The sequence below is a fragment of the Stenotrophomonas sp. STEN054 genome, from assembly GCF_056854535.1.
Genome location: NZ_JBXFWG010000006.1, coordinates 1 through 115343, shown reverse-complemented (window position 1 = coordinate 115343; position 115343 = coordinate 1). Strand labels below are relative to the sequence as shown.

The 115343-nt window shown below is 68.0% G+C and carries 97 protein-coding genes (1 of these 97 running past the window's edge); 64 read left to right on the top strand and 33 right to left on the bottom strand.

From position 1 onward, the window contains the following. A protein-coding gene (locus tag AC1VXD_RS03940; RefSeq protein WP_482990932.1) for an NUDIX hydrolase crosses the window boundary here: on the top strand, nt 1–118 show its final stretch. It extends 497 nt beyond the left edge of the window; only the last 118 of its 615 coding nucleotides appear in the window; its start codon lies beyond the left edge, outside the window; its stop codon occupies nt 116–118. Nucleotides 119–185: 67 nt separating this feature from the next. Here AC1VXD_RS03940 and serA read toward each other — a convergent pair whose 3' ends face one another. After that, on the bottom strand, nt 186–1427 hold the full coding sequence (gene serA, locus AC1VXD_RS03935) for a phosphoglycerate dehydrogenase (RefSeq protein ID WP_482990931.1): 1242 nt from the start codon (nt 1425–1427) through the stop codon (nt 186–188). A gap of 172 nt (nt 1428–1599) precedes the next feature. Between serA and AC1VXD_RS03930 the strand changes: the two genes are divergently transcribed. From AC1VXD_RS03930 to AC1VXD_RS03915, 4 genes are all read left to right on the top strand, one after another. Further along, complete coding sequence (locus tag AC1VXD_RS03930; protein ID WP_482990930.1) at nt 1600–2988, top strand: FAD-binding oxidoreductase; 1389 nt, start codon at nt 1600–1602, stop codon at nt 2986–2988. 62 nt (nt 2989–3050) lie between these two features. Continuing rightward, nucleotides 3051–3362, top strand: coding sequence for a DUF2388 domain-containing protein (locus AC1VXD_RS03925; protein ID WP_482990929.1), 312 nt, complete (start codon nt 3051–3053; stop codon nt 3360–3362). 10 nt (nt 3363–3372) lie between these two features. Then, nucleotides 3373–5271: a DUF7844 domain-containing protein gene (locus AC1VXD_RS03920; protein ID WP_482990928.1), complete on the top strand. Its 1899-nt coding sequence runs from the start codon at nt 3373–3375 to the stop codon at nt 5269–5271. Between the two features lie 101 nt (nt 5272–5372). After that, nucleotides 5373–5837, top strand: coding sequence for a hypothetical protein (locus AC1VXD_RS03915; protein ID WP_482990927.1), 465 nt, complete (start codon nt 5373–5375; stop codon nt 5835–5837). Nucleotides 5838–5965: 128 nt separating this feature from the next. On the opposite strand, the gene yeiP is transcribed toward AC1VXD_RS03915, so the two are convergent. The 6 genes from yeiP to AC1VXD_RS03885 form a co-directional block, all read right to left on the bottom strand. Next, a complete protein-coding gene (yeiP, locus tag AC1VXD_RS03910; protein ID WP_482990926.1) occupies nt 5966–6532 on the bottom strand; it encodes an elongation factor P-like protein YeiP in 567 nt (188 codons plus the stop codon). A gap of 48 nt (nt 6533–6580) precedes the next feature. Continuing rightward, nucleotides 6581–7351 (bottom strand): SDR family oxidoreductase, encoded by a 771-nt coding sequence (locus AC1VXD_RS03905; protein ID WP_482990925.1) that lies wholly within the window; start codon nt 7349–7351, stop codon nt 6581–6583. 164 nt (nt 7352–7515) lie between these two features. Then, nucleotides 7516–10110 carry a sensor domain-containing protein gene (locus tag AC1VXD_RS03900; RefSeq protein ID WP_482990924.1) on the bottom strand — a complete coding sequence of 865 codons (2595 nt, stop codon included), beginning with the start codon at nt 10108–10110 and terminating at the stop codon, nt 7516–7518. Next, a complete protein-coding gene (locus AC1VXD_RS03895; RefSeq protein WP_482990923.1) occupies nt 10107–11000 on the bottom strand; it encodes a hydroxymethylglutaryl-CoA lyase in 894 nt (297 codons plus the stop codon). Before AC1VXD_RS03895 ends, AC1VXD_RS03900 begins: the two co-directional genes overlap by 4 nt. Before the next feature lie 159 nt (nt 11001–11159). Next, nucleotides 11160–11546: a VOC family protein gene (locus tag AC1VXD_RS03890; protein ID WP_482990922.1), complete on the bottom strand. Its 387-nt coding sequence runs from the start codon at nt 11544–11546 to the stop codon at nt 11160–11162. Between the two features lies 1 nt (nt 11547). Continuing rightward, nucleotides 11548–12336 carry an enoyl-CoA hydratase-related protein gene (locus AC1VXD_RS03885; protein WP_482990921.1) on the bottom strand — a complete coding sequence of 263 codons (789 nt, stop codon included), beginning with the start codon at nt 12334–12336 and terminating at the stop codon, nt 11548–11550. A gap of 119 nt (nt 12337–12455) precedes the next feature. Here AC1VXD_RS03885 and AC1VXD_RS03880 point away from each other — a divergent pair, with 119 nt between their 5' ends. From AC1VXD_RS03880 to AC1VXD_RS03845, 8 genes are all read left to right on the top strand, one after another. After that, a complete protein-coding gene (locus AC1VXD_RS03880; protein ID WP_482990920.1) occupies nt 12456–12710 on the top strand; it encodes a FeoA family protein in 255 nt (84 codons plus the stop codon). Continuing rightward, nucleotides 12707–14569, top strand: coding sequence for a ferrous iron transport protein B (feoB, locus tag AC1VXD_RS03875; protein ID WP_482990919.1), 1863 nt, complete (start codon nt 12707–12709; stop codon nt 14567–14569). The genes AC1VXD_RS03880 and feoB overlap by 4 nt, the downstream gene beginning before the upstream one ends. Further along, nucleotides 14569–14814, top strand: a complete 246-nt coding sequence (locus tag AC1VXD_RS03870) for a DUF6587 family protein (protein WP_482990918.1) — start codon at nt 14569–14571, stop codon at nt 14812–14814. Before feoB ends, AC1VXD_RS03870 begins: the two co-directional genes overlap by 1 nt. A gap of 120 nt (nt 14815–14934) precedes the next feature. Further along, the gene (gene dapB, locus AC1VXD_RS03865) at nt 14935–15663 is read left to right on the top strand and encodes a 4-hydroxy-tetrahydrodipicolinate reductase (protein WP_482990917.1); all 729 of its coding nucleotides are present in this window, start codon (nt 14935–14937) and stop codon (nt 15661–15663) included. 290 nt (nt 15664–15953) lie between these two features. Then, nucleotides 15954–17081 carry a glutamine-hydrolyzing carbamoyl-phosphate synthase small subunit gene (gene carA, locus AC1VXD_RS03860; protein ID WP_482990916.1) on the top strand — a complete coding sequence of 376 codons (1128 nt, stop codon included), beginning with the start codon at nt 15954–15956 and terminating at the stop codon, nt 17079–17081. A gap of 149 nt (nt 17082–17230) precedes the next feature. Continuing rightward, nucleotides 17231–20473 carry a carbamoyl-phosphate synthase large subunit gene (carB, locus tag AC1VXD_RS03855; RefSeq protein WP_482990915.1) on the top strand — a complete coding sequence of 1081 codons (3243 nt, stop codon included), beginning with the start codon at nt 17231–17233 and terminating at the stop codon, nt 20471–20473. An 8-nt stretch (nt 20474–20481) separates the two neighbouring features. Further along, nucleotides 20482–20946 carry a transcription elongation factor GreA gene (greA, locus tag AC1VXD_RS03850; RefSeq protein ID WP_481562401.1) on the top strand — a complete coding sequence of 155 codons (465 nt, stop codon included), beginning with the start codon at nt 20482–20484 and terminating at the stop codon, nt 20944–20946. Nucleotides 20947–20950: 4 nt separating this feature from the next. Then, nucleotides 20951–21868 (top strand): phosphoglycerate mutase, encoded by a 918-nt coding sequence (locus AC1VXD_RS03845; protein WP_482990914.1) that lies wholly within the window; start codon nt 20951–20953, stop codon nt 21866–21868. Between the two features lie 72 nt (nt 21869–21940). On the opposite strand, the gene AC1VXD_RS03840 is transcribed toward AC1VXD_RS03845, so the two are convergent. Beyond that, nucleotides 21941–22972, bottom strand: coding sequence for a DUF1176 domain-containing protein (locus AC1VXD_RS03840; RefSeq protein WP_482990913.1), 1032 nt, complete (start codon nt 22970–22972; stop codon nt 21941–21943). A gap of 157 nt (nt 22973–23129) precedes the next feature. On the opposite strand from AC1VXD_RS03840, the gene recJ reads away from it, so the two are divergent. Together recJ and AC1VXD_RS03830 are read left to right on the top strand one after the other, a co-directional pair. Then, on the top strand, nt 23130–24887 hold the full coding sequence (gene recJ / locus AC1VXD_RS03835) for a single-stranded-DNA-specific exonuclease RecJ (protein WP_482990912.1): 1758 nt from the start codon (nt 23130–23132) through the stop codon (nt 24885–24887). Nucleotides 24888–25013: 126 nt separating this feature from the next. Next, nucleotides 25014–27911 carry a VIT domain-containing protein gene (locus AC1VXD_RS03830; protein WP_482990911.1) on the top strand — a complete coding sequence of 966 codons (2898 nt, stop codon included), beginning with the start codon at nt 25014–25016 and terminating at the stop codon, nt 27909–27911. Between the two features lie 91 nt (nt 27912–28002). On the opposite strand, the gene AC1VXD_RS03825 is transcribed toward AC1VXD_RS03830, so the two are convergent. Further along, nucleotides 28003–28977 (bottom strand): phosphatase PAP2 family protein, encoded by a 975-nt coding sequence (locus AC1VXD_RS03825; RefSeq protein WP_482990910.1) that lies wholly within the window; start codon nt 28975–28977, stop codon nt 28003–28005. A gap of 92 nt (nt 28978–29069) precedes the next feature. After that, a complete protein-coding gene (locus AC1VXD_RS03820; protein WP_482990909.1) occupies nt 29070–30275 on the bottom strand; it encodes an acyltransferase family protein in 1206 nt (401 codons plus the stop codon). Between the two features lie 135 nt (nt 30276–30410). Between AC1VXD_RS03820 and AC1VXD_RS03815 the strand changes: the two genes are divergently transcribed. The 8 genes from AC1VXD_RS03815 (at nt 30411) to AC1VXD_RS03780 (ending at nt 42360) form a co-directional block, all read left to right on the top strand. Then, entirely contained in the window at nt 30411–31328 is a 918-nt protein-coding gene (locus tag AC1VXD_RS03815) for a LytTR family DNA-binding domain-containing protein (protein WP_482990908.1), read from the top strand. Between the two features lie 160 nt (nt 31329–31488). Next, nucleotides 31489–32614 (top strand): peptide chain release factor 2 gene (gene prfB, locus AC1VXD_RS03810; protein ID WP_108768747.1). Its coding sequence is split into 2 segments (ribosomal slippage): nt 31489–31563 and nt 31565–32614, totalling 1125 coding nucleotides; the frame shifts between segments, so codons are not numbered across the junction. Between the two features lie 153 nt (nt 32615–32767). Beyond that, nucleotides 32768–33550: a helix-turn-helix transcriptional regulator gene (locus AC1VXD_RS03805; RefSeq protein ID WP_482990946.1), complete on the top strand. Its 783-nt coding sequence runs from the start codon at nt 32768–32770 to the stop codon at nt 33548–33550. A gap of 518 nt (nt 33551–34068) precedes the next feature. After that, entirely contained in the window at nt 34069–35454 is a 1386-nt protein-coding gene (locus AC1VXD_RS03800) for an NAD-dependent succinate-semialdehyde dehydrogenase (RefSeq protein ID WP_482990907.1), read from the top strand. Nucleotides 35455–35517: 63 nt separating this feature from the next. Then, nucleotides 35518–37158: an acetolactate synthase large subunit gene (locus AC1VXD_RS03795; RefSeq protein WP_482990906.1), complete on the top strand. Its 1641-nt coding sequence runs from the start codon at nt 35518–35520 to the stop codon at nt 37156–37158. Nucleotides 37159–37319: 161 nt separating this feature from the next. Next, nucleotides 37320–38831: a lysine--tRNA ligase gene (lysS, locus tag AC1VXD_RS03790; RefSeq protein ID WP_482990905.1), complete on the top strand. Its 1512-nt coding sequence runs from the start codon at nt 37320–37322 to the stop codon at nt 38829–38831. Between the two features lie 215 nt (nt 38832–39046). Continuing rightward, complete coding sequence (gene rpfG / locus AC1VXD_RS03785; RefSeq protein ID WP_108768753.1) at nt 39047–40192, top strand: cyclic di-GMP phosphodiesterase response regulator RpfG; 1146 nt, start codon at nt 39047–39049, stop codon at nt 40190–40192. Then, on the top strand, nt 40189–42360 hold the full coding sequence (locus AC1VXD_RS03780; protein ID WP_482990904.1) for a response regulator: 2172 nt from the start codon (nt 40189–40191) through the stop codon (nt 42358–42360). Before rpfG ends, AC1VXD_RS03780 begins: the two co-directional genes overlap by 4 nt. Before the next feature lie 372 nt (nt 42361–42732). Here the strand turns inward: AC1VXD_RS03780 and AC1VXD_RS03775 are convergent, their stop codons facing one another. From AC1VXD_RS03775 to acnA, 8 genes are all read right to left on the bottom strand, one after another. After that, a complete protein-coding gene (locus tag AC1VXD_RS03775; protein ID WP_482990903.1) occupies nt 42733–43605 on the bottom strand; it encodes a crotonase/enoyl-CoA hydratase family protein in 873 nt (290 codons plus the stop codon). A 160-nt stretch (nt 43606–43765) separates the two neighbouring features. After that, nucleotides 43766–45442: a long-chain fatty acid--CoA ligase gene (locus tag AC1VXD_RS03770; RefSeq protein ID WP_108768756.1), complete on the bottom strand. Its 1677-nt coding sequence runs from the start codon at nt 45440–45442 to the stop codon at nt 43766–43768. A gap of 190 nt (nt 45443–45632) precedes the next feature. Continuing rightward, nucleotides 45633–47315, bottom strand: coding sequence for a choline dehydrogenase (gene betA, locus AC1VXD_RS03765; protein ID WP_482990902.1), 1683 nt, complete (start codon nt 47313–47315; stop codon nt 45633–45635). Nucleotides 47316–47416: 101 nt separating this feature from the next. Beyond that, on the bottom strand, nt 47417–48889 hold the full coding sequence (betB, locus tag AC1VXD_RS03760) for a betaine-aldehyde dehydrogenase (RefSeq protein ID WP_482990901.1): 1473 nt from the start codon (nt 48887–48889) through the stop codon (nt 47417–47419). 42 nt (nt 48890–48931) lie between these two features. Beyond that, entirely contained in the window at nt 48932–49522 is a 591-nt protein-coding gene (betI, locus tag AC1VXD_RS03755) for a transcriptional regulator BetI (protein WP_482990900.1), read from the bottom strand. A gap of 139 nt (nt 49523–49661) precedes the next feature. Then, a complete protein-coding gene (locus AC1VXD_RS03750) occupies nt 49662–50294 on the bottom strand; it encodes an ATPase (protein ID WP_482990899.1) in 633 nt (210 codons plus the stop codon). Beyond that, entirely contained in the window at nt 50294–50668 is a 375-nt protein-coding gene (locus AC1VXD_RS03745) for a type II toxin-antitoxin system Phd/YefM family antitoxin (RefSeq protein WP_108765059.1), read from the bottom strand. Before AC1VXD_RS03745 ends, AC1VXD_RS03750 begins: the two co-directional genes overlap by 1 nt. A gap of 166 nt (nt 50669–50834) precedes the next feature. After that, nucleotides 50835–53588: an aconitate hydratase AcnA gene (gene acnA / locus AC1VXD_RS03740; protein ID WP_482990898.1), complete on the bottom strand. Its 2754-nt coding sequence runs from the start codon at nt 53586–53588 to the stop codon at nt 50835–50837. 288 nt (nt 53589–53876) lie between these two features. Between acnA and AC1VXD_RS03735 the strand changes: the two genes are divergently transcribed. Genes AC1VXD_RS03735 through acnB form a run of 3 tightly spaced genes read left to right on the top strand, consistent with a single transcriptional unit; the run spans nt 53877 to nt 57139 of the window. After that, nucleotides 53877–54101, top strand: a complete 225-nt coding sequence (locus AC1VXD_RS03735; RefSeq protein WP_482990897.1) for an AbrB/MazE/SpoVT family DNA-binding domain-containing protein — start codon at nt 53877–53879, stop codon at nt 54099–54101. A gap of 6 nt (nt 54102–54107) precedes the next feature. After that, a complete protein-coding gene (locus AC1VXD_RS03730) occupies nt 54108–54506 on the top strand; it encodes a type II toxin-antitoxin system VapC family toxin (RefSeq protein WP_049458027.1) in 399 nt (132 codons plus the stop codon). 41 nt (nt 54507–54547) lie between these two features. Next, nucleotides 54548–57139, top strand: a complete 2592-nt coding sequence (acnB, locus tag AC1VXD_RS03725) for a bifunctional aconitate hydratase 2/2-methylisocitrate dehydratase (protein WP_482990896.1) — start codon at nt 54548–54550, stop codon at nt 57137–57139. A gap of 85 nt (nt 57140–57224) precedes the next feature. On the opposite strand, the gene AC1VXD_RS03720 is transcribed toward acnB, so the two are convergent. Together AC1VXD_RS03720 and AC1VXD_RS03715 are read right to left on the bottom strand one after the other, a co-directional pair. Continuing rightward, entirely contained in the window at nt 57225–57593 is a 369-nt protein-coding gene (locus AC1VXD_RS03720; RefSeq protein ID WP_482990895.1) for a hypothetical protein, read from the bottom strand. A 167-nt stretch (nt 57594–57760) separates the two neighbouring features. Beyond that, nucleotides 57761–59008, bottom strand: coding sequence for a LysR family transcriptional regulator (locus tag AC1VXD_RS03715; protein WP_482990894.1), 1248 nt, complete (start codon nt 59006–59008; stop codon nt 57761–57763). Between the two features lie 101 nt (nt 59009–59109). Between AC1VXD_RS03715 and AC1VXD_RS03710 the strand changes: the two genes are divergently transcribed. The 6 genes from AC1VXD_RS03710 (at nt 59110) to AC1VXD_RS03685 (ending at nt 65493) form a co-directional block, all read left to right on the top strand. Continuing rightward, nucleotides 59110–59781 carry a 4-carboxy-4-hydroxy-2-oxoadipate aldolase/oxaloacetate decarboxylase gene (locus AC1VXD_RS03710; protein ID WP_482990893.1) on the top strand — a complete coding sequence of 224 codons (672 nt, stop codon included), beginning with the start codon at nt 59110–59112 and terminating at the stop codon, nt 59779–59781. Next, nucleotides 59774–60829, top strand: a complete 1056-nt coding sequence (locus tag AC1VXD_RS03705; RefSeq protein ID WP_482990892.1) for a 4-oxalomesaconate tautomerase — start codon at nt 59774–59776, stop codon at nt 60827–60829. Before AC1VXD_RS03710 ends, AC1VXD_RS03705 begins: the two co-directional genes overlap by 8 nt. Before the next feature lie 43 nt (nt 60830–60872). After that, nucleotides 60873–62186: a C4-dicarboxylate transporter DctA gene (dctA, locus tag AC1VXD_RS03700; RefSeq protein WP_482990891.1), complete on the top strand. Its 1314-nt coding sequence runs from the start codon at nt 60873–60875 to the stop codon at nt 62184–62186. An 87-nt stretch (nt 62187–62273) separates the two neighbouring features. Continuing rightward, on the top strand, nt 62274–63557 hold the full coding sequence (locus AC1VXD_RS03695; protein WP_482990890.1) for a carbohydrate porin: 1284 nt from the start codon (nt 62274–62276) through the stop codon (nt 63555–63557). Nucleotides 63558–63580: 23 nt separating this feature from the next. Next, nucleotides 63581–64603, top strand: a complete 1023-nt coding sequence (locus AC1VXD_RS03690; protein ID WP_482990889.1) for an amidohydrolase family protein — start codon at nt 63581–63583, stop codon at nt 64601–64603. After that, entirely contained in the window at nt 64603–65493 is an 891-nt protein-coding gene (locus AC1VXD_RS03685; protein ID WP_482990888.1) for an amidohydrolase family protein, read from the top strand. Before AC1VXD_RS03690 ends, AC1VXD_RS03685 begins: the two co-directional genes overlap by 1 nt. Nucleotides 65494–65816: 323 nt before the next feature. On the opposite strand, the gene AC1VXD_RS03680 is transcribed toward AC1VXD_RS03685, so the two are convergent. The 5 genes from AC1VXD_RS03680 to AC1VXD_RS03660 all read right to left on the bottom strand — a co-directional run bounded on the left by AC1VXD_RS03680 (nt 65817) and on the right by AC1VXD_RS03660 (nt 71030). Continuing rightward, nucleotides 65817–66890: a protein-glutamate methylesterase/protein-glutamine glutaminase gene (locus AC1VXD_RS03680; RefSeq protein WP_482990887.1), complete on the bottom strand. Its 1074-nt coding sequence runs from the start codon at nt 66888–66890 to the stop codon at nt 65817–65819. After that, a complete protein-coding gene (gene cheD / locus AC1VXD_RS03675) occupies nt 66887–67483 on the bottom strand; it encodes a chemoreceptor glutamine deamidase CheD (RefSeq protein WP_312710382.1) in 597 nt (198 codons plus the stop codon). Before cheD ends, AC1VXD_RS03680 begins: the two co-directional genes overlap by 4 nt. Then, the gene (locus AC1VXD_RS03670) at nt 67480–68349 is read right to left on the bottom strand and encodes a CheR family methyltransferase (protein WP_482990886.1); all 870 of its coding nucleotides are present in this window, start codon (nt 68347–68349) and stop codon (nt 67480–67482) included. Before AC1VXD_RS03670 ends, cheD begins: the two co-directional genes overlap by 4 nt. An 84-nt stretch (nt 68350–68433) precedes the next feature. Then, nucleotides 68434–69957, bottom strand: a complete 1524-nt coding sequence (locus tag AC1VXD_RS03665) for a thioredoxin family protein (RefSeq protein ID WP_482990885.1) — start codon at nt 69955–69957, stop codon at nt 68434–68436. Between the two features lie 98 nt (nt 69958–70055). After that, a complete protein-coding gene (locus tag AC1VXD_RS03660; protein WP_482990945.1) occupies nt 70056–71030 on the bottom strand; it encodes a LysR family transcriptional regulator in 975 nt (324 codons plus the stop codon). 37 nt (nt 71031–71067) lie between these two features. On the opposite strand from AC1VXD_RS03660, the gene AC1VXD_RS03655 reads away from it, so the two are divergent. From AC1VXD_RS03655 to AC1VXD_RS03610, 10 genes are all read left to right on the top strand, one after another. Beyond that, the gene (locus tag AC1VXD_RS03655) at nt 71068–71829 is read left to right on the top strand and encodes an SDR family NAD(P)-dependent oxidoreductase (protein ID WP_482990884.1); all 762 of its coding nucleotides are present in this window, start codon (nt 71068–71070) and stop codon (nt 71827–71829) included. 284 nt (nt 71830–72113) lie between these two features. Continuing rightward, nucleotides 72114–73049, top strand: a complete 936-nt coding sequence (locus AC1VXD_RS03650; protein ID WP_482990883.1) for a TIGR03571 family LLM class oxidoreductase — start codon at nt 72114–72116, stop codon at nt 73047–73049. Between the two features lie 107 nt (nt 73050–73156). Then, nucleotides 73157–73468 carry a DUF3817 domain-containing protein gene (locus tag AC1VXD_RS03645; RefSeq protein WP_482990944.1) on the top strand — a complete coding sequence of 104 codons (312 nt, stop codon included), beginning with the start codon at nt 73157–73159 and terminating at the stop codon, nt 73466–73468. Between the two features lie 121 nt (nt 73469–73589). Beyond that, nucleotides 73590–74786, top strand: a complete 1197-nt coding sequence (locus AC1VXD_RS03640; RefSeq protein ID WP_482990882.1) for an MFS transporter — start codon at nt 73590–73592, stop codon at nt 74784–74786. Then, nucleotides 74783–75976, top strand: a complete 1194-nt coding sequence (locus AC1VXD_RS03635) for an isochorismate synthase (RefSeq protein ID WP_482990881.1) — start codon at nt 74783–74785, stop codon at nt 75974–75976. The genes AC1VXD_RS03640 and AC1VXD_RS03635 overlap by 4 nt, the downstream gene beginning before the upstream one ends. Continuing rightward, entirely contained in the window at nt 75973–77622 is a 1650-nt protein-coding gene (locus AC1VXD_RS03630) for a (2,3-dihydroxybenzoyl)adenylate synthase (RefSeq protein ID WP_482990880.1), read from the top strand. Before AC1VXD_RS03635 ends, AC1VXD_RS03630 begins: the two co-directional genes overlap by 4 nt. After that, entirely contained in the window at nt 77622–78254 is a 633-nt protein-coding gene (locus AC1VXD_RS03625; protein WP_482990879.1) for an isochorismatase family protein, read from the top strand. The genes AC1VXD_RS03630 and AC1VXD_RS03625 overlap by 1 nt, the downstream gene beginning before the upstream one ends. Then, on the top strand, nt 78254–78511 hold the full coding sequence (locus AC1VXD_RS03620; RefSeq protein WP_482990878.1) for a phosphopantetheine-binding protein: 258 nt from the start codon (nt 78254–78256) through the stop codon (nt 78509–78511). Before AC1VXD_RS03625 ends, AC1VXD_RS03620 begins: the two co-directional genes overlap by 1 nt. Continuing rightward, nucleotides 78508–82395 (top strand): amino acid adenylation domain-containing protein, encoded by a 3888-nt coding sequence (locus tag AC1VXD_RS03615; protein WP_482990877.1) that lies wholly within the window; start codon nt 78508–78510, stop codon nt 82393–82395. The genes AC1VXD_RS03620 and AC1VXD_RS03615 overlap by 4 nt, the downstream gene beginning before the upstream one ends. After that, nucleotides 82386–83144, top strand: coding sequence for a 2,3-dihydro-2,3-dihydroxybenzoate dehydrogenase (locus AC1VXD_RS03610; protein ID WP_482990876.1), 759 nt, complete (start codon nt 82386–82388; stop codon nt 83142–83144). Before AC1VXD_RS03615 ends, AC1VXD_RS03610 begins: the two co-directional genes overlap by 10 nt. Nucleotides 83145–83218: 74 nt before the next feature. Here AC1VXD_RS03610 and AC1VXD_RS03605 read toward each other — a convergent pair whose 3' ends face one another. The 4 genes from AC1VXD_RS03605 to AC1VXD_RS03590 are packed head-to-tail and all read right to left on the bottom strand — an operon-like array spanning nt 83219 to nt 87116. After that, complete coding sequence (locus AC1VXD_RS03605; protein ID WP_482990875.1) at nt 83219–83596, bottom strand: DUF2894 domain-containing protein; 378 nt, start codon at nt 83594–83596, stop codon at nt 83219–83221. Next, a complete protein-coding gene (locus AC1VXD_RS03600; RefSeq protein WP_108769056.1) occupies nt 83586–84224 on the bottom strand; it encodes an OmpA family protein in 639 nt (212 codons plus the stop codon). Before AC1VXD_RS03600 ends, AC1VXD_RS03605 begins: the two co-directional genes overlap by 11 nt. Continuing rightward, nucleotides 84221–86452: a DUF802 domain-containing protein gene (locus AC1VXD_RS03595; RefSeq protein ID WP_482990874.1), complete on the bottom strand. Its 2232-nt coding sequence runs from the start codon at nt 86450–86452 to the stop codon at nt 84221–84223. The genes AC1VXD_RS03600 and AC1VXD_RS03595 overlap by 4 nt, the downstream gene beginning before the upstream one ends. A 10-nt stretch (nt 86453–86462) precedes the next feature. Next, nucleotides 86463–87116, bottom strand: coding sequence for a DUF3348 family protein (locus AC1VXD_RS03590; protein WP_482990873.1), 654 nt, complete (start codon nt 87114–87116; stop codon nt 86463–86465). Nucleotides 87117–87286: 170 nt separating this feature from the next. Between AC1VXD_RS03590 and AC1VXD_RS03585 the strand changes: the two genes are divergently transcribed. Then, entirely contained in the window at nt 87287–88204 is a 918-nt protein-coding gene (locus AC1VXD_RS03585; protein ID WP_482990872.1) for a M14 family metallopeptidase, read from the top strand. Between the two features lie 47 nt (nt 88205–88251). On the opposite strand, the gene AC1VXD_RS03580 is transcribed toward AC1VXD_RS03585, so the two are convergent. Then, entirely contained in the window at nt 88252–88878 is a 627-nt protein-coding gene (locus AC1VXD_RS03580; protein ID WP_482990871.1) for a hypothetical protein, read from the bottom strand. A 193-nt stretch (nt 88879–89071) separates the two neighbouring features. Here AC1VXD_RS03580 and AC1VXD_RS03575 point away from each other — a divergent pair, with 193 nt between their 5' ends. Then, on the top strand, nt 89072–89716 hold the full coding sequence (locus AC1VXD_RS03575; protein WP_482990870.1) for a hypothetical protein: 645 nt from the start codon (nt 89072–89074) through the stop codon (nt 89714–89716). Nucleotides 89717–89932: 216 nt separating this feature from the next. Here AC1VXD_RS03575 and AC1VXD_RS03570 read toward each other — a convergent pair whose 3' ends face one another. After that, nucleotides 89933–90361 carry a hypothetical protein gene (locus tag AC1VXD_RS03570; protein WP_482990869.1) on the bottom strand — a complete coding sequence of 143 codons (429 nt, stop codon included), beginning with the start codon at nt 90359–90361 and terminating at the stop codon, nt 89933–89935. A gap of 221 nt (nt 90362–90582) precedes the next feature. Here AC1VXD_RS03570 and AC1VXD_RS03565 point away from each other — a divergent pair, with 221 nt between their 5' ends. Next, a complete protein-coding gene (locus AC1VXD_RS03565) occupies nt 90583–90972 on the top strand; it encodes a hypothetical protein (RefSeq protein ID WP_482990868.1) in 390 nt (129 codons plus the stop codon). Nucleotides 90973–91167: 195 nt separating this feature from the next. On the opposite strand, the gene AC1VXD_RS03560 is transcribed toward AC1VXD_RS03565, so the two are convergent. Beyond that, a complete protein-coding gene (locus AC1VXD_RS03560) occupies nt 91168–91992 on the bottom strand; it encodes a S1 family peptidase (protein ID WP_482990867.1) in 825 nt (274 codons plus the stop codon). Between the two features lie 657 nt (nt 91993–92649). Between AC1VXD_RS03560 and moaA the strand changes: the two genes are divergently transcribed. From moaA to glgX, 17 genes are all read left to right on the top strand, one after another. Further along, nucleotides 92650–93630 (top strand): GTP 3',8-cyclase MoaA, encoded by a 981-nt coding sequence (gene moaA / locus AC1VXD_RS03555; RefSeq protein WP_482990866.1) that lies wholly within the window; start codon nt 92650–92652, stop codon nt 93628–93630. An 8-nt stretch (nt 93631–93638) separates the two neighbouring features. Then, nucleotides 93639–94646, top strand: coding sequence for a bifunctional molybdenum cofactor biosynthesis protein MoaC/MoaB (gene moaCB, locus AC1VXD_RS03550; protein WP_482990865.1), 1008 nt, complete (start codon nt 93639–93641; stop codon nt 94644–94646). Further along, complete coding sequence (locus AC1VXD_RS03545) at nt 94643–95896, top strand: molybdopterin molybdotransferase MoeA (RefSeq protein WP_482990864.1); 1254 nt, start codon at nt 94643–94645, stop codon at nt 95894–95896. Before moaCB ends, AC1VXD_RS03545 begins: the two co-directional genes overlap by 4 nt. After that, complete coding sequence (locus AC1VXD_RS03540) at nt 95896–96156, top strand: MoaD/ThiS family protein (RefSeq protein WP_108769042.1); 261 nt, start codon at nt 95896–95898, stop codon at nt 96154–96156. The genes AC1VXD_RS03545 and AC1VXD_RS03540 overlap by 1 nt, the downstream gene beginning before the upstream one ends. Nucleotide 96157: 1 nt before the next feature. Beyond that, on the top strand, nt 96158–96643 hold the full coding sequence (locus AC1VXD_RS03535) for a molybdenum cofactor biosynthesis protein MoaE (RefSeq protein WP_482990863.1): 486 nt from the start codon (nt 96158–96160) through the stop codon (nt 96641–96643). Nucleotides 96644–96679: 36 nt separating this feature from the next. Then, nucleotides 96680–97228, top strand: a complete 549-nt coding sequence (gene mobA, locus AC1VXD_RS03530) for a molybdenum cofactor guanylyltransferase (protein WP_482990862.1) — start codon at nt 96680–96682, stop codon at nt 97226–97228. Continuing rightward, nucleotides 97225–97593, top strand: a complete 369-nt coding sequence (locus tag AC1VXD_RS03525) for a hypothetical protein (protein ID WP_482990861.1) — start codon at nt 97225–97227, stop codon at nt 97591–97593. Before mobA ends, AC1VXD_RS03525 begins: the two co-directional genes overlap by 4 nt. Nucleotides 97594–97759: 166 nt before the next feature. Next, entirely contained in the window at nt 97760–98503 is a 744-nt protein-coding gene (gene modA, locus AC1VXD_RS03520; protein WP_482990860.1) for a molybdate ABC transporter substrate-binding protein, read from the top strand. A gap of 3 nt (nt 98504–98506) precedes the next feature. Beyond that, nucleotides 98507–99190 (top strand): molybdate ABC transporter permease subunit, encoded by a 684-nt coding sequence (gene modB, locus AC1VXD_RS03515; protein WP_482990859.1) that lies wholly within the window; start codon nt 98507–98509, stop codon nt 99188–99190. Next, a complete protein-coding gene (locus AC1VXD_RS03510; RefSeq protein ID WP_482990858.1) occupies nt 99180–99848 on the top strand; it encodes a sulfate/molybdate ABC transporter ATP-binding protein in 669 nt (222 codons plus the stop codon). Before modB ends, AC1VXD_RS03510 begins: the two co-directional genes overlap by 11 nt. Nucleotides 99849–100166: 318 nt before the next feature. Then, nucleotides 100167–101711, top strand: a complete 1545-nt coding sequence (gene glgA, locus AC1VXD_RS03505; RefSeq protein WP_482990857.1) for a glycogen synthase GlgA — start codon at nt 100167–100169, stop codon at nt 101709–101711. A 41-nt stretch (nt 101712–101752) separates the two neighbouring features. Then, nucleotides 101753–103942, top strand: a complete 2190-nt coding sequence (locus tag AC1VXD_RS03500) for a 1,4-alpha-glucan branching enzyme (protein WP_482990943.1) — start codon at nt 101753–101755, stop codon at nt 103940–103942. Beyond that, a complete protein-coding gene (gene treZ, locus AC1VXD_RS03495) occupies nt 103939–105660 on the top strand; it encodes a malto-oligosyltrehalose trehalohydrolase (protein ID WP_482990856.1) in 1722 nt (573 codons plus the stop codon). The genes AC1VXD_RS03500 and treZ overlap by 4 nt, the downstream gene beginning before the upstream one ends. Then, nucleotides 105657–107495, top strand: coding sequence for a 4-alpha-glucanotransferase (locus AC1VXD_RS03490; protein ID WP_482990855.1), 1839 nt, complete (start codon nt 105657–105659; stop codon nt 107493–107495). The genes treZ and AC1VXD_RS03490 overlap by 4 nt, the downstream gene beginning before the upstream one ends. Beyond that, nucleotides 107492–110032 carry a malto-oligosyltrehalose synthase gene (gene treY, locus AC1VXD_RS03485; protein WP_482990854.1) on the top strand — a complete coding sequence of 847 codons (2541 nt, stop codon included), beginning with the start codon at nt 107492–107494 and terminating at the stop codon, nt 110030–110032. The genes AC1VXD_RS03490 and treY overlap by 4 nt, the downstream gene beginning before the upstream one ends. Next, entirely contained in the window at nt 110019–110192 is a 174-nt protein-coding gene (locus AC1VXD_RS03480; protein WP_482990853.1) for a DUF2934 domain-containing protein, read from the top strand. The genes treY and AC1VXD_RS03480 overlap by 14 nt, the downstream gene beginning before the upstream one ends. After that, the gene (gene glgX / locus AC1VXD_RS03475; protein ID WP_482990852.1) at nt 110179–112299 is read left to right on the top strand and encodes a glycogen debranching protein GlgX; all 2121 of its coding nucleotides are present in this window, start codon (nt 110179–110181) and stop codon (nt 112297–112299) included. Before AC1VXD_RS03480 ends, glgX begins: the two co-directional genes overlap by 14 nt. 46 nt (nt 112300–112345) lie before the next feature. Here glgX and AC1VXD_RS03470 read toward each other — a convergent pair whose 3' ends face one another. Then, nucleotides 112346–112744 carry an OsmC family protein gene (locus AC1VXD_RS03470; protein WP_482990851.1) on the bottom strand — a complete coding sequence of 133 codons (399 nt, stop codon included), beginning with the start codon at nt 112742–112744 and terminating at the stop codon, nt 112346–112348. 150 nt (nt 112745–112894) lie between these two features. Between AC1VXD_RS03470 and AC1VXD_RS03465 the strand changes: the two genes are divergently transcribed. Together AC1VXD_RS03465 and AC1VXD_RS03460 are read left to right on the top strand one after the other, a co-directional pair. Next, nucleotides 112895–113296 (top strand): response regulator, encoded by a 402-nt coding sequence (locus tag AC1VXD_RS03465; protein ID WP_482990850.1) that lies wholly within the window; start codon nt 112895–112897, stop codon nt 113294–113296. A 96-nt stretch (nt 113297–113392) separates the two neighbouring features. Next, nucleotides 113393–114886, top strand: coding sequence for a sensor histidine kinase (locus AC1VXD_RS03460; protein WP_482990942.1), 1494 nt, complete (start codon nt 113393–113395; stop codon nt 114884–114886). Nucleotides 114887–115343: the final 457 nt, after the last annotated feature.

The window sequence follows — 115343 nt, the reverse complement described above, 5'->3', positions numbered from 1 at the left end:
CTTCGTGCTCAGCGGGGAATCGCTCGACCTGGCCTGGCGCCCGGTGGCCGAGGTCGCCGCGGATCCGGCCTCGGACGAATCGATGCAGCGCATGGCCAACCGCTGGCTGGCCCGCTGAAGCATTCCGCCGGGCATGGCCCGGCGCTACCGTCGTGCGGGCCGGGCCACGCCCGGCGACGCCTTCATCAATACAGGATACGGGTGCGCAGGGTGCCGGGGATCGCGGCCAGCTCGTCACGCACGGCGCCGGCCTGTTGCTCGCTGGCGGTGATGTCGATCACCACATAGCCCACCTTCGGATCGGTGCGCAGGAACTGGCCGTCGATGTTGACGTTGAGCCGCGAGAATATCTCGTTGACCTTGGACAGCACGCCCGGCACGTTCTGGTGGATGTGCAGCAGGCGCAGGCTGTCGGCGTGTTCGGGCAGGGTCACTTCCGGGAAGTTGACCGCCGACAGGGTGCTGCCGTTGTCGCTGTAGCGCACCAGCTTGGCCGCCACCTCGATGCCGATGTTGTCCTGCGCTTCCAGCGTGCTGCCGCCCACGTGGGGGGTCAGGATCACGTTGTCGTGGCGGATCAGCGGCGATTCGAAGAAATCGCCATTGCCCTTGGGTTCGACCGGGAACACGTCCAGCGCGGCGCCACCGATGTGGCCGCTGGCCAGGGCCGCGTCCAGCGCATCGATGTCGACCACGGTGCCGCGTGCGGCATTGATCACGTGGGCACCGGGGCGCATTTTCGCCAGCTCGGTGGCGCCGATCATCCACTGCGTGGACGGGGTTTCCGGTACGTGCAGGGTGACGATGTCGGCGCGCGCCAGCAGGTCGTCCAGACTGGCCGCGGCACGGGCATTGCCCAGTGACAGCTTGGTTTCCACGTCGTGGAAGATCACCTGCATGCCCAGCGATTCAGCCAGAACGCCGACCTGGGTGCCGATGTGGCCGTAGCCGATGATGCCCAGGGTCTTGCCGCGCACTTCATGGCTGCCACTGGCCGACTTCGACCAGCCGCCACGATGGCATTCGGCGTTCTTCTGCGGAATGCCGCGGGTCAGCATGATCGCTTCGGCGATGACCAGCTCGGCCACGCTGCGGGTGTTGGAATAGGGGGCGTTGAACACCGGGATGCCGGCCAGCTCGGCCGCATCCAGGTCGACCTGGTTGGTGCCGATGCAGAAGCAGCCCACCGCGATCAGGCGCTTGGCCTCGGCCAGCACCTCGGCGCTGAGCTGGGTGCGCGAGCGGATGCCGACGATGTGCGCCTCGGCGATGCGCGCCTTCAGTTCGTCTTCCGGCAGCGCCTTGCTGTGCGCTTCGATCTGGCTGTAGCCGGCGGAGGTGAATACCTCCACGGCGGTCTGGCTGACCCCCTCCAGCAACAGCACGCGGATATCCTGCTTGGGGAACGAAGTCTTCTTCGGCGACATGGTGCGGCACGGCCAGTGGGACAGGGGCTGACCACTATGCCAGATCGCCGGGGCCATGGTGCAGTGCAGAAATAGTTGCATTCGCAGCCATCTGCAGGCGGTTGCCGGGGCTGGACGCTGGCCCGCGCCGCTGGCACGCTTGCCCGTTCTTCACGCAACGCGCTGGACTGTCATGACCGATTCCCGCATCGCCTCGCTGCAGCAGGCCTGTCCCGGCCTGAAGCTGAAGACCGACCCTGCCGACCTGGAGCATTACGGCCGCGACTGGACCCGGCGCTGGACGCCGGCGCCGCTGGCCATTGCCCTGCCGGCAACGGTCGAGGAGGTGCAGGCGGTGATGCGCTGGAGCGCGGCCGAGGCCGTGGCGGTGGTGCCCTCAGGCGGCCGCACCGGCCTGTCCGGCGGCGCGGTGGCGGCCAACGGCGAGCTGGTGCTCAGCCTGGAACGGATGAACAAGGCGCTGTCCTACGACGCCGCCGACCGCACCCTGGTGGTGCAGGCGGGCATGCCGCTGGAGGCGCTGCACAACGCCGCGCTGGAACACGGCCTGATCTATCCGGTGGATTTCGCGGCGCGTGGCTCTTGCTCGATCGGCGGCAACATCGCCACCAATGCCGGCGGCATCCGCGTGATCCGCTACGGCAATACCCGCGAATGGATCGCCGGGCTGAAGGTGGTCACCGCCAGTGGCGAGCTGCTGGAACTCAACAAGGGCCTGATCAAGAACTCCAGCGGCTACGACTTCCGCCAGCTGATGATCGGCTCCGAGGGCACGCTGGGCGTGATCGTCGAGGCCACGGTGAAGCTGACCGACCCGCCGCCGGCCAGCAACGTGATGCTGCTGGCGGTGCCCAGCTTCGACGTGCTCATGCAGGTGTTTGCCGCGTTCCGTGCACGCCTGCAGCTGCAGGCCTTCGAATTCTTCACCGAGCGCGCGCTCGAACACGTGCTGGCGCACGGTGCGCAGGCGCCGTTCGACGAGGTGCACCCGTATTACGTGGTCACCGAGTTCGCCGCCAATGACGAGGCGCAGGAGGCAGCGGCCATGGCGGCCTTCGAGGATTGCATGGGCAATGGCTGGGTCAGTGATGGCGTGATCAGCGCCAGCGACGCCCAGGCGGCCCAGCTGTGGCGCCTGCGCGAGGGCATCACCGAGGCGGTGGCGCGCTACAAGCCCTACAAGAACGACGTGTCGGTGCGGATCTCGGCGATGCCGGCGTTCCTGGCCGAGACCCAGGCGCTGATCGGCGAGGCGTATCCGCACTTCGACGTGGTCTGGTTCGGCCACATCGGTGACGGCAACCTGCACATCAACGTCCTGAAGCCCGACGACACCACTGACGCCGATTTCGTAACGCAGTGCGAGCACGTGACCAAGCTGCTGGCGCAGGTGCTGGCGCGCTTCGATGGCAGCATCTCGGCCGAGCACGGCATCGGCCTGGTCAAGAAGGGCTACCTGGACAGCACGCGCGGATCGGCGGAAATCACGCTGATGAAGGCGGTCAAGCGTGCGTTCGATCCCGACGCGCGGCTGAATCCAGGCAAGCTGTTCGACGTCTGATGCAGGCAAAGACTTCACGCAACCATTACGCTCCCCGCATACCCACTGATGGCCTGACCACGATGACCCGTCCGCTTCTGCTGCTCGCCCTGCTGTCCCTGCCGCTGGCCGGCTTCGCTTCCAGCTTTGCCGGCTCGTCGGCCGGTACGTCGGCCGGTTCGGCCTCCGCTTCGTCCGCAGGTACCTCGGGCAGCAGTTCGGGTAATGACAAGGTCGTGCGGGCTGCGCGCGACGACGCGGCTGCCTTCGTTGCCAGCGATGGCCAGATCCGTGGCGCGCGCCTGCAGGCGGCGCTGGTGCACCTGCGCGAGCAGGATGCCGCTGCCCAGCAGCAGAGCGACCTGCAGCTGGCCCGCGCGCTGCTGGCGCGCTGATCCACGTCGCGTGACAGGCCCGGCATCGCTCCCTGTAGAGCTGAGCCATGCTCGGCTGGACCTGCAACGCGGACCCGCGGCAACGGCAGCCGAGCATGGCTCGGCTCTACAGAAGCGCGCCGGGCGTACGCGCGCGATCACGACAGCCACGCATGGCGTGGCGCTACTGCTGATCGCGCATGCCGTGCACGCCGCCGATCGCCTGCAGCTCGACCCGACCGGACTGAGCGAGCCGCAGCAGCACCTTGCCCGGCAGACGCTGGACGACGTGCAGGCGCTGCTGCCGGATGGCCTGCTGCGTGCCTTGCCCGCGCAGGTGCGGGTGTCGTGGCGCGATGATCTGCCGGCTCAGGTACACGGCCGCGCATTCGCCGGGCGCATCGCCCTGCGCCTGGACCTGCTGGATGACAGCCAGGCAGGTGCGCGCCGTGCGCGCCGCAGCGCAATGATCCATGAACTGACCCACGTTGCCGACAGCAGCGGCGCGAACTGGTCGCGCAGCGCGCGCTGGCGCGACCTGGCCGGCTGGCAGCGCAGGCCGTGGCACCTGGGGCGTGGCGCCAATCATTTCAGCGACCGCAGCCCGGATCCCTACGAGCTGCAGGACCCCGCCGAATACCTGGCGGTGAATGCCGAGCGCTTCGTCCTCGATGCCGAATTCGCCTGTCGCCGGCCGGCCATGGCGCGGTGGTACCAGCAGCACTTCGGGACGCCGCCGTCGCTGCCGACGACGCAGTGCGAGCGTACCGTGCCGCTGCTGCAGGCCGAGGAAGAGGAGGGCGCCGCGTCGCTGCTGCAGCTGGACCCTTCGCGCGTCTATGCCGTGGACTACCTGCTGGCCGAAGGCAGTGCGCAGCCGATGAGCCGCTGGGGCCACAGCATGCTGCGGCTGGTGATCTGCCGCCCGGGCCGCGTGCCGGGGCCCGCCTGCCGGCTGGATCTGCAGTACCACCGTGTCCTGTCCTTCCGCGCCTTCGTCGGCGACGTGCAGATTTCCAACTGGCGCGGCCTGACCGGCGGCTATCCATCGCGCCTGTACGTGCTGCCGCTGCAGCAGGTGGTGGACGAGTACACCAAGGTCGAGCTGCGGGGCCTGCAGTCGTTGCCGTTGAAACTCGACCGCAGCGAGGTCACCAGCCTGCTCGAGCGCACTGCGCAGGTGCACTGGAGCTATGACGGGCGCTATTACTTCGTCAGCAACAACTGTGCGGTGGAAACGGCCAAGCTGCTGCAGGCCGGCGTGCCGCGGTTGGGCGAGGCGGGCCTGGCCCAGCTGAGCCCGCGTGGCCTGCGCCGCCGTCTGGCGCGGCTGGAGGTGCTGGATGCGCGCGTGCTGGATGATCCTGCCACTGCGCAGGCGCAGGGCTACTACTTCGCATCGGCACGCGATCATTACCAGCAGCTGTTTGCGGTCGCGGCGGCACAGAGTGCATTGCCAGCGGCAGACGTTCGGGGCTGGCTGAAGCTGCCCGCGCGGCAGCGCGCGCCGTGGCTGCAGCAGGGCGATGTGCGCGCCAGCGCCGGGTTGCTGCTGCTGGAGCAGGCCGCGCAGCGCCGCGCCGAGCTGCGCGCGCGCGATACCTTGAAGCGTCGCCTGCTGGCGGCGCCGGACGGCCCGGCAACCGCGCAGCTGCGTGGCCTGCTGGAACAGAGCGGGCAGTGGCTGCGGCCAGGCCGGCTGCTGGCCGAGGCCGGGTACGGGTTGCCGCTGGCCGAGGAGCAGGCCGTGGTCGCCGAAGCCGTGACCGCCGCCAGTGCCGCGGCCGTACCCGCCTGGCAGTTGCTGCGCCAGCAACTGCGGGCAGAGCTGCCTGCCGGACAACGGCAGGAGCTGGATGACATCGATGCCAACCTGGCCGCACTCGGTCATCGAATGCGGGAGCAGGCAGCGGGCGTGGCCGTTCGCTGATTGCCGCCTGCGCGGGGCTGCGGTCAGGCGGCTTTCAGGCCCTGCCGTTGCCAAGGTGGTACGGTCAGGTGTCCTCAGCAGTATCGACAAGGAGTCGAGCCATGCGTACAGCTCCCAGCCTGTTGGCTGCCTCCCTGGGCATCATCCTCACCGCGTGCCAGCCGACACCAGCGCCCGCCGCAGCGGCAGGCGCCGACCTGCCAGCGCCCGTGCCTGGGCCGGCGGCGGACAGTGCCGCCGCAAGCGAAACCGAAGGCAACGGCAGCGCAGGCACCGCGGCCTTCCGTGCCAGCGGCAACGAACCCGGCTGGCTGGCCGTGGTCGACGGCGAGGCGCCAGGCCTGCAGGTCGAGGTGGACTACGGCGAGCGCCGTTTCCAGGTTGCCGCACCCACCGCGGGCGCCGATGGCTGGGCCGGCAAGGCCGCCGATGGCACGCCCATCAAGCTGAGCTTCCAGCGCACCACCTGCCAGGACGGCATGAGCGGCGAATCATTCGAGGCCAAGGCGATGCTGACCATCGGCGCGCACCAGTACCACGGCTGCGGCAACTTCGGCGGTAAATAAGCGCAATCTTGTAGAGCCGAGCCAATGCTCGGCTGCGCCTCGCCCGCGATGCATCAGCAGAAGCAGCCGAGCATGGGCTCGGCTCTACACAAGGACGGTAGCGCCGGACCACGCCCGGCGCGGGGTACTTAGTCCGCGCGGCCGGCGAATTCGCCGGTGGCGGTGTTCACCAGCACACGTTCACCGTTGGCGATGTACTCCGGCACCATGATTTCGATGCCGGTGTTCAGCTTGGCCGGCTTCGGGCGCTTGGTGGCGGTGCCGCCCTTCAGTTCCGGCGGGGTCTCGATCACTTCCAGCACGACCGAGGCGGGCAGCTGGATCGCCACCGGCTGCTCGTCGATGACCTGCACGTAGATGCCGGTCAGGCCGTCGGTGATGTAGCCGGCGTCGTCACCGATCACGTCGGCGTCGAGGGTGTAGGGGGTGTAATCCTCGTCATCGAGGAACACGAACGCATCGCCGTCCTTGTACGAATAGGTGGACTGGCGGCGCAGCAGTTCGACTTCGATCAGGTTGTCGTCGGCATCGAAGCTGGCATCGAGCTTGTTGCCGCCCGGCACGCTGTACATGATGAAGCGGAAGCGGACGTTGCCGCCGCGGCCCTGCGGCGAGCTGCGCTCGATGTCGCGGATCTGGTACACGCCGTTGTTGTACTCGACGACGTTGCCCTTCTTGATGTCGTTGGCTTTCATGATGTTGTTGGTCGTTGGGGGTGGGCGCCGTCCCGGCGCCCGGGGGATTCACTTCGGAGCGAGGCGGGTAGCGCCGTCCAGGCGGATGGTCTCGCCGTTGAGATAGGTGTTGCCGAGGATGAAGCCGACCAGGCTGGCGAAATCATCCGGCTTGCCCAGGCGCGACGGGAACGGGATGGAGGCGGCCAGCGACTGCTGCACGGCCTCGGGCATGCCGTCCACCATCGGCGTCCAGAACACGCCCGGTGCGATGGTGTTGACGCGGATGCCGAAGCGCGAGAGCTCGCGGGCCATCGGCAGGGTCATCGACACCACGCCGCCCTTGCTGGCGGCATAGGCGGCCTGGCCGATCTGGCCTTCGTAGGCGGCGATGCTGGCGGTGTTGATGATCACGCCGCGCTCGCCGTCGTCGCCGGCCTCGTTGTGCTGCATGCGGTTGGCCGCGGCCTTGGCCACGTTGAAGCTGCCGACCAGGTTGACCATCACCGTGCCCTGGAAGCCGGCCAGCGGCATCGGACCCTCTTTGCCCAGCACGCGGCCGGCACCGAGAATGCCGGCGCAGTTCATCGCCACGTTCAGGCCGCCGAGGAAGTCGTGGGCCTGGTCGATGGCCGCGGCCACGGCCGCCTCATCGCTGACGTTGACGTTGAAGTAGCGGGCCGAGCCGGCACCCAGATCGACCACGGCGGCCGCGCCCTTGTCGTCGTTGAGATCGAACAGGGCGACCTTGCCGCCGTTGGCGACCAGGTGTTGGGCCACGGCCAGGCCGAGGCCGGAGACGCCGCCGGTGATCACGGCACGTACGGAAGACAGCTGCATTGAACGGTCCTGCAGGTTCGAGAACCGCCGATTCTAACGGAAGCCACGGCGCGCGCTGTTGTGCGCTGCTGCAAAGCGTTATGCGCCCCGATGCACCGCAGCCAGGCATGGCCTGGCTCTATTTGTCGACTCCCCGGTGCACCGCAGCCAGGCATGGCCTGGCTCTACTCGGCCACGCCCCGGGCCATGCCGGGCAGGTCGCGCCCGCGCAGCCGCCGCTCGAACTCGCCGGCGGGCAGGCCCGGGGCGAACAGGAAGCCTTGGCCGACGCTCACCCCCAAACCCAACAGGCACTGGCGCTGCGCTTCGGTCTCCACGCCCTCGGCCACCACCCCCAGGCCCAGGCTGCGGGCGATCGCGCAGACCGCCTCGCACACCGCCACGTCCGAGCGGTTGCGGGGGATGCCCTCGACGAACAGCTGGCTCAGCTTCAGGCCGTGGATCGGCAGCCGGCGCAGGTAGTTCAGCGCGCTGTAGCCCTCGCCGAAGTCGTCGATGGTCAGCATCACGCCCATTTCGCGCAGGCGGGCGAAGGTGCGCAGGGTGTCCGGTGCGTCCTCGATCAGCACCCGCTCGGTGAACTCCAGTTCCAGCACCGTGCCGGGCAACTCGAACTCGTCCAGCACCTGGCGTACCCAGCGGGCCAGGTCCTCGCCGACGAACTGCCGCCAGGACACGTTGACCGCCACCCGCATTGTCTCCAGGCCATCATCCTGCCATTGCCGCACCTGCCGGCAGGCCTCGCGCAGCGCCCACTGGCCGATCCGCACGATGTCGCCGGTGTGCTCGGCGTGGCCGATGAACAGGTCCGGGCGCATCTGCCCCAGCTGGCCGTTGTGCCAGCGCATCAGCGCCTCGCAGCCGGTGATGGCGCCGGTGCGCAGGTTGATCTGCGGCTGGTAGACCAGGCGGAACTCATCGCCGTCCAGCGCCTTGTGCAGCCGGCTCTCGATCTGCAGGCGGTCGTTCTGGCGCTCGGCCAGTTCCTGCGAGAACACGTGCCAGCCGTTGCGGGTGCGGCGCTTGCACTCGTACATGGCGGTGTCGGCGTTCTGGATCAGCTGCTGCGGGCGGTCGCCGTCGCCCGGGGCCTTGGCGATACCGATGCTGGCGGTTACCTGGAACTCGTCGCTGCCCAGCCTGAAGGGCGCGGAGAACGCGGCGGTGATGTGTTCGGCCAGTTGCTCGGCCTGGTCGGGCTGGTCGCGCAGGTCGCAGATCACCAGGAACTCGTCGCCACCGAAGCGGGCGAGGAGGCCTTCGGTGCCGATGGCCGTGGCGATGCGCCGGGTCGCTTCGATCAGCAGCTCGTCGCCGGCGTTGTGGCCGAGCAGGTCGTTGACCACCTTGAAGCGGTCCAGGTCGATGTACAGCACCGCCACCCGGTCGTGGCCCGGGCTGCCCATGCGCACGCCGAGGTCGGTGAGCACCGCATCGCGGTTCATGATGCCGGTCAGCGGGTCGGTGCGCGCCTGCACGCGCAGGGTCTCTTCGGCCTGCTTGCGTTCGGTGATGTCCTGCACCGTGCCGGTGATGCGCGCGGCATCGACGTCACCGGTGGAGACCTCGCCGATCATCCGGATCCAGAACGAGTGGCCGTCGCGGCGCTGGCCCTGCAGTTCCAGGCCGAAGCTGCTGCGGTGTTCGATGGTGTCGGCCAGGGCCTGCTGCAGGGAGGCGCGGTCATCGCTGCGCAGGCAGTCCAGCAGGTCGGTCATGTCCTGCAGGTCGTCGGGCTGGCCGACGATGCGACGCGCCTCGTCGGTCAGGTACAGGCGCTGCAGGCTGCGGTCCCATTCCCAGCCGCCGATGTGCGCCAGCGACTGCGCCCGCGCGAACAGCAGGTTGTTGCGCTTCAGCTCGGTGATGTCGCTGAACATCGAATAGACATGGTCGGCCTGGTCGCAGCCGGTGCCGAACACCGGCACGTTGGTGGTCGACAGCCACAGCATGCGCCCGCGCGGGCGGTGGTACAGGCCGATGATCGTGCTGCGGATGACCCGCCCGGCCTGGAAGCAGCGGATGGCCGGCCACTGTGCCTGGGTGAGGGTGTTGCCATGCTCGTCGACGATCAGCCAGGCCTCGGGGTCGAGCAGGGTGTCGAAGGGATTGCCGTTGGTGGCGATGCCGAGGATGCGATGCGCGGCCGGGTTGGCCGAGATCACCCGCAGGGTGCGGTCGAACAGGATCACGCCCTTGTCGATCGATTCCATCAGCAGGCGGTAGCGCGATTCGGCACGCCAGCGGCCGCTCAGGTCGCGCGCCACAGCCACGATGCAGGGCTGGCCACGGTCCTGGAAGCTGGCCGAATGCACCTCTACCGGGAAGCGGCTGCCATCGCCGCGCATGTTGGTCACTTCGATGACATAGGTGTCGCCGCGGTTCAGCGCTTCCCAGACCGGCTGCAGGTGGTCGCTGGGCAGGTCGGGATTGAGCAGTTCGATCGGCTGGCCGACGATGGCCTCGCGGGGGCGGTCATAGGCATGGACGCCGGCCCGGTTGACGTCCAGCACCACGCCATCGGCGCTGAGGATGCTGACCGGGTCGGGCACCGCATCGAACAGGGCGGCGTAACGCTCCTGTGCCTCGCCCATGCGCAGGCGGGCGTCGATCAGTGCCTCCATCGCCTGGCGCAGCAGGCGTGCCTGCGCGGCGGGCGGGGCGTCCGCCAACGCGGCCTGCAGTGCGGCCAGCGCGTCGTCGGTCACGGCGGATGCTTCGCCGTAGGCCGGAACGTCGCGCGGGCCGCTGTCGTTCATGTCGCCGCCAGGGCCTGCCCGACCCGGCTTGCGGTGGCGCGACCGAGCAGGCCGGCCAGCCAGCACCCGGTTTCCGCCAGGGCCGGCAGGTCCACGCCGCATTCCAGGCCCAGGCCCTGCAGCAGGTAGACCACGTCCTCGCTGGCCACGTTGCCGCTGGCGCCCTTGGCATAGGGGCAGCCGCCGGCGCCGGACACCGCGCTGTCGACCACGCGCACGCCTTCCTCCAGGCAGCTGGCGATGTTGGCGACGGCCTGGCCGTAGGTATCGTGGAAGTGCACGGCCAGAGCGCTCATCGGGATCTCGGCGGCGACCGCCTTCAGCATGGCCCGCGCCTTCTGCGGGGTGCCGACGCCGATGGTATCGCCCAGCGAGATTTCGTAGCAGCCCATCTCGTGCAGGGAACGCGCCACGCGCACCACGTCGGCCAGCGGCACTTCTCCCTGGTAGGGGCAGCCGAGCACAGTGGAGACGTAGCCGCGCACGCGCACCCCGTCCTCGGCGGCACGGCGCAGGATCGGCGCGAACCGGGCCAGCGACTCGTCGATGCCGGCATTGGTGTTGGTGCGGTTGAAGGCCTCGGAGGCAGCGGTGAATACCGCCACTTCCTGCACGCCCACGGCGCGCGCACGGTCATAGCCCTGCTCGTTGGGGACCAGCACCGGGTAGGCGATGCCGGGGCGGCGGTCGATGCCGGCATAGACCTCGGCCGCATCGGCCAGCTGCGGGACCCAGCGCGGGCTGACGAAGCTGGTCGCTTCGATGGTGCGCAGGCCGGTGGCGGACAAGCGGTCGATCAGGGCGATCTTGTCGGCGGTGGCCACCGCCTGCTTTTCGTTCTGCAGGCCGTCACGCGGGCCCACTTCCACGATGCGGACGAAATCGCTCATCGGCGCACCTCCATGGCGGGCAGGGTGGGGCGGGCGGCAGGTGCGGAAGCGGGTGCGATCACGGGGGTTCCTGGAGAACGGGGGCGGCCCAGTCTCCACCGGGCTGCCAACAGGGATACGCAGGTCGGCCGCGAAAGCGGCCACATTCCTGCGCGCGAATCAGTCCGGGCGGTGGCAGACCGCTTCGATGTTGTTGCCATCGGGGCAGATCACGAAGGCGCCGTAGTAGTCGGGGTGGTACCACGGGCGCAGGCCCGGGGCGCCGTTGTCGCGGTCCCCGGCTGCCAGTGCGGCGGCGTGGAAGGCATCGACCTCGGCGCGGCTGCCGCAGGCGAAGGCCACGTGCACGCCTTGGCTGGGGCTGCCGCCGTTGCCGATCCAGAAGATTGGCTTGCCGTTGCTGCCGAAGCCCACGTGGTCGTGGTCGCCGGTCTGCTCGGCGGTCACTTCCATCACCAGGCCGATGCCCAGCGGCGCCAGTGCCTGCAGGAAGAACGCCTTGCTGCGTGGCAGGTCGGCGCTGCACAGGCCGATGTGGTCGAGCATGTCAGGCCTCCGTCACCCAGTGCGGCGCGCGCTTGTCGAGAAAGGCGCCCAGCCCTTCCTGGCCCTCGGCCGACACCCGCAGGCGCGCGATCAGGGCGGCATTGTCGCGATCCAGCGTGTCACGGTCGTGGCTGTCGCGGACCTGGCGGACCAGTTCCTTGGCCGAAGACGAGGCGATCGGGCCGGCCTTATCCAGCAGGGCCAGCTGGCGATGGACGGCGTCGCCCAAGCGTTCGGGCTCGACCAGCTGGTGGACCAGGCCGATGCGCAGGGCGGTTTCCGCATCGAAGTGTTCGCCGGTGGCGAACCATCGGCGGGCCTGGCGCGGACCGATGGCCTCGATCACGTAAGGCGAGATCACCGCCGGCAGTAGGCCCAGGCGGCTCTCGGTCAGGCCGAAACGGGCCGCGCTGGTGGCGATGGCGATGTCGCAGCAGGCGACCAGGCCGACGCCGCCACCGAAGGCTGCACCATGGACCCGTGCCAGGGTCGGCTTGGGCAGCTCGTCCAGGGTGCGCATCAGGCATGCCAGGGCCAGTGAATCCTCGCGGTTCTCAGCCTCGCTGGCGGCGGCCATGCCGCGCATCCACTGCAGGTCGGCACCGGCGGAGAAGGACGCGCCGTGGCCGGCCAGCACAACCACCCGCACCGCCGGGTCGCGACCGGCGGCTTCCAGGGCAGCGGTCAGGCGGGCGATCAGGCCCGCGTCGAAGGCATTGTGCAGCTCCGGCCGGTTCAGCCAGAGGGTCAGGACGGCGCCATCGCGCTCGATCAGCAAAGCATCGTTCATGGGATTCCGGGGTTACTCAATACCTGTATGGATCATAGCGGGCCACTGGCCATGGGCCATGACGCGACGCGGGAATGTTAGAATCGAGAACCATTTACATCCAGCTGAGATCGCGGTAGATGACGCTGTCAGAACTGCCCCTGCACACCCCGGCCGTGGTCGATTCCGTGCAGGACCTGCACGCCAACGACCCCATCGCCCGGCGCCTGCGCGAGCTGGGCTTCGTCAGGGGCGAGGAAGTGCGCCTGGTGGCCAAGGGGCCGGTCGGCGGTGAACCGCTGCTGGTGCAGGTCGGGTTCACCCGTTTCGCGCTGCGTATCAGTGAAGCCAAGCGGATCGTCATCGACCCCGCCCGTGTGGAGTCCCGTGCATGAATGCTGCCGTCAACGCCGGTCCCCTGCGCATTGCGCTGGTCGGCAATCCCAACAGCGGCAAGACCGCGCTGTTCAACCAGCTGACCGGCAGCCGGCAGAAGGTCGCCAACTACACCGGCGTCACCGTCGAGCGCAAGGAAGGGCGCCTGCGTGCGCCGTCCGGTCGCGAGTTCGCCGTACTCGACCTGCCGGGCGCCTACAGCCTGCAGCCGGCCAGCCTGGATGAGGCGATCACCCGCGACCTGTGCCGGGGATTCTATCCGGGCGAGGCCGCGCCGGACGTCCTGCTGTGCGTCATCGACGCCACCAACCTGCGCCTGCACCTGCGCTTCGCGCTGGAACTGCGTGAGCTGGGCAAGCCGATGGTGATCGCGCTGAACATGGTGGACGCGGCCCAGCGCCGTGGCATCCGCATCGACGTGGCCGCGCTGGAACGCGAGATCGGCGTGCCGGTGGTGGAGACCGTGGCCGTGCGCAAGCAGGGCGCCAAGGCCCTGGTCGACCGCCTCGATGCGATGGTGCCGCGCCTGCATGCGCCGCTGGCCGGCGTCGAGGGCGGCATCGATTACCACGCCAAGGTGCGCAGCATCCTTGCGGCGGCCGTCAGCATGCCCGCGCGCACCGCGAAGATCGACGACACCCTGGACCGCTGGCTGCTGCACCCGGTGTTCGGCCTGGTCACCCTGGTGGTGGTCATGTTCCTGATCTTCCAGGCGGTGTTCGCCTGGGCCACGCCGTTGATGGATGGCATCGAAGCGGGTTTCGGCTGGTTGGGCGAATTCGTCGGCGGCGTGCTGCCCGAGGGTCCGCTGACCAGCCTGCTGACCGACGGCATCATCGCCGGCCTCGGCGGGGTGGTGGTGTTCCTGCCGCAGATCCTGATCCTGTTCGCCTTCATCCTGGCGCTGGAGGAGTCCGGCTATCTGCCGCGCGCGGCCTTCCTGCTTGATCGCATGATGGCGGGCGCCGGCCTGTCGGGCCGTTCCTTCATCCCGCTGCTGTCCAGCTTCGCCTGTGCAGTGCCGGGCATCATGGCCACCCGCAGCATCCAGGACCCGCGTGATCGCCTGGCGACCATTCTGGTCGCGCCGCTGATGACCTGCTCGGCACGACTGCCGGTGTACGCGCTGCTGATCGGTGCGTTCATTCCGGCCGGCAAGGTGGGCATCTTCAACCAGCAGGGCCTGGTGCTGTTCGGCCTGTACGTGGCCGGCATCCTCAGCGCGCTGGTGATGTCGTGGGTGATGAAGAAGTGGCGCCGCGACAAGAGCGAGCACCCGCTGATGCTGGAGCTGCCGTCCTACCGCCTGCCGCACGTGCGCGACCTGGCCGTGGGCCTGTATGAGCGCGGCATGATCTTCCTGCGCCGGGTGGGCGGCATCATCCTGGCCCTGACCATCCTGCTGTGGGTGTTGCTGACCTTCCCGGGCGCCCCGGCCGACGCCACCGTGCCGGCCATCGATTACAGCTACGCCGGCCAGATCGGCCATGCGATGACCGCGATCTTCGCGCCGCTGGGCTTCAACTGGCAGATCTGCATCGCGCTCATTCCGGGGCTGGCCGCGCGCGAAGTGGCGGTCTCCTCGCTGGCCACGGTCTACGCGCTGTCCGCGGCCGATGACGATGCGGCCATCTCGGCGCTGTCGCCGGTGGTGGCCGATGGCTGGTCGCTGGCCACCGGCCTGGCGCTGATGGTGTGGTTCATCTATGCACCGATGTGCATTTCGACGCTGGCCACCATCAAGCGCGAAACCAATTCGTGGAAGACGATGGGCTTCTCGGCGCTGTACCTGTTCGCGGCGGCCTACGTGGCGGCACTGATCACCTACCAGGTGGCCGTGGCGCTGGGAGGCGGCTGATGGACGCCGGCCTGCTGATCCAGTACCTCATCGTCGCGGTGGCCGTGCTGGCCAGCGTGTGGGTGGTGATGAAGAAGCAGTTTCCGGGTACCACGCGCAGGCTGCGCAGCACGCTGGCACTGGCCCTGCTGAAGCCGGGCCGTGCCGCATGGATGCGGGGCCTGGGGCGGAAGATCGCGCCCCCGGCCAGCGGCGGCGGTGGCGCCTGCGGTGGCTGCGACAGCTGCGGGCCGACGAAGAAGTAGAGGCGAGCTTGCTCGACTGAATCGCCTTCACCCCATCCACGCGTGGCGTGGATCTACTCCCCATCCACGCGTGGCGTGGATCTACTGGACGGTTTTGTGCGCTGCCGCTAGCCTGCGTGCATGAACCAGACTCCCCTGCGATTGCTCATCCATGGCGCTTCCGGGCGCATGGGCCAGGCCCTGCTGCGCCTGGCTGCCGAACACCCCGAAACCCTGCAGGTCGTGGCCGCCGTGACCGGGCGCGCACCGGCCCAGCGCGTCATCGAGGGCGTGCCGTACTTCGCCGCCAGCGAGCTGGCAGGCGCGCCGGCGTTCGACGTGGCCATCGACTTCAGCCTGCCTGAGGGGTTCGACCCGATGCTGGCGCTGTGCGTGGAGCGCGGTGCGGGCCTGGTGTCCGGCACCACCGGCATTTCCAGCGTGCAGCGGCAGTCGCTGGAGGCGGCCGCGGGTGCCATTCCGCTGGTCTGGGCGTCGAACTTCAGCCTGGGCGTGGCGGTGCTGGATGAACTGGTCGAGCGCGCTGCACAGGCGCTGGCCGGCTGGGACTGCGATGTGGTCGAGTCGCACCACACGCAGAAGAAGGATGCGCCGTCGGGCACCGCGCTGACCCTGGGCGCGGCCGCGCAGCGGGGTGGGGCGGAGCCGCACTACGCCAGCCTGCGGGCCGGCGACATCGTCGGCGAGCACCTGGTGCAGTTCACCGGGCTGGGCGAGCGCATCGAACTGGTGCACCGTGCGACCAACCGCGACATCTTCGCCCGCGGTGCGCTGTTTGCCGCCCGCCAGCTGCAGGGGCGGGCGCCGGGCAGCTACCGGGTGCGGGACCTGCTGGACGATCCCCGTTGATTGGTATCGCCGGGCCACGCCCGGCCGCCTCGTCAGTTCCGCCGGGCATGGCCCGGCGCTACCGCAGATGGCGCGCATACGCTGCCGGATTGAAATGAATACGCAACCGCCTGTTCATAAAGCGATATAACCGCTGGCGCGAGCGCCCCGGCAGCGCTACAATTCGCACTCGCCGAATCACGAAAGCCGGACCGGTCCCAGACCGTACGTCCGCGCTTTTTTGCAACCGGATTTCCGTGAAGCGCAGGCGTGACTTCGGCAGCCCCCTCGGTAGCCAAAGTGAGATTTCCGTGACCCAAGCCGCAATCCTCGTCCTCGAAGACGGCACCGTATTCGAGGGCGAATCCGTAGGCGCGCCCGGCCTGTCCGTCGGTGAGGTGGTGTTCAACACCGCCATGACCGGGTACCAGGAAGTGTTGACCGACCCGTCCTACGCCCGGCAGATGGTCACGCTGACCTATCCGCATATCGGCAACACCGGCATGACCGACCAGGACAATGAAGCGTCCAAGGTGTGGTCGGCCGGCCTGATCGTGCGCGACGTGCCGCGCCGTCCCAGCAACTGGCGCAGCCAGGTGTCGCTGCAGGACTGGCTGATCCAGCGTGGCGTGGTCGCCATCGCCGGCATCGACACCCGCAAGCTGACCCGCATCCTGCGCGAGAAGGGCGCGCAGAACGGTGCGCTGATGGCCGGCGACATCGACGTGGAAAAGGCATTGGAAGCCGCCCGCAAGTTCCCGGGGCTGAAGGGCATGGATCTGGCCAAGGTCGTCACTACCGAGAAGACCTACACCTGGACCGAAGGCCAGCTGGACCTGGACGCCAATGCGTTCGTCAGCGTGCCGGCCAGGTTCAAGGTCGTGGCCTACGACTTCGGCGTGAAGACCAACATCCTGCGCATGCTCGCCGAGCGCGGCTGCGCAGTGACCGTGGTGCCGGCGCAGACCCCGGCTGCCGAGGTGCTGGCGCTGAAGCCGGACGGCGTGTTCCTGTCCAACGGTCCGGGTGACCCGGAACCGTGCGACTACGCCATCGAAGCGATCAAGACCTTCATCGACGTGAAGATCCCGACCTTCGGCATCTGCCTGGGCCACCAGCTGCTGGGCCTGGCCTCGGGCGCCAAGACCATGAAGATGGGTCACGGCCACCACGGTGCCAACCATCCGGTGCAGGACCTGGACGACGGCCGGGTGATGATCACCTCGCAGAACCACGGCTTCGCGGTCGACGAATCGACCCTGCCGGCAACCCTGCGCGTGACCCACCGTTCGCTGTTCGACGGCACCAACCAGGGCATCGCCCGCACCGACGTGCCGGCGTTCTCGTTCCAGGGCCACCCGGAAGCGTCGCCCGGCCCGACCGATGTCGGTCCGCTGTTCGACCGTTTCGTGGCCCTGATGGAACAGAGCAAGGCGTGATCAGTACGCCGCCGGCTTGCCGGTGGCGTCGCGATGGACCGTAAGCCCCCGCATCGCTGCTGCCCCTTGCGCGGCGCTGCGGATCAAGATTCCTGATCGACAGCGTGCGATCACCCCCCTTGTCACGCTGTACTGACTTAGAGAAGAAAATGCCCAAGCGCACTGACCTCAAGACCATCCTCATCATCGGTGCTGGCCCGATCGTCATCGGCCAGGCCTGCGAGTTCGACTACTCCGGCGCCCAGGCCTGCAAGGCCCTGCGTGATGAGGGTTACCGCGTGGTGCTGGTCAACAGCAACCCGGCCACCATCATGACCGACCCGGAGATGGCCGACGCCGTCTACATCGAGCCGATCAACTGGCAGACGGTCGAGAAGATCATCGCCAAGGAAAAGCCCGATGCACTGCTGCCGACCATGGGTGGCCAGACCGCGCTGAACTGCGCGCTGGACCTGGCCGACAACGGCGTGCTGGAGAAGTACAACGTCGAACTGATCGGCGCCAAGCGCGAAGCAATCCGCATGGCTGAAGACCGCGAGCTGTTCCGCGTCGCCATGGGTGAGATCGGCCTGGAGTGCCCGACCGCCGCCGTCGCCCACACCCTGGACGAAGCGCTGGAGATCCAGACCCGCGTCGGCTACCCGACCATCATCCGCCCGAGCTTCACCCTGGGCGGCAGCGGTGGCGGCATCGCCTACAACCGCGAAGAGCTGGTCGACATCGTCAGCCGCGGCCTGGAGCTGTCGCCGACCACCGAAGTGCTGGTCGAAGAGTCGGTGCTGGGCTGGAAGGAGTTCGAGATGGAAGTGGTCCGCGATACCGCGGACAACTGCATCATCGTCTGCTCGATCGAGAACCTGGATCCGATGGGCGTGCACACCGGTGACTCGATCACCGTGGCCCCGGCGCAGACCCTGACCGACAAGGAATACCAGCGCCTGCGTGATGCCTCCATCGCCGTGCTGCGCAAGATCGGCGTCGACACCGGTGGCTCGAACGTGCAGTTCGGCATCAACCCGACCACCGGCCGCGTCGTCGTCATCGAAATGAACCCGCGCGTGTCGCGTTCCTCGGCGCTGGCCTCCAAGGCCACCGGCTTCCCGATCGCCAAGGTTGCCGCCAAGCTGGCCGTGGGTTACACCCTGGACGAACTGAAGAACGAAATCACCGGCGGTCTGACCCCGGCCTCGTTCGAGCCGTCGATCGACTACGTCGTCACCAAGATTCCGCGCTTCGCCTTCGAGAAGTTCCCGGCCGCCGATGCCCGCCTGACCACCCAGATGAAGTCGGTGGGCGAGGTGATGGCGATGGGCCGTACCTTCCAGGAGTCGATGCAGAAGGCCCTGCGTGGACTGGAAACCGGCAAGGTCGGCTTCGACCCGACCGGCCTGGACCTGGCCAATGAAGACGACCTGCAGACCCTGCGTCGCGAGCTGAAGGCCCCGGGCCCGGAGCGTCTGTTCTACGTGGCCGATGCGTTCCGCGCCGGCATGAGCGTGGAAGAAGTCTACGCGCTGTCCTTCATCGACCATTGGTTCCTGGACCAGATCGAAGAAATCATCGCGGCCGAAGCTGAAGTCGCTGCCGGTGGCATCGATGCACTGGATGCCGCGCGCCTGCGCAAGCTGAAGCGTGCCGGCTTCTCCGATGCCCGCCTGGCCCAGCTGACCGGCACCAACGAAGCGGCCATCCGCGCGCTGCGTCGTGCCCACAAGGTGCGCCCGGTCTACAAGCGCGTCGATTCCTGTGCCGGTGAGTTCTCCACCGGTACCGCCTACCTGTACTCGACCTACGAGGACGATTGCGAGGCCGCGCCGACCAACCGCAACAAGATCATGATCCTCGGCGGTGGCCCGAACCGCATCGGCCAAGGCATCGAGTTCGACTACTGCTGCGTGCACGCGGCACTGGCGCTGCGCGAGGATGGTTTTGAAACCATCATGGTCAACTGCAACCCGGAAACCGTGTCGACCGACTACGACACCTCCGATCGCCTGTACTTCGAACCGCTGACCCTGGAAGACGTGCTGGAAATCGTCGAACTGGAACAGCCCAAGGGCGTGATCGTGCAGTACGGCGGCCAGACCCCGCTGAAGCTGGCGCGCGCGCTGGAAGCCAACGGCGTGCCGGTGATCGGCACCAGCCCGGATTCGATCGATCTGGCCGAAGACCGCGAGCGCTTCCAGCAGCTGGTCGATTCGCTGAAGCTGAAGCAGCCGCCGAACCGCATCGCCCGCAACGACCAGGAAGCCCTGCTTCTGGCCCGCGAGATCGGCTACCCGCTGGTGGTGCGCCCGAGCTACGTGCTGGGCGGCCGTGCGATGGAAATCGTCTACGGCGAATCCGACCTGGCCCGCTACGTGCGCGACGCGGTGAAGGTGTCCAACGATTCGCCGGTGCTGCTGGACCGCTTCCTGGACAACGCCGTGGAAGTGGACGTGGACATCATCGCCGACAAGGATGGCAACGTCCTGATCGGCGGCGTGATGGAGCACATCGAAGAAGCCGGCGTGCACTCCGGTGACTCGTCGTGCTCGCTGCCGCCGTACTCGCTGTCGGCCAAGACCCAGACCGAGCTGCGCCGCCAGGTGGTGGAGCTGGCCAAGGCCCTGAACGTGGTCGGCCTGATGAACACCCAGTTCGCCATCCAGACCAACGACGATGGCGATGACACCATCTACCTGCTGGAAGTGAACCCGCGCGCCTCGCGTACCGTGCCGTTCGTGTCCAAGGCCACCGGCATGGCGCTGGCCAAGATCGCCGCGCGCTGCATGGCCGGCAAGACCCTGGCCGAGCAGGGCGCGACCGAAGAGATCGTGCCGGACTACTACTCGGTGAAGGAAGCGATCTTCCCGTTCGCCAAGTTCCAGGGCGTCGACCCGATCCTCGGGCCGGAAATGCGTTCCACCGGGGAAGTGATGGGCGTCGGCCGCACCTTCAACGCCGCCTTCGCGCGTGCGCAGGAAGCGGGCGGCATCAAGGCCCCGCCGGTCGGCAAGGCCTTCGTCTCGGTGCGTGACCCGGACAAGAAGCGCGTGCTGCCGGTGGCCAAGGCCCTGCTGGCACGTGGCTACAGCCTGGTTGCTACCCGTGGTACCGCCGCGTGGCTGCAGCAGCACGGCATGGACTGCGAGATCATCAACAAGGTGGTCGAAGGTCGTCCGCACATCGTCGACTCGATCAAGAACGGCGAGATCGTCTACATCGTCAACACGACCGAAGGCCGTGCTGCGATCAACGACTCGTTCTCGATCCGTCGCGAGGCGCTGCAGCACCGCGTCACCTATTCGACCACCATTGCCGGCGCCAAGGCGCTGGTGGATTCACTGGAATTCCGTGGCACCGGCCCCGTCTGGTCGCTGCAGGAGCTGCACAAGGAGTTGAATGCATGAGAGCCCCCATCACGATGAAGGGCGCGCAGAAGCTGCGCGATGAACTGGATCACCTGAAGTCGGTCAAGCGCCCGAAGGTGATCGCCGCGATCGCTGAAGCGCGTGAGCACGGCGATCTGAAGGAAAACGCCGAGTACCACGCCGCGCGCGAGGAACAGGGCTTCATCGAAGGCCGCATCAAGCAGCTGGAAGGCGAGCTGTCGCACGCCGAGATCATCGACGTGAGCAAGCTCAATGCCGGCTCCAAGGTGGTGTTCGGCGCCAGCGTGACCCTGGCCGACGTGGAAACCGACGAAGAGAAGAAGTACCAGATCGTCGGTGACCTGGAAGCGGACATCAAGCTGGGCCTGATCGCCATTTCCTCGCCGGTGGCGCGCGCGATGATCGGCAAGCTGGAAGGCGATTCGATCGTGATCGACGCCCCGGCCGGCCAGCGCGAGTACGAGATCGTCAGCGTCAGCTACGTGGCCTGACCGGGTGGCAACGGCGACCCTGTTGTTGCCGGCACGCAGCCGCTTTGCAGCGGCTGCACTGCCAGACGAGGTGGCGCGCGCCCTGGGCCGCGCCACCGCCGTGCAGCGGGATGCGGGTGAACGCGCCCAGCTGCAGCGCCACTTCACCGTGGCAGCGCCGCACTGGCCGGTCGCCGCACTGACCCGCCAGCGCGATGTCGGCGACGCCGCCGGCGCGTGCTGGCTGCGCGCCGATCCGGCCTGCATGGTGCCGGACATGCACGGTGCGCGGATGATGGGCCACGGCGAGACGCTGCGGCCGACCCTGGCCGACAGCCTTGCACTGCTGCCGGTGCTGCAGCCGTTGTTCGCCGATGCCGGCTTCGTGCTGGATGCACCGGACCCGGCGCGCTGGTACCTGCGCCTGCCGATCGACATCGACCTGCCGACCTTCGACAGCCCTGAGGACGTCCTGGGCGATGACCTGTTCTCACACCTGCCTGAAGGCGAGGCCGGTCGTCGCTGGCGTGCCTTGATGACCGAGGCGCAGGTGCTGCTGCACAACCATTCGTGGAACCAGCAGCGTGCCGCACAGGGCCAGCAGCCGATCAATTCGCTGTGGTTCTGGGGCGGCGGAGTGATGCCGGTCTCGGTGACCACGCCGCACGTGCAGGTACGCAGCCGCGACGCCCTGCTGCAGGGCCTGGCCCAGGCTGCCGGCGTATCGGTGGATGGCGAGCAGTCCGTCGATGCCCTGGTCGACCTGCGCCAGCTGCGTTCGCTGCAGCAGCTGGGCAACGATGCCATCCGCCCGCTGCTGGTGGCCCTGCAGCGCGGTGAGCTGCAACGCCTGGTGCTGGATTTCGAAGACGGCCTGCAGTTCCAGCTGGAAAAGCGCCAGCGCTGGCAGTTCTGGAAAAAGCCCCGCCAGCTGCACGATTGAGCGGGGTCGGATCCTGGGGCCATCCACGCACGGCGTGGATCTACTGTAGAGCCGAGCCATGCTCGGCTCATTTCATTTCACCGTGCTGACCACCGTCGGCAGCTGCCAATGCCCGCCTGCCACGCCACGGCACTGCCCGGTAGTGAATTCGCTGCTTTTGACGAATCGCGCGCCATCCCAGGTCCAGTCGTGGCCGGAGAAGCAGTCGCCGATCCCGCGCCCACGGAAGCGTCCGCGCAGCGTGGCGTCATCGCGACCGAAGTCCTCTGCATCGGAGGTCACGAACTTCGCCTGGTAAGGCGCTTTGTCCTGCACCACCCAGTAGCCGCTGCTGAAGTTGTAGGCCCCCATGAAGCAGCTGGTGCTGGCCAACACGTGCCCGGCGTCCAGTCGCTGGATCTCGATCTCATCCTTCTCGCCCTCGCTCAGGCGTGTGCACTCGTCGGGATTCGGCAGGCTGGCGATCAACGCCTTGAGCAACGCCGGCACCTTGGCCAGCGCGGCATCCGTACCGCGCGGGGCCACCAGTCTGCCGCGCACGATCACCGGCACCGGCAGTGCCGCGGGCACGCCTGCTTCGGCCTTGTCACCGCGCCGCACCAGCGCGCCGGGCGTGCCCAGCCGACCCTGCGCCTCATCCATCTTCAGCAGCACGGCCGTGGCGCCGCTGTCGGAGATCGGCCACGCCTTGTCCTTGCCGTCGATGATCTCGATGCGCGCCTTGCGGGGCAGGGCGGCGAGCAGGGCATCGGTCTGCGCCTGCTTCAACAGCACCTTCTCGGCGTCACCGGTGTCCTGCACGGAACCCAGGTCCTTGCCATTCAGGCGCAGGCGCAGCGCGCCGGTCGGCATCGCGCTTTCACCATCCTCGCCATTGCGCAGGCGCGCGATCACCGGAGCATTCGGGCCACCTGGGCGCTCCAGCATCAGGCTGAGCAGGTTGGCGGGCTCTTCCGGGCTGTAGCCCGCGGCGCGGCAGGTGCGGGTGTTGTCGCAGGCCAGCGACCAGTCGTTGTGCTGGAATTCGACACCGGCCTTCGGCTCGGGCGTGGCGGCGTGGGCGGCCGGGGCGAGGGCGAGGGCCAGGAACAAAGTGCGGCGCATGGGCAGAAACCCGTTTCGGGGCCGGCAAGCATGAAAGATGTGGCGGAGAAATCCAAATGCCTGGGCTGGGGTCGGATCCCTCTGCCTGCAGAGGGCTCTGACCCCATCTCCGGCCCCGCGCTATCATGGTGACGTCTTCCGCAACCCGGCGATGCCGATGTCCCTTGCCGCCGATGCTGCGCTGCCCGTGTCCGATACCCCGATGATCCTGCGTCGCGAGCCGGTGCGGCCTGGTGCGTGGCCCGACGGCACACTGCCGTTGCTGGCCCGCCTCTACGCAAGCCGCGGCGCGACCACGCCGGAACTGGCGCTGCCACGGCTGGGCAACCTGCATGCGCCTGAGCTGCTGACCGGCATCGATGCGGCGGTCGCGCTGCTGATCGAGGCCATCGCCAACGACAAGCGCATCCTGGTGGTGGGCGATTTCGACTGCGATGGCGCGACCGCCTGTGCGGTCGGCGTGCGCGGCCTGCGCATGCTCGGCGCACAGCATGTGTTCCATGCCGTGCCCAACCGCATGGTGCACGGCTACGGTCTGTCGCCCTCGCTGGTGGAGGAGCTGGCCGAACTGCAGCCGGACCTGCTGGTCACCGTCGACCATGGCATTGCCTGCCATGCCGGCGTCAACGCCGCCAAGGCGCGCGGTTGGCAGGTGCTGGTCACCGACCACCATCTGCCGGGGCCGCAGCTGCCGCTGGCCGATGTCATCGTCGACCCGAATCTGGAAGGCGACGGCTTCCCCAGCAAGTCGCTGGCCGGTGTCGGCGTCATCTTCTACGTGCTGATGGCCCTGCGCCGGCAGATGCGCGAAGCCGGTGTGTTCGCCGATGGCAAGGGCCCGGACCTGACCACGCTGCTGGATCTGGTGGCGGTCGGTACCGTCGCCGATCTGGTGGTGCTGGATGCCAACAACCGCGCCCTGGTCAGCGCCGGCCTGCGTCGGCTGCGCGCCGGCCATGCCTGCGTCGGCCTGAAGGCGCTGATAGAAGCCAGCGGTCGTGATGCCGCACGACTGACGGCCACCGACATCGGTTTCGCGCTCGGCCCGCGCCTCAATGCGGCCGGCCGCCTCGAGGACATGGCCCTGGGCATCGCCCTGCTGCTCACTGAGGACCCGCGCCAGGCCCGCGACATTGCCCAGACCCTGGAGCAGATCAACGCCGAGCGCCGTGCCGTGCAGCAGTCGATGACCGACGACGCCGAGCAGGCATTGTCGCGCGTGGTGCTGCAGTCCGAGGGCGAGCGGCCGGTGGCGGCCTGCCTGTTTGATGCCGACTGGCACCCCGGCGTGGTCGGCCTGGTCGCATCGAAGATGAAGGACCGCCTGCATCGCCCGGTGATCGCCTTCGCACCGGCCGAGCCGGGTGCGGATACCTTGCGCGGATCGGCCCGTTCCATTCCGGGCCTGCATATCCGTGATGCGCTGGCGCTGGTTGATGCGCGCCATCCCGGCCTGGTCGAGCGCTTCGGCGGCCACGCGATGGCCGCCGGCCTGAGCATGCGCCTGGAGCATCTGCCCGCGTTCGAGGCCGCCTTCGTCGCCATCGTGCAGGAAGTGCTGGACCCGGCCGCGCTTCAGCAGCATGTGCTCAGCGACGGCGAACTGGGCGTGCACGAACTCGACCACCGCCATGCCGACGCCCTGCGCCTGGCCGGCCCCTGGGGGCAGGGCTTCCCCGAGCCGCTGTTTGACGGCCATTTCGAAGTGGCCAACTGGCGCGTGCTGAAGGAGCGCCACCTGAAGCTGGAACTGCGCCTGCCCGGCCTGCCGGGCACGGTCAACGCCATCCACTTCGGCGGCTGGCACGGCAATGCACCCAGCCGCCACGTACACCTGGCCTACCGCCTGGCCTGCGATGATTACCGTGGCGGCACCGCGATCCAGCTGATCATCGAGCACTGCCTTCCCGCGTGAAGAAAAGGGGGACGGAGGGGATCAAGTTGTTTGTGCCACGAACGACTTATTCCCCTCCGTGCCCTTTTCAACCCCACCTGCCGTGCTGGCGCGTTGAACCGTCCACGATCCCACTGGAGCCGTGCCATGGTCTTTGCCCGCTGTGCCCCCCTGATCCTGCTGGTGCTGGCGGCCTGGCCCGTTGATGCGCAGTCGCCCCGCCACGCGCGACCGCAGGCCAGCACGCCGCTGCTGATCGCGCCGGCCGCCGAACAGCCGATCCAACTGCGCGAGGCGCGCATCGAAGGCGAGGTCCAGGCGGGCATCGCGCAGGCCCGCATCACCCTGGAGTTCCACAATCCCAACAACCGCGTGCTGGAAGGCGAGCTGCAGTTCCCGCTGGGGGATGGCCAGCAGATCAGCGGCTTCGCGCTGGACATCAATGGTGAGCTGCGCGAGGCGGTGCCGGTGCCGAAGGATCGCGGCCGCCAGGTCTTCGAGGAGATCGCGCGCCGCGGTGTCGACCCGGGCCTGCTGGAACAGACGGCGGGCAACCAGTTCCGCCTGCGCGTGTATCCGCTGCCGGCCGGCGGCAGCCGCCGCGTACAGTTGGTGGTGCGTGAGCCGCTGGCTTACGCCGAAAAGGGCTGGCAATGGTCGTTGCCGTTGCAGTTCGCTGCAGGCGCAGCCTCGGTGAAGCTGGATCTGCAGGCGGCAGGCGCTGCGACCACCGGCAAAGCACCGTTCGCCCTGCAGGGCGGGCAGCTGCACTGGCAGGGGCGTGGCGCACAACTGCCTGCACAGCTGCAATGGACCCTGCCCGCGTTGCGCCAGTCGCAGGTGCATGTGGCGGAGTGGCAGGACGGACACTACCTGCTGGCCCAGTTGCCGGTCCCCGCTGACCGTGCGCCGCGCACGGTGCCGAGCGACGTCGGCCTGCTCTGGGATGGCTCCGGTTCGGCTGGACAGCGCGACCGCACACGTGAGTTCGCGCTGCTGGATCGCTACTTCGCGGCCATGGGTGAGGGCAGCGTCGTGCTGACCGTGCTGCGCGACCGCCCCGAGGCCGAGCGGCGGTTCCGCATCCGCAAGGGCGACTGGAGCGCGCTGCGCCAGGCGCTGCAACAGGTTCGGCCGGACGGCGCCAGCGCGCTGGCCAACTGGCAGCCGCAGCCCGGCGTCAAGGAATACCTGCTGGTCAGTGATGGCCTGCTGACTTACGGCCCGGAAGCACTGCCGACGCTTGCCGCTGGCCAGCGCCTGTTCGCGGTCAGCAGTGCCGGCGCGCGCACGGATGTCACCCGTCTGCGTGGCTGGAGCGAGGCCCACGGCGGCCGTTTCGTGGCGCTGGGCGATGACGCGGCGGCTGCGGCGCGCGAACTGCTGTCGGCACCGCTGGACATCCAGATCGACGCCGGGCGTGGCATGCAGGACGTGGTGATCGATCGCCGCAGCGAAGGGCAGGGATGGCTGTGGTTGCATGCGCGCCTGGCGGCCGAGGGCGTGCCGATGCGCGTGCGCGTCGATGGGGCCCAATGGCAGGCCCTGCCGCCGACCACCCGCAGCGACGATGGCGACCTGCTGGCGGGTCTGTGGGCGCAGGCGCGCCTGCAGCAGCTGGCCGTGGACCGCCGCAGCAACCGTGAAGCGATGCAGCGCCTGTCGCAGCAGTTCGGGCTGGTGGGCCCGGATACCTCGCTGATCGTGCTGGAAACCCTGCAGGACTACCTGCGCTACGCGATCCGCCCGGCCGGTGCGCTGCGCGCCGACTATGACCGCATGTTCGCCCGCCAGGTCGCCGACCGTGCGGCCGAAGACCGCCGCCGGCTCGACAAGGTGGCCGCGCAGTGGAAGGAGCGCCAGCAGTGGTGGAGCCGCAGCTGGCCGAAGCAGGCGCCGCCGTCTGCGGCGAAGGAGATCCTCCACGACCCATCGGTCGCAAGCGCCCCGATGGCCCTGCTCGCCGCGCCCGCACCGGCGGCGCCTGCGCCGCCGCCCGCGCCCATGGTGGCCGCCGAATCGCGGATGGAGACCGCCCGCGCACGCCGTCAGGCTCCGGCGGCCGCCACATTCCTGGATGCCATCGCGGTGACCGGGTCGGCGATCAAGGATGCGGCAGGGCCTGCGAACGACGGCCAGCTCGGCATCCAGCTGGCCGCATGGCAGCCGGACTCGCCGGCGGCCCGTCGCCTGCGCCAGGGGCCGCCCGCCCAGCTGTATGACCGCTACCTGGCCGAGCGTGCAGCGCATGCCGACAGCAGCGCGTTCTTCCTGGACGTTGCCGATCTGCTGCTGCAGCAGAACCAGCGCGATCTGGCGCTGCGCGTGCTGTCCAACCTGGCCGAGATGGACCTGGACAACCGCCACCTGCTGCGCGTGCTGGGCTACCGGTTGCTGCAGGCCGACGCGCCCGCGCTGGCGGTTCCGGTGTTCGAACAGGTGCTCGCGATGGGCCAGGAGGAACCTCAGAGCTTCCGCGACCTCGGCCTGGCGCTGGCCGCGGCCGGCAAGCCGCAGCAGGCGCTGGAGCCGCTGTACCAGGTGGTGGTGCGTCCGTGGGATGGCCGCTTCGATGGCATCGCGCTGATCGCGCTGGATGAGCTGACCAACCTGGTGTCACGCAGCCGGCCGCAGCTCGATACCCGTGGCATCGATCCACGCCTGCTGCAGGCCATGCCGCTGGACCTGCGCGTGGTGCTGGCCTGGGATGCCGACAACAGCGACATGGACCTGTGGGTGACCGACCCCAACGGCGAGCGCGCGTACTACGGCAACCGGCTGACCTACCAGGGCGGGCAGATGTCGCAGGACTTCACCGGTGGCTACGGGCCCGAGCAGTTTTCGCTGCGCGATGCCAAGCCCGGCAGGTACAAGGTGGAAGCCAACTACTTTGGCAGCCGCCAGCAGCTGGTGACTGGCGCGACCACCCTGATGCTGCGGCTGACCACGCATTGGGGCACGCCTCAGCAGCAGGACCAGATGGTCACCATGCGCCTGCAGAATCGCGCCGAGACCGTGCTGGTGGGCGAGTTCGAAGTCCAGTAGAGCCACGCCATGCGTGGCTGAGTGGAATCCTCCGCGTCCGCTGGGCCTGGCCCGGCGTTGCTTCGCCGGCTTATCCACGCATGGCGTGGATCTACTGAACGGGGCGGCGCTGGCGCGAAATCCGCCGCGCCAATGCCACGCCACCGCCGAGGATCAGCAGCGTACCGACGGTGTGCCACAGCAGCTCGGTGATCGGCGCATCCAGCAGCGGAATTCTGTAGGCCAGCCATTCGATGGCCGGCCGCGCGAGCAGATAGACCGCCACCACGCCCAGCACTCTCAGCACCCGTTGCACTACGCCCTGCGGATCTGCCGGCCAGCCGCGCCACTGCAGCCACGCCACCAGCAGGGCGAGTGCGAGCAGGCGCGAGGCTTCACCCAGCGGCACCAGGGGCGTCCACAACGAGGCCCACGCCAAGGCTACGCCCAGCCCCAGCAGTACCGGCAGCTGCCAGCGCCGTGCGCCTCGCAGTCCCGGCATCAACTGCCAAGCCACCAGCGCGACGCCGAGGCCTATCAACCAACCGGCCAGTACATCGGCCAGGAAGTGCCGGCCCAGATACATGCGCGAGATCGCCATCAGCAGGGGCCAGCCCAGCACCAGTGTCCAGCGCAGCCAGCGCCTGCGGATGCCGAAGGCCAGCAGCACGCCCAGGCAGGCGGCCGTGGCCACGCCCACGTGGCCACTGTTGAAGCCATAGTCGGCATCGGGCTGTGCCCGCAGCATCGCCGTGGCCTGCGGATCGGGCAGCGACCAGAAGGTACGTCCTCCTCCATCGACCACGAACGGGTGCGACGGCTCACCCTTGTCCAGCACCGCCGCATCCACGTCGGACGGGCGGGGCAGGGCGGCGCTCTGTTTGACCGCATGCGTGGCACAGGCCATCAGCAGGACCGCCAACATCACGCTCAGTCCTGCGCGCAGGCGTACCCCGAAGGCGCAGACAAGGATCAGCGCGGTATAGGCCATTTCATAGCCAAGCAGGCTGATGAACTGCATCACCGCCAGCACCCAGCTGGCGTCGAAGGTGTGCTGCAGCCACAGGTGCCATTGGGTCTGGAACATCCGTTGTCCTCATTGTCGGGTTGGCAACCCTGTCGTGTAGAGCCGAGCCGATGCTCGGCTCACGGCAATAACAGCCGAGTGTGGACTCGGCTCTACACCGGCGCAACGCGTACCACGGGCAGTGCAGGCGACCCGGCACGCAGCCCGAACAGCGGGCGCAGCCAGCGCACGCGGCTGATCAGCAGTTCGTGGATCAGCAGGCAGCCGACAACGGTGCCGGCCACCAGCAGGGCGGGTTCCAGCCAGGGGCCGAGCTGCAGCGGGCGCAGTGCATACAGCAGTGCGATCAGCACAGTCTGGTGCAGGATGTACCAGCTGAACACCGCTTCCCGGCAATAGCCCAGGCCTGGCCACGGGCGGGACAGCAGGACCCGGGCCCAGCCGAACAGGGCCAGCAGCATGCACCAGGTATAGAGCGCTCGGCCGATGCGTTCGGTCTGGCCCCACGGCAATGCCAGTACCCAGGCGTCGACGTCGCCGACGTGCGGCAGCCGGGCCAATGCGCGTATGCCCAGTTCCAGGCACAGCCCCAGCGCGGCCAGCGCCAGGGTCAGCCGGCGTCCGTGGACCAGCAGCCCCCAGCCGCGCTGCCAGCGCGCGGCCAGGAAGCCGCCCAGGAACAGCGGCAGCGACTCGGCATGCACATAGGCGTCGTTCACCAGCGCATGGGTCGGCGGCCAGTGCGGCAGCACGACCAGCAGTGCCCAGGTCAGCCAGGTCACCGGCAGTACCACCAGCATCCCGCCCAGCAGGCGGTCACTCAGAGGCCACGTGGGCAGCACCTTGCGCAGCGGCCGCAGCAGGCTGGCAAACCCCACCGCCAGCACCGTGTAGGGCAGCAGGTAGGCCAGGTACCAGAGGTGGTTCCAGGTAAAGCCGAACTCGGCGCCGGTGAAATGTGCGCCAGGCCATGGTTTGAACTGCCAGTAGCGCCACAGGAACCGGACGAGGCCCGGCGCCACATCACCCTTGTCCAGGGCTTCGTAGTAGGCCTGCAGGGACACCACCGCGACGATGCCAAACAGCAATGGCAGGAAGAGGCGCCAACAGCGGCGCAGCGTGTTGCGCACACGTCCATGCTCCGGCAGTGACAGGCCCAGGGCGATGCCACTGATGGCGAACAGCAGCGGCATCCGCCATCGGTTCATCGCGATCATCGGCCATTGCAGCCATTCGGCGGTGTAAGTGCTCTTGAGGTGGAAATCCCACCCGGCCACATAGGCCATGGCGGCGTGGTAGACGATCAGCAGCGCAAAGGCGGCGATGCGAAGGGTGTCCAGATCGTGGCGACGGTGCATGGGCGGCGGGCATCGGAAAGAAGCTGCAGCGTCCGCCTGCCAGGCCCGGATCACCAGCGGGAGGGGCGCAATGGCGGCCGCGCTGGGGCCAATGGTGGGGTGGCAGGGACCAATGGCGGATGCGCGCAGGGCCGGATGGGCAACAATGGCGGCATGGAAAATGGAGATCCGGCGGCATTGTCCGTCCCGGTTGCAGAGCGTCCGCACCGCCCAGGACTGACCGCCGTGTTCTGGGCGGTGCTGTTCCTGGGTACTGCGGTCGCCAACGTGCTGGTGAAGTGGATGCGGGCGTTGCGTGACGGCGAGGCCTTCCCGGCGGGGGCAACCTCGATCGAGGAGCTCAGCAGTGCGCTGGCCAGCCTCGGCCTGCTGGTCCTGCTGCATGCCGCAGCACGGCGCTGGCCCCTCCATGCCGACACCTGGCGGCGCCGGATCGGCCTCTATGTGCTGGGTGGCATTGCCTGGTGGCTGCTGCACGTCAGCGCCATGGTCCTGCTGCGCAAGCTGGCCTTTGCCGTGATCGGCCAGCACTACATCTATGGCGACTGGCCAGCGCAGTGGTTCTACGAGTTCTTCAAGGACGTGCAGACCTACAGCCTGCTGGTGGTGGCCGTGCACGCGGTGGCCTGGTTCGGTCGCCAGCGCCAGGGCGAGGCGCACCTGCTGGCGCCGCCCGACGACGGCCCGCCGGTCGAACCGGTCGAGCGCCCGCAGCACTTCCTGGTGCGCAAGCTCGGCAAGGAGTTCCTGGTGGCCACCGGTGATGTCGAGTACGCCCAGGCCGCCGGCAACTACGTGAACCTGCGGGTGCGCGGCCACGATTACCCGCTGCGCATCACCATGGCGGTGCTGGAGCAGCGACTGGACCCGGCCGTGTTCCTGCGCCCGCACCGCAGCTGGCTGATCCACCGCGGGCAGCTGCGCTCGATCGAGCCGCTGGACGGCGGTGAGGCCCTGCTGCACATGGCTGACGGGGCGAAGGTGCCGTGCAGCCGGCGGCAGCTGCCGCTGCTACGGCAGGCGCTGGGCGGAGCCGGTGGGGCCGGTCGGTAGAGTCGACTGTCAGTCGACTAACGCGCGCAGCGCGGGCTTCCGCCCCACCTGAACGGAGAGCAGTCGACTGACAGTCGACTCTACCCTCCCGCCCCCTCATGCCGGGAACCCCGGCCTGCGGTATCATTGGCAGTCATCTATTTAGTGCATAACCGCCGACATGATCGAACTGAATCCTGTCCGCCAGCGCATCACCGATCTGACCGATCGTGTGGTGTCGCTCAGGGGGTATCTTTGACTACGACGCCAAGAAAGAGCGTCTCGAAGAAGTAACCCGGGAGCTGGAAAGCCCCGACGTCTGGAACAATGCCGAATACGCGCAGAACCTGGGCCGTGAACGCTCCAGCCTGGAGAAGACCGTGGGCGGCATCGCCGCGGTGCTCGACGGCCTGACCGACGCGACCGAGCTGCTGGAACTGGCTGAATCCGAACAGGACGAAGATACCGCCCTGGCCGTGGTGGCCGATCTGGACAAGCACCAGGCGCACGTCGAGAAGCTGGAGTTCCAGCGCATGTTCTCCGGCGAGATGGACAATGCCGCCGCGTTCGTCGACATCCAGGCCGGTGCCGGTGGTACCGAAGCGCAGGACTGGGCGGAAATCCTGCTGCGCATGTACCTGCGCTGGTGCGAATCGCGCGGCTGGAAGACCGAGCTGATGGAAGTGTCCGGCGGCGACGTGGCCGGCATCAAGTCGGCGACGCTGCGCGTGGAAGGCGACTATGCCTACGGCTGGCTGAAGACCGAGACCGGCGTGCACCGCCTGGTGCGCAAGTCGCCGTTCGACTCGGACAACCGCCGCCACACCAGCTTCACCTCGGTGTTCGTGTCGCCGGAAATCGATGACAACATCGATATCACCATCAACCCGGCCGACCTGCGTACCGACGTGTACCGTTCGTCCGGTGCCGGTGGCCAGCACGTGAACAAGACCGAGTCGGCGGTGCGCATCACCCACATCCCGACCAACATCGTCGTGGCCTGCCAGACCGGCCGCAGCCAGCACCAGAACCGCGACAACGCGATGAAGATGCTGGCTGCCAAGCTGTACGAGCTGGAAATCCAGAAGCGCAACGCCGAGAAGGACGCGGTGGAAGCCACCAAGTCCGACATCGGCTGGGGCAGCCAGATCCGCAACTACGTGCTCGACCAGAGCCGAATCAAGGACCTGCGCACCGGCATCGAACGTTCGGACACGCAGAAGGTGCTTGACGGTGACTTGGACGAGTTCGTCGAGGCCAGCCTGAAGGCCGGCCTGGCCGTGGGTTCCAAGCGCATCGATGCCTGATCCACGCGCCTGCGCGGATGTCATCGCCCTCGTGCGCCATGCCGAGGGCGGCTGAAACGCCTTTCTGTAGAGCCAAGCCATGCTTGGCCGCTTTTCGCGGGCTGGCAGATGCGTCGAGCATGGCTCGACGCTACAACAAGTGCGGCGGTAGCGATGATGCGCAGCGAGAGTGAACGCAAGGAGCTGGGCGGCTTCCTGAAAGCCTGCCGCGCCCGTGTCGACCCCGCCACGCTTGGCCTGCCGGCCGGGCGGCGGCGCACCCCGGGCCTGAAGCGCGAAGAAGTGGCGCTGGCCATCGGGGTCAGTGTCAGCTGGTACACCTGGATCGAGCAGGGCCGCGAAGTACGTGCCTCGCCCGAAGTGCTTGAGCGCCTTGCGAAGGTGCTGCGCCTGAGCGATGACGAGCGCGCGTATGCCTTCGCGCTGTCCGGTTACGGCGTGCCGCTGGAATCGCCGGACGAAAGCGTGACCGACGGCCTGCGCCAGCTGGTGGAGGCGATGCAGCCGATCCCGGCCTACGTCCGCAACACGCGCTTCGACATCCTGGCCTGGAACGCGGCCATCGCCGATCTGTTCGTGGATTACAGCCAGTTCCCGCCGAACCAGCGCAACACGCTGTGGCTGATGTTCCTGTACGCGCCTTACCGCGAACGTATCCTCAACTGGGAAGAGATGAGCCGTGGCCTGCTGGCCGGGTTCCGTGCGGCGATGGCGCAGGCGCCGGACAAGGCGCCGTTCCTGGCGCTGGCCGAGGACATTTCGGCGCAGAGCGAGCCGTTCCGCCTGTGGTGGCCGGAGCATGACGTCCGTCGTTTCGACGAGGGGGCGAAGAGGCTGATGCATCCCACGCGCGGGTTGCTGGACCTGCAGTACGTGGCGCTGGTGCCGGAGAGCCGGCATGACCTTTCGCTGGTGACCTACCTGCCGCGGAAGTAGGGGGGAGGTGTTCGGCAGGGCTTGCAGCCCTGCACCTGCTGCAATCAACGTCAACGTCAAAAGCCAGAGCGGGTTCCCGTAGTTGGGCGGGGCGGGGGGGGGGGGGGGGGCGGGCCCCCGGCGGGCCCCCCCCCCCCCCCCCCCCCCCCCCCCCCCCCCGCCGCGCCCCACCCCCCAACAGCGGGGTCATGCCGTTCTGACAGATCGCGGTGGTCTGTCGAAGGCGGGGTGGGTTCGGTTGAGGGGGTGTGAGCGGCATGGATGCCGCGACCAAGCCCCCATGGACGGGTTCACGGCGTCCCCCTCAACCGGACGCACCCCGCCAACCCACGGATCGCCAGCACTTGACGTTGCATTGAGCAGGTGCAGGGCTGCAAGCCCTGCCATAACGCCCCTCCCCAGACAGGTAAGTGCAGGTCACAGGATGAGCAGACGCCTTGTTGCTGCCATCGAACAGGTCCACATTCCTGTCCAGGACACGGGCCGCCGGCCCGTTGTCGAGACAACAGGAGACCTGCATGTCCACTGCCCCCACCACCGCCATCTCCCGCGATCCGGCCACCGGCCAGCCGATCGCCAGCCACCCCTTCGCTACCGCCGCTGAGCTGGAAGACCTCCTGCAGCGCGGCCAGGCCGGCTTCGCCGCATGGAGCACGCAGTCGCTGGACGCGCGCGCTACCGTGCTGCGTGCCATGGCCGCCGTCCTGCGCCGAGACCGCGAGCCGCTGGCCGCGATGGCCACCGCCGAGATGGGCAAGGTCCACGCCGAATCGCTGGCCGAGATCGAGAAGTGCGCGCTGCTGTGCGACTGGTACGCCGACAACGGTGCCCAGTTCCTGCGCGACGAGCCCACCCAGGTGCCCGATGACAAGGCCTACGTGTCCTACCTGCCACTGGGCGTGGTGCTGGGCATCATGCCGTGGAACTTCCCGTACTGGCAGGTGATGCGCGCGGCGGTGCCGATCCTGATGGGCGGCAACGGCTTCCTGCTGAAGCCGGCCGAGAACATCGTCGGTACCGCGCAGCTGCTCGATGCGGCGTGGCGCGAGGCCGGCCTTCCGGACGGCACCTTCATTGCCGCCAACATCAGCCGCGAGGGCACCAGTGCCGCCATCGCCGATGACCGCATCGCCGCCGTCACGCTCACTGGCAGCGTCGCCGCCGGTCGCAGCATCGCCGCCCAGGCCGGGCAGGCGCTGAAGAAGGTGGTGCTGGAACTGGGCGGCTCCGACCCCTTCATCGTGCTGGCCGATGCTGACCTCGACGCCGCCGTCGATGCAGCCGTGGCCTCACGCTTCCAGAACACCGGGCAGGTCTGCATCGCCGGCAAGCGCATCATCGTCGAAGAGGCTGTCTACGAGCGTTTCGTGGCGCAGTTCTGCCAGAAGGTGCAGGCGCTGACCATCGGTGATGGCCGCGAAGCCGGCAACCGCATCGGCCCGATGGCCCGCCAGGATCTGCTCGAGCAGCTCGACGCGCAGGTGCGTGCCTCGGTCGATGCCGGCGCGCAGCTGCTGGTCGGCGGGCATCAGCTGGATCGCCCGGGCAGCTTCTACGCGCCCACCGTGCTGGCCGGGGTCGAGCCGGGCATGCAGACCTTCGATGCCGAGACCTTCGGGCCGGTGGCCTCGATCAGCCGCGCCCGCGACGCCGACCATGCGGTGGAGCTGGCCAACCAGAGCGAGTTCGGCCTCAGCGGCAATCTGTGGACCGGCGACCATGAACGGGCCACGCAGCTGGCGCGTCGCCTGCAGACCGGCGGCGTGTTCGTGAACGGATTCTCGGCCTCCGACCCGCGCGTGCCGATCGGCGGTGTTAAGAAGAGCGGCTTCGGCCGCGAGCTCTCGCACTTCGGCATCCGTGAATTCGTCAACGCGCAGACGGTCTGGTTCGACAAGCGTTGACGCGCGGCTTCCACCCTTCCTGCAACGATCCACCATCAGTCCAGCGAAAAGGACGGCATTCCAATGTCCAAGGGTTCAGATCTGCTTGTCGCCGCACTTGAGAACGAAGGCGTCGAGCGTATTTTCGGTATTCCCGGCGAAGAAAACCTCGACGTGGTCGAGTCGCTGCGCCATTCCAGCATCGATCTGGTCATCACCCGCCACGAGCAGGCGGCGGTGTTCATGGCCGCCACCTACGGCCGCCTGACCGGCAAGCCGGGCGTTTGCCTGGCCACCCTCGGCCCGGGCGCGCTGAACTTCACCACCGGCGCGGCCTATGCGCTGCTGGGGGCGTGGCCGGTCATCATGATCACCGGCCAGAAGGGCATCGTCGCCAGCAAGCAGGCGCGCTTCCAGATCGTGGACATCGTCAGCACGATGAAGCCGCTGACCAAGCTGGCCCGGCAGATCGTCTCGGCGCGCACCATCCCGACCCTCGTCCGCGAGGCCTTCCGCGTGGCCCAGGAGGAGCGCCCGGGCCCGGTGCTGCTGGAGCTGCCCGAGGACATCGCCGCCACCGAGGTGGAGGGCGTGTCCCTCATTCCGACCCACGCGGTGGACCGGCCGATTGCCAGCCCCGAAGCGCTGGACCGCGCGGCGGAGATCATCCGCAGTGCCAGGCGCCCCCTGCTGATGATCGCCTCGGCGGCATCGCGCCCGCAGTCCAGCGAAGCGCTGTCGGCCTTCGTGCAGCGCGCCGGCATTCCGTTCTTCACCACGCAGATGGGCAAGGGCGCGGTGGCGGGCGGCTCGGGCCTGTACATGGGCACCGCGGCGCTGACCGAGCGCGACTATGTGCACATGGCCATCGACCAGGCCGACGTGATCGTGACCATCGGCCACGAAGTGACCGAGAAGCCGCCGTTCGTGATGCGCCCGGGTGGCCCGACCGTCATCCATATCGGCTATTCGCAGGCCGCGGTGGAGCAGGTCTATTTCCCGCAGGTGGAGGTGATCGGTGATATCGGCCGATCGCTGACCCAGCTGGCCGACCGCATCGAAGGCGCCGTGCCGCATGCCGATGCCCTGCTGCCGCTGCGCGCGACCATCCTCGAGCACCTTGCCGACCGTGCCGAGGAAGCGGGATTCACCCCGCAGCGGCTGGTGCATGACGTGCGCCAGGTGATGCCGCCGGACGGCATCGTGGCGCTGGACAACGGCATGTACAAGATCTGGTTTGCGCGCAATTACCGCACCCAGGTGGCCAATACGCTGCTGCTGGACAACGCCTTGGCGACGATGGGCGCGGGCCTGCCGTCGGCGATCACGGCCTCGATCCTGTACCCCGAGCGGCGGGTTCTGGCGGTCTGTGGCGATGGCGGCTTCATGATGAACAGCCAGGAGCTGGAGACGGCGCGGCGGCTGGGCCTGAACCTGGTGGTGCTGATCCTCAACGACGGTGCCTACGGGATGATCCGCTGGAAGCAGGCGGTGGATGGCTTCACCGACTACGGCATGACCTTCAGCAACCCGGATTTCGTGAAATACGCCGAGGCGTATGGCTGCAAGGGCCACGAGGTGACGGCCATCGAGCAGTTCATCCCGACCCTGGAAGCGGCCTTCAATGAGGGTGGGGTGCATCTGGTCTCGGTGCCGGTGGACTACTCCGAGAACCAGCGTGTGCTGGTGGAGGAGCTGCGTCAGGCGTTCCCCGGGAATGCCTGAGGTAGCGCCGGGCCACGTCCGGCGGATTCCTGCCGACGACCGCTGGGCATGGCCCGGTGCTACCGGCTCCGGCGGGGCCCGGGCAGGGCGGTTTTGCTATGCTGTGCAACCGGCTGCGCCGGGCGCTGTACCCCCTCCCACTACACGATTCCCGCAGATCCATGAGCGAAGCTACCGATACCCCCCCCGTCGACGAAAACAAGTTGATCGCCGAGCGCCGTGAGAAACTCAAAGCGCTGCGTGGGCAGGGCATCGCGTACCCGAACGACTTCCGTCGCGAGGACTTCGCCGGGCAGCTGCAGGCCGAGTTCGCCGATGCCGACACCTGGACCGCCGAGGCCCTGGAAGGCAACGGCCGCCAGGTGAAGATGGCCGGCCGCCTGATGGCCAAGCGCATCATGGGCAAGGCCAGCTTCGCCCAGATCCAGGACGAATCCGGCCGCATCCAGCTGTTCCTGCAGGGCGGTGCCCTGGGCGACGCCTACATCGCCTTCAAGGGCTGGGACGTGGGCGACATCATCGCCGTCGAAGGCGCCCTGACCCGTACCAAGACCGGCGAGCTGTCGGTCAAGGCCGAATCGATCCGCCTGCTGACCAAGTCGCTGCGCCCGCTGCCGGACAAGTGGCACGGCCTGGCCGACGTCGAGCAGCGCTACCGCCAGCGTTACGTTGACCTGATCGTGACCCCGGAATCGCGCGCGGTCTTCATCAAGCGCTCCAAGATCATCCGGGCCATGCGCGCGTGGCTGGACAACCGCGACTTCCTCGAAGTCGAGACGCCGATGATGCATTACATCCCCGGCGGCGCGGCGGCCAAGCCGTTCACCACCCACCACAACGCGCTGGATCTGGATCTGTACCTGCGCGTGGCGCCGGAGCTGTACCTCAAGCGCCTGACCGTGGGGGGTCTGGAGCGCGTCTACGAGATCAACCGCAACTTCCGCAACGAAGGCGTCAGCACCCGCCACAACCCGGAATTCACCATGATGGAACTGTACGAGGCCTATGCCACGTACAACGAGATCATGGACCTGACCGAAGGCGTGATCCGTGACGTGGCCACCTCCGTCAACGGTGGCACCGAAGTGGAGTGGGACGGCGCGAAGATCGACCTGGGACCTGCCTTCCGCCGCTGGCGCATGGACGAGGCGGTGCGTCACCACAACCCGGAAATATCGGCCGCCGACTGCACCGACCGCGAGGCGCTGCTGCGCCATTGCGAGCGCCTGAAGATCCGCGTCAAGCCGTCCTACGGCTGGGGCAAGCTGCTGCTGGAGATCTTCGAAGCGACCGTCGAACACACCCTGATCCAGCCGACCTTCATCACCGACCACCCGGTGGAAGTCTCGCCGCTGGCCCGTGCCAACGACAACGATCCTGGCTATACCGACCGCTTCGAACTGTTCGTCAACGGCAAGGAGCTGGCCAACGGCTTCTCCGAGCTGAACGACCCGGAAGATCAGGCGCAGCGCTTCCAGGCCCAGGTGGCCGCGAAGGAAGGCGGCGACGACGAGGCCATGCATTACGACGCCGATTACATCCGTGCGCTGGAGTACGGCATGGCACCGACCGGCGGCCTGGGCATCGGCGTGGACCGCCTGGTGATGCTGCTGACCGGCAGCAGTTCGATCCGCGACGTCCTGCTGTTCCCCTACATGCGTCCCGAGCAGTAAGACGCAGTTCCGCTCCCGACTGTGCGCGCCGTCCCGGATCCGGGCGGCGCCATTGACGCGATCCGCACTCGGCGTATGGTTGTTGCACGGCCTTGACACCCGCTATGGCTTGATGGGGTAGCGAGGGCCGATGTGAGGATGCGTCGATGTGGAGAACCCGCTTCACATTGTGACGACGATCATGAACCGGGGAGCTCGTGACGGGAGTCGTACCGATGCAGGGTGCCAGTGTGCACAGCGGCGGGGTATCCTCGCTGGCTGATCTTCCAGCGTGGTCGAGAAGGCAGGCAGAGAACGCCTTGAACATCGTCATCGTCGACGACCAGACGTCCGCAAGGACGATGCTGCGCCATGTCATTGAAGACATCGCGCCCGAATTGAGCGTGCACGATTTCGGTGATCCGCTCACCGCGCTTGCGTGGTGCGAGTCGTACCCGGTCGATCTGCTGCTGCTGGATTACCGCATGCCGGAGATGGACGGGCTTGAGTTCGCCCGCCGTTTCCGCCGGCTGCCCAAGCACCGCGACATCCCGGTGATCCTGATCACCGTGGTCGGCGACGAGCCGATCAGGCAGGCCGCCTTGGAAGCGGGCGTGATCGATTTCCTGGTCAAGCCGATCCGGCCACGCGAACTGCGTGCGCGCTGCTACAACCTGCTGCAGCTGCGGCAGCAGGCCGAGAACGTGAAGCAACGTGCGCTGTCGCTCGAACAGCGGCTGCTGGCCAGCATGCACGAGGTGGAAGAGCGCGAACGCGAGACCCTTTCGCGGCTGGCGCGCGCCATCGAGTTCCGTGATGCCGGCACCAGTGCCTACCTCGAGCGCATGGCGCGGGTGGCCGGGCTGATCGCCGAGCAGCTGGGCCTGCCCGAGGAAGAGGTCAAGCTCATCGAGATGGCCGCCCCGCTGCACGACATGGGCAAGATCGCCATTCCCGATGCGGTGCTGCTCAAGCAGGGCAAGCTCAACGACGAGGAGCTGGCGATCATGCGCCGGCATCCGCGCATCGGCCACGAACTGCTCAGTGGCAGCCAGAACCGCTTCATCCAGGTCGGCGCGCTGATCGCGCTGCGCCACCACGAACGCTATGACGGCAGCGGCTATCCCGATGGACTGGTCGGCGACGCGATTCCGCTGGAAGCGCGCATTGTCGCCGTTGCCGATGTCTTCGATGCGCTGATCTCACCGCGCCCGTACAAGGAAGCCTGGACGATGGAAGCAACCCTGGCGTATCTGTACGCCCAGCGCGGCCGCCTGTTCGACCCGCGTTGCGTGGATGCGCTGCTGCGCGGCCGCGAGCAGCTGGAACAGATCTGCGCCGAGCATTCCACCGCCTCGGCGCGGCCGGGGATGGGCGCGTGACATCCCTGCTGTCGCGGATCCGCCTGCGGTTGTCCCAGCGCCACGACAGCGAACACGGGCAGCAGATCGTCCGTATCGTCCTGATCAGCTTCATCCTGGCCTACGTGCTGCTGCCGGCGCCGCGCCACGACCTGCCGCACGACCAGTACGTGGGCGTGCTGGCCATTGTCCTGACCGGCCTGTCGCTGTCATTGCTGCTGTTCGGCTGGCTGCTGTGGAAGCCGGGCCGCTCCGATCCGCGTCGCGTGCTCGGCATGCTGGCCGACTACGGCCTGATCGCCGCGGGCATGGTGCAGATGGGCGAACCGCTGGCGTGGGTCTACATCGTGGTGATGTGGGTGACCGTCGGCAACGGCATGCGCTTCGGCAACAACTACCTCTACGTCGCCGTGGCGATGGCGATGGTCAGCTTCGGCAGCACCGTGCTGCTTACACCTTACTGGGAGCGGAACCTGCGGCTGGCGATCGGGCTCTGGCTGGGCCTGGCTGCGGTACCGTTGTATTTCTCGACCCTGCTCAAGCAGTTGACCAGGGCCATGGCCGAGGCGCGGCGCGCCAGTGAAGCGAAGAGTCGCTTCCTGGCCAACATGAGCCACGAATTCCGAACCCCACTCAATGGATTGAATGGCATGACAGAAGTATTGGCGACGACTCGCCTGGACGATGAGCAACGCGAGTGCCTGAACACCATCCAGGCCTCTTCCCGCAGCCTGCTGGCGCTGGTCGAGGAGGTGCTGGACATCTCCGCGATCGAAGCAGGGAAGCTGCGCGTGGTCGCCGAGGATTTCGTGCTGGCCGACGTGGTCCAGGCCATCGGCCTGATCCTGCTGCCGCAGGCCAAGGCCAAGCACCTGGAGTACAAGGTCAAGGTGGCCGCGAACGTGCCCGCCACGCTGCGCGGCGACGTCGGCCACCTGCGGCAGATCCTGCTCAACCTGGCTGGCAACGCGGTGAAGTTCACCGACCACGGCAAGGTGGAAGTGCGCGTGGGCCTCGTCCACGCCGACACCAATGGCTCGGTGCGCCTGCGCTTCGACATCATCGATACCGGTATCGGCGTGCCGGTGGCCATGCGGCCGCGGCTGTTCGAAGCGTTCGAGCAGGCTGACGTCAGCATGGCCCGTCGCCACGAAGGCACCGGCCTGGGCACGACCATCGCCAAGGGCCTGGTCCAGGCCATGCACGGTGAGATCGGCTATCTGGACAGCCCGCCGCAGGGCAGCCACTTCTGGGTCGAACTGCCGTTTGCGCCGTCGGAGCCGGTGGTGCCGGGCGCGGTGCCCAGCGTGGCCGCCGGCGAGGAAGTCGGGCCGGGCGGCAACGTCATCGCCTTCACCGATCCGTTCCTGCGCCACCGCGCCCGCGTGCGCAGCATGCAGATCCTGGTGGCGGATGACCACGAGGCCAACCGCATGGTGCTGCAGCGCCTGCTGCAGAAGGCCGGGCACAAGGTGATGTGCGTCGATGGCGGTGAGGCCGTGCTCGATGCGCTGGCCGAGAGCGAGTTCGACGCCGCCATCGTCGATCTGCACATGCCGGGCATGAGCGGCCTGGACATGCTGAAGGAACTACGCGTGATGCAGTCCGGCGGCGGCCCGCGCACGCCGGTGCTGGTGCTCAGTGCCGACGTAACCCCTGAAGCGATCCAGCGCTGCACCCAGGCCGGCGCGCATGCGTTCCTGGCCAAGCCCGTGGTGGCCGTGCGCCTGCTCGATACGCTGGCCGAGATCGCCAACAACGCCCAGCTGAAGGCGTCGGCGCCGCCGATCGTGCGCACCGCGACCAACCTCGATGGCGTGCTCGACACCGGCGTGCTGGATGAGCTGGCCTCGCTGGGCATGGGCGACGGTTTCGAGCGTGAGTTCATCCGGCAGTGCCTGGAGGACGCCGAGAACTGCCTGCGCAAGGCCGAGGTCGACGGTGAGGCAGGCCGCTGGGGTGCCTTCCGCGAACAATCCCACGCGATCAAGGGCGTGGCCGGCAACCTGGGCCTGGTGCGTGCCGCCAACCGCGCCGGCGAACTGATGCGGATGGCCGACTGGCAGCTAAAGGCCGAATGGCGCCCGCGCCTGGCCGTGCTGCAGGGCGCGATCAAGGAAGGGCGGCAGGCCCTGGATGCACGCGCCGAGCGCAAAGTACGCGGCGCGGCCGACGACATGGAACGGTAGCGTCGAGCTTGCTCGACTGCCTTTGTTTCATGTAGTGCCGAGCCATGCTCGGCTGCATTCGGCGCGGTCCGCGAAGCAAGGCATCCACGCATGGCGTGGATCTACTGGGTCCGCGACGCAGTAGTGCCGAGCCATGCTCGGCTGCATTCCGCGCGGTCCGCGAAGCAAGGCATCCACGCATGGCGAGGATCTACTGGGTCCGCGACGCAGTAGTGCCGAGCCATGCTCGGCTGCATTCGGCGCGGTCCGCGATGCAAGGTATCCACGCAGCAAGGCATCCACGCATGGCGTGGATCTACTGCCTTGGTTGCGCGAGCGCGAAAAAAAGCCCGGGGGCCAGCCGGGCTTGAACCCATAGGGGGAGGAGAGCAATCAGGCGGCGTCGAGGCCGGCGCGACGGGTCTGTGCCTTGATCAGGCGATCCATCGTGCGCAGCGAACGATCACCCAGGGCCAGGGCGGAGTCGACCCAGACCTTGGTGATTTCCAGCAGCTCGTCGTAGCTGACCGACTGCGCCAGGTTGCGTGCCGCGTTCATGGCCAGGTACGACTGCGGCAAGCGCTGCTGGTGGCGGATCATGTCATCGACGGCGGCGCGGCCTTCCCCCTTCTTCACCAGCACGTCGACCACGCCCAGGGCGTGCATTTCCTCGGACGAATAGACGCGGCCGTCGAGGATGATCTTTTCGGCCAGCTGCGGCGACACACGGCGGCACAGGAACGAGTACGCGCCCATGCCCGGGAACAGGCCGAACAGCACTTCGGGCAGGCCCATGCCGCAGCCTTCCTCTGCCACGATGGTGTGGCAGGCCAGGGCCATTTCCAGGCCGCCACCCAGCGCATCGCCCTGGACCAGCGCAATCGAGCGCACGTCACCGCCGAAGCCGGTGTGCAGGTGGTGCACGCCTTCCACGCAGCGCTGCGCATAGGTCAGCAGCAGGTCGCGGTTGCCTTCGCGGATCAGGCGGGTGAACAGGTCCAGGTCGCCGCCCAGGTTGTACGCAGCAGCATCGGAGGCCAGCACGAAATGGCGCAGCCGACCGCTGTGGCGCTGCGCCGGGCCACGGGTGATGGCGCTCATGTAGCTCCACATCTCGTCCAGCATGTCCTTGCGGCAGCAGGGACGTATGCCCGTGGCCGCGTCGGCGTGCATGAACAACCAGTGGGCGGAGTCGTCGTCGTTGTCTTCGGTACGGATGGTGGCGAACGTCGAACCGCTGGCAGACAGCTTTTCAATGGTACTCATGGAAGGGTCCTCGGCATGCGGCCCGCAGAGAGAAGTGGTGGCCGGCGGGCCGGACGGTCCACACACGCGGCGATGCTACACCGGGCGCGGCACCGGCACGCGAAAAGGCCCGGGTTGTTTCCAACCCGGGCCCTGAAGGTGTTCGAATTCGCCGAAAGCCTTACGTGGCGGGCGTATCGCGGAGCTCGCGACGGAGGATCTTGCCCACGTTGGTCTTCGGCAGCTCTTTTCGGAATTCTACGATTCTGGGGTGCTTGTAGCCGGTGAGGTTGGCCCGTGCATGTTCCTTGACCATTTCGGCGGTCAGGTTCGGGTCCTTCTTCACGATGACCACCTTCACCACTTCACCGGACTTCTCGTCCGGCACGCCGACAGCGGCCACTTCCAGCACGCCCGGCATCATCGCGATGACGTCCTCGACTTCGTTCGGGTACACGTTGAAGCCGGACACCAGGATCATGTCCTTCTTGCGGTCGACGATGTAGAAGAAACCCTGCTCGTCCATCTTCGCCATGTCGCCGGTGTGCAGCCACTGGTCGGCATCGATGGCGGTGGCGGTTTCGTCGGGGCGCTGCCAGTAACCCTTCATCACCTGGGGGCCGCGAATGCACAGCTCGCCCACTTCGCCCATGGCCAGGGTATTGCCGTTGTCGTCCTTGATGCAGGCATCGGTGGACGGGATCGGCAGGCCGATGGCGCCGTTGTATTCCTTCAGGTCCAGCGGGTTGATGCAGGCCGCCGGCGAGGTCTCGGTCAGGCCGTAGGCCTCGACCAGGGTCACCCCGGTCACCTTCTTCCAGCGCTCGGCCACCGCACGCTGCACGGCCATGCCGCCGCCCAGGGTCACCTTCAGCGAAGAGAAGTCGACGGTGTCGAAGCCGGGGGTGTTGAGCAGGCCGTTGAACAGGGTGTTGACGCCGGTGATGGCGGTGAAGCGCACCGACTTGAGCTCCTTGACGAAGCCCTTCATGTCACGCGGATTGGTGATCAGGTGGTTGCAGCCACCGAACTTCATGAAGACCAGACCGTTCGCCGTCAACGCGAAGATGTGGTACAGCGGCAGGGCGGTGATGATCCACTCCTTGCCCGGCTCGATGCCCGATGCGCCGATCCAGGCCGAGGCCTGCTGCATGTTGGCGATCAGGTTCCGGTTGGTCAGCATCGCGCCCTTGGCCACGCCGGTGGTGCCGCCGGTGTACTGCAGGAAGGCGACGTCGTCGTGGTCGATCTCGACCTTGGGCAGGGTGTGGCGGCTGCCGAGCTTGAGCGCCTGGCGGAAGCGCACCGCGCCCTTCAGATGGTAGTTGGGTACCATCTTCTTGACGTACTTGAGCACGAAATTGACGATCGTGCCCTTCAGGCCGAGCAGGTCGCCCAGGCCGGTGGTGATGACGTGCTTGACCGGAGTGTCGGCGATGACCTGCTGGACGGTGTCGCCAAAGTTGTCGACCACCACAAGCGCGCTGACGCCGGCATCGACCAGCTGATGCTTCAGCTCGCGCGCGGTGTACAGCGGGTTGACGTTGACCACGGTCAGGCCGGCGCGCAGCACGCCGAAGGTGGCGATCGGGTACTGCAGGCAGTTGGGCATCATCAGGGCGACGCGGTCACCCTTCTTGAGCTTGAGCTCACCCAGCAGGTAGGCGGCGAACTGCTCGACCAGGGCGTCGGTTTCGCCATAGGTGAGGACCTTGCCGAAACTGGAGTAGGCGGGACGGTCGCGGAATTTCGCGACGGAAGCGTCGAAGACCGAAGCTACCGAATGGAACTCGTTGATGTCGATCTCGGCGGGAACGCCTTTCGGATAGCTCTGCAGCCAGGGACGATCCAGACTCATATTCCCCCTCCAGGAATCGTTTTTGATGGGTACGGCGCGGACAGTATCCGCCAGAACCGCTCGCAGCAGCATACCGTTCCGTAGGGAAAACGCGAAGGGGGCGCGAAGAACGCGCCCCCGGGGTGCATGAGCGCCCACCCAGGTGGGCATCTACCGGAAATCGGTGGCCGCCGTTTGCGGCTGATTCGCGTCAGCCGCGGCTGCGCGCCGGGGCACCGTTGGCCTTGTAGTACGGCGCGGTGCTGCGGGCCAGCGGGGTGCGGCCACGGATCACGTCAGCCAGCTTCTCGGCGATCATGATGGTCGGCGCGTTGAGGTTGCCGGTGACCACCTGCGGCATGATCGAGGCATCGACGATGCGCAGGCCGTCCAGCCCGTGTACGCGGCCCTGGCCATCGACCACCGCCATCGGGTCATCGGCGTGGCCCATCTTGTTGGTGCACGAGGGGTGGTAGGCGGTCTCGGCGTGCTCGCGCACGAAGCCATCAATCTGCGCATCGGTCTGCAGCTCGCGGCCGGGCGAGATCTCGCGGCCGCTGTACGGCGCCAGCGCCGGCTGCGCGAAGATCTCGCGGGTGATGCGGATGGCCGCGCGGAACTCGCGCCAGTCCTGCTCGTGCGACATGTAGTTGAACAGGATGCTGGGGTGCACGCGCGGATCCTTGGACACGACCTGGACGCGGCCGCGGCTGGGCGAGCGCATCGAGCCGACATGCATCTGGAAGCTGTGAGCCTTGATCGGGTTGGAGCCGTTGTAATTGATGGCCACCGGCAGGAAGTGGTACTGCAGGTTCGGCCAGTCAAAGGCCTCGTCGCTGCGGATGAAGCCGCCGGCCTCGAACTGGTTGCTGGCGCCGATGCCGGTGCCCAGGAACAGCCATTCGGCGCCGATGGCCGGCTGGTTGTGCAGCTTCAGTGCCGGGGCCAGCGACACCGGCTTTTTGCATTCGTACTGCAGGTACATCTCCAGGTGATCCTGCAGGTTGGCGCCGACGCCGGGCAGGTCGTGCACAAGATCGATGTCCAGGCTGCGCAGCAGATCGGCCGGGCCCACGCCGGAGCGCTGCAGGATCTGCGGGGAGGCGATGGCGCCGCCACACAGCAGCACTTCGCGGCGGGCGGTGGCGCGCTGTGGCTGGTCGTTGTGCAGCCACTGCACGCCCACCGCACGCTTGCCCGAGAACAGGATACGGTCGGTGAGGGCGTGGGTGACGATGGTCAGGTTCGGGCGCGGCTTGGCCAGGTCCAGATAGCCGCGGGCGGTGCTGGAGCGGCGGCCCTTCGGCGTGACCGTGCGGTCCATCGGGCCGAAGCCTTCCTGCTGGTAGCCGTTCAGGTCATCGGTGCGCGGGTAGCCGGCCTGCACGCCGGCTTCGACCATCGCGGCGAACAGTTCGTTGTTGCCGGCCTTGGGGGTGGTCACCCGCAGTGGGCCATCGCCGCCGTGGTAGTCGTTGGCGCCGATGTCGCGGGTCTCGGCCTTGCGGAAGTACGGCAGGCAGTCCAGGTAAGTCCAGTCTTCCAGGCCCGGCATGCTGGCCCAGTTGTCGTAGTCCATGGCGTTGCCGCGGATGTAGCACATGCCGTTGATCAGCGAGGAACCGCCCAGGCCCTTGCCGCGGCCGCAATCCATGCGGCGGTTGTTCATGAAGGGCTCCGGATCGGTCTTGTACGCCCAGTTGTAGCGCTTGCCCTGCAGCGGGTAGGCCAGTGCAGCCGGCATCTGGGTGCGGAAGTCGAGGCGGTAGTCCGGGCCACCGGCTTCCAGCAGCAGCACGCTGACATCGGCATCCTCGGTGAGGCGGGTGGCCAGCACGTTGCCGGCCGAACCGGCGCCGATGATGATGTAGTCGTATTCGTTGGGGGTGCTCATGATGGTTCTCCTGCGGGCCGGGACGCGCGCGCGTTGCGCAGGCCTCCCGGCGGAATGTCGATCCGGCGTTCGCGCCGGGCGGCTTGCTCAGGGCGCGCTGTTCAGAACACGCTGGCGTAGTCGCCCAGTTCAACCTGGACCGACTTGATGCGGGTGTAGTGGCCCAGCGTGGACAGGCCGTTCTCGCGGCCGACGCCGGACTGCTTGTAGCCGCCGACCGGCATTTCCGCCGGTGATTCACCCCAGGTGTTGATCCAGCAGATGCCGGCTTCGAGGTGGTGGATGATGCGGTGGGCGCGGCTGATGTCACGGCTGACCACGCCGGCGGCGAGGCCGAAGGGGGTGTCGTTGGCGCGGCGCACGGCTTCGTCCTCGTCGTCGTAGGCGAGGATGCTCATGACCGGCCCGAAGATCTCCTCGCGGACGATGGTCATGTCATCGCGGCAGTCGGAGAACACGGTGGGCAGCACGTAGGCGCCCTCGGCCAGCGCGCCTTCCTCCGCACGGCCGCCACCGGTCAGCAGGCGCGCGCCTTCGGTCTTGCCGCTGTCGATGTAGCGCAGCACGTTCTGCATGTGCGGGAAGCTGACCATCGGGCCGAAGTTGGTGTCGGCGGCCTGCGGATCGCCGATGCGGATGCGCTGCACGCGCTCGACTACGGCGGCCTCGAACGCGGCCAGCATGCTGCGCGGCACGAACACGCGGGTGCCGTTGGTGCAGACCTGGCCGGAGCTGAAGAAGTTGGCCATCACCGCGATGTCGGCGGCGCGGTCCAGATCGGCGTCATCGCAGATGACCAGCGGCGACTTGCCGCCCAACTCCATGGTCACTTCCTTCAACGAAGAAGACGCGGCGGCGGCCATCACCTTCTTGCCGGTGGCCACGCCGCCAGTGAAGGAGATCTTCTCGATCACCGGGTGTTCGGTGAGCCAGTCGCCGATCTCGCTGCCCGGACCCTGCACGACGTTGAACACGCCGTCCGGCACGCCGGCTTCGCTGTAGATCTCGGCCAGCATCAGCGCGGTCAGCGGGGTCACTTCGGAGGGCTTGAACACCATCGCGTTGCCGGCGGCCAGTGCGGGCGCCGACTTCCACAGTGCGATCTGGATCGGGTAGTTCCAGGCACCGATGCCGGCGACCACGCCCAGCGGCTCGCGGCGGGTATAGAAGAAACTCGATTCGCGCAGCGGCAGCTGGATGCCCTCGATGGCGGTAGCCAGGCCGGCGTAGTACTCCAGCACGTCGGCACCGGTGACGATGTCCACCGTAGTGGTTTCTGCCAGCGCCTTGCCCGTGTCCAGGGTCTCCAGCTGGGCCAGCGCATCATTGCGTTCGCGCAGGAGGTCGACCGCGCGGCGCAGGATGCGCGAGCGCTCCATCGCGGTCATGGCGGCCCACGCCTTGTGGCCTTCGGCTGCGCTCTGCACCGCGCGGTCGACGTCGGCCTGGCTGGCGATCTGCACCTCGGCCAGGACTTGGCCATTGGCCGGGTTGATGGACTGGAAGGTTTTGCCGCTGGTGGCGTCGACGCGTCGGCCGTGGATGTAGAGCTGCTGGACGGGCAGGGCGGTCATGGGGGCACTCCTGGAAACAAAGGGGAAGGGGCTTGAGGCTGCTTATACGCCATCGGGCTGCAGCTGGAAGTCGATGTAGGCGTAGGCCAGCGCGCGGGCGGCGGCGGTGTCGAACGGGCCGCCGAGCAGGCTGCCGCGCAGCCACAGGCCGTCGATCATCGCGGCCAGGCCACGGGCGGCGTCACGGGCGCGTTCGGCCGGCAGCGCGCGGTGGAACTGATGGGCCAGGTTGGAATACAGCCGCTGGTCGTTGATGCGCTGCAGGCGGGCCAGTTCCGGCTGGTGCATGCTCGCCGCCCAGAAGGTCAGCCACACGCGCATGGCCGGGCCGCTGGTCTGGGTCTGGTCGAAGTTGCCATCGACCAGCGCGCGCAGCTGGGCCCGCGGGTCTGCTGCGGCCTTGGCGCGGTAATGAGCGAAGGCGTCTTTCAGTTCGTTGAGGATCTGCCGCATCGCGGCGTTGAGCAGGCCGGCCTTGTCGCCGAAGTAGTGGGCGACGATGCCAGTGGACAGGCCGGCTTGGCGGGCGATGGTGGCCACGGTGGCGTCGGCCAGGCCGATATCGTGAATTACCTGGAAGGTGGCCTGGATCAGCTGCTCGCGGCGGATCGGTTCGATGCCTTTCTTCGGCACGGTCTCACCTGTGCATGGGCGTTGGCCCGAGGCGGACAGTATCGCGTTTGTTGATTGAACGTTCAATCAACAAAACGTTAAAGTGGTGTATGGATGGGGGTCAGTGCCTTCTCCTGCGGAGAGGGATCCGACCCAGGGGTTAGAGGCGCAGGGCGGCTTCCAGCAGCGGGGTGGCCCACGCGGGCGTGGCCGCCAGCTGGGCGAGGTCGTCGGGCTCGGGGTACAGCACCTGGCCGTCTTCCATCTGCAGCAGCAGCTGCGGATCGGGCACGGCCTCCCCGGGGGCGGCGTCGGCGCTGTTGTCGTAGACCTGCAGCTGGGCCAGCACCGGCATCAGGCGGACGAGGTTCTGCTGGGCCAGCGGCCAGCGCCGGCGGATGTCGGCTTCGTTGATCGGATGACCACCGCGGCGCACCCGCGCCTGCACGCGGGCGATGTGCTGTTCTGGGCTGGACAGACCGCAGAACCACATCAGGACGTCGTGACTGTGGCTGGCTTCATGCAGCAGGCCGGCGATGGAATTGCCACCGAGCGTGGTCTCGAACGCGTGGTTGCGGCCCTGGTCGAGGGCATCGCGGATGCGGTTGACGCCTTCCTGCCAGGCGTGGCCGTTGGCCTCGGCCTGCGACAGGCCCGACAGCTCGCGCAGGCCACGGGCGAAGGTATCCGGGTTGAACCAGTCCAGCCCGGCCTCGCGCAGTACGTGGCCGCCCACCGAACTCTTGCCGGCGCCATTGACGCCGGCAAGGACATACAGGAACGGTCGCGACATCAGTGCCCCGTGCCGGCCTTGACCTGCCCCTTCAGGCGGGCCGGGCGGCGCAGCAGGGCGCGCGCGGCGTCACCGGCCTGCGCCTGCTGCAGCACGGCCAGGCGCTGGTCGAAGCCGGCGCGCAGTTCGGCCAGGCCCGGGGCCTGCCCGCGCAGTTCCTCCAGCGAGGATTCCAGCGCCTCGACCCGCGCCTGAAGGGCACGGTACTGCTCGATGGAGACGATGACCGCCTGCGGCTCGTTGTGGTTGGTGACCACCACCATGCGCTGGTCGCGGACCTCCTGCATGACCTTGCGCCAGTGCTCCTTCACCGACGAGGCGGTGGTGTGGGTCAGCTCGTTGATCGGGTCGAAGCGGACGGGAAGATGAAGCATGGCGGGGCTCCAGCGGGGGTATGGGCCCACATTACGCCTGTTTGATGCGAATTGCATGAATCGGGAAAAATATGAAAATGGAGCGGGTCGCAGAGACGGCCGGATCGTTGTCGATCCGGCCGTTGTCCACGTCAACCGCCGCCGGGCATGGCCCGGCGCTACCGGCTTACTTGCTGGCCAGCTGGCGCAGCACGTACTGCAGCAGGCCGCCGTGGCGGAAGTACTCGACTTCCTTCGGGGTCAGCAGCATCACCGACACCTCGAAGGTCTTCTTCGTGCCGTCGGCCTTGGTCGCGGTCACCGTGGCGCGCTTGCTGGCGCCGTCTTCCAGGCCGGTGATGTCGATCGTCTCCGAGCCGTCAAGGCCCAGCGACTGGGCGTTCTCACCGTTGCGGAACTGCAGCGGCAGCACGCCCATGCCGACCAGGTTGGAGCGGTGGATGCGCTCGAAGCTCTCGGCCACGACTGCCTTCACGCCCAGCAGCAGGGTGCCCTTGGCCGCCCAGTCGCGCGACGAGCCGGTGCCGTATTCCTTGCCGGCCAGCACCACCAGCGGCACGTTGTCGGCCTTGTACTTCATGGCCGCGTCGTAGATCGCCAGCTTCTCCGGCTGGCCACCGTTGGCCGGGTAGTACAGGGTGTTGCCGCCTTCCTCGCCACCGAACATCAGGTTCTTGATGCGGATGTTGGCGAAGGTGCCGCGGACCATGACGTCATCGTTGCCGCGGCGGCTGCCGTAGCTGTTGAAGTCGGCCGGCTGCACGCCGCGTTCCTGCAGGAAGCGGCCCGCCGGCGAATCCTTCTTGATGTTGCCGGCCGGGGAGATGTGGTCGGTGGTGATCGAATCGCCGAACAGGCCCATCACGCGTGCGCCGTGCACGTCGTCGATGCTGCCGGTCTGCATGGTCATGCCATCGAAGTACGGCGGGTTCTTGATGTAGGTGGAAGCGTCGCTCCATTCGTACAGGTTGCCGTCCGGCGAGGCGATGGTGTTCCAGCGGCTGTCACCCTTGAACACGTCTGCGTAGTTCTGCTTGAACATCTCCGGGCCGATGGTCGCGGCGATGACGTCGCCGATTTCCTTGTTGCTCGGCCAGATGTCGCGCAGGAACACCGGCTGGCCATCGCTGCCGGTACCCAGCGGCTGGGTGGTCAGGTCGATGTCGGTGGTGCCGGCGATCGCGTAGGCCACCACCAGCGGCGGGCTGGCCAGGTAGTTCATCTTCACTTCGGGGTGCACACGGCCCTCGAAGTTGCGGTTGCCCGACAGCACTGAGGTGACCACCAGGTCGCCCGTGGCGATGCCGGCGCTGACTTCGGCCGGCAGCGGGCCGGAGTTGCCGATGCAGGTGGTGCAGCCGTAGCCGACCACGTAGAAGCCGATCTTCTCGAGCTCCTTCAGCACGCCGGCCTTTTCCAGGTAATCGGTGACCACGCGCGAGCCTGGGCCGAGCGAGGTCTTCACCCACGGCTGGCGGTTCAGGCCCTTGGCGGCCGCGTTGCGGGCCAGCAGGCCGGCGCCGATCATCACTGCCGGGTTGGAGGTGTTGGTGCAGGAGGTGATGGCGGCGATGACCACCGCGCCATCCTTCAGGCGGACCTTGCGCCCTTCGGTCTCGATGTCCGCATAGCCCTTGGCCAGCTGTTCGTTGCCGACGGCTGCGCCACCGCCTTCGTTGACAAAGGTGGACACATCGGCGCTGCGCTTGTCACGGTTGGCGGCGAGGCCGACCAGCGATTCGCGGTAGTTCTTCTGCACGTCTTCCAGCAGCACGCGGTCCTGCGGGCGCTTGGGGCCGGCCAGCGAGGGCTTGACCGTGCCCATGTCGAGTTCCAGCGTGGTGCTGTACTGGGCCGGCGCGCTGCCCGGTTCGTGCCACAGGCCCTGGGCCTTGGCGTAGGCCTCGACCAGGTTGATCTGCTCGTCGCTGCGGCCGGACAGGCGCAGGTAGTTCAGCGATTCGTGATCGATCGGGAAGATGCCGCAGGTGGCGCCGTATTCGGGCGCCATGTTGCCGATCGTGGCACGGTCGGCCAGCGGCAGGTGCTGCAGGCCGTCGCCGTAGAACTCGACGAACTTGCCGACCACGCCGAGCTTGCGCAGCATCTGGGTGACGGTCAGCACCAGGTCGGTGGCGGTGGCGCCCTCGGGCAGCTTGCCGGTCAGCTTGAAGCCGACCACTTGCGGAATCAGCATCGAGGAGGGCTGGCCAAGCATGGCCGCCTCGGCCTCGATGCCGCCCACGCCCCAGCCGAGCACGCCGATGCCGTTGATCATCGTGGTGTGGCTGTCGGTACCGAACACCGTGTCGGGGTAGGCCACGGCGCGGCCATCCTGGTCGGCGGTCATCACCACGCGGGCCAGGTTTTCCAGGTTCACCTGGTGGACGATGCCGGTGTTGGGCGGCACCACCTTGAAGTTGTCAAAGGCCTTTTGGCCCCAGCGCAGGAAGCCGTAGCGTTCCTGGTTGCGCTGGAATTCGATCTTGCCGTTGAGGTCCAGTGCGTCGGGCTTGCCGAACACATCGACCTGCACCGAGTGGTCGATGACCAGTTCGGAGGGGATCTGCGGGTTGATCTGCTCGGGCTTGCCGCCCAGCTTGACCACCGCATCGCGCATGGCGGCCAGGTCGACCACGCAGGGGACGCCGGTGAAGTCCTGCAGGACCACGCGCGCGGGCATGAAGGCGATTTCGGTATCCGGCTCGGCGCTGGGCTGCCAACGCGCCACCGCTTCGATGTGGTCGGGGCCGACGGTGGCGCCGCCGTCCTCGTGCCGGAGCAGGTTCTCCAGCAGGATCTTCATCGAATAGGGCAGGTGGGAGATGTCGAAGCGCTGGCCCAGCTTGGGAAGGCTGAAGTAGTCGTAGGTCTTGCCGCCGACGTCCAGCTGGCTGCGGGTGGAGAACGAATCGCTCATGCGGGATGACTCCTCTTGCGGATGGCTTGCACCGGCCCGTTCGGAAGTGGGCCTGCTTGCGGTCGCCGCGGGCCTAGTGGCCCCGGTCGTCCCAGTATGAATGCGTTCACGTGGGGCGGGGTAAGCCTGCGGCATCGGGTCCAGATTACAGGGGCAGGTGTATGGCGTATGTCACGGATGTGGCGGATCCTTTGCGGTGCAAGGGCTGGAGTACCCCTGGCCGGGTTCAGGGTGGAAGTATGCCCGGCAAAGTATGTATAATCTGTGCATACCGAAGAGGGCCTACCCATGGAAGCGACTGTTGCAGAACGCGGACAGATCACTCTGCCCAAGGCAGTGCGTGACGCGCTGGGCCTGACGAAGGGCACCCAGCTGAAGGTCGAGCTGGAGGGCAGCCGGATCATCCTGCGCAAGAGTGTGGACGACGCCATTTCACGGGCGCGTGGCAAGTTCGCGCTGGATGGCTTCGAGTCGTCCGAAGCGGCCGTGCGCGCGGTGCGCGACGAGGAATAAGCCGTGATGATCGCCGTCGATTCCCCGGTCCTGGTCGAACTGCTCAGCAACGGCCCGCAGGCCGATGCGGTGGAAGCCATCCTGCGGCAGAGCCTGGTCGGCGGCCGCGTGGTGGTCTGCGGCGCGACCCTGGCCGAAGTCTGCGCCTCGCTGCGCGGCGGCGCCGAGGTGCTGGAAGCACTGGAAGAAATGGGCGTGCACTTCAATGCGCTGGAGGCCAAGTCGGCCCTGCGCGCCGGCGAGATGCACCGCCGCCACCGCCAGCGCAGCGGCAGCCGCCGCAGCCTGGACGAATTCATGGTCGGCGCCCACGCACTGCTGCAGTGCGATGGCCTGATCACCTGGAACGACACGTTTTACCGCGACTACTTCAAGGGCCTGAAGCTGATCGTGCCGCAAGCCTGAGCCCATCTTTTTTTCAACCTACGCATTACCCGGGAGTTGTCATGTTGGAAGCCTACCGCCACCACGTCGCCGAGCGCGCTGCGCTTGGCATCCCGCCGCTGCCGCTGAGCGCGCAGCAGACGGCCGATGTCATCGAACTGCTGAAGAACCCGCCGCAGGGCGAGGCCGAGTTCCTGCTCGACCTGCTGACCCACCGCGTGCCGGCCGGCGTCGACGATGCTGCCAAAGTCAAAGCCTCGTACCTGGCGGCCATCGCCCTGGGCAGCGAGCAGAACCCGCTGATCAGCCGCGAGCGCGCCACCGAACTGCTGGGCACCATGCTCGGCGGTTACAACGTCGCCCCGCTGGTGCAGCTGCTGGACGATGCGGCCATCGGCACCATCGCCGCTGACGGCCTGAAGAAGACCCTGCTGGTCTTCGATGCCTTCCATGACGTGCAGGAAAAGGCCAAGGCGGGCAATGCCAACGCCCAGTCCGTGCTGCAGAGCTGGGCCGATGCCGAATGGTTCACCAGCAACCCGGAAGTGCCGCAGAGCCTGACTGTCACCGTGTTCAAGGTACCGGGCGAAACCAACACCGACGACCTGTCGCCGGCCCCGGACGCGACCACCCGCCCGGACATTCCGATGCACGCCCTGGCGATGCTGAAGAACAAGCGCGACGACGCGGCGTTCACCCCGGAAGAGGACGGCAAGCGCGGTCCGATCCAGCAGATCCTGTCGCTGAAGGACAAGGGCCACCTGGTGGCCTACGTGGGCGACGTGGTGGGTACCGGTTCTTCGCGCAAGTCGGCCACCAACAGCGTGCTGTGGTGGACCGGCGATGACATTCCGTTCATCCCGAACAAGCGCGCCGGCGGCGTCTGCCTGGGTGGCAAGATCGCCCCGATCTTCTACAACACCATGGAAGATGCCGGCGCCCTGCCGATCGAGCTGGACGTTTCGCAGATGGAGCACGGCGACGTGATCGAGCTGCGTCCGTACGACGGCAAGGCACTGAAGAACGGCGAAGTGATCGCCGAGTTCGAAGTGAAGAGCGAAGTGCTGTTCGACGAAGTGCGCGCCGGTGGCCGCATTCCGCTGATCATCGGCCGCGGCCTGACCGGCAAGGCGCGTGAAGCGCTGGGCCTGGCCCCGACCGATCTGTTCCGCCTGCCGGTGCAGCCGGCCGACAACGGCAAGGGCTTCTCGCTGGCGCAGAAGATGGTCGGCCGCGCCTGTGGGCTGGCGGAAGGCCAGGGCATGCGCCCGGGCACCTACTGCGAACCGAAGATGACCTCGGTCGGCTCGCAGGACACCACCGGCCCGATGACCCGTGACGAGCTGAAGGACCTGGCCTGCCTGGGCTTCTCGGCCGACCTGGTGATGCAGTCGTTCTGCCACACCGCCGCGTACCCGAAGCCGGTGGACGTCAAGACCCACCACACCCTGCCGGAGTTCATCTCCACCCGTGGCGGCGTCTCGCTGCGCCCGGGCGACGGCGTGATCCACAGCTGGCTCAACCGCATGCTGCTGCCGGACACTGTCGGTACCGGTGGTGACTCGCACACCCGCTTCCCGGTGGGCATTTCGTTCCCGGCCGGTTCGGGCCTGGTCGCCTTCGCTGCTGCCACCGGCGTCATGCCGCTGGACATGCCGGAATCGGTGCTGGTGCGCTTCAAGGGCCAGATGCAGCCGGGCGTGACCCTGCGTGACCTGGTCAACGCGATCCCGCTGTACGCCATCAAGTCGGGCCTGCTGACCGTGGCCAAGGCCGGCAAGAAGAACATCTTCTCCGGTCGCATCCTGGAAATCGAAGGCCTGCCGGAACTGAAGGTCGAACAGGCGTTCGAACTGTCCGACGCCTCGGCCGAGCGTTCGGCGGCCGGTTGCTCGGTGCGCCTGAACAAGGAACCGATCATCGAGTACCTGACCAGCAACATCACCCTGCTGAAGTGGATGATTGCCGAGGGTTACCAGGATCCGCGTTCGCTGCAGCGCCGTATCGAGAAGATGGAAGCCTGGCTGGCCAACCCGGAGCTGCTGGAGCCGGATGCAGACGCCGAGTACGCCGCCGTCATCGAGATCGACCTGGCCGACATCCACGAGCCGATCGTGGCCTGCCCGAACGACCCGGACGACGTGAAGACGCTGTCTGAAGTCGCTGGCGCCAAGATCGACGAAGTGTTCATCGGTTCGTGCATGACCAACATCGGTCACTTCCGTGCTGCTGCGAAGCTGCTGGAAGGCAAGCGCGACCTGCCGACCCGCCTGTGGGTGGCCCCGCCGACCAAGATGGACGCTTCGGAGCTGACCAAGGAAGGCGTGTACGGCACCTTCGGCGCCACCGGCGCACGCATGGAAATGCCGGGCTGCTCGCTGTGCATGGGCAACCAGGCGCAGATCCGCGAAGGCTCCACCGCGATGTCGACCTCGACCCGCAACTTCCCGAACCGTCTGGGCCGCAACACCAACGTGTACCTGGGTTCGGCCGAGCTGGCCGCGATCTGCTCGCGTCTGGGCCGCATCCCGACCAAGGAAGAGTACATGGCCGATGTGGGCGTGATCGCCCAGAGCGGTGCGGAGATCTACCGCTACATGAACTTCGACCAGATCGAGGAATACCAGGACGTGGCCAGGACGGTTGCGGCCTGATGCGGTAGTGCCGGCCGCTGGCCGGCAGCCCGTTGAAACGAAGAACCCCCGGTGAAAACCGGGGGTTTTTTGTGCGCGGCATCCGCTACTGCACGGTCCAGTCCGAGCTGCCTAGCAGCCGAAGGCCGTCGATCAGCACGTTGCCGCGCTTGCCGGAGACGTCCATTTCGAACCACGGCAGTGCGTCATGGCGGAGCGGACGCACATAGGCCTGGCGGCGGGTGCGGTCGAATTCGATGTAGTAGCGGCGTTGCATGTTTGGAGGCTGCGGAATCGATAGGCCTTTCCAGCTGACGTTGACCGCGCCAGGATCCTCGCGGCCGACCAGCGTCAGCGTGAAAACCACGTCCCCCTGGCCCTCGAAGTAGAACAGATCGCCGCTGGCGCTTGCCGGTACCAAGGGCAGTGACAACAATACGGCCGCCAGCGCGGCCTTCCAGTTCCTTCTGATCATGCGCGGTCTTCCTTGTGCAGTGCTGCCATCAAAGCACACTGTAGCGCCCAGCCGATGCTCGGCGGCTTGTTGGTCCGATCGGGCAGCCAAGCGTGGGCTCGGCTCTACACTGGCGTCGGTCAGCCGAGCGCAGGCTTGGCTCAACGGATGGCGCCCCCACGCGGGGGTCAGCGATATCGGAACGGCCAGGCGTCCGGCCCATCGCTGCTGCGTTCGGCGCAGACGTCGCGGAAGGTCTGCAGGAACGCCTGCTGCGGACGCGTGGGGTGCCAGTCGGCGCGGGTGGTCAGGCCGATGCGGCGGCGCAGGGCGCGGCCGGCCAGGCCCAGTTCGGCCAGCAGGCCGGCCTGGCGTTCGATCAGGAACTGGTCGCGTGACATCAGGGTCAGCCAGTCATCCTCCAGCAGCAGGCCGCGGGTGATCACCAGCGAACCGCATTCGATGCGCAGCACCGGTGGCTCGTGGCCGTTGTCGCGGAACATCCGCTCCCAGCGTGCACGCACCGGCGCACCGGTGGCCGGGATCACCCACGGATAGTCCAGCAGTTGCTCGAAACGCCACGGCAGCTGCGCGGCGAGAGGATGATCGGCGCGGCCGACGATGACCGGATCATCGTCGAACAGGCCCTCCTGCACCACGTCGGGCACCGCGCTGAGGTCGCGCATGGCACCGACCAGCAGGTCCAGGCTGCCTTGGCGCAGGTCGGACAGCAGCTCCGAGAACGGGCCTTCCATCACGTTCACTGTGGCGCCCGGCCAAGCGCGTGCGAACCGGGCCAATGCCTGCGGCAGCAGCAATGCCCGCGCCAGCGGCATCACCCCGATGGCCAGTCGGCCGCCGTGCTGGTCGCGGGTGGCGGCCAGTTCGTCCAGGCCGGTGGCCAGCTCGGACAGTGCCAGGCGGACCCAGCGCAGCAGACGGGTGGCGGCGGGCGTGGCCAGCAGGGCCTTGCCACGCCGCTGCAGCAGGGGAACCTCGATCACCGCCTCCAGTTCGCGCACCGCGCGGTGCATGGCCGGCTGCGAGATACCGGCGCGCGCTGCGGCGAGCGTGAAGCTGCCCGCGCTGTCCACTGCGTTGAGGGCGCGCAGCTGGCTCAGCGTCAGTCGCCGTTCGATGGTGGTCAGCGCCGGCAGCCGCGCCGCACGCCGGGCCGCGCGTACCCCACGGGCGAGGTAGGCGAGGGCGCGTTCGATGCGCGGGGCCAGCAGGCGCGTCGCTTCGGTGGCGACCATGCCGCCGGGTTGGCGGTCGAACAGCGGCACATCCAGCTGACGTTCCAGCCGCGCGATGGCCTGGGTAAGCGCCGGCTGGGACAGGTTGATGTGCGGTGCGGCCGCGCTGATGCCGCCATGCGCGTGCACCGCTACCAGCGCGTGCAGGTGCTTCAGGTTCAGCTCGGGCAGTCCATTCATGCCACAACTATAACCAGATTGAATGGGGCGGACGAAAAACGATCTTGAGGGGTATGCGCGACGGGGGACAGACTGCGCCATCGCCAACGAAGGATGGATGGATGTCCCGCGTCATCACCCGCATCGAGCGCGCCGAACCGGCGCTGATCCAGTCACTGGCCGGGGCCGGCGTGGCCACCGTGCATGAGGCACAGGGTCGCAGCGGTCTGCTGCACCCGCGGCTGCGGCCGATCTACAGCGGCGCGCGCATCGCCGGCAGTGCGGTCACCGTTTCGGTGCCGCCGGGCGACAACTGGATGATGCACGTGGCCATCGAGCAGATCGGTGAGGGCGACATCCTGGTGGTGGCACCGACCAGCGACTGCACCGATGGCTACTTCGGCGACCTGCTGGCGACCTCGGCGCAGGCCCGTGGCTGCCGCGGCCTGATCATCGATGCGGGCGTGCGCGATGTGCGCGAGCTGACCGCGATGGGCTTCCCGGTGTGGAGCCGCGCGGTGCACGCGCAGGGCACGGTGAAGGAGACCCTGGGGTCGGTGAACGTGCCGCTGGTCTGCGGAGGTGCTTTGGTGAACGCAGGTGACGTGGTGATCGCCGACGATGACGGCGTGTGCATCGTGCCGCGCGCCGATGCGGCGCGGGTGGCCGCCGAAGCGCAGGCACGTGAAGCACGCGAGGCCGACAAGCGCGAGCGTTTGGCCCGTGGCGAACTCGGCCTGGACATCTACGCCATGCGTGAGCGCTTGGCCGCCAAGGGCCTGCGCTATGAATGAGGGCGTGCGCGCGATGTGGATGCGCGGAGGCACGTCCAAGGGCGGGTTCTTCCTCGCCCAGGACCTGCCGGCCGATGCAGCTGCGCGTGATGCCTTCCTGCTGCGTGCCTATGGTTCGCCGGACGTGCGCCAGATCGACGGCATGGGCGGCGGCGACCCACTCACATCCAAGGTTGCCGTGGTTTCGCCCTCGCAGCGCGAGGATGCCGACGTGGATTACCTGTTCCTGCAGGTGTTCGTCGACCAGGCGCTGGTGAGTGACGTGCAGAACTGCGGCAACATGCTGGCCGGCGTGGGGCCGTTCGCGATCGAGCGCGGCCTGGTGGCGGCGCGCGATGGGGTGACCGAGGTGCGCATCTTCATGGCCAATACCGGCACCCTGGCAACGGCCAGCGTGCAGACGCCAGGCGGTGTGGTGAGCTATGCCGGTGACGCGCGCATCGACGGCGTACCGGGTACCGCCGCATCGGTGCCACTGGCCTTCGAGGACACCGCGGGCTCCAGCTGCGGCACGCTGCTGCCGACCGGCAACACGGTGGACGTGATTGACGGTGTGCAGGCCACCCTGATCGACAACGGCATGCCTTGCGTGGTGCTGCGCGCGTCCGACCTGGGCATCAGCGGGTACGAGGACCGCGCCACGCTGGATGCGGACGAGGCCTTGAAGGCCCGCCTGGAGGCGATTCGCCTGCAGGTGGGGCCGAAGATGAACCTGGGCGACGTTGCGGGGAAGTCGGTGCCCAAGATGATGCTGGTGGCGGCACCGGCCAATGGCGGCGCGATCTGCGTGCGCTCGTTCATCCCGCACCGCTGCCATGCGTCCATCGGCGTGCTGGGTGCGGTGACGGTGGCGACGGCCTGCCTGCTGCCGGGCTCGCCGGCCCATGCACTGGCCCGGTTGCCGGGCGGGCAGATACAGACCCTGGCGGTGGAGCACCCCAGCGGGGCCACGGCCTGCGTGATTGAACTGGACGATGACGGCCAGGTGGCCCGCGCGGCCATGCTGCGCACCGCACGGAAGCTGTTCGACGGCGAACTGTTCGACTGAACAGGCAGCGCCTTTCTATTCTCTGCGACCTGGGAGGGTTGTTATGACCGTGGTAGGGAAGCGGCCGGGCCGCTTTGGAATCTTTGGCCAGTTGTGGTTCCAGGTGCTGGCCGGCACCGTGATCGGTGTGCTGCTGGGCTGGCTGCAGCCGGACCTGGGTTCGGCGATGAAGCCGCTGGGTGATGGCTTCATCAAGCTGATCCGGATGATGATCGGGCCGATCATCTTCGTCACCGTGGTGCACGGCATCGCGGGCATGCGTGACATGCGCAGCGTGGGTCGGCTGGCGCTGAAATCGCTGATCTATTTCGAGGTGATCACCATCCTCGCGTTGATCGTCGGCCTAGTGGCGGTGGATCTCTGGAAGCCCGGTGCCGGCATGAACATCGATGCGGCGACGATCGATATGGCCAGCATCCAGGGCTATGTGCATACCGCCCATGACCAGTCGATCGTGGCCTACATCATGGCCATCATCCCCAACACCTTGGTCAGCGCCTTCACCGAGGCGCACGTGCTGCAGGTGCTGTTCGTGGCCGTGCTGTTCGGCGTGGCCCTGGCCGCCGTCGGCGAGCGCGGCAAGCCGGTGATGGACGTGATCGAGAGCGCCTCCGGTGCGCTGTTCAAGATCATCGGCTACATCATGTACGTGGCGCCGATCGGTGCGTTTGGTGCCATCGCCTTCACCGTGGGCCAGTTCGGGGCCGCCTCGCTGCTGTCGCTGGGCGAGCTGATCATCGAGTTCTTTGTGGTCTGCGGGCTGTTCACCGTGCTGGTGCTGGGCACCGTGTGCTGGTGGACCGGGGCCAGCCTGTGGCGCCTGCTGGGCTACCTGCGCGATGAGATCATCATCGTTGCGGCCACCACCTCCACCGAAACGGTGCTGCCGCGCCTGATCGAGAAGATGAAGAAGCTTGGCTGCGAGGAGGGCGTGGTCGGTTTCGTGATTCCCGCCGGTTATTCGTTCAACCTGGATGGCACCTGCCTGTACCTGACTACGGTGGCGATCTTCCTGGCCCAGGAGACCAATACCGAACTGACCGTGTGGCACCAGCTGGGCCTGATCGCCGTGCTGCTGCTGACCTCCAAGGGTGCGGCGGGCGTGGCCGGTGCGGCGTTCGTGGTGCTGGCGGCAACCCTCGGCACCACCGGCACCATTCCGGTGGCCAGCATCGCCTTGATCCTCGGTATTCACCGCATCCTGGCCGAAGGCCTGACCTTCGTGAACCTGATCGGCAACGCCATCGCCGTGCTGGTGATCGCCAAGTGGGAAGGCAAGCTGGATGAAAAGACCATGGCCGCGCAGATCGGCACCCGCCGAACCCGGCAACGCCTGCTCGGCGTGCAGCCCGCCTGAGGCAATGGCCTGAGTCCTGACGGCCACTGCGGTGGCCTCCACTGAATGCATCACCCTGGCGTCGACGGTGCCGGGAAGGGAGAGAACATGTCGCAGTTCCTGCGTACCCCGCTGTACCTGCTGCTTGCCAGCGTTCTGGCAACACCGGCTTTCGCCGCTGAGCGCGGCTTCCCCGAGGGCATCGACCTGACCCTGGACCTGGTCGGCAACGTGGTCCACAACCCGGTGGGCGGTGTCGAACAAGGCACCGAAGGTTCGTACTGGGTGATGGCCCAGTCGAAGTTCGACTTGGACACGCTGTTCGGCGTGCATGGCACCGAGGTGGATGCCCAGTGGGCGTGGTTCGCCGGGCGCAACCTGGCGCGCGAGAAGATCGGCAATTCGATCAGCGCGCAGCAGACCTGGCGGCCGGTAGCCGGCGGCCGCTTGACCCGGCTGACCCTTCGTCACCGCTTCGACAATGGCCTGAGCATCATCGCCGGCCGTGCGCCGGTGAACAGCTACTTCAACAACTCGCCGCTCAACTGCGTGTTCATGAGCAACGCGTTGTGCCTGACGCCTTACGGCGCGATCACCGACCTGGGCATCACTGCCTACCCGAATTCGTCCTGGGCTGGCCTCGTGCGCTACGACGTGAATGACCGCTGGTATGCGCAGGCGGGCGTGTTCGATTACAACAACGAGCTGAACAAGGCTGGCAAGAACGGCCTGGACTTCTCGGTGGGCGAGGGCACCGGCACCATCAGCGCCTACGAAGTGGGCTACCAGACGTCTTTCGCGAATGATCGCCTGCCGCGCACCTACCGCGTCGGCATGTACCGCAACAGTGATGGTGGCAAGAGCTCGTACTTCGATGCCGATGGCAACTCGGCGGCGCTGAGCGGCAAGCCGACGGCCGTGCAGGACGGCGCGCGCCTCGGCGTGTATGCGATGGGCGACCAGACCGTCTGGCGCGGCAAAGGCAAGCGCAACCTGGCCCTTTTCGGGCGGGTCTACGTCAATACTGGTAACGAGGCGCCGGTCGATCATTTCGTGTCGGCGGGCTTCGTCAAGACCGGCACTTTCGCCGGTCGCGACGAGGACACCCTGGCCATGTTCGTCTCCAACACACACTTCAGCGATGAACAGATCGGCTTCCTGCGTGACCGCCGCAGCCGTCACGGCGGTACGGGTGCACCGCATGCCGACGAAATCATCACCGAGCTCAGCTACGGCTGGGCGGTGAAGAAGGGCATCCGCCTGATGCCTAACCTGCAGTACGTCATCAACCCCGACCCGATCTACGCGCCCACGCGCACCACCAGCATCCCCGACGCGCTGATTGTCGGCCTGCGCGTGGATGTGCATTTCGCCCAGCTGTTCGGCTGGTGATCCATCGCCCCAGGAGATCCCCCATGATCATCGACTGCCACGGCCACTACACCACGGCCCCCGCCGGCCACGATGCGTTCCGCAAGGCGCAGGTGGCCCACTTCAACGACCGCTCGCTGCCGGCGGCGGTCTATCCCACGATCAGCGACGATGAACTGCGCGACAGCGTAGAGGCCAACCAGCTGCGCCTGTTGCGCGAGCGCGGTGCGGACATGACGATCTTCTCACCGCGCGCCAGTACCATGGCCCACCATATCGGCGACGAGCAGGTGAGCGCCGAATGGACGCGCCATTGCAACGACCTGATCGCGCGCGTGGTACAGCTGTACCCGGATCAGTTCATCGGTGTGTGCCAGCTGCCGCAGTCGCCGGGCGTGCCGATCGCGCACTCGGTGGCCGAGCTGGAGCGCTGCGTGAACGAGCTTGGTTTCGTCGGCTGCAACCTCAACCCCGATCCGTCCGGCGGCCATTGGGATGGCCTGCCGTTGACCGACCATTCCTGGTATCCGTTCTTCGAGAAGATGGTGGAATTGGATGTGCCGGCCATGGTGCACGTCTCCGGCAGCTGCAATGTCAATTTTCACGCGACCGGCGCGCACTACCTGAACGCCGACACCACCGCCTTCATGCAGTTCCTGCAGGGTGATCTTTTCCGTGACTTCCCGGAGCTGCGCTTCATCATCCCGCATGGCGGTGGTGCGGTGCCGTACCATTGGGGGCGCTTCCGTGGCCTGGCGGACATGCTGGGCAAGCCGCCGCTGGCCGAGCATGTGATGAAGAACGTCTACTTCGATACCTGCGTGTATCACCAGCCCGGCATCGACCTGCTGTTCGAGGTGATCGACATCGACAGCATCCTGTTTGGTTCGGAAATGGTGGGCGCGGTGCGTGGGATCGACCCGCAGACCGGCCATTTCTTCGATGACACCCGTCGCTACGTGGATGCGCTTGCGTTGTCCGAAGGTGACCGCCACAAGGTGTTTGAAGGCAATGCGCGCCGCGTCTACCCGCGGCTGGATGCACAGCTGAAGGCGAGGGGGCTGTGATGGCCGCGTTCCAGAAGGATGCCGACTGGCTGGACTACTGCGCCAACCCCAGCCGCCCGACGTTCGTACCGCCGCCGGGTGCGGTGGACGCGCACTGCCATGTGTTCGGGCCGGGCGATGTGTTCCCGTATGCACCCGAGCGCAAGTACACACCGTGCGAGGCGGGCAAGGCGCAGCTGTTCGCGCTGCGGGACTTTCTCGGATTCAGCCGCAACGTGATCGTGCAGGCGACCTGCCATGGTGCCGACAACCGTGCCCTGGTCGATGCGCTGCAGGCCAGCGGCGGCCTGGCCCGTGGCGTGGCCACGGTGCGCGATACGGTCAGCGACGAGGAGCTGCAGCAGCTGCATGCAGCGGGCGTGCGCGGCGTGCGCTTCAACTTCGTGCGCCGGCTGGTCGATCCCAAGCCGGATGCCTACTACCACGCCATCATCGAGCGCATCGCGCCGCTGGGCTGGCACGTGGTGGTGTACTTCGAAGCCGCCGACCTGGCCGAGCGCTGGAACTCCTTCACCTCGCTGCCGACGACGGTGGTGGTCGACCATATGGGGCGGCCGGACGTGAGCCAGCCGGTGGACGGGCCGGAGTTCCAGCGTTTCGTGCAGCTGATGGCCGAGCACGGCAACGTGTGGAGCAAGGTCAGCTGCCCGGAGCGGCTGTCGCGGGTGGGTCCGCCGGGGTATGCCGACGTGGTGCCGTTCGCGCGGCACCTGGTGGAACGCTTCCCGGACCGTGTGCTGTGGGGCACGGATTGGCCGCACCCGAACATGAAGGACCACATGCCTGATGACGGGCATCTGGTGGATGTGATTCCCCACATCGCGCCGACGCTTGAGCTGCAGCAGAAGCTGTTGGTGGACAACCCGATGCGGTTGTATTGGGGAGGGTAGAGCCGAGCCACGCTCGGCTGCGTTCTACGGGGTGGCTTGAGCCGAGCATGGGCTCGGCTCTGGAAAGGCATCAACGCATGGCGATCCGCTCCAGCGGCACCTGCTCGCGTGTAGGGCCGAGCCTGTGCTCGGCTGTTTTCTTCGGGGTGGCTTGAGCCGAGCGTGGGCTCGGCTCTACAAAGCCATCCATGCTCGGCGATCCGCTCCAGCGGCACCTGCTCGCGGGTAGAGCCGAGCCTGTGCTCGGCTGCTTTCTGCGGGGTGCTTTGGTCCGAGCGTGGGCTCGGCCCCACATGGGCATCCACGCATGGCGTGGATCTACTTCAGCCGCGGGCGAGGGCGAGCAGCCGCTCGGCGATCCGCTCCAGCGGCACCTGTTCCTCGGCTGCGCCCAGCTTGAACGCCGAACCGGGCATGCCCCACACCACGCTGGTGGCTTCGTCCTGCACCAGGGTCGGGGCACCGGCCTGGCGCATTTCCAGCAGGCCGCGTGCGCCGTCGTCGCCCATGCCGGTGAGGATGGCACCGATGGCATTGCCGCCGGCGGCCTGCGCCACCGAGCGGAACAGCACGTCCACCGCCGGCTTGTGCCGGTTCACCGCAGGACCGTCATCCACGCGGCAGCGCCAGCGCGCACCGTCGCGGATGATCCGCAGGTGCTTGCCGCCGGGCGGCAGGTAGGCATGGCCGGGCAGCACGGCTTCACCGTCGCTGGCTTCGCGCACGGCCATCGCCGAGTGGCGGTCCAGGCGTTCGGCGAAGGCGGTGCTGAAGCTGGCCGGCAGGTGCTGGGTCATCACCACGGCCGGGGCGTCGGCCGGCAGGCCTTCCAGCACCACGCGCAGCGCTTCGGTACCGCCAGCCGACGAGCCGATCGCAATCAGGCGGTCGGTGGTGCGGAAGTGCGGCGCGGCCGGACGCACGGATGGCGCGGCATCCAGGATGAGCTTGGGTGCGGCGGTGCGCACCAGCGGGCGCACGCGTGAGCGGGCGGCCATCTTGACCTTGGCGATGATCTCATCGGCGTAGGCCTGCAGGCCACGCGACACATCGAGCTTGGGCTTGGAAACGAAATCGACCGCGCCCAGGGCCAGCGCCTGCAGCGTGGTGTCGGCACCGCGCTCGGTCAGCGAGGAGATCATCACCACCGGCAGCGGATGCAGGCGCATCAGGTTTTCCAAGAATGCCAGGCCGTCCATGCGCGGCATTTCCACGTCCAGGGTGATCACGTCCGGGGCCAGGCGCTTGATCTTCTCGCGCGCGAGCAGCGGGTCGGCGGCGGTGCCGACCACGTCGATGCCCGGATCGCTGGACAGGATCTCGGTGAGCATCTGCCGTACGACGGCGGAGTCGTCGACGATCAGGACCCGGCAGGGGGCGTTGCCGGGCAGGCTCATTCGAACAGCTCCACGCCACCGGTGACCGGGGCCTTGGAGAGGCGTGCACGCACGGCCGATTCGGTGGCGGCCACTTCAGCCTCGTGAGCATGCGGCAGGCGCTGCACCACCACGCGGCCGGTATCGGCGAAGAACCAGATCTTGCGCGGATGGATGCCGCACAGGTCTTCGGCGATGATCGGGATGTGCTCGGCCTGCAGGTACTGGCGCACGAACTCTGCGTTGCGGGTGCCGACCGGATTGCTGGTGAAGCCCTTCAGCACGTTGGCGCCGCCGAACACTTTGGCCTCGATGCGCTTTCGGTGCGCGCCGCGCTTGAGCATGTCGTTGATCAGCAGTTCCATCGCATAGCTGCCGTAGCGCGCGGGTGCGCCATCGCCGGCGTTGCCTTCGGGCAGCAGGAAGTGGTTCATGCCGCCGATCTTCAGCACCGGGTCGCGCAGGCAGGCGGCCACGCAGGAGCCCAGCGTGGTGGTCAGCGCGGTGGTGTCATCGACCACCAGATACTGGGTCGGCAGCAGTTTGGCGGCGACGGTCTTGAACCGCGCGTCCTGGTATCGCATTACGTCGTCGGTGCGCAGGGCGGCGTTCATGCACTTGCCCCCTGTGCGCGGCGGTACAGGGTGCGGCCGCAGGGCTGGATCAGGTCGGCGGCGTGCAGGTAGTTCTCCGAATGGCCGGTGTAAAGCAGGCCGTCATCGTTGAGGTGGTGCACCAGGCGGCCAAGGATGGCGCGCTGGGTCGGTTTGTCGAAGTAGATCATTACATTGCGGCAGAACAGTGCGTCGAACGGACCACCGACGTCGTAGCGCGGGGCCAGCAGGTTCAGCGGTCGGAACTCGATCAGCTCGCGCAGGGTGGGCAGGACCCGGCACTGGCCCTCGTTGGGGCCGCTGCCGCGCTGGAAGTAGCGTCGGCGCAGGTCCGGGTCGAGATTGGTGACGCGGTCGATGTTGTAGACGCCCCGGCTGGCAGTGGCCAGCACCTGGGTGTCGACGTCGGTGGCGACGATGCGCACCGGCGGCTTCAACGTGCCGAACGCCTCGCAGGCGGTGATCGCCATGGAGTAGGGCTCCTCACCGGTGGAAGCGGCGCACGACCACAGCAGCAGCGGGCTGCGGCTGGAGCGCTGCTGCAGTTCCTCGCGCAGCTTGTCGAAGTGGTGCGGCTCGCGGAAGAACGAGGTGAGGTTGGTGGTCAGCGCGTTGGTGAACGCCTGCCACTCATCGCCGCCGTCCTGTTCCAGATGGTCCAGGTACTGCTGGAAGCTGCGCATGCCAAGCGTACGCAGGCGGCGCGACAGGCGGCCGTACACCATGTCGCGCTTTGCCGGTGCCAGGGCGATGCCCACGCGCTGGTAGATCAGGTCGCAGACACGGCGGAAGTCACGGTCGGCGAACTCGAATTCGCGGGGGCCGGTGACGATGGGAGTGGGACTGTTCACGGGGGACGTGTCCATCGGCGGGGGGGGGGGGGGCGCCCCCCCCCCGCGGGCATTTTGCAGGCGCCGGGTCCCCGGGGCTGGCCCCGCCGCTACCGGAGATCAACTCAACCAACCGCGGCACGCGCTGTCGATCTGCTCGCCACACGCCTGCTGCATCCGCTGCTGCAACCGCGCCAGCGTCTCCGCTCCATGGTGCTTGCCACCCCAGGCCTTCAACTGCAGCGCCAGCCGCTCGAAACGCTGCTTCGTGCGCTGGTGGTAGCCCGACGGCTGCGCCTGCAGCTCGGCAATCAAGGCATCGGTGGCCTGTTCGATGCGCGGGGCATCGTCCGGGGCCAGCCGCAGCAGGCCCTCCACGTATAACACGCCCCACTGCACGCGCGTGGCCGGGCCCTGTGCGCCGTCGTAGGCACGCTTCAGCCACTCCAGCGCACCCGCCGTATCGCCGCGCTTCTCGGTCAGTTCGGCCAGTTCGGGCATGTAGTAGTACGGCTGCTCGCTGCGCTTCAGTTCGGCCAGCAACAGCGCCTCGGCACCGGCGTCATCACCCACTTCGCGCAAGGCATAGACCGCGCTGCTGATGGTGGCCTGGCGCGCGTGTGCGTCCGTGGCAGCGGCATCGGCGGCGGTCACCTGCTGCTTCACCCGCTGCACCAGCGCCGCAGGCAGTGCACCTTCGGGCTGCTGCTGGCGGGCCAGCGAGACTTCGGTCAGTGCGCGCGACAATGCATCATCGGCACGGTTGCCACGCTCAGCATCGGCGCGGTCCAGGGCCACCAGCAGCTGCTGGCCCAGCGTATTGCTGCTGGCGGGCCCCGCGCTGGCCTGCTTCACCAGGTTGGCGCCGGCATAGCCCAGCAGCTCGCGATTGCGGCGTACTTCGGTAGGCTGCGCCAGCACCGCCTGCAGCAGCTCGCGTACTTCGGTCGGCGGCGTGGCCGGCTTCTCCGCGGTGGCCAGGGCCAGCAGGGCGAAGCGACGCTGCAGGGCGGCGTCGGGCGCGGCCGTGGCCAGCTTGCGCAGCACCAGGTCGGCCTTGCGCTGGCCGGCCAGACGGTTCGCATCCACTTCCCAGCCGTAGTCGCCCAGCACCTGCCAGTCTTCGGCGCCCAGCGTGGTCGGGCTCGACAGGGCGGTGGCAAGAGTCTCGGCCACGGCGCTGCGCCGGCTGGCGGCCACGGTCAGGGTGCGGGTGAGTTCGGCGGCGTCGTTGCCACCGGCCACGCGGGTGATCTCGTTGCGCTGCGGGTCGAGCACGATCAGGGTCGGGTAGCCGCGCACGCCGAAGCGCTCGCCCCAGGCCTGCGCGCCTTCCTCATCGCCATCCAGGTACACCGGCACGAATTTGCCGGTCAGTGCGATGAAGGCAGGATCCTTGAACAGGCCGGCCTTCAGCTGGTTGCACGGCGGGCACCAGACCGCGCCCCAGTACAGCAGCACCGGCTTGCCGGTCTCGGCGGCTTCGTTGAAGGCATCGTCGACATCGCCCTGGCGCCAGGCAATGGCCGCTGCCGGCGCGGCTTCGGCGGCCTTCGCGCTCGCCACCGGCGCTTGCGCGGGAGAGCAGGCGCTCAGCGCGGTGGCCAGCAGCAACAGGGGAAAGGCAGCGCGCATCGGCAGCATCTCGAAGGAACGGGGTGAAGGGCCATTGTAGGAAGCCCGGCCGCCTGTGCTGATGCAGTTTGCTTATGACTGGCTTGCGGCCCGGTATATGCCGACGCTTACCCCGCCGCGCGCATCTCCGCCGCCAGCAGGCCCGCCAGCCAGGTCATGAACGCCTCGACCCGCCGTGGCAGGTGGCGACGCTGCGCATAGACCAGGTTCACCGGCATCGGCTCGGCCAGGCAGTGCGGCAGCACTTCCACCAGGCGGCCGTCGCGCAGCGCTTCGCGCGCGCCCATTTCAGGCACCTGGATGATGCCCAGCCCGGCCAGCGCGGCGGCGCTGTAGCCATCGGCACTGTTGACCGTCAGCGCGCCGCGCATCGGCCAGGTCTGGTAGCGCTGGCCATCGAAGTACTCGAAGCCGGGCGAACGCTGGCCCAGGGTACCCACGTAGTGCACCAGCAGATGGTCGTCGAGGTCGGCCAGTTCGCGCGGCGTGCCGTGCGCGGCCAGATAGGCCGGGCTGGCCACGTTGAGGATGCGCATCTGCCCCAGCGGGCGTGCGATCAGGCTGCTGTCATCCAGGGTACCGACCCGCAGCACGCAGTCGAAGCCTTCGCGTACCACGTCCACGCGGCGGTCGGTGGCGCTCAGTTCAACCTCGATGCCCGGGTGCAGGGCGAGGAAGGCGGGCAGCTGCGGGATGACCAGGTTGCGGGCCATGCCGCCAGGCATGTCCACCCGCAGGCGGCCGCTGAGCTCGCTGGTCTCGTGGCGGAACAGGTTCTGCAGTTCGTCCATGTCGTCCAGCAGGTCGTGCGCGCGTTGCTGCAGCTGCGCGCCGTCGGCGGTCAGGTGCACCCGGCGCGTGGTCCGGTGCAGCAGCTGGGTGCCCAGCTCGGCCTCCAGGCGGGCGATGGCCTGCGAGACGCTGGCCTTGGCCAGGCCCAGGCTGTCGGCGGCGCGGGTGAACGAGCCCAGTTCGGTGACGCGCAGGAAGACGCGCAGGGTGTCGAGGCGGTCCATGTATTGTTCGTCTATCTTGAACAGTAAAATCAGGATCGCGCGATTTATGCGTGCAGGCAATCCCAATAGTCTTGCCACACTTCCTCCCAGACAGGTGCCCGCCATGACTACTTCATCCCGTGTCGTCCTCATCACCGGTGGCAGCCGCGGCCTCGGCCGCAATGCCGCGCTCGCCCTCGCCGCCGACGGTGCCGATATCGTGATCACCTACCGCTCGCAGGCCGATGCCGCCGCCGAGGTCGTGCAGCAGGCGCAGGCGCTCGGCCGCCGCGCCCTGGCGCTGCCGTTGGACATGGCCGACAGTGCGGCATTCCCGGCTTTCGCCACGCAGCTGCGCGATGCCCTGCAGCAGTGGGGCGTGACCACCCTGCAGGGCTTGCTCAACAATGCCGGCGAAGGCCTGTACGCACCCATCGCCGAGACCACCGAGGCGCAGTTCGACTACGCGGTGGCCGTGCACCTGAAGGGGCCGTACTTCCTGACCCAGGCGCTGCTGCCGCTGATCGCCGATGGCGGCCGCATCCTCAACGTGTCCAGCGGCCTCGCCCGCTTCTCGCTGCCGGGCAGCTCGGCCTACGCGATGATGAAGGGCGGCATCGAGGTGTTCACCCGTTACCTGGCCAAGGAACTGGGTGCGCGCGGAATCACCGCCAACACGCTGGCCCCGGGTGCGATCGAGACCGATTTCGGTGGCGGCCACGTGCGTGACAATGCGCAGGTGAATGCGATGGTCTCGTCGATCACCGCGTTGGGTCGCCCGGGCCTGCCCGACGATATCGGTCCGGTGGTGGTGGCACTGCTGTCGCCGTCCACCGGCTGGGTCAATGCCCAGCGCGTGGAAGCCTCCGGCGGCATGTTCGTCTGACCGCCCGCGGGCAGCGTGTCATGGGGCGGCGAGGCTCAGCGGCTGGTAGACCAGGCCGTTGAACTCGCCGACCTCACCGTCGATCACGAAGCCGTAGCGCTGGTAGGCCGGCACCGCATCGCACGCCCTGCGCGCTGAGCGACGGGGCGACGGCAGCGTCGAAGGCGGCCATGCAGATCGCGCTGATCGCGGGCAGATCGTCGGGGCGGGCGGGGCGGATGCGGTGCATGCAGTGTTCCTTCCATGATGACGTGCGGGTGCATCGCACACGATAAGCTCGGCGCATGAACTACTTCAATGCGGCCCATGCACGGGTGTTCCCTCAGCACAGCCTGAGCCTGGGCCTGATGACGCCGGTTGCTGCGCACGGCCTTGCCGGCGTTGCCGAAGCGCAACGCATCGCGCGCCTGGCTGACGATCTTGGTTTTGCTGCGCTGTGGACACGCGATGTCCCGTTGATGGTGCCGCAGGGCCCTGATGCCACGTCAACCGCGCTGGACGATCCTTTCCTCTGGCTTGCGCTGCTGGCCAGTGCCACCACCCGTATTGCGGTGGGCACCGCTGCGATCGTGTTGCCGCTGCGCCATCCGCTGCACGTAGCGAAATCCGCATTGAGCCTGGACAGGATCAGTGGCGGTCGTTTCGTGCTGGGCCTCGGATCGGGCGATCGTCCGGAAGAATTCGCGGCGTTCGGTGAAGACCTGGAGGGCAGGGCGGCCACGTTCCGCGAGCGCTGGGCGCTGCTGCGTGCGGCGTTGTCGCCGGACGAGACCGGACGGGGGCGGCTGCGCGACGCCACCGGTGGGTTCGACGTGCTGCCGGCAGCGCAGGCGCGCATTCCGATGCTGGTGGTCGGCACGGCGCGGCAGAGCCTGCAGTGGATCGCCCGCGAAGCGGAAGGCTGGGCCACCTATCATCGCGAAGAGGCGGCGCAGGAAGGGCGCATCGGGCTGTGGCAGCAGGCGCACGGCGCTGGTGTAGCCAAGCCGTTCGTGCAGTCGATGCTGCTGGACCTGCAGGCGGATCCGCAGGCACCGGCTGAAGCGCTGCCGCTGGGCCTGAAGGTGGGCCGCAATGGGCTGCAGGCCTATCTGCAGCGCGTGCACGCGCAGGGCGTGGCGCATGTGATGTTCAGCCTGGTCGACAACGGGCGCCGCGTGGATGAGGTGTTGCGGGAGATTGCTCTGGTGGGTGCCGATCTTGGTGGACACAGAGAATGATGTGGCAATCGCCGGGCATGGACCGGCGCTACCGTTGGACGCGTGCATCTGCGTATCATTCGCGTTTGATTCTGTTGCCGGAGCCGCGCGTGATCCGATTTAACCCCGTGCATCCGACCGGGCGGCTGTTCGCCGTGGTCGCCTTCATCGAAGCGCTGACCTGGGCTGGCCTGCTGATCGGCATGTGGCTGAAGTACGGCCCTTACGCCAATGTTGCCTTGGTCAAAGTGTTCGGCCCGCTGCATGGCGTGGCCTTCATGGTCTATGTCGCAGTCACCCTGTTTGCCGCCATCCGCCTGCGTTGGCCGTGGTGGGCCAGTGCGCTGGCGCTGCTGGCGGCCATCCCCCCGCTGGTGACCCTGCCGTTGGAGTGGTGGTTCCGCCGTCGCGGCCTGCTGAAGCTGCGCAGCCCCCGCTGAGACGCTTCGTTACCCGGTCATTCAAGCGAATGGGTATCAAATGCAAATACGAGCCGTTATCATTTGATGGTGCCATCACCCCTGCCGGGGTCGGCGCCTTCTTTGAAACGGTTGGTTCTCCATGTATGCACGTCCCGTCGTCGCCGGTCTGCCGGCCCTGGTCCTTGCCGCGCTGATCGGCACGATGGCGATGATGTCGTTCGTGGCGGTGATCGGGCCGGTGGTGCGCCTGCTCGGCCTGTCCGAGTGGCACGCCGGCCTCTCGGTCACTGCCGCCGGCGTGCTGTGGATGCTGGCCGCGCGCCCCTGGGGCCGGCTGAGTGACCGCATCGGCCGCAAACGCGTGCTCCTGCTGGCCATGGCCGCCTACACCGTCATCTACATCGGCCTGGCGGTGTTCATCGATGTTGCCCTGCAGGTGGTGCCGCCCGTGCTGGTGTCGGTGCTGGTGCTGGTGGGTGCACGCGGCTTGATCGGCCTGTTCTATGCGGCCGTGCCGCCCACGGCCGCCGCGCTCATCGCTGACCAGGCCCCCACCGGGCAGCGTGCGCAGTTCATGGCGCGTCTGGGCAGTGCCAATGCGCTGGGCATGGTGCTGGGCCCGGCCGCTGCGGGGTGGCTGGCGTATCGCAATCTCTCTCTGGCGCTGTACGTGGCGGCAATGCTGCCGCTGCTCTCGCTGGCATTGATCGCCTGGCGTCTGCCGGCCACGCCGCCGGTGGCCGCTGCACAGGCACGTGCCCCCGCACCGATGTCGCGTTTGGATGCCCGCCTGCGCCTGCCGCAGCTGGCGGCCTTCCTCGGCATGGTCTCGGTGACCATCGCGCAGGTCACCGTGGGTTTCTTCGCCATTGATCGCTTCGCGCTGGATCCCGCCGCCGGCGCGCGCATGGCGGGCATCGCCCTGACTGCCGTCGGCGTCGGCCTGATCCTGGCGCAGGTGCTGGTGATGACGCTGGAGGTGCATCCGCGCCGCTGGATCATGATTGGTGCGCTGATCGCCGGGCTCGGCTTCGCTTCGGTCGCGGCCGTGCAGCAGCCCTGGCAGTTGCCGGCGGCGTATGCGTTTGCGGCGTTCGGCATGGGCTTTGTCTTCCCCTCGTTCCAGGCGTTGGCCGCCGATGCGGTGCAGCCACACGAACAGGGCGCGGCTGCCGGTGCCGTTGCCGCCGCGCAGGGACTGGGCATGGTCGCCGGCCCGATGCTGGGCACGCTGTTGTATCGCGCGGGCGCCAGTCTGCCGCATCTGCTGGTGGGCGTGCTGCTGTTGCTGCTGTGCGGCCTGGCCATGGCCCATCGCGCAAAGGAGACCGCATGAACGATTCGCTGATGCAGGGGGCGTGGCCCGAGGCTGCGCCGCCACCTGCCCACCACGCCGACGAGGCCGCGCTGTTCCTGCTGCAGCACGCTGACCAGCAGCTGCATGCACGCGGTTGCCGCGCCAGCCTGCCGACCGGTGCGCTGGCCAGCCTGGCCGAGCGGGTGGATGCCTTCTTCGCGCAGCAGCGCGGCGGCCCGGGCCTGCTGGTGGGGGCGGTGCCGTTCGAGCCGCGTGCCGACGATGCGCTGTACCAACCGGAGCGTCTTCTGCCCGGCCTGCGGCCGCAGCATGTCGCCGCGCCGGCCCTGCGCGGGGCGTTGCAGCCGCAGCCTACGGCGCAGGACTATGCGGCGGCCGTGGCCACTGCCGTGCAGGCGATGCGTGCGCCCGATGCCACCCTGCACAAGGTGGTGCTGGCGCGCAGCCTGTTGGCGCACACCGATCTTCCCGTGGCACCGGACAGGCTGCTGGCACGCCTAGGTGCCGATCCCTCGGTGGCGACCTACGCCGTGCCGCTGCCGGTCGAGCCGGGCCGGCCGCCAGCTTGGCTGGTCGGCGCAACGCCGGAACTGCTGCTGCGCAAGCGCGGCGCGCAGGTGCTGTCACATCCGTTGGCCGGCTCCGCCCGACGCAGCAGTGATCCTGCTGAAGACCAGCGCGTCGCGCAGGCGCTGCTGGCCTCGCGCAAGGACCATGACGAACACCGCCACGTGGTCGAGGCCATCGTCGATGGCCTGGTGCCGTGGTGCAGCCGCGTCGAAGCGCAGGCACAGCCTGTGCTGCACGCCACGGCGAGCATGTGGCACCTCGGCACGCGCATCCATGCCGCGCTGAAGGATCCCTCCACGCCTGCCGCCACGCTGCTGGCCGAACTGCACCCGACGCCAGCGGTCTGCGGGACGCCACGCCAGGCCGCACTGCAGCGCATCCGCGAGCTGGAGCCGGTGCCGCGCAGCTTCTACGCCGGTGCGGTCGGCTGGCTGGACGCGCAGGGTGACGGCGACTGGTTCGTGGCGATCCGCTGCGCACGCCTGCAGGGCACGCAGCTGCGGCTGTTCGCCGGTGCCGGCATCGTCGCCGACTCGCAGCCGGAGGCCGAAGCGGCCGAGACCGGCGCCAAATTCACTGCCTTGTTGAACGCCCTGGGTGTGCATGACCCGGCGGCCCTGATCGAGCCCGTGCCATGAACAACGCTGTTTCCCCGCGGCTGCCGCTGCAGCAGGTCTGGCCCGAGGATCGGGTCACGCGCTATCGTGCCGCCGGCCATTGGCGCGGCGAGACCTTCCCGGCCTTCCTGCGTGAGCGGGCACAGCGGTACGCCGACGAGATCGCGGTGGTGGCCGGTGACGTGCGCCTGAGCTATGCGCAGCTGTGGCACGAAGCAGGCCGCATCGGCGCGGGCCTGCTGGGCCTGGGCCTGCAGCCGGGTGACCGCGTGCTGGTGCAGCTGGGCAACACCGCCGGCTTCATCACTACCGTGTGCGGCTTGTTCCGTGCCGGCCTGGTGCCGGTGTACGTGCTGCCGGCGCATCGCCTCACCGAGCTGGTGCACTTCGCGCGCAAGGCCGAAGCCAGTGCCTACATCACCACCGACGTGCATGAGAACTTCGACCACCGCGGACTGGCGCGTGCGTTGCAGGCGGACGTGCCGGGCATCGCGCACGTGGTCATCGATGGCGAGGCGGACGGGTTCATTGCGTTGGATACGCTGCAGGGTGACCGCCGCGCATTGCCGCCCGATCCGGACTCGCAGTCGGTGGCCTTCCTGCAGATTTCCGGTGGCAGCACCGGGCTGTCCAAGCTGATCCCGCGCACCCACGACGACTACATCTATTCGTTCCGGGCCAGCAACTCGATCTGTGGCATCGACCGCGACAGCGTCTACCTGGTCGCGCTGCCGGCGGCGCACAACTTCCCGATGAGTTCGCCGGGCTTCTTCGGCGCGCTGTATGCCGGCGCGCGCGTGGTGCTCAGCCCCCGCCCCGGCCCGGATGCCGCGTTCCCGCTGATCGCCCGCGAACGGGTGACCTGCTGCGGCCTCGTGCCGCCGTTGGCCCTGCTGTGGGCGCAGGCCGCGGCGACCAGCAAGCACGATCTGTCCAGCCTGCAGGTGCTGCAGGTGGGCGGTGCCAAGCTGGTGCCGGAAGCCGCGCGGCGGGTGATCGACGGCCTGCGCTGCACGCTGCAGCAGGTGTTCGGCATGGCCGAAGGCCTGGTCAACTACACGCGGCTGGATGACCCCGAAGAGCTGGTCGTGGCCTGCCAGGGGCGACCGATCAGCCCGGATGACGAGGTGCGCGTGGTCGATGACCACGACCAGCCCGTGGCCGAAGGCGAGGTGGGGCATCTGCTGACCCGTGGCCCTTACACCATCGGCGCGTACCACAACGATGCGGTGGCCAACGCGCGCGCCTTCACCGACGACGGCTTCTATCGCACCGGCGACCGTGTGCAGCAGCTGCCGGGTGGCTACCTGGTGGTGCAGGGCCGCGCGGGCGACCACATCAACCGTGCCGGCGAGAAGATCTCCGCCGAAGAGATCGAAGACCATCTGCTGGCCCATCCCGCCGTGTTCGATGCGGCAGTGGTCTCCATTCCCGATGACTACCTGGGAGAGCGCAGCTGCGCCTTCGTCATCCAGCAGGGTGAGCTGATCAAGGGGCCCGCGCTGAAGGCGTGGATGCGTGGCCGCGGCCTGGCCGCGTTCAAGGTGCCCGACCAGGTGGTGTTCGTGGACAGTTTCGATACCACGGCGGTCGGCAAGATCAGCCGTCGTGAACTGCGCGCGCAGCTGCGTGCGCGTCATCTGCAACAGACAGGAGGAACGCGCTGATGGCGCTGCCCCGCATTACCCCATACCCCTTGCCGACCGCCGCCGAACTGCCGGTCCCGCGCGGCCTGTGGCGGCCGCAGCGTGATCGCATCGCCTTGCTGGTGCATGACATGCAGCGCTATTTCCTGGCGGCGTTCGACGCCGGTACCGAGCCGCTGCAGCCGGCGGTGGCCAACATCGCGCGTCTGCTGGCGCATTGCCGGGCATACGGCATCCCGGTGTTCTATACCGCCCAGCATGGCGACCAGGACCGGCGTGACCGCGGCCTGCAGGCCGACCTGTGGGGCCCGGGCATGCGCCGCGGCGAGGAGCACGAACCGATCATCGATGCACTTGCCCCGCAGGCGGGTGAGCACGTGCTGGTCAAGCATCGTTACAGCGCCTTCCAGCGCAGCAACCTGGAAACCCTGATGCGCGTGCGCGGCCGTGACCAGCTGCTGGTCACCGGGGTGTATGCGCATATCGGCTGCACGGCCACCGTGGTCGAGGCCTTCCAGCGTGACATCGAGGCATTCATCGCCGCCGATGCGGTCGCCGACTTCTCGCGCGCCGACCATGACCAGGCCCTGCATTGGATCGCCCGCACCAGTGGCGTACCGATGACCACCTTACAGCTGCTGGAGGTGCTCTGATGGCTACGATCCAGGACGTGCTGGACCTTGAGCGCATGCGGGCCGACGTGGCGCGCGTGCTCGATTGCGAGCCGGCCGATATCGGCGAGGACGACAACCTGATCGACCTCGACCTGGATTCGATGCGCATGCTCGGCCTGGTCCTGGCCTGGGGCAACACCGGGCTGCCGCTGGAGTTCTCGCAGCTGGCCGAGCACAGCACGCTGCGCCACTGGTGGGCGGTGGTGCAGAAACTGCAGGCGGCGCAGCAGACATGAGCGCCGCGGGGCTGGCGACGCCGGTGGCACTGACCGAGGCGCAGTCAGGCCTGTGGTATGCCCAGCGCCTGGCACCGGACAACCCCTCGTTCAATACGGCCCATGCCGTGTGGATCGAGGGTGCGCTGGACGTCGTCGCATTCGTGGCCGCAGCCAACCAGGCGGCGGCCGAGGCGCAGGCCTTCGCGCTGCGTTTTGCCGAGGGCGAGAACGGCCAGCCGCTGCAGTGGCACGACGCTGCCCATGTGCCGCAGCTGTCGCTTCGCGATGTGTCGGCTGAGGCCGATCCTGCAGCCGTGGCGCGTGCCGCGATGCAGGCCGACCGTTTGGCAGCGGTGGATCCCAGCCGTGACCGCATCAGCCAGCAGATGCTGTTTGATCTGGGTGGGCAGCGCTGGGTCTGGTACCTGCGCGTGCACCACCTGGCTGCCGATGGCTATGGCATGGCGTTGTTCAGTGACCGGGTGTGTGCGCTGTATGCGGGACGTGAGGGCGAGCCATTGCCGCCGCTGGCCGGCGTGCTGGCCGATGACGCCGCCTATCGTGCAGATCCCCGTCGCGGCCTCGCGGGCCAGTGGTGGCGCGAACAACTGCAGGGTGCGCCAGCCGGTGCGGGGCTGGCCGGGACAGTAGCGGCCAGCGACGATGCGCTGCGTTTCGTGCAGCCGCTCGATGCATCCTTCCGCGACCTGCTGCTGCAGACTGCGGCGCGTTGGATGCAGCCGTGGCCGGACGTGCTGGCCGCGCTGTCGGCCGAGTACCTGCGGCGGATGAGCGCGGCCGAGGAAGTGGTACTGGGCGTGCCCTGGATGGGCCGCCTCGGCAATGCCTCGGCGCGGGTGCCGGCCATGGTGATGAACGTGCTGCCGCTGCGGGTCGCGGCGGGCGAGGGCAGCGTCGAAGACGTTGTGCGTGGCATCGGCCGGCAATTGAGCCAGGGGCGCAAGCACGGGCGCTACCGTGGCGAACAGCTGCGTCGTGACCTTGGCCTGGTCGGTGCGCAGCAGCGCCTGCACGGCCCACTGGTGAACGTGCAGCCGTTCTACAGGCCGCTGGCGTTGCCCGGCGTCGAGGCCACGCTGGAGGTGCTGTGCACCGGCCCGGTGGATGACCTGACCCTGGGCTTCCGTGGCGACGGCCAGACCCTGCTGGACCTGGAGATCGAGGCCAATCCCGCGTTGTACAGCCGCGACGACGTGCAGGCGCATGGCACGCGGCTGCTGCATTTCGTGGCGGCCGCACTGCAGTCGTCCGATATGGCCGACGTGCCGCTGGCCACGCCCGAGGAGGCGCAGCGGACGGTGCACGGCTTCAACGCCACCGCCCATGCGCTGCCCGAAACCACCCTCGTGGAGCTGCTGCAGCAGGGCATGGATCGTGACCCGCAGGCGACGGCGCTGGTGTTCGGTGACGCCGCACTGGACCACGGGACATTGGAAGCGCGCAGTTTTGCGTTGGCCGCCCAGTTGCGCGCGCTGGGCGTCGGCCCGGGCAGCGTGGTCGCGGTGGCGTTGCCGCGCTCGCCGGAGCTGGTGATCGCGCTGATGGCCGTGCTGCGCGCCGGCGCTGCTTACCTGCCGCTGGATCTTGCCCATTCCGATGAACGCCTGGCGCGCATCCTCGCCTCGGCACGACCGGTCTGCGTGCTGGCCGAGGCCGACGTACAGGCTCGGCTGGGCGGGGTGCCGGTGCTGGCGTCCACGCAGTGGACCGCACTGAGTTTCGCCGCGCCGTGGCGCCAGCCATCGCCGGACGATGCGGCCTATGTCATCTACACCTCCGGCTCGACCGGTGAGCCCAAGGGCGTGGTCATCGAGCACCGGGCCATCGTCAATCGCCTGCTGTGGATGCGCGAGCACTACGGGTTCACCGCCGATGACCGCGTGCTGCAGAAGACCCCGGCCACGTTCGACGTGTCGGTCTGGGAATTCTTCCTGCCGCTGCTGTGTGGCGCCGCCCTGGTGCTGGCCGCACCGGAGGCGCATCGCGACCCGACCGAGCTGGCGCGGCTGATCCGCAGCCATGAGATCACCACCGCGCATTTTGTGCCGTCCATGCTTGACGCCTTCCTTGCCGCGCCGGCATCGGAGGGCCTGCAGCTGCGGCGGGTGTTCACCAGCGGCGAGGCGCTGGACGCCACGCTGCGTGATCGCTTCCACGGCCGGGTGCAGGCGGAACTGCACAACCTGTACGGCCCGACCGAGGCCGCGGTCGATGTGAGCTGGTGGCCGGCGTCGGCCGAGGACCGCTCGCGGCCGGTGCCGATCGGCTTCCCCGTGTGGAATACCCGCCTGTATGTGCTGGACGCGCGCATGCAGCCGCTGCCGGTCGGCGTGCCGGGTGATCTCTATCTGGGCGGCGTGCAGCTGGCACGTGGCTACCTGGGCCGCGATGACCTGACCGCCGAGCGCTTCCTGGCCGATCCTTTCCTGCCCGGGGAGCGCATCTACCGCACCGGCGACGTCGCACGCTGGCGCGCCGATGGCGCGGTGGATTACCTGGGCCGCAGCGACCATCAGGTCAAGCTGCGTGGCCTGCGTATCGAGCTGGGCGAGATCGAGGCCGCGTTGCGCGAACTGCCGGGCATGGACCGGGTGGAGGTGCTGCTGCGCCACGACACGCCGGGCGATGCGCGGCTGGTGGCCTATGTGCCCTCGTCGTGCGCGGATGCCGCGGTGCTGCGCAGCCATCTCGCGATGCGCTTACCGGATTACATGCTGCCGTCGGCCTTCGTCGGCGTGGACCACTGGCCGGTCACGGCCAACGGCAAGCTCGACCGCACGGCGTTACCGAAGCCGCCGCAGCAGGAGGTCGCCGGACGTGCGCCGAGCACGCCGCTGGAACAGGAACTGGCAGAGCTGTTCGCAGGTGCGCTGGGCCGTGAGCTGCCCGTCGCCGCGGATGCGGACTTCTTCAGCCTGGGGGGCGATTCGCTGTCGGCCGTGCACCTGTTGCTGGCCATCGAACAACGCTGGCGCTGCGATCTCGGTCTGGGTGCACTGTTTGCGCAGCCGACTGTCGCCGCGCTGGCCGCACGCATCGCCGAGCCACCGGCGCTGGCCGACCACGCGCTGGGGCCGGTGATTGCACTGGCCACGGTGGAAAATGCCGCGCAGCCGCTGTTCGTGGTGCATCCGGCCGGTGGCATTGCCTGGAACTACCGGACGCTGGCACGCGCGCTGCAGCCGGCGCGCACGGTCTACGGCCTGCAGTCGCCGGCGCTGGACCCGCAGCAGGCGATGCCGCCCAGCATCGAGGTGATGGCCAACGACTACGTGCGCCGCATCGCCGCACTGCAGCCACAGGGGCCGGTGCACCTGCTGGGCTGGTCGGTGGGCGGCATCCTGGCGCAGGCCATGGCGGTGCGCCTGCATGAGATCGGCCGCGGTGTGGGTGAGCTGGTGCTTTTGGATGCCTATCCCAGCGAATGCTGGCGGGCCGAGCCGGAACCGGACGCCATCACGGCGCTGCGCGCGCTGCTGGCCATTGCCGGCCACGATCCCGATGCCCACCCGGAGCTGGACAGCCGCGAGCGCATCCTCGCCTTCCTGCGCCGTGGCGGCAGTGCGCTGGGCCGCCTTCCGGATGTGGTGCTGGATGGGGTGGTACGTGCGGTCACTGGGACCAATCGCTTGATCCGCGAGCATCACCATCGCCCGTATGACGGAACGCTGGTGCATGTGCGTGCGGACCGTGACCACCAGGCGCGACCGCAGCTGCAGTCGGCGCTGTGGATGGCGCATGCGCGCAAGGTGCAGGCGCTGGAACTGCCGTTCCTGCACGCTGAACTGACCGGCCGCGACGCGGTCGCACAGCTGGCGCCGTGGTTGTCGACACGGCTGCGGCAGTGGGATGAAGAGCAGGAGATCGCAGCATGCAGTTGACCGGTTTTGAAGGGCGCGTGGCGCTGGTGACCGGCGCCGCCGGTGGCATGGGTGCTGCGCTGGTGCGGCTGCTGGCCGATGCCGGTTGCATCGTAGTGGCGACCGATCGCCAGGCGCCTGTTACGGCAGATGTGCGTGTGCACAACTTTGCGCTCGACGTGACCGACAGTGCCGCCGTGGACGGCTTGGTGGATCAGGTCGAGTCCAGCATCGGGCCGATCATGCTGGCCGCCAGCGTGGCCGGTATACTGCATGTGGGTGGCGTGACCGAGACCGACGATGACGACTGGCGCCGGGTGTTCGCGGTGAACACCGACGGTGTGTTCCATGTCGGGCGTGCCCTGGCGCGGGTGATGTCACCGCGCGGGCAGGGCGCGATGGTTACCGTCAGCTCGAATGCGGCCGGCGTGCCGCGGCATGGCATGGCCGCCTACGCGGCATCGAAAGCTGCAGCCACCATGTTCACCCGTTGCCTGGGGCTGGAGCTGGCGCCGCTGGGCATCCGCTGCAACATCGTCGCCCCGGGTTCCACCCTGACCCCGATGCAGACCGGCATGTGGGACGACGCGCAGGGCGCCGAGCGGGTGATTGCAGGCAACCTGGACACCTACAAGGCCGGCATCCCGCTGCGCAAGCTGGCCACCCCGGAGGACATCGCCCACTCGGTGATGTTCCTGCTCTCCGACCAGGCCGGCCACGTGGCGATGAGCGACCTCTACGTCGACGGCGGCGCCACCCTCCGCGGCTGACGCACCGTAGAGCCGGGCCCATGCTCGGCTGCACTTGGATGGAGCCGAGCGTGGGCTCGGCTCTACAGGGGCAATCAGCCAACGGGACGGGGCTTGCGCGTGCGCTTGGGCTTTGCGGTGTTCGCGGCGGTCGCCGCACCATCCTGCAGCGCCTGCAGCCAGGACAGCGTGTCGATGTAATCGATGAAGTGCCGCAGGTAGCCGGGACTGGTGGCCTGCATCGTGTCCAGCATGCGCTGCACCAGCACCGCGGAATTCAACGGGCCGCCATCGGCCGGGGCCTCGGCGCGCAGCGAGCGGCGCACCTGCACTTCACTGCGCAGCGCGCTCCACTCGCGGCGCACCTGGTCCAGCATCGGCACCTGCGGGTAATGCGCCAGGCTACGCGAACCGGCATCCAGGTCGCGCACCAGTGCGCGCAGGCCTTCCCGGGGCGGCGGCTTACTTGCCATCAGCGGCCTTCGGCTTGGGAATCGGCGCGATCTCCACGCGGCGGTTGCGCGCGCGGCCGGCTTCATCGGCATTGGAACTGACCGGCTGCTCGCTGCCGAACGCGGCGGCAAACACCGCATCGGCCGGAACGCCATCGGCAATCAGCGTGCGGGTCACCGTCAGCGAACGCTGCGCGGACAGCTCCCAGTTGTCGGCGAAGCGGCGGTTGCCATCGCGGATCGGCGCGTCATCGGTGAAGCCGCTGACCATCAGGATCTCTTCGCGCGAGCCCAGGTACGCCGCCAGCGGCGCGGCCAGGCTGCGCAGCAGTTCCTGGCCTTCCGGCTGCAGCTGGTCCGAGTTGAGCGCGAACAGCACGCTGCCGCTGATGCCGATGCGGCCATCAACCAAGGTCACTCGGCCGGCGGCCAGCGGGCCAGCCAGTGCCTGCTCCAGCGTCTGCAGGCGCTTGGCCTCGGCCTGGCGCTGCTTCACTTCCTGGTCCAGGCGCTGCGACAGTTCCAGCTGCACCGCCACCACGCCGACCAGGATCAGCACGAAGGCGCCCAGCAGCACCGACATCAGGTCGCCGAATGCCGCCCAGATCGGGGCGTGCGAGCCGCCGTCGACCTCCAGTTCGTCGCTCATGCGCTGCCGGCCTTGCCGCGGCGCTTGGCCAGCTGCTGCAGCTCTTCCATCACCTGCTTCTGCGACAGCAGGCTGAGGTCGACCACCTCGCGCGCCTGCGCCACGTAGTAGGCCAGCTGCTCATCGCTGCGGGCCAGCGACGCGTCCAGCGCGCCGCCGATCTGTTCCAGGCGCCCGGACAGTTCGGTGGAGGCCGCACCGAACTGCTCGACCGCGGCGCCGAAGGTCCCGGCCAGCTGGCCGACGTCCGCTGCGCTGCCGCTGAGATGCTCGGCGATGCCGTCGAGCTTGCCGGTCTCGGCGGCGATGTGGTCGGTGAAGCGGCTGCCGACGCGTTCCAGCAGCTCGGCCGAGCCGCCCACCAGCGCATCCACGGCAGTGCGCTGTTCGTGCGAGGCGTGGTTGATCGCCTCCAGCAGCGTCTGCACGGTGGCCAGCAGGTGGCCGCGTTCTTCCAGCATCTTGTTGTCGCGCACCAAGCTCTCGGACAGGGTGCTGCGCAGTTCGTTGATGACCTCGGCCGCAGCCTTTGGGGCGTCGGCGGCGGTCTGCAGCAGGGTGGAGACTTCGGCCAGGGTGGCGCTGGCCTGCGCGCGGCCGTTCTCGCCGATCTGCTGCGCGGTGCTGGCCAGGGTCTCGCAGACCTGCTGCTGGCGCTCGGCCAGGCCCTGCGCGATGGCGTCGAGTGCCGCGCTCCACTGCTGCAGGCGCTGTTCGTCGCCGGCCTGCAACTGGGTCTGCAGGGCGACGTGCGCCTGCTGCATTTCGGCGGCCAGAGCATCCCAGCCCGCCTGGCGCTGCTGTTCGCGCGCCTCCAAGGTCGCCTGCAGTTCGGCATGCGCGCTGGCGGCTGCGGCCTGTGCGGCCTGCCAGTCGTGCGAACGCTGTGCCTCGTGATCCTGCAGCAGCGACTGGCCCGCGGCATGGCGCTCGTCCAATGCCTGCAGCAGCGCCTGTGCCTGCGCATCCAGCTGTGCGCCGACCGCCTGCAGGGCCTGCTGCTGGCGCTCCACCAGCGCGGCATTCACCGCCTGCTGCTGTTCGGCGGCGGCACGCCACGCTTCGGTGTTGCCGGCGGCGTCGGCCTGCAGGCGATCGCCGATGCGTGCGAGCACCGTCTCAGCCTGTGCGCACTGGCCGTCACTGAAGGCCTGCAGGTGCTGGCGCAGATCGGCCACCAGCGCCTGCTGGGCCTGGGTCTGCTCAGCCATGATCCTGGCCCAGCTCGCTTCGGTGGCCACGCGGCTGCGCTCGAAGCCTTCGCTGAGGCCGGCCAGTTGCTGCTGCACGGCGCTTTCGACGCGCGCATGCAGCGCCTGGCCATGGTTGGCCAGCCCTGCCAGCGTGGTTTCCGCCATCGGCTGCAGCGCACCGGCAATGGCGGCGGCACTGGCCTCGGCCCCTTCGCGCAGCGACTGCTGCAGCGAAACCGCCAGTCGTTCCTGCAGTGCCTGGCTGTGGGTGAGGAAGTCGGACTGGCCGGTCAGCAGGCGCTCGTTGGCGGCCGTGCTGTGTTGTTCAAAGGCGCTGGTCATCGCCTGCAGGCGGTCCACCAGTGCGGGCAGGGCGGCCGACTGGGCCTGCAGCAGGCGTAGCGACTCGGCGCGCTGCCAGGCCTGCGAATACGGGTGCAGCTCGCCGGCAATGGCGCGGTCCAGCTGCTGCACGACCTGCAGGCGGTCACGGCGCAGCAGCGCGGACAGCAGGCCGAGCATCGCCGAGCTGGCAACACCGGCAATCGAGGTGCCGAAGGCCACGGCCAGGCCCTGCACCGGCGAGGCCAGCGAGCCGCGGATGGCGGCCATGTCGGTGGCGCTCTGCAGCGCAAGCCCGGTGCCGCGCAGCGTATCCATCATGCCCAGCAGGGTGCCGAGCATGCCCAGCAGCACCAGCAGGCCGACCAGGTAGGGGGTCAGCACCGGGCCGGGCAGGGCGATGCGCTCACCTTCGACGCGCAGGCGAACGGCGTTGCGTAGGCCCGCCGGCACGCGTTCCAGCCACGGTGCCAGGGCGTCCTTCGCCGTGCCCAGGTCGTTCAGTGCGGTACGCAGCCCGTTGCTGGCCTGGCGATAGCGGTACAGCTCCACGCCGCCGGCGATGTAGCAGGCCGCGATGATCGCCGCCACCGCCGCACCCAGCGGGTGCACCGCCACGTAGCCGATGCCGATCCAGCACACGGCCAGCAGGCCGACAAGGAAAACAACGACGTGGAATGCAGTTCTGGACATGGTGTTCCGGTCAGTGGGAGCGCAGGGCTGCAAGCAGCCCATGGATCGGGTGGAAGCGTAGTTCAAGCTCGGCCAGCAGCAGGCTGCGCATGTCATTGCGGAAGGACGCGCGCCAGCCGGGCTGGCCGTGCACGCGTTCGAAACGGGCGGCCAGCACCGTCGGTGCGGTGGCCAGCAGGCTGTGCTCGCGCGGGGTCAGGGTCTGTTCCATCACCGCGTCGACCTCGGCCAGCCGCGCCAGCTCCGGCGAGGCCTGCACCAGCTGGTCGCGCAGACGCCCGCGCAGGCGTCCGGTGGCGGTCTGGATGGCCTGCTGCAGCACGCGGTAACGCTGGCGCAGCGAGGCGAAGTTGGCCTGCGCGGCGGCCTCGGCCAGGTCCAGCAGGCGCTCGGCCTCGGCATCCTCGCGGATCGAGGCCAGCAGGCTGGACTCGGCCTGGGCGCAGTCGGCCAGCAGGTCCTCCGCCGCTTCGGCGGCCTCGCCCGGTTCGGGCAGGCGGCCGTCCAGCGCCCCGGACAGGGCCACGGCACGGCTCCAGTCCACCCACTGGCCGAGGCGATCGGTCAGGGCGGGACTGCTGGCCGGCATCGCACCGTCGCTGAGACGGGCAAGCAGGCGGAGGAACTCCGGTCCACCCAGGACCGGCTGCGCGGCGTTCGCCATCAAGTAGCCAGGGGCCAAAAACCGTTGATTTTACAACCAGATGACCGCCTCTGGATGAAGGGGGCGGGCGGCCCGTGGCAAGCACGGCAGGGGAGGGTCTCGGCCGGGGCAGGCAGACGGCTTAGAATGATCGGCTGCACTAACGCAACTGGACCTTCTGGAGCTCCTGCATGACCCTCGCGCCGTTCTATCCCATCGGTACCCCCGGCCAGCCCTGGGGCGATGCTGAACGCGCACAGTGGCGGGCCGCCCAGCAGCGCCAGCGCAGCTACCACGATGATGTGGTGGCTGCCCTGGAGCGCCTGGACGACGGTTTCGACGTGATCCAGTACGGCCAGCTCGACTATGCCCCGGACCACTACCCGCTGTTTGCCGTGGTCAACCACGACTGGAACCCGGCGCTGCCGACCGCCCTGATCACTGGCGGCGTGCATGGGTACGAGACCAGCGGGGTGCATGGCGCACTGCAGTTCCTCGAAGCGCAGGCCGAGCGCTACCTGGGCCGCATGAACCTGATCGTGGCGCCGTGCGTCAGCCCGTGGGGCTACGAGCGCATCCAGCGCTGGAACCCGGATGCGATCGACCCGAACCGCAGCTTCCGTGACGGCGGCCTGATCGAGGAGGCCGCCTCGCTGATGCGCTGGGTGGCCGAGCGCAAGGCCGACATCCGCGTGCACCTGGACCTGCACGAGACCACCGACAGCGACCTGCACGAGTTCGACCCGGCGCGCTGCGCCCGCGACGGCAAGCCGTTCGAGCGTGACACCATCCCTGATGGCTTCTACGTGATAGGCAACAGCGAGGATCCGCAGCACGGTTTCCAGAAGGCGCTGATCGAGGCCGTTGCGCCGATCACCCACATCGCCCCGGCCGACGCCGAGGGCAACCTGGTGGGCCTGCCGCTGCAGTCGCCGGGCGTGGTCTGGGGCGAGTCGCGTTCGATCGGTGCATGCGCCGGTTTCACCGACGCGCGCTATGCCACCACCACCGAGGTCTACCCGGACAGCCCGCGTACCAACCCGCAGGAATGCAACGACGCCCAGGTGGCGGCGGTGTGCGCGGGCCTGGATTACGCGCTGGCGCAGTGAGGCAGCGCCGGGCCAGGCCCGGCGGCTGACCCGCAGGGGGCGCCGGATCACCCCTTCTGGCGCTGCTCCTGGATGGCCTTGTCCAGTGCATCCAGATCGTCGGTGGACGACTGCAGCCACTGCGGGTACTCGGCGGTTTCAACGAAACCCTCGCCACGCAGGACATCGTCCAGGTCCGGATCGTCTTTGCCGCCGTGCTGCAGGAAGCCCGCCATCAGGCCGGACAGGCGGTGCGCGGCCTCGAAGGCAGCCTGCAGCGAGCCGGCCGGCTCCACGATGGTGCCGAGGAAGGCCGCGTAGGCGGCGTGGTCGACCTCGAAGTCGCCACGGTTCTTGAAGGCCTCGGCACCCAGCTGTGCTTCGCCGGAGTTGTGACGGGCGAAGCCCCAGGTCCAGATATCGAGGAAATGCAGCGCTTCCAGCTTCTGGCGTTCCTCCGGACCGAGTTCGATCGCGCCGGACAGGGCGTATTCCATGGTGGCGGCCGAAAAAGCTTCGGTGCCGGAGTTCGCATGAAAATCGCTGAGGCTGCGCAGTGCATCGGGCTGATGCGGGTCGAGCTGCAGCGCACGGTAGATCACGCGCGCACCCTCGATGTGGCGGCCCTCGGCGATGAAGATGTTGAGGGCGTGGTTGGCCAGCTGGGCGGCGTTGAGTTCAGCGAAGGTCGTCATCGGGGCAGGGATTGGAAAGGGCGGTCCGATGGTAGGTGCAGTGTTCCGCCGCAACAAGGGCCATGCCTGCCCGCCCGGTAGATCCACGCCATGCGTGGATGGCCGCACGACCCGTGGCCGCCGACCACTTCACAACCCACAAGCACCGCAACCGCGACCATGGGCTACCCCACGCCCACGAGTTCCACCGAGGATGCTGCAGAACCTGCTCCATTTCGCACCGCTGCTGACCGCGGTGATGACCTGCGTGACCGCCCTGATCTGGGTGGTCTACCTCAACTTCTTCCTGCGCAGCTACCGCCGCCAGCAGCGGCCCTCGATCCTCATCACCTCCGGCGCCGGCCGGCACCTGGATGCGCACTGTTTCGTGACCAACCTCGGCCTGGAGCCGGTCTACCTGCTGGACGTGGTGATCGACCTCATCGAGCCCGACGGAAGGGTCGTGCGCGCGGTCATCCCCGAGCGTACCGAGCACTGGAGCAAGGCCACGCCCAGCGAAGACGACGACATCCGCCGTGCCACCAACGTCGGCCCGCTCAGCAGCGGCGGCGAGCGAGACCTGGGCAGGTTCCGCACCCTCATCGACCGCGCCGGCACCGAGAACCCGGACATCAAGACCGGAAACGCTTTCACCAGCCTGGAAATCACCGTGGTCATCGTCACCGCCAGCCAGGCCGAGCTCTGCGGCGCCTCGCGCTGCTATCGCATTGAATATGGCGACGATGGCGCGCCCAGGTTGAAGGCGCGGACGATCAAGGCCGAGCAGCTGCAGGGGTATTTCGCACGACGGAACCTGACACGGTTGCTGACCACGCAGCTGGAAAGCTCCCGCCAGTAACGTCGGGCCATGCTCGACGGCTCCGCTTTTGTAGAGCCGAGCCATGCTCGGCTGCTCCGATCCTGTAGAGCCGCGCCATGCTCGGCTGCTCCGATTTTGTAGAGCCGAGCCATGCTCGGCTGCTTTGCTCCTGCAGTTCGACTGGTCCGCGCATACCGCAGCCGAGCATGGCTCGGCTCTACAGAAGAGCAAAACGCAGCCGAGCATGGCTCGGCTCTACAGCTGGCCACGACCAGCGTCGACGGCCCGTCTGCGCCGGGCCAGATACACACGGAAGGCCAACAGTGCTGCAAAAACAATGACCGCCGCCTGCGCCGTGGGCGAGGGCGTTGCCCCTGCCTGTGGCCAGAAGCACAGCCAGCCGGCAAACGCGGCCAGCGCGACCAGCACAAGCAGGAGCAGCCTCTTTGCCAGCGACCGTGAGAATGGCAGCGCGATCAGGGGCGCTGAAAGCAGAAGAAAGCCAGCACCCGTGACGCCCGCGCCGATTCGGCCCAGGCCCATCTGCCCGAAGACGGCGATGGCGGTCATGGCCAGTCCGATCAGCGCGGTGCAGCCACCGATGAGCAACGCCAGCGCGTTGCCGATCGAGCGACGCCGGTGCCCCGGCTGGGGAGCAACGTGTTCCGCTGAACGTTCGTCCATGCGCGTGGTCCTGGGTGGATACGGTTGCATACTGTGGGGGGGGGCAGCCGACGCATCGGCAACGAAGCCTGGCACACAGCATGCGGCTTTCAGGGTATCCACGGAAGGGGGCAGCAGATGAAGCACGCGATCCTGCAACCTGGCGCACATCGCCGCTGCGATTCTGCAGCGCCGCCGTCGAGCCGCGCGCTACGCGGGAAACGCAGCAGGCATACTGGGCATTGACCGAGCGCCTGGCGCTGGCACTCCCCGGCGGCAAGGCGGGCGCGTCGGCGATCCTGGCGTCGGCGTCCGCAGGCCCGGGCAATCGCTACGGGATCGATCCGATGCTGGTTGCCCGCAACGTGCAGATTTCCACATCAGCCGACGGCCGGGTAGCCTCCATCGCGTTCGCGCTCGAAGGCCCCTGCATTCCATTTTCCACCGTGCGCGAGCGCTACCTGCAGATCCTGGTGCTGGGCGTCCCGCATGGCACCAGTGACCAGGAATGGCATCTGCTGGGCACCCAGGTGGGGGACGCCATCATTGAGTATGGTTTCCCGGCGTCCGGCCTGGGCTGCATGAAGCGCACCCAGATCATGCCTGCCCGCGCAGTGAAGATTGGCCCGTGACTCTTCCCGGGGGCATACCGGCCGGGCGTGACCTCAAAGTGCCAATCAGACAAGTTGCAGATCGACGGCAAACCCCGTCGATTCCGGCATTTTGGCAGCGCTGCTAAGCCATCCAAACCCTTGCTGCCGTTGGTGCCGCAGACACCTGTGCAAAATGCGACAGGCGTCGGCATTGCATGCCGCCGGCATGCGCCCTCAGCGTGGCGATCGCGACAACTCGCCGTCGATCACGCTGTCGATCCAATCGGCATAGCGCGAGATGCGCACATTGTGCACCACCTGCCCATAGTACCCCGCTTCCAGCGCATGCTCCGGGACGGCCGTGATCCATGAGCCCAGGCCGATCAACTGCCAGCCGTCGCGGTCGCGGATCATCAGCGGGCCACCGCTGTCACCGGCGCCGATCACGCCTTCCAGCGGCAGGCCATTGTCCGGGCCATCGAAGCGATACCAGAGATAGCGGTCGTTGCCGCCGGTGACCGCGTTCTCCGCGCGGCGCAGCTGGCCCCGGTGAGGCGCACCTGGCAGCAGCCCGGTCAGGCCGGTGCCGGTGGCACCTTTGCCGACCAGGGTGGCGATCCTGCCGGCTTCGTCCTGCCCGCGATAGAGGCGAACCGGCGCAACGTCGCTGACCGGCGCGGCCAGCTGGATCAGGGCGACGTCATCGGAAGCGGCCAGGAAGGCGTGGATCGGGCCCGGGTTGCCGGAGGCCAGAGCCGCCTGGCCCAGTGCATCGGGCATGCGCCGGTAACCCGGATGCACGACCACGCGTTCGACGCGGTAGGCCTGGCCGTTGATCTGCACCTCGGCATCCATGCCCTCCATCGGCGCGGCGTGTGCGGCGGTCACCACCCAGCGCGGCGCGATGAGCACGCCGTGTCCTTCGCCGGGCATGTCGGCCAGGGCCGGGAAGGCGCAGGCCGGGATGCGATAGGCGCTTTCATCCACATCGCTGCGGATGACAATGGCGCCAGCGGTGAAGGGCAGGGTGGCGAGGGCAAGCAGAAGCCAGCGTTGCATGGGTCGGTGTAGTCCTGAGCGGGTCAATCCGCACCGTAGCCCGGTTTCGGTTCAGGGAACACCCGTGTGCGACGAAGGGGGCAGTATCACCGACGAACACAGAGGATCCGCGATGAAGCTGTCGCCTCAGTATGGGCACAGTAGCCCGTCAAACGTGCAGGGTTGCCTTCGTTGGCGGAATCCCGGTCGAAGCGGTTGCCGCGCCCTGGGGAGGGCGGCGACGTGCTGCTCCAGGACGGAGATGGCCGTAGCGTCGAGCTTGCTCGACTGTTCTTCCGCAGTCGAGCAAGCTCGACTCTACCGGCGTTGGTGTCATATCGGTAGGAATGCCCAGCGACCACGATGCGGTCGGCATCGCGGGCCACACGGGCACCTTCAATGGCCAGCGGGTCCTCGCTGCCGGGAGCCGGTGGTGGCTTCGTCCCGGCCGGACCGTACCGGAGGTTGGGCGAGCCTGCGGCGTGCCGCAGTTGCAGGAAATCGTTCGTCCTCATGAGGGCTGTCACACAGCCGCTGCACGGAAAGCTGCATGCTGCCACACTTCAAGTCACCCCATGGAACGGCGCGCCGCGTAGACCGGCAACTGTTCCGGCAGGCGAGGAAGTCCGGGCCATTCCGGGTAAGGGCAAGACGGTGGAGCAACAAGGTGGACCAGCCATGAGCCAACTCACCGACGGATTCGGACGCAGCTTTCCGTACCTGCGCCTGTCGCTGACCGAGGCGTGCAACTTCCGTTGCAGTTATTGCCTGCCTGATGGCTACCAGGGCGAGGCCCGGCCGCGCTTCCTGCAGGTGGACGAGATTGCGCGCCTCGTGCGCGCGTTTGCGGCGCTGGGCATGAGCAAGATCCGCCTGACCGGCGGTGAGCCGAGCCTGCGCAAGGATCTGGAACAGATCATCGGCACCGTGGCTGCGGTGCCGGGCATCCGCAAGGTGGCCATCACCACCAACGGCACCCTGCTGCCGCGGCGCCTGCCGGGCTGGCACCGCGCTGGCTTGACCGCGCTGAATGTGAGCATGGACAGCCTGCAGCGCGAGCGCTTCCACACCATCACCGGGCACGACCGCCTTCCCGAGATCGAACAGGGCCTGGCCCTGGCGCAGGCGCTGGGCCTGCCGTCGATCAAGCTCAACGCAGTGCTGCTGCGCGGGCTCAATGACGACGAACTGCCGCAGTGGATGGACTACCTGCGTGACCGCCCGTTCAGCGTGCGCTTCATCGAGCTGATGCGCACCGGCGACAACGAAGCCTATTTCCAGCGCCACCACCTTCGCGCTGACGTGGTGATCGAACAGTTGCTGGCCGCCGGCTGGAAGGAGCGCCCGCGGGCAGCCGATGCCGGCCCGGCGCGCGAGTTCGGCCACCCGCAGCACCGCGGCACCGTGGGCATCATCGCGCCGTATTCGCGCGATTTCTGCAAGGGCTGCAACCGCCTGCGGGTGACCGCCAAGGGCGACCTGCGGCTGTGCCTGTTCGGCGATTTCGGCGTGCCGCTGCGGCCGTTGCTGCAGAGCGACGACGACCATGACGAGCTGCTCGCACGCATCACCACCCAGCTCGGCCTGAAAGTGGCCGGGCACGGATTGCACCAGGGCCAGACCGGGCTCACCCCGCACCTGGCCTCGATTGGAGGATGAGCACCACCATGACTGGGGAATTGAACGCGGCCTTCCACATGGCCGATGTCCGCGACAAGCGCATCACCCGTCGCCGCGCGGTGGCTGTGGGAGAACTGCATGCGGGGCCGGTGGCCTACCCGCTGATCGTCGAGCGCCGCCTGCCCAAGGGCGATGCGCTGGTGATGGCCGAGATTGCCGGCCTGCAGGGGGCGAAGATGGCGTCGATGCTGATGCCGCTGTGCCACCCGCTGCCGCTGGAGCTGGTGCAGGTGTTCTGCGCACCGGTGCCGGAACGGCTGTCGATCCGCGTCTGGTGCGAGTGCGCCAGCGAGGCACGCACCGGCGTGGAAATGGAGGCGCTGGCCGGTGTCAATGCGGCCCTGCTGACCCTGTACGACCTGAGCAAGCCGGTGGAGCCGGCGCTGCGCATCGAAGGCATCCGCCTGCTGTTCAAGGAGGGCGGCAAGCGCGGCGTGTGGTTGCACCCCGATGGCATGGACGACGCCGAGCAGGCGCGTTTCAAGCCGCGTGCACCTAGGGGCCTGGAAGGCGCCCGTTGCGCGGTACTGACCCTGAGCGACCGCGCCAGTGATGGCACCTATGCCGATGCATCCGGCCCGAAGCTGGTGTCTGGCCTGCAGGCGCTGGGCGGTGAGGTGGTGTCGGCGGAGGTGCTGGCCGATGGCATCGAACCGCTGGCTGGCCGCCTGCGCGCGCTGTCCGAGCGTGGCGTGCGCCTGTGCCTGTGTACCGGCGGAACCGGCCTGGGGCCGCGTGACCTGACCCCCGAGGCGCTGCGCTCGCTGGATACACGCCCGGTGCATGGCCTGGCGCAGATGGTGCGCGCGCTGAGTGCACAGCACACGCCGATGGCCTGGCTGAGCCGGGCCGAAGTGGTGCAGCTGGGCGGCATGCTGGTGTTTGCCCTGCCAGGCAGCCCGCGCGCTGCCGCGCAGTGCCTGGACATCCTGGCGCCGGTACTTGGCCACGCGCTGGCAATGGTGAACGGCGGCGGCCACGGGAGCGCGGCATGATCCCGTACAGCGAAGCATTGCAGCACCTGCTGGACGCGGCCTCGGCGCTCCCGGCCGAGCGCCTGCGCCTGCACGATGCGGGAGGGCGTACCCTGGCCAGCGACATCATCAGCCCACAGTCGCTGCCGCCGTTCGACAACTCGGCGATGGATGGTTTTGCGCTGCGTTCCGAGGGCAAGGCTTTCGACGCCGGCACCGAGTTCGCGGTGCGCGGCTGGCAGGCCGCCGGCGACGACGGCGCCGTGGGCGGCGAGGGCGCCTGGGAAATCATGACCGGGGCACGCATGCCGGCCGGCCTGGATACGGTGGTGCCGGTGGAGCAGGTGGAGATCCTGCAGCGCCATGAGGGCCGCCCGATCCGCATCGCCCTGCGCGCCGAGGTCAAGCCCGGCCAGCACGTGCGCCTGCGCGGCCAAGACGTAAACGATGGCGAGAGCGTGCTGCGTGCCGGCGACGTGCTGGATATCAACGCCCGCACCCTGCTGCACGCCATCGGTGTAGGGGATGTGGCCGTGATCGCGCGCCCGAAGGCCGCGGTGATCGCCACCGGCAAGGAACTGGTGACCGACGCGGCGCAGGCGCTGGAATCGGGCCAGATCCGTGACAGCAACCGCCCCTACCTGGTGGGGCGACTGCACGCGGCCGGCGCCGAGGTGGTCTGGCAGGGCACGGTGGGCGACGACGTTGCTGCCTTCAATGCCGTGCTGGACCAGGCGCTGGACGCCGGTGCGCAGCTGCTGATCAGCACCGGTGCGGTGTCGGCCGGGCGCTACGATTTCGTGCCCGACGCGCTGCGTGACCGCGGCGCGCGCATCATCTTCCACAAGGTGGCGATCCGCCCGGGCAAGCCGCTGCTGTTTGCGGTGCTGCCGGGCGGCGCGCTGTATTTCGGCCTGCCGGGCAACCCGGTGTCGGCGGCGGTGGGCCAGCGCTTCTTCGTTGAGCCTGTGCTGCGCCGGCTGCTGGGGCTGGCCCCGGAAGCGCCACTGCAGCTGCCGTTGCAGGCAGACGTGCGCAAGCCCGATGGCCTGCGCTTCCACGCCCGTGCGCGGGTGGAAGTGGACGCGCAGGGACGCCTGAGCGCCCTCGTGCTGTCCGGCCAGGAGTCGTTCCGTTTGATGTCCATGCTGCGGGCCAACGCCTGGGTGGTGCTGGAGGCCGAGGGCAACCTCGCCGCAGCCGGTACGTATGTGCGGGTGCATGGCTGGGGTCATCACGAACCGGTGCAGCTGGTAAGTGAGGAATCTTGATGAAACAGGTGAACCTGCAGTTGTTTGGTGCGTTTTCCGACCTGGATGCGAGCCGCGAGATCACGGTGGACGTCGCCGGGGCCACGATTGCCGACCTGCGCCAGGCGCTGCGCGAGCTGCTGCCGGTGCGCTGGCCGGGCTTCCGTGCTGGCCTGCTGGACTATTCGGCGTTCGCCGACCAGCAACAGGTGCTGCGCGACCACGATGCGCTGCCGGCCGATGGCCGGGTGGCGATCCTGCCGCCGGTCAGTGGGGGTTGAGATGAGCCATCGCACGATCGCGAAGGTGGTGGATCGCGCACAGGCGACGATCGACCCGTCCGAGGGCATCGCCGCGGTGTCCGACCCCGGCTTCGGGGGTATCGACGTATTCATAGGCAAGGTGCGTGACCTCAACCTGGGTCGCCCGGTGCTGGGCATCAGCTATGACCTGTTCGAGCCGCTGGTGCTGAACGAGGTGCAGCGGCTGGCCGCCGAGGTCCAGGCCGCCTATGGGCCGCAGCTGAAGCTGTATGTGGCCCACGCCAAGGGCCGCCTGGCGGTGGGTGAGGTGGCGGTGGTGGTGGCCGCAGGCAGCCCGCACCGCGATGAAGCCTTCCGTGCCTGCCGGCAGCTGATCGAAGCGGTCAAGCACCAGTGCCCGATCTGGAAGCAGGAGCATTACCAGGATGGCGACAGCGAATGGACCGAAGGCTGCAGCCTCTGCCATGCCGACGATACGCCGGTGCACGACCATGCCCACAAGTAGATCCACGGCATGCGTGGATGAGGGCCTGGCACTGCCATGAGCGCGCCGATGGCCGGTATCGTGCTGGCGGGCGGGCTGTCCAGCCGCATGGGCCGCGACAAGGCGATGCTGCCATGGCAGGGCCGGACCCTGCTGGAACACATGCGCGGCCTGCTGACGCTGGCAGGTGCGGAGCAGGTGTGGGTGAGCGGTCGCTATCCCGCCTTCGACGGCATTCCCGACCGGGTGGCGCGCTGCGGCCCGCTGGGAGGCCTGTATAGCGTGGCCCTGCAGATGCCCGATGGCCCAGCCTGGGTGGTGCCGGTGGATACGCCCCGGCTGACCCCCCGGCTGCTTCAGCAATTGCGTGATGCGCAATCTGGCCGCTGCACGATCCATTACGGTCATCCGCTTCCGATGCTGTTTAATGTGGACGATGAAAGCCGTACAGTCCTTGAAAGCATGATCCATGATCCCCTTGGCCCGCGTTCGCTGCAGGCCCTGCAACGCCGTCTCGGCGCACATACGGTGCGCCTGTCCCCCGCCGACGAAAGCGCCTTGGTCAACTGCAATACCCCCACCCAGTGGGAGGATGTCGCCTCATGAAGGTGCAGTTGCAGGAACAGACGATGCGCCTGCGCCTGGACGAGGCTGAACTGGCACAGCTGCTGGCCGGCGAGTCGGTTGAAAACCTGACCCGGTTCGGCGGCAACGGCGGCTGGGGTACGGCGGTGTCACTGCACGGCGGCGACCAGGCGGTGCTGCTCGACGGTGGCACCTACTGCCGGCTGGTGCTGCCGCGTCAGGCGGTGGACGGTCTGGCCGGGCGCCTGCCGTGCCGCGATGGGCTGGGCTTTGCACTGTACCTGGATGACGGCACCACGCTGCAGCTGCAGTTCGATGTGGACGTGCGTGACAGCGTGCGCCAGCGCGGCGTGAGCCGCCGCGGCAGTACCGAGTCACCGGTTTGATATTTGTAATGGGGGTGTGGAAACCGGGTGGCGTATGGTGCCGGCATGACCTGCGCGTTTTCGGATTCCTGCATCTCGAAGCATCCTGCTACTGCCACCTGAGCGCCTGGCCGCGCTCGCAATGCCCGATGAATACTAAACAGACTGATAGCCCCGGGAGCCCTTGATGAAGCGTGCAGGACTGTTGTTGCTGGGGGTGCTGGCGGCGATGCCGGCCTGGGCGGCCGACCTGACGGTGTCGGCGGCGTCGAGCCTGACCGAGAGTTTCCGCGAACTGGGTGCGGCCTATGAAAAGGCCCATCCGGGCACCCGGGTCGATTTCAACTTTGCGGCCTCCGGCGTGCTGCTGCAGCAGATCGGCCGCGGTGCGCCGGTGGATGTGTTCGCCTCGGCCGACGAGACCACGATGGACCAGGCCGAGCAGCAGAAGCTGCTGGCGCCCGGAACCCGCGTAGTGTTCGCGGTGAACGCGCTGTGGGTGGTGGTGCCGCCGCAGGCCAAGGCTGCACCACGTGCGCTGAAGGATCTGGCCGGTGCCGGCGTGCAGCGCATTGCGCTGGGCAACCCGCACAGCGTGCCGGTGGGCCGCTATGCCAAGGGCGCGCTGGAGAAAGCCGGGCTGTGGCCGGCAGTGCAGGGCAAGGCCATCAACACCCAGAACGTGCGGCAGTCGCTGGATTACGTGGCACGCGGTGAAGTGGATGCCGGCTTCGTCTATGCCACCGACGCGCAAGCGATGCCGAACCGCGTGCGCCGCGCCTTCGAGGTGCCGGTGAGCGGGCGCATCGCCTATCCGCTGGCGGTGATCCAGGCCAGCAGCCAGGCGGTAGAGGCGAAGCGCTTCACCTCCTTCGTCCGCTCGCCGCAGGGCCAGGCGATCCTGGTCAGGCACGGGTTCGGCAAGCCCTGAGGCATGGATCTTGACTGGAGCGCGTTGGGCTTGTCGCTGAAGGTGGCTGGGTGGGCCACGGCGATCAACCTGGTGCTGGGCGTTGCTTTGGGTGCGCTGCTGGCACGCCGGCGCTTTCCCGGACGTGAGCTGCTGGATTCGCTGCTGACCCTGCCGATGGTGCTGCCGCCCACGGTGCTGGGCTACTACCTGCTGGTGCTGATCGGCCGCAATGGCCCGATCGGCGTGTGGCTGCAGTCGTGGTTTGGCATCAACCTGGTGTTTACCTGGCAGGCGGCGGTGATTGCCGCCGCGGTGGCCTCGCTGCCGCTGGTGTTCAAGCCGGCGCGGGCGGCATTCGAAGGCGTCGATGGCCAGCTGGAGAATGCGGCGCGCACGCTGGGCGTGTCCGAGGCGGCGGTGTTCTTCCGCATCACCCTGCCGCTGGCCTGGCGCGGCATTCTCGCCGGCCTGCTGCTGGCCTTCGCGCGTGCGATGGGCGAGTTCGGAGCCACCCTGATGGTGGCGGGCAGCATCCCGGGCCGCACCCAGACGCTTTCCATCGCCATCTACGAGGCCGTGCAGGCCGGGCAGGACGGCAAGGCCAATGCGCTGGTGATCCTCACCTCGCTGGTGTGCATGGTCATCCTGCTGCTGGCCGCGCGGCTGGTGGGCGGACGCCGCCAGGAGCTGCGCGATGTGGCTTGACCTGCAGGCGAACCGGCCGATGCAGGCGGCGACGCCGCAGTTCGTGCTGGATGTGGTGCTGCAGTGCACGCAGCGCCAGGTGGTGCTGTTCGGCCCCTCGGGCGCAGGCAAGAGCCTGACCCTGAAAGCGGTGGCCGGCCTGCTGCGGCCCGAGCGCGGCCTTGTGCGGCTGCAGGGCCAGACGCTGTTCGACAGCAGCACCGGGGTGAGCCTGCCGCCGCAACGGCGCCGGCTGGGCTATGTCTTCCAGGACTACGCGCTGTTCCCGCACCTGAGCGTGCGCCAGAACGTGGCCTTCGGCCTGGAGCGTGGCTGGTTCAATCCGCGCCGTGGTGCGCGCATCGACGCGGTGGAGCGCTGGCTACACGCGTTCCGTATCGATCACGTGGCCGACCTGCTGCCGTCGCAGGTGTCGGGTGGCCAGCGCCAGCGTACCGCGCTGGCGCGCGCCCTGGTGACCCAGCCGCAGGCGCTGCTGCTGGATGAGCCGTTTGCCGCGCTGGACCATGACCTGCGCCAGCACCTGCGGCAGGAACTGCGGGCTGTGCTGGATGGAACCGGCATTCCGCTGCTGCTGATCAGTCACGACCCGCACGATGTGGATATGTTCGGCCAGCAGGTCGCCCGGATGGTGGGCGGCCGCATCGTCAGCGATTGATGCGCGGCTCCATAGCCGAGCGTTGGCTCAGCTCTACAGAAGTGATGTCATTGGGCATCCGTCGCCGGCTGGATGAACGCGCAGTTCCATACGCGTACGCAGCGGTCACTACGCCGCGCACGTGACGATGCGTACTGAACTGATGACGCGCTGTCACAAACAAATCGCCATCACTTCACGGCTGTTTGATATGGAACAGTGCACAGTCACGTAGAGCCTACGCAAACGTCCCCCACGTTCCGCGACGACTTCCTTCCCAGACCTGGCGCCCATTTGGGCGCGGCTGGCGTCTGCCTGACTGATTCAGAGAAGTTCACCATGGCCCTCGACCTTGTCGCCGATTCCCTGCACGATTCCGCTGCAGAGACTGTCCTGCCCGCCCTTGATCTGGTGCCGGTAGGCACCCGTCGTGGCCCGTCACAGCCGATCGAACTGCCGGCGCTGGTGCAGCGGGTGCTGTTCGTAGCGACCGAGATGGCGGACTTCATCAAGGCCGGCGGCCTGGGCGATGTGGCGGCCGCGCTGCCCCGCGCCGTACGCAGCAACTGTGATGCGCGCGTGCTGCTGCCTGGCTATCCCGAAGTGCTGCAACGTCTGCCGCATCTTCGTGAAGTCGGTCGCGTCGCCGGGCGAGCCGGTCTGCCGGCCTGCACCGTGGCAATGGCGCTCCAGGCCGATGGTCTGCCGATCTATGTGCTGCTGTCGCCCGCGCTGTATGAACGCGAGGGCTCGCCGTATGTGGACGCGCAGGGCCGCGAATGGCAGGACAACGCGGTGCGCTTTGCCACCTTGTCCCATGCCGCTGCGGAACTGGCCGCTGGTCGTGCCGGGCTGGACTGGACGCCGCAGCTGCTGCACCTGAATGACTGGCCGGTGGCGATGGCCGCTGCCTATGTGCGCTGGGATCGCACCGCCGTGCCGACCCTGCTGACCATCCACAACCTGGCCTATCAGGGCCTGTTCCCGTTTGCACTGGCGCCGACCCTCGGCGTACCTGCGGAGCATCTGGACGAACTGCATTTCCATGGCCACATGTCCTTCCTGCAGGGCGGCATTGCCAATGCCACCCGCCTGAACACGGTCAGTCTTCGCTATGCGCAGCAGATCACTGCTGCCGAGGATGGCTGCGGCCTGCACGAACTGCTGGCGCGACGCGCTGCCGGTGGCCACCTCAGTGGCATCGTCAATGGCATCGACGCCAGCTGGGATCCGCGACGTGATATTCACTTGAAGGCCCGCTTCAGCATCGGCCAGTGCGCGGGTCGTGAAGAGAATGCGCAGGCCGTGCGCCAGGCCTTCGGGCTGCAGCCCTCGTCGGGCCCGCTGTTCGCCGTGGTCTCGCGTCTGGTCCATCAGAAGGGCCTGGACATCACCTGCGACGTCGCCCCGCAGATCGTGGCGGCCGGTGGCCAGCTGGTGGTGATCGGCGGTGGCGAGCCGCAGGTGGAAGCGCAGGTGCAGGCACTGGCACAGCGCTACCCCGGGCGGGTCGGCGCCTTCATCGGCTTCGACGAAGGCCTGGCGCGGCAGATGTTCGCCGGCGCCGACTTCCTGCTGATGCCCTCGCGCTTCGAGCCCTGCGGCCTCAGCCAGATGTACGCGCAGCGCTTTGGCTGCCTGCCGGTCGCGCATGCGACGGGCGGTCTGGTCGATACGGTCGAGGACGGCGTGACGGGCTTCCTGTTCCATGGCGCCAACGCCGATGGGCTGCGCCGCTGCGTGGAGCGGGCGATGCGCACGTTCCGGCTGCCGGCGCTGATGAATGCAATGCGACGTGCGGCGATGCTGCGTCCGGGCGGCTGGGAGACGGCCGGCAAGGCCTACCTCGCGCTGTACCAGCAGACCTGCCAGGTGGCTGCATGAATGACGAAGGACGCGGTTCGGTGGCGTTTGACTACGAGGTGATGTCACAGGGTGATGCGGTCGCGCCGCTGGCGGTCGAGATGCAGGCGCTGGTGGAGGGTCGCCCGGCCGATGCGTTTGCCTGGTTGGGCCCGCATGCCGATGGCAACGGTGGCCGTGTGATCCGCGCGCTGGTGCCGAACGCACAGCGGGTGGAGGTGATCGAGGCCAGCGGCCGCCGTTGGGATCTTCGCGGCACGAATCTGGCGGGTCTCTTTGAGGGTCCCGCCGGTGCTGACGCGATCCCGCTGCTGGCGCTGCACTTTCCCGATGGCGTCGAGCAGGTGCACGACGCATATGCGTTCGGCCCACTGCTGGATGAGGCGCTGCTGCGGCGCATCCACCAGGGCGACGCCGAAGCGGTACGCGCACTGGGCGCCACCGAAATGGCCGTTGAAGGCATCGAGGGCGTGCGTTTCGCCGTCTGGGCACCGAACGCGCAACGTGTGGCAGTGGTGGGTGACTTCAATGGCTGGGACGGTCGCCGCCACCCCATGCGGCTGCGCCATGCTGCCGGCGTGTGGGAGCTGTTCATTCCAAGGGTCCAGCCGGGCACGTGCTACAAGTTCCGCCTGATCGGCGCAGATGGCCAAAGCCTGCCCGACAAACTCGACCCGATGGCGCGCTGGGCCGAGCGCTCGCCTGCCACCGCCTCACGCGTGGTGTCGGCCGCGCCGATGCAATGGAATGATGATGCCTGGCTGCAACGGCGCCGCCAGCAGGGCGTCAGCGCCCCGTTGTCCATCTATGAGGTGCACGCCGGATCCTGGCAGCGCGCCGAGGATGGCGGGGTGCTGGACTGGGATGCACTGGCGGATCGGCTGATCCCCCATGTCACCCGGCTGGGCTTCACCCACATCGAGCTGCTGCCGATCAGCGAGCATCCGTTTGGTGGCTCCTGGGGCTATCAGCCGCTGGGCATCTACGCCCCGACGTCGCGCTACGGCCCGCCGGAAGCCTTCGCCCGCTTCGTCGATCGTTGCCATCAGGCCGGCCTGGGCGTGATCGTCGACTGGGTCAGCGCGCATTTCCCGGACGACGCCCATGGCCTGGCGCGCTTCGATGGCACCGCCCTGTACGAGCACGCCGATCCGCGCGAGGGGAAGCATGCCGACTGGGACACGCTGATCTACAACTATGGCCGCAATGAAGTCTCGGCCTACCTGATCGGCAGCGCGCTGGAGTGGATAGAGCATTTCCACATCGACGGGCTGCGCGTGGATGCAGTGGCGTCGATGCTGTACCGCGACTACAGCCGGCCTGAGGGACAGTGGGTGCCCAACGCACAGGGCGGCCGCGAGAATCTGGAGGCGGTGGCCTTCCTGCAGCGCATGAACCAGTCCCTGCGCGAGCGCTTTCCGGACGTGCTGGTGATCGCCGAGGAGAGCACCGCCTGGCCGGGCGTGACCAACCCGGTGGCCGAGGGCGGCCTGGGTTTCACCCATAAATGGAACATGGGCTGGATGCACGACACGCTGCAGTACCTGCAGCGCGACCCGGTACACCGCCCGCATCACCACAGCGAAATCAGCTTCGGCCTGGTGTATGCCTTCTCCGAGCGTTTCGTGTTGCCGCTGTCGCATGACGAAGTGGTCCACGGCAAAGGCTCGCTGCTCAACAAGATGGCGGGCGACCGGGCCCAGCAGTTTGCCCAGCTGCGGGCGTACTACGCCTTCATGTGGGCACACCCCGGCAGCAAACTGCTGTTCATGGGCGGCGAATTCGGCCAGGCGGGCGAGTGGGCGCATCAGCGCGAGCTGGAATGGGACCAGGCTGCGACCGTCGAGGGTGGCGGATTGATGCGTCTGGTCGGCGATCTGAACGCACAACTGCTGCATCAGCCCGCCCTGCATCGCGATGAGCGCGACGAGCGTGGCTTTGCCTGGAGTGTGGCCGACGACAGCCGCAACAGCGTTTACGCCTTCATCCGCCAGGACCCGTCCGGCGAGGCACCGGCGATGCTGGTGGTCAGCAATTTCACGCCCGTGCGCCGCGAAGGTTACCGGGTTGGCGTACCCGCGCCCGGCCTGTGGTCGGAGCGGTTGAACACCGACAGCCACCACTACGCGGGCGGCAATGCAGGCAACCTGGGTGCGGTTGCCACCGAAGCACGGCCCATGCACGGGCACGCGCAATCACTGCGGCTGACCCTGCCGCCGATGTCCACGCTGTATCTGCAGGTTGTCGCATGACCGCATCCGGGTGTCTGGGTGCGCGGCCGGTGGACAAAGGCATGGTTGAATTCCGACTGTGGGCGCCTGACATCGATCAGGTGCTGCTGGTGCTGCACGGGACAGCGTTGCCGATGGATCGGCAGCCTGACGGTCTGCACCTGCTCCGCACGGCGGCTGCGCACGGTGACCGTTACCGCTTCCGCCTGCCGGATGGCAGCGAGGTGCCGGATCCCGCATCGCGCTGGCAGCCCGAGGGCGTTGACGGCCCCAGCGCCGTCCTGGCCGAGGATGCGTATGCCTGGCAGACGCGGGACTGGAGCGGGGTCGCCTGGCCGGACATGGTGATCTATGAAGTGCACGTGGAAGCAGCCGGCGGGTTTGCCGCGCTGACGGCGCAGCTGCCGATGCTGGCGGCGACCGGCATCACCGCCATCGAGCTGATGCCGCTGGCGCAGTTCCCCGGTACCCGCAACTGGGGCTATGACGGTGTGTTTCCCTACGCCCCGGCACAGGCCTATGGCGGACCCGAAGCACTGAAGCATTTCGTCGATGCGGCGCATGCCGCAGGCCTGGCGGTACTGCTGGATGTGGTCTACAACCACTTCGGGCCGCAGGGCAACCATCTGGCGCAGTATGCCAAGGGCTTTTTCCACAGCGGGCGCAGCACGCCGTGGGGTGAGGCCATCGACTTCGAACAGCCACAGGTGCAGCGCTTCTTCATCGACAACGCACTGATGTGGCTGCAGGAGTACCGCTTTGACGGGCTGCGCCTGGACGCAGTGCACGCCATCGATGATGACCGCTTCCTGCAGCAGCTCAGCGATGCGATCCGTGCCGAGGTGCCGCATGCGCACCTGGTGCTGGAAAACGAGCGCAACCAGGCACGGTGGCTGCGGGGCGCCTACCAGGCGCAGTGGAACGATGACTTCCACAATGCGCTGCACGTTCTGCTGACCGGTGAGCACGAGGGCTATTACGCTGCGTACGCTGGCCGCGCCGAAGCGCTGTTGGCGCGCTGCCTGGCCGAGGGCTTTGCGTGGCAGGGTGAGCCCGACATGCGTGGCGAAGTCCGCGGCGAGCCCAGCGGCGACCTGCCGCCGTCCCGCTTCGTGGTGTTCGCGCAGAACCATGACCAGGTGGGGAATCGCGCCTTCGGCGAGCGGCTGAGCCAGCTGCAGGACCCGCCGGCGTTGCGCATGGCCACCGCGCTCACCGTGCTCACACCCATGATACCGCTGCTGTTCATGGGCGAGCCGTGGCAGTCCACGTCACCGTTCCTGTTCTTCACTGATTACCAGGCACCGCTGGACGAAGCGGTGCGGGAGGGGCGTCGGCGCGAGTTCGCCGGCTTCAGCGCATTTGCTGACGCGGCTTCGCGGGCGCGGATTCCCGACCCGAATGATCCGGCGACGCTGCAGGCCTCGTATGTGCCGCCACCGGACGCCAGCCTCGCGGCACAGCAGTCGCTGGCGTGGCTTCGCGATCTGCTCGACCTGCGTCGCCGCTGCCTGCAACCCGGCCTCGAGCAGGCGCGTTCGCTGGGTGCAAGGGTGCTCGGCACAGGCGCGGTGCAGGCGGGATGGCAGCTGCCCGCCGGGCAGTGGTGGATCGCCATCAACGCAGGGCCTGCCGAAGTGACGCATTCACTGCCTGATGGCGAATCGCTGCTGGATCTGCCTACCGGTCCTTCGCTGCATCCGCGCGGTGGTCTGCAGCTGCGCTGGCTCCCGGCATGAGCGGCGATGCTGCGCTGCTGGCAGCGGCGCGTTCTGCGGGGCTGATGCCGCAGTGGGAGGATGTTTCCGGACGGCAGTGCCAGGTTGCACCGGAGGTGCTGCGCGCGGTTCTGCAGGCCTTGCAGCCGCAGGCGGAAGCGTCGGGTACGCCACTGCACACCGCGATCTGCGGCGAGGCGGTGGTCCTGCCCGGCACTGCAGGCGCGGCATGCTGGGTCGATGAGGCCGGCCAGCAACGTGATGCGCACCCGGATTCGGCTGGGCGTTGGCCGGTGCCATTGCAGCCCGGTTACTGGCACTGGCAGCAGGGGCCGCGTCGTATCGCGATTGCCGTTGCACCACACAAGGCATGGTGGCCCGCGCATCTCGACCGCGGCTGGGGCCTTGCGGCGCAGGTCTACAGCCTGCGTAGCGCAGGCGATGCCGGCATCGGCGACAGCGCAGGCTGTACACCCTGGCTGCAGCGGCTGCAGCAGCACGGCGGGCAGGCGTTTGCGCTCAGCCCAATGCACGCCGGACTGCCGCCGGACGCCGGCTATAGTCCGTACTCGCCCAGCGACCGCCGCTGGCTTGACCCGCTGCAGGCCTCGCTGCTGCAGGCGGTTCCCGTTGCCGCCCGCGCTGCGTTGGCGGTGCATCCTGCGCTGGCCGAGGCGGTGGACGCAGCCTCCGCCGCGCGGCGCATCGACTGGCCTGCCGCGGCTGACCTGAAGTGGCGCTGGCTGCGCGCAGCGCGGCTTCAGCTGCAGCAGGCGCAACCCGAGCTTTGGGGCGAGGTCTGCCAGTGGCAGAACCAGGCAGGGGCAGCGCTGCAGGACTACTGCGCACTGGCAGCCGACGTGCGCAGCGGTGATGCGCAGGACCATGCCTTCGCGCAGTGGGTAGCGCAACATTGCTGGACGCAGCTGCACTCGCAGGCGTGCAACAACGGCGCGGCCATCGGCCTGATTGCCGATCTGGCGGTGGGCTGCGCGCCCGACGGTGCGGAAGCGCGTTCGCAGGCCAGCGCCATGCTGGCGGGCCTTGAGCTCGGTGCGCCACCGGATGCCTTCAACACCCAAGGCCAGGCGTGGGGGATCACCGGCTTCTCGCCGCTGGCCCTGCGCAGGCAGGGCTACGCGCCCTTCATCAGTCTGTTGCGGGCGGTCATGGCCAGCCGCGGTGGCGTACGCATCGACCATATCCTCGGCCTGCACCGGCTGTGGGTACTGCCGCAGGGCGCTTCCGCCCGCGACGGGGTCTATCTGCAGTTTCCGCTGCAGGACCTGCTGAACCTGCTGGTGCTTGAATCCTGGCGGCACCGGTGCGTGGTGATCGGCGAGGACCTGGGCGTGGTTCCGGCAGGCATCCGCCAGCAACTGGCCGCGCGCGGCGTGCTCGGTGTGGATGTGCTGCCCTTCACCCGTGACGAGGCAGGCTTCCTGCCTGCCGAACGCTGGCGCCGCGATGCCGTGGCCATGCCGTCCACCCACGATCTTCCGCCGCTGGGCGGCTGGTTGCGCGGTAGGGACCTGCGCTGGCGGGCACGCCTGGGCGAAATCGAAGATCTGCCCTCATCACTGGCGCAACGGCGCTCGGATGCCACTGCCCTGGCCGACCTTGTTCATGGAGATTGCGTGGAAGACGATGCACTGGGCCTGCTGGCCAGCACCCCCTCGCGGCTGGCCCTGCTTCCCTTGGAAGATGCGCTGGGACTGCGTACACAGGTCAACCTGCCGGGCACTGTCGGCGGCCATCCGAACTGGCGGCGGCGGTTGCCGCTGCACTGGAACGAGGCCGCACTGCAGTCGCGGCTGCGGCACGTCAGCGCGGGTCGCGACGGAGGCCACGCATGACCGCACTTCGCGCCACCGCGCGCCTGCAGCTGCATGCAGGCTTTGGTTTCGATGCCGCAGCGGCGCAGGCGGGCTACTTCGCCACGCTGGGCGTCAGCCACCTGTATCTGTCGCCCATCGCCGCAGCGATGCCGGGTTCCACGCACGGCTACGATGGCATTGATCCGACCCGGATCAACCCGGAACTGGGCGGCGAGGAAGGCTTCCTGCGACTGGCATGCCGTGCCCGCGAGCATGGGCTGGGGCTGCTGCTGGATATCGTGCCCAACCATCTGGCTGCCGCGCCGCAGAATCCGTGGTGGTCGGACGTGCTGATGCACGGGCGGCGCAGTCGCCATGCGCAATGGTTCGACATCGACTGGGAGGCTGTCGGCGCTGGCCAGCGGCTCTGGCTGCCCGTGCTTGACCGACCGCTGCAGGAGGCCATCAAGGCTGGCGTTCTGAGGGTAGAGGAATTCAAGGGCCAGCCCTGCCTGGTCCATCACGATCTGCGCCTGCCATTGTCTCCGCGCAGCTATCCAGTGCAGCCCGGCGCCCGCCAGGGTTGGATCGAGCGCTGCAACCGTTCCATGGAACGCATGCACATGCTGCTGCAGCGCCAGCACTATCACCTGGCCTGGTGGCGCACCGGCGGCGACCAGGTCAACTACCGGCGCTTCTTCGACATCAGTTCGCTGGCGGCCCTGCGGGTGGAGCGCGAGGATGTGTTCGACGCCGTGCACGCGCTGCCGCTGCGGCTGGTGCGCGAGGGCTGGGTGGATGGCCTGAGGATCGACCACGTGGACGGTCTGGCCGATCCGGGCGCCTACCTGGACAGGCTGCGCGAGCAGCTGGATGGTGCAGCTGTCGCAGGCGGGCGCCGCGGCAGGGACATTACTCTGCACGTGGAAAAGATCCTGGCAGAGGGTGAATCCTTGCCGGATGGCTGGGCGTGCGATGGCACCACCGGCTACGACTTCATGGACCAGGCCAGTGCATGGCTGCATGAACAGGGTTCAGCGCAGGCGCTGAACGAGCAGTGGCAGGCACGCTCAGGCGACGCATGCGGCCTGGAGGAGGTGCAGCAGTTGGCACGAGATGGACTGCTGGATGGATCGCTGCACGCAGATCTGCAGCGCCTGCTGGCCTGCGTACGGCAGGCAGTGGGTGAGGCGTCAGCCGACGCAGATCTCAGCGATGCGATGGTGCGCCGGGCACTCTGTGCACTGCTGCGGCACTATCCTGTCTATCGCCCCTATACGCTGCAGACGCAGGCCGAGCGGAATAGCCTGGCCAAGGCCGAAGCGGCTGCCTTGCAGGGTCTCGATGCCGCAGGACGCGCGGCCGTGAGCCTGCTGGCCAACGCACTGAAGACGCCCGAGGGCCACGAACTGCGCGTGCGGTTTGGCCAGCTCTCGGCACCGCTCAATGCCAAGGCGGTGGAAGACACGGCGTTCTATCGCTACTACCGTGCGCTGTCGCGCAACGAAGTTGGCAGCGATCCGCAGCGCATCGGCCTTGAAGGCGACGCACTGATTGAACTCGGCCAGGCCCGCGGCCGCCAGCATCCCCTGGCGATGCTGGCACTGGCAACGCACGACCATAAACGCGGTCCGGATGCGCGAGCGCGCTTGGCGCTGCTCAGCACCGATGTCGGGGCCTGGCAGTCGGCGCTGGCAAGCTGGGAGCAGCAGTGCGCGGCGGCAGGGACGCCGATGCCGTTGCCTGCTGCCGAAAGTTATGCTCTTTGGCAGGCACTGGTCGGCGCCTGGCCGATGCACGGTGCGCCCGCGCAGGACTTCCCGCAGCGCATCGACCAATGGCTGCGCAAGGCGCTGCGGGAAGGCAAGCGGATCAGCAGCTGGCTCGATCCCGACCTCGCCGTTGAAGATGCCGCGCAGCAGTGGCTGCAGGCCTTGATGCACGCCGGCGAACTGCGGGGCGTGCGCGATGCGCTGGCTGATTTCGTGAAGACGCTGGCGGCGGCCGGTGCCAGCAACGGGCTGGCCCAGTTGTGCCTGCAGCTGTGCCTGCCGGGAATTCCCGATATCTACCAGGGCACCGAGTTCTGGGATCTAAGTCTGGTCGATCCGGACAACCGACGCCCTGTGGATTTCGCACAGCGCGCACAGGCACTCGCTGATGATCGCTCGTGGTCGCAGCTGCTGCAGGACTGGCACGAAGGCGCGCCGAAGATGCGCCTGCTGTCGAAGCTGCTGCAGCTGCGGCGCGACCATCCGGCGTTGTTCCTGGACGGCACGCTGCAGGCCCTGTCCTGTTCTGCTTCGGGAGATCTGGTTTTCCTGCGTGAGCATGCAGGGCAGGTGCTGCTGGTGGCGGTGCGCAGGGCGAGTGCCGGGCGGTGCCCTGGTCCTGCCCTTGCCTGGAAGGAGAACGCGGAGCAGCGGGTGACAGCGGTGCCGCAACGAACGATGCGCAACGTGCTGGATGGTCGCACGGAGATTTTCAACGGTTCCGCCTCGGATGCGCTGCTGCTTGCCGGCAGCCCCGTTGCGGTGTGGATCAGCCAGGAGAGTGGGGCAGATGGACAGCAGTGAGCGGCTTCGCCGCATCGAGATGCTGGCGCACCAGATCTGGGAGGCCGAAGGCCGCCCGGATGAGCAGGCGCAACGTCATTGGCACATGGCCGAGCGTTTGGTGGAAGCGGAGATAGCAGCCCTCGATGCGGGTAAGGACGAGGACGATGGCAACCCGTAAATGGGCACAGACCTCGCGGGTTCGCGAGGGCAGGCCGTTCCCGCTGGGCGCGACCTGGGACGGGCTGGGAGTGAATTTCGCGCTGTATTCGCGCCACGCAACCAAGGTGGAGCTGTGCCTGTTCGATGCGCGCAACCGCGAGATAGAGCGCATCGCGCTGCCGGAGTACACCAACGAGGTGTGGCACGGATACCTCCCTGACGTGCGCCCGGGTCAGCGCTATGGCTACCGCGTGCACGGCCCCTATGCGCCGCAGGATGGACACCGCTTCAATCCGAACAAGCTGCTGCTGGACCCGTACGCCAAGCAGATCGTGGGCGAGATCAAGTGGGCGCCGCACCTGTTCGGCTATACGCTGGGACACCGGGATGCCGATTTGAGCTTCGACCGCCGCGACAGCGCGCCGTACATGCCGCGCTGCGCGGTGATCGACCCGGCGTTCAGCTGGGGCAGCGAGCGCGCGCCCGAAACGTCCTGGGACCGCACGGTCATCTACGAAGCACACGTACGCGGGCTTACCATGCAGCATCCGGGCGTACCCCAGGCCGAGCGCGGTACCTTCTCGGCACTGCGGCACGATGCGGTGGTGGACCATCTGGTGCATCTGGGGGTGACGGCCATCGAACTGCTGCCGGTGCATGCTTACGTCGACGACCAGCAACTGCTGGAGCGCGGCCTGCGCAATTACTGGGGCTACAACACCATCGGCTTCTTCGCGCCGCAGCCGCGCTACCTGTCGCTGGAAACAGTGGCCGAGTTCAAGCAGATGATTGCCCGCCTGCACAGTGCGGGCATCGAGGTGATCCTTGATGTGGTCTACAACCACACTGCCGAAGGCAATGAACTGGGGCCGACGCTCTCGTTCAAGGGCATCGACAACGCCAGCTACTACCGGCTGGCCGATGACCGACGCTTCTATATCAACGATACCGGTACCGGCAACACCTTCGACCTGACCAATGCCGGCGCCCTGCGCATGGTGATGGACTCACTGCGCTACTGGGTGACCGAAATGCGCGTCGATGGCTTCCGCTTCGACCTGGCCACCATCCTTGGCCGCGAGCGCCATGGCTTTGATCCGTCGGGCAGCTTCCTCGATGCGGTGCGCCAGGACCCGGTGCTCAGCCAGGTGAAGCTGATCGCAGAGCCGTGGGACATCGGGCCCGGCGGCTACCAGCTGGGCCAGTTCCCGCCGGGGTGGGCGGAGTGGAATGACCGGTTCCGGGACACGACTCGTGCACTGTGGCGGGGGGATGCGGGCCAGCTGCCGGAGTTCGCGGCCCGCTTCACCGGGTCTGCGGACCTGTTCGACCATCACGGCCGCCGGCCCTCGGCCAGCATCAACCTGGTCACCGCGCACGACGGCTACACCCTGCATGACCTGGTGAGCTACAACGACCGCCATAACGAGGCCAATGGCGAGGACAACCGCGACGGACATTCGCACAACCTGTCGTACAACCATGGCGTGGAAGGCGATACCGACGAAGAGGGCATCATCGCCCTGCGATCGCGGCAGATGCGCAACCTGGTCGGCACGCTGCTGCTCGCGCAGGGCACGCCGATGCTGCTGGCCGGCGATGAGTTTGGCCATTCGCAGCAGGGCAACAACAATGCCTACTGCCAGGACAATCCGCTGAGCTGGATCGACTGGGAGCGCGCGGCGCAGCCCGGGCCCCAGGCGCAGGCGGCCTTCGTGCGGCGCGCATTGGCCTTGCGTCGGCGCTACGGGTTGCTGCGACGTAATCGCTTCCTGACTGGCGACTTCGACGCGTCGCTCGGAATGCGCGACATCGAGTGGCGGCGCCCCGATGGTGAGCCGATGGGCGAGGGCGACTGGCACAATTCCGAACAGCGGGCGTTGCTGATCGTGCTGGACGGCCGCAGCCCGGACAGCGGACTGCGCGAGCCCGGCCGCCATGTCAGCCTGGCCTTGCTGCTGAACCCCAGCGACCAGCAGCAGCGGTTCCGGCCCTCCGACGAGACACTGTCGTTCCGTCGCGTGGTCCTGCAGACCGACGACGCGCCGCTGGAGATGGATGAGGAGGGGCAGTGGACGCTGCCCGCCCGAAGCCTGTGCCTGCTGGCATCCAGCAGCGCAGGGTGACGGCGCGGCCCGGGTCACACCGGGCCACGCCCAGCGGGCCCGGCCCTCAGCCGGCCTGGCCGCGCTCGCTGGTGATGCGGGCACCCTCGCGCATCACCAGGGTCACCGGGGTTTTTTCCACCACTTCCAGCAGCCGCGACCACTGCGCATCGCTAAGCTCGCCACTGGCATGCAGCACCCGGTGCACGTGCAGGCGGCCATCCTCGTCGCGCTCGGAGCGCAGCTCGGCGTGGAACTCCCCCAGCTCCCAGCCCTTGCGCTCGGCATACATGCGCAGAGTGATGGCGGTGCACGACGCCAGCGACGCCAGGTACAGGTCGAACGGGGCAAAGCCGCGGCCCTGGCCGCCCAGCGTGGCCGGCTCGTCGGCATCGACGCTGAAGGTGCCGTTGCTGACGTGGTGCAGGTAGTTGTCGCCGGTGGAAATGATGCGGGCGTAGGCCATGGCGGGACAGGGGAGAGTGGAGACCGGGAAATGGTACCGCCGTCGGCCCGGCGCGGGCGCCTGCGCGCGATCGTCACGCGCTCTTGTAGGCCGATTGGCCACCCTTTGCCTGCAACAGTCGGAAGTGCCGCCTGGACAGGAGCGTTGTACGTGTTGGAAGCCGTTGATAATCCGGGCCTGGAAGGCGTACGTGTACTGGTGGCGGAAGATGAATTCGCCATCGCCATGTTCCTGGTCGACTACCTCGAGCTGAAGGGCGTGCAGGTCATCGGACCCGCAGGCGACCTTGCCGCGCTGGGCAGGCTGGTGGATGAACAGCCCATCGATGTGGCGTTGCTCGATATCAACCTGGGCGGGCAGCAGGTCTACCCCTTGGCGGACCGTCTGGTCGAAGCCGGGATCCCCTTCCTGCTGACCTCCGGCTATGACGACAACGTGCCCAGCCGGTTCGCCGACGTTCCGCGCTGCGCCAAGCCCTATCACATCCAGGCACTGGCCCAGCAGCTCGAGACGCTGGTGCAGGCCACGCGTGCGGCCGCACGTGGAAATTGAAGGCTGCGCATGGGTAGCCGATTGCAGATGAGCTCGCCCGTGGCAACCACGCCGGTGCCGCCGACGTCGCCGCCGCTGCACGCGCTGCGTGGCGGCATGGCCGAGCGCATCGCCGCCTACGACTGGTCGGCAACGCCGCTGGGTGCACGCGATGAGTGGGCACCGCACCTTCGGGCAACCGTCGATCTGATGTTGGCCCACGGCTTTCCCATGATCGTTCTGTGGGGCGAGGAGCTGGTCCAGCTTTACAACGATGGCTATGCAGAGATCCTGGCCGACAAGCACCCGGGCGGCCTGGGTCAGGCCACCCGCGTCTGCTGGCCGGAGGTGTGGCACATCAATGGCCCCATCTATGCCCGCGTGTGGCAGGGCGAGACGATCACCTACGAGGACAAGCTCTACCCGCTGGCCCGGCAGGGCGTGCTGGAAGACATCTGGTTCACCATCACCTACAGCCCGATCCGTGACGCCGGCGGGCGCATCGAAGGGGTGCTGGTGACCATGTTCGAGACCACGTCCGCACACACGGCGCACGCCGCGCGGGCGCACGAGCAGCAGCGCCGGCGGCAGAGTGACGAACGCCTGTCACTCGCCTTCCAGATACTGCCGGTGGGGCTGTGCATCGTCGACACCGAAGGGCGGGTGCTGCAGTCCAACGAGCAGATGCGCGCCTACCTTCCCACCGGTGAGCTGCCCTCGCGCGACACCGGCAACATGCAGCGCTGGCAGGGCTGGCACGCGGATGGGAGCCTGATCGGTCCCGAGGACTTTCCCGTTGCCCGTGCACTGCGCGGCGACACGGTGGTACCCGGGCTGGAATTCCAGTTCACCCACGAGGATGGACAGGTGCGCTGGACACGTATCGCAGCGGCGCCGCTGCGCGATGCGCAGGGTGAGGTCACCGCCGTGTTCGCCATCGTCATCGACATCGATACGCTGAAGCGCGCGACCGAACGGCAGGCCGTGCTGCTGGCCGAGCTGCAGCATCGGGTGCGCAACATCATGGCGATGATCCATGCCATTGCCTGGCGCACGCAGGAAACGGTAGGCAGCGTCGAAGAATACGCGGAGCGCTTGTGCGGTCGGCTGATGTCGCTGGCGCGCACGCAGGCGCTGCTGACCCGCGCCGACAATGCCGGCGTGTGCCTGCGCGGCATGCTGGACGAGGAAATATCGGTGCAGGTGCATCGATCGGACCAGTACGGGCTGGAGGGCCCCGACCTGCTGCTGCCGCCGAAAGCGGCCGAGGTGCTGTCGCTGGCGGTGCATGAGCTGGTGACGAACTCGCTGAAGTACGGCGCCATCAGCAATGATGGCCGCATCAGCGTGTCGTGGTCCGTGCAGGTGGAAGACGGGGGCAATCCCTGGCTGGCCCTGCACTGGTGCGAGAACCATGTGACGGTTTCGGACTGGTCGCCGCCGCAGCGGCGGGGCCTGGGCCGCTCGCTCATCGAGAAACGCGTGCCCTACGAACTGGCAGGCAGCGGGCAGCTGCAGTTTCGAGCTGACGGCGTAGATGCCCATATCCGCTTCCCGCTGCGTGAGCGCGACAGCCTGCTGCAGACGGACGCGCCGGCCACCACAGGTTGAGCAGTCGTGGGCACGGGCCGCGCCGCGTGCGCGGCCTGTGCGATGATCCGGGGCATTCCGCGCATCCGGCTACGCCAATGATGCAGGCACGCAGATACCGGGTGCGGTGCAGTCCATCCGCATTGAGGGCAGCCGCATCATTGTCGACTTCATCGTGACCGCCGGTGCGACGGTCTGCGAGGTTCCCCGCGGCTCCCGCCACGTCTGCCCGCCAGAGGGGCCGTATCAGTGGGTCCTGCACTGGACGCTGGGCGAGCTGGCCCGTCAGCAGCAGTAGAGTTGAGCTTGCTCGACTGCTCAAGCGCTTTGTAGAGCCGAGCCCATGCTCGGCTGCTCCCGCGCTCTCTGTAGAGTCGCGCGGGGTGGCCGTGATTGGAGAGAAGGGACTGGACCAAGCGGGACACATCCTTAACGCCGCGACCGGCTGGTGGACCGGGCCCCCCGTGGGGGGGCGGCC

Excerpts from the sequence above, each read along its gene's own strand:
- AC1VXD_RS03900 (WP_482990924.1), bottom strand. The coding sequence starts at position 10,110 with ATGAACGACAGCGGCCCGCGCGACGTTCCGGCCTACGGCGAAGCATCC.
- AC1VXD_RS03815 (WP_482990908.1), top strand. The coding sequence starts at position 30,411 with ATGGGCAACAATGGCGGCATGGAAAATGGAGATCCGGCGGCATTGTCC.
- AC1VXD_RS03470 (WP_482990851.1), bottom strand. The coding sequence starts at position 112,744 with ATGGCCTACGCCCGCATCATTTCCACCGGCGACAACTACCTGCACCAC.
- AC1VXD_RS03880 (WP_482990920.1), top strand. The coding sequence starts at position 12,456 with ATGACGCTGTCAGAACTGCCCCTGCACACCCCGGCCGTGGTCGATTCC.
- AC1VXD_RS03570 (WP_482990869.1), bottom strand. The coding sequence starts at position 90,361 with ATGGACGAACGTTCAGCGGAACACGTTGCTCCCCAGCCGGGGCACCGG.
- AC1VXD_RS03575 (WP_482990870.1), top strand. The coding sequence starts at position 89,072 with ATGCTGCAGAACCTGCTCCATTTCGCACCGCTGCTGACCGCGGTGATG.
- carB (WP_482990915.1), top strand. The coding sequence starts at position 17,231 with ATGCCCAAGCGCACTGACCTCAAGACCATCCTCATCATCGGTGCTGGC.
- AC1VXD_RS03600 (WP_108769056.1), bottom strand. The coding sequence starts at position 84,224 with ATGAGCGACGAACTGGAGGTCGACGGCGGCTCGCACGCCCCGATCTGG.
- AC1VXD_RS03480 (WP_482990853.1), top strand. The coding sequence starts at position 110,019 with ATGGACAGCAGTGAGCGGCTTCGCCGCATCGAGATGCTGGCGCACCAG.
- AC1VXD_RS03670 (WP_482990886.1), bottom strand. The coding sequence starts at position 68,349 with ATGGACACGTCCCCCGTGAACAGTCCCACTCCCATCGTCACCGGCCCC.
- AC1VXD_RS03500 (WP_482990943.1), top strand. The coding sequence starts at position 101,753 with ATGTCACAGGGTGATGCGGTCGCGCCGCTGGCGGTCGAGATGCAGGCG.
- AC1VXD_RS03560 (WP_482990867.1), bottom strand. The coding sequence starts at position 91,992 with ATGCAACGCTGGCTTCTGCTTGCCCTCGCCACCCTGCCCTTCACCGCT.
- AC1VXD_RS03650 (WP_482990883.1), top strand. The coding sequence starts at position 72,114 with ATGAACTACTTCAATGCGGCCCATGCACGGGTGTTCCCTCAGCACAGC.
- AC1VXD_RS03870 (WP_482990918.1), top strand. The coding sequence starts at position 14,569 with ATGGACGCCGGCCTGCTGATCCAGTACCTCATCGTCGCGGTGGCCGTG.
- yeiP (WP_482990926.1), bottom strand. The coding sequence starts at position 6,532 with ATGAAAGCCAACGACATCAAGAAGGGCAACGTCGTCGAGTACAACAAC.
- glgA (WP_482990857.1), top strand. The coding sequence starts at position 100,167 with ATGGCCCTCGACCTTGTCGCCGATTCCCTGCACGATTCCGCTGCAGAG.
- AC1VXD_RS03685 (WP_482990888.1), top strand. The coding sequence starts at position 64,603 with ATGGCCGCGTTCCAGAAGGATGCCGACTGGCTGGACTACTGCGCCAAC.
- recJ (WP_482990912.1), top strand. The coding sequence starts at position 23,130 with ATGTCCCTTGCCGCCGATGCTGCGCTGCCCGTGTCCGATACCCCGATG.
- AC1VXD_RS03690 (WP_482990889.1), top strand. The coding sequence starts at position 63,581 with ATGATCATCGACTGCCACGGCCACTACACCACGGCCCCCGCCGGCCAC.
- cheD (WP_312710382.1), bottom strand. The coding sequence starts at position 67,483 with ATGAACGCCGCCCTGCGCACCGACGACGTAATGCGATACCAGGACGCG.
- AC1VXD_RS03635 (WP_482990881.1), top strand. The coding sequence starts at position 74,783 with ATGAACGATTCGCTGATGCAGGGGGCGTGGCCCGAGGCTGCGCCGCCA.
- AC1VXD_RS03710 (WP_482990893.1), top strand. The coding sequence starts at position 59,110 with ATGTCCCGCGTCATCACCCGCATCGAGCGCGCCGAACCGGCGCTGATC.
- AC1VXD_RS03615 (WP_482990877.1), top strand. The coding sequence starts at position 78,508 with ATGAGCGCCGCGGGGCTGGCGACGCCGGTGGCACTGACCGAGGCGCAG.
- AC1VXD_RS03620 (WP_482990878.1), top strand. The coding sequence starts at position 78,254 with ATGGCTACGATCCAGGACGTGCTGGACCTTGAGCGCATGCGGGCCGAC.
- AC1VXD_RS03840 (WP_482990913.1), bottom strand. The coding sequence starts at position 22,972 with ATGCGCCGCACTTTGTTCCTGGCCCTCGCCCTCGCCCCGGCCGCCCAC.
- AC1VXD_RS03580 (WP_482990871.1), bottom strand. The coding sequence starts at position 88,878 with ATGACGACCTTCGCTGAACTCAACGCCGCCCAGCTGGCCAACCACGCC.
- AC1VXD_RS03735 (WP_482990897.1), top strand. The coding sequence starts at position 53,877 with ATGGAAGCGACTGTTGCAGAACGCGGACAGATCACTCTGCCCAAGGCA.
- acnA (WP_482990898.1), bottom strand. The coding sequence starts at position 53,588 with ATGAGCGATTCGTTCTCCACCCGCAGCCAGCTGGACGTCGGCGGCAAG.
- AC1VXD_RS03905 (WP_482990925.1), bottom strand. The coding sequence starts at position 7,351 with ATGCAGCTGTCTTCCGTACGTGCCGTGATCACCGGCGGCGTCTCCGGC.
- betA (WP_482990902.1), bottom strand. The coding sequence starts at position 47,315 with ATGAGCACCCCCAACGAATACGACTACATCATCATCGGCGCCGGTTCG.
- AC1VXD_RS03590 (WP_482990873.1), bottom strand. The coding sequence starts at position 87,116 with ATGGCGAACGCCGCGCAGCCGGTCCTGGGTGGACCGGAGTTCCTCCGC.
- AC1VXD_RS03820 (WP_482990909.1), bottom strand. The coding sequence starts at position 30,275 with ATGCACCGTCGCCACGATCTGGACACCCTTCGCATCGCCGCCTTTGCG.
- betB (WP_482990901.1), bottom strand. The coding sequence starts at position 48,889 with ATGACCGCCCTGCCCGTCCAGCAGCTCTACATCCACGGCCGACGCGTC.
- moaA (WP_482990866.1), top strand. The coding sequence starts at position 92,650 with ATGAGCCAACTCACCGACGGATTCGGACGCAGCTTTCCGTACCTGCGC.
- AC1VXD_RS03630 (WP_482990880.1), top strand. The coding sequence starts at position 75,973 with ATGAACAACGCTGTTTCCCCGCGGCTGCCGCTGCAGCAGGTCTGGCCC.
- AC1VXD_RS03585 (WP_482990872.1), top strand. The coding sequence starts at position 87,287 with ATGACCCTCGCGCCGTTCTATCCCATCGGTACCCCCGGCCAGCCCTGG.
- mobA (WP_482990862.1), top strand. The coding sequence starts at position 96,680 with ATGAGCGCGCCGATGGCCGGTATCGTGCTGGCGGGCGGGCTGTCCAGC.
- AC1VXD_RS03460 (WP_482990942.1), top strand. The coding sequence starts at position 113,393 with ATGGCCGAGCGCATCGCCGCCTACGACTGGTCGGCAACGCCGCTGGGT.
- AC1VXD_RS03595 (WP_482990874.1), bottom strand. The coding sequence starts at position 86,452 with ATGTCCAGAACTGCATTCCACGTCGTTGTTTTCCTTGTCGGCCTGCTG.
- dapB (WP_482990917.1), top strand. The coding sequence starts at position 14,935 with ATGAACCAGACTCCCCTGCGATTGCTCATCCATGGCGCTTCCGGGCGC.
- rpfG (WP_108768753.1), top strand. The coding sequence starts at position 39,047 with ATGCAGGGTGCCAGTGTGCACAGCGGCGGGGTATCCTCGCTGGCTGAT.
- AC1VXD_RS03625 (WP_482990879.1), top strand. The coding sequence starts at position 77,622 with ATGGCGCTGCCCCGCATTACCCCATACCCCTTGCCGACCGCCGCCGAA.
- glgX (WP_482990852.1), top strand. The coding sequence starts at position 110,179 with ATGGCAACCCGTAAATGGGCACAGACCTCGCGGGTTCGCGAGGGCAGG.
- AC1VXD_RS03925 (WP_482990929.1), top strand. The coding sequence starts at position 3,051 with ATGACCCGTCCGCTTCTGCTGCTCGCCCTGCTGTCCCTGCCGCTGGCC.
- AC1VXD_RS03640 (WP_482990882.1), top strand. The coding sequence starts at position 73,590 with ATGTATGCACGTCCCGTCGTCGCCGGTCTGCCGGCCCTGGTCCTTGCC.
- AC1VXD_RS03885 (WP_482990921.1), bottom strand. The coding sequence starts at position 12,336 with ATGAACGATGCTTTGCTGATCGAGCGCGATGGCGCCGTCCTGACCCTC.
- AC1VXD_RS03915 (WP_482990927.1), top strand. The coding sequence starts at position 5,373 with ATGCGTACAGCTCCCAGCCTGTTGGCTGCCTCCCTGGGCATCATCCTC.
- AC1VXD_RS03795 (WP_482990906.1), top strand. The coding sequence starts at position 35,518 with ATGTCCAAGGGTTCAGATCTGCTTGTCGCCGCACTTGAGAACGAAGGC.
- AC1VXD_RS03830 (WP_482990911.1), top strand. The coding sequence starts at position 25,014 with ATGGTCTTTGCCCGCTGTGCCCCCCTGATCCTGCTGGTGCTGGCGGCC.
- AC1VXD_RS03715 (WP_482990894.1), bottom strand. The coding sequence starts at position 59,008 with ATGAATGGACTGCCCGAGCTGAACCTGAAGCACCTGCACGCGCTGGTA.
- AC1VXD_RS03720 (WP_482990895.1), bottom strand. The coding sequence starts at position 57,593 with ATGATCAGAAGGAACTGGAAGGCCGCGCTGGCGGCCGTATTGTTGTCA.
- modB (WP_482990859.1), top strand. The coding sequence starts at position 98,507 with ATGGATCTTGACTGGAGCGCGTTGGGCTTGTCGCTGAAGGTGGCTGGG.
- AC1VXD_RS03695 (WP_482990890.1), top strand. The coding sequence starts at position 62,274 with ATGTCGCAGTTCCTGCGTACCCCGCTGTACCTGCTGCTTGCCAGCGTT.
- feoB (WP_482990919.1), top strand. The coding sequence starts at position 12,707 with ATGAATGCTGCCGTCAACGCCGGTCCCCTGCGCATTGCGCTGGTCGGC.
- acnB (WP_482990896.1), top strand. The coding sequence starts at position 54,548 with ATGTTGGAAGCCTACCGCCACCACGTCGCCGAGCGCGCTGCGCTTGGC.
- AC1VXD_RS03930 (WP_482990930.1), top strand. The coding sequence starts at position 1,600 with ATGACCGATTCCCGCATCGCCTCGCTGCAGCAGGCCTGTCCCGGCCTG.
- AC1VXD_RS03610 (WP_482990876.1), top strand. The coding sequence starts at position 82,386 with ATGCAGTTGACCGGTTTTGAAGGGCGCGTGGCGCTGGTGACCGGCGCC.
- AC1VXD_RS03605 (WP_482990875.1), bottom strand. The coding sequence starts at position 83,596 with ATGGCAAGTAAGCCGCCGCCCCGGGAAGGCCTGCGCGCACTGGTGCGC.
- AC1VXD_RS03775 (WP_482990903.1), bottom strand. The coding sequence starts at position 43,605 with ATGAGTACCATTGAAAAGCTGTCTGCCAGCGGTTCGACGTTCGCCACC.
- AC1VXD_RS03890 (WP_482990922.1), bottom strand. The coding sequence starts at position 11,546 with ATGCTCGACCACATCGGCCTGTGCAGCGCCGACCTGCCACGCAGCAAG.
- AC1VXD_RS03535 (WP_482990863.1), top strand. The coding sequence starts at position 96,158 with ATGAGCCATCGCACGATCGCGAAGGTGGTGGATCGCGCACAGGCGACG.
- dctA (WP_482990891.1), top strand. The coding sequence starts at position 60,873 with ATGACCGTGGTAGGGAAGCGGCCGGGCCGCTTTGGAATCTTTGGCCAG.
- AC1VXD_RS03800 (WP_482990907.1), top strand. The coding sequence starts at position 34,069 with ATGTCCACTGCCCCCACCACCGCCATCTCCCGCGATCCGGCCACCGGC.
- AC1VXD_RS03770 (WP_108768756.1), bottom strand. The coding sequence starts at position 45,442 with ATGAGTCTGGATCGTCCCTGGCTGCAGAGCTATCCGAAAGGCGTTCCC.
- moaCB (WP_482990865.1), top strand. The coding sequence starts at position 93,639 with ATGACTGGGGAATTGAACGCGGCCTTCCACATGGCCGATGTCCGCGAC.
- AC1VXD_RS03750 (WP_482990899.1), bottom strand. The coding sequence starts at position 50,294 with ATGTCGCGACCGTTCCTGTATGTCCTTGCCGGCGTCAATGGCGCCGGC.
- AC1VXD_RS03510 (WP_482990858.1), top strand. The coding sequence starts at position 99,180 with ATGTGGCTTGACCTGCAGGCGAACCGGCCGATGCAGGCGGCGACGCCG.
- AC1VXD_RS03490 (WP_482990855.1), top strand. The coding sequence starts at position 105,657 with ATGAGCGGCGATGCTGCGCTGCTGGCAGCGGCGCGTTCTGCGGGGCTG.
- AC1VXD_RS03730 (WP_049458027.1), top strand. The coding sequence starts at position 54,108 with ATGATCGCCGTCGATTCCCCGGTCCTGGTCGAACTGCTCAGCAACGGC.
- AC1VXD_RS03540 (WP_108769042.1), top strand. The coding sequence starts at position 95,896 with ATGAAACAGGTGAACCTGCAGTTGTTTGGTGCGTTTTCCGACCTGGAT.
- modA (WP_482990860.1), top strand. The coding sequence starts at position 97,760 with ATGAAGCGTGCAGGACTGTTGTTGCTGGGGGTGCTGGCGGCGATGCCG.
- AC1VXD_RS03745 (WP_108765059.1), bottom strand. The coding sequence starts at position 50,668 with ATGCTTCATCTTCCCGTCCGCTTCGACCCGATCAACGAGCTGACCCAC.
- AC1VXD_RS03680 (WP_482990887.1), bottom strand. The coding sequence starts at position 66,890 with ATGAGCCTGCCCGGCAACGCCCCCTGCCGGGTCCTGATCGTCGACGAC.
- AC1VXD_RS03665 (WP_482990885.1), bottom strand. The coding sequence starts at position 69,957 with ATGCTGCCGATGCGCGCTGCCTTTCCCCTGTTGCTGCTGGCCACCGCG.
- AC1VXD_RS03895 (WP_482990923.1), bottom strand. The coding sequence starts at position 11,000 with ATGAGCGATTTCGTCCGCATCGTGGAAGTGGGCCCGCGTGACGGCCTG.
- AC1VXD_RS03705 (WP_482990892.1), top strand. The coding sequence starts at position 59,774 with ATGAATGAGGGCGTGCGCGCGATGTGGATGCGCGGAGGCACGTCCAAG.
- lysS (WP_482990905.1), top strand. The coding sequence starts at position 37,320 with ATGAGCGAAGCTACCGATACCCCCCCCGTCGACGAAAACAAGTTGATC.
- AC1VXD_RS03655 (WP_482990884.1), top strand. The coding sequence starts at position 71,068 with ATGACTACTTCATCCCGTGTCGTCCTCATCACCGGTGGCAGCCGCGGC.
- AC1VXD_RS03825 (WP_482990910.1), bottom strand. The coding sequence starts at position 28,977 with ATGTTCCAGACCCAATGGCACCTGTGGCTGCAGCACACCTTCGACGCC.
- AC1VXD_RS03805 (WP_482990946.1), top strand. The coding sequence starts at position 32,768 with ATGATGCGCAGCGAGAGTGAACGCAAGGAGCTGGGCGGCTTCCTGAAA.
- serA (WP_482990931.1), bottom strand. The coding sequence starts at position 1,427 with ATGTCGCCGAAGAAGACTTCGTTCCCCAAGCAGGATATCCGCGTGCTG.
- AC1VXD_RS03525 (WP_482990861.1), top strand. The coding sequence starts at position 97,225 with ATGAAGGTGCAGTTGCAGGAACAGACGATGCGCCTGCGCCTGGACGAG.
- AC1VXD_RS03545 (WP_482990864.1), top strand. The coding sequence starts at position 94,643 with ATGATCCCGTACAGCGAAGCATTGCAGCACCTGCTGGACGCGGCCTCG.
- treZ (WP_482990856.1), top strand. The coding sequence starts at position 103,939 with ATGACCGCATCCGGGTGTCTGGGTGCGCGGCCGGTGGACAAAGGCATG.
- treY (WP_482990854.1), top strand. The coding sequence starts at position 107,492 with ATGACCGCACTTCGCGCCACCGCGCGCCTGCAGCTGCATGCAGGCTTT.